This is a genomic window from Celeribacter halophilus, from assembly GCF_900114135.1.
Lineage (GTDB): Bacteria > Pseudomonadota > Alphaproteobacteria > Rhodobacterales > Rhodobacteraceae > Celeribacter > Celeribacter halophilus.
On sequence record NZ_FORY01000008.1, the window covers coordinates 1 to 112,182 of the forward strand.

Annotated in this window: 108 protein-coding genes, 3 tRNA genes and 1 other RNA gene (1 of these 112 only partly in view); 50 read left to right on the top strand and 62 right to left on the bottom strand. The window is 58.2% G+C overall.

Annotation, left to right across the window (positions count from 1 at the left end; translation table 11 throughout):
- Nucleotides 1-61 precede the first annotated feature (61 nt).
- Nucleotides 62-775, bottom strand: coding sequence for an alcohol dehydrogenase catalytic domain-containing protein (locus tag BM152_RS09720; RefSeq protein WP_244524887.1), 714 nt, complete (start codon nt 773-775; stop codon nt 62-64).
- Between the two features lie 226 nt (nt 776-1,001).
- On the opposite strand from BM152_RS09720, the gene BM152_RS09725 reads away from it, so the two are divergent.
- Nucleotides 1,002-1,511, top strand: a complete 510-nt coding sequence (locus tag BM152_RS09725; RefSeq protein WP_231730473.1) for a TetR/AcrR family transcriptional regulator — start codon at nt 1,002-1,004, stop codon at nt 1,509-1,511.
- Between the two features lie 61 nt (nt 1,512-1,572).
- On the opposite strand, the gene BM152_RS09730 is transcribed toward BM152_RS09725, so the two are convergent.
- Nucleotides 1,573-2,484, bottom strand: coding sequence for a LysR family transcriptional regulator (locus BM152_RS09730; RefSeq protein ID WP_066600280.1), 912 nt, complete (start codon nt 2,482-2,484; stop codon nt 1,573-1,575).
- A 137-nt stretch (nt 2,485-2,621) separates the two neighbouring features.
- Between BM152_RS09730 and BM152_RS09735 the strand changes: the two genes are divergently transcribed.
- The 4 genes from BM152_RS09735 (at nt 2,622) to argE (ending at nt 6,894) form a co-directional block, all read left to right on the top strand.
- Nucleotides 2,622-3,593: a Bug family tripartite tricarboxylate transporter substrate binding protein gene (locus BM152_RS09735; RefSeq protein ID WP_066600335.1), complete on the top strand. Its 972-nt coding sequence runs from the start codon at nt 2,622-2,624 to the stop codon at nt 3,591-3,593.
- A 104-nt stretch (nt 3,594-3,697) separates the two neighbouring features.
- Nucleotides 3,698-4,192: a tripartite tricarboxylate transporter TctB family protein gene (locus BM152_RS09740; protein ID WP_066600273.1), complete on the top strand. Its 495-nt coding sequence runs from the start codon at nt 3,698-3,700 to the stop codon at nt 4,190-4,192.
- 12 nt (nt 4,193-4,204) lie between these two features.
- Nucleotides 4,205-5,692, top strand: coding sequence for a tripartite tricarboxylate transporter permease (locus tag BM152_RS09745; RefSeq protein WP_066600267.1), 1,488 nt, complete (start codon nt 4,205-4,207; stop codon nt 5,690-5,692).
- Nucleotides 5,689-6,894, top strand: a complete 1,206-nt coding sequence (gene argE / locus BM152_RS09750) for an acetylornithine deacetylase (protein WP_066600264.1) — start codon at nt 5,689-5,691, stop codon at nt 6,892-6,894. The genes BM152_RS09745 and argE overlap by 4 nt, the downstream gene beginning before the upstream one ends.
- 243 nt (nt 6,895-7,137) lie before the next feature.
- Here the strand turns inward: argE and BM152_RS09755 are convergent.
- Nucleotides 7,138-7,214, bottom strand: a tRNA-Ile gene (locus tag BM152_RS09755).
- 145 nt (nt 7,215-7,359) lie between these two features.
- Between BM152_RS09755 and purM the strand changes: the two genes are divergently transcribed.
- The 4 genes from purM (at nt 7,360) to rnd (ending at nt 10,819) form a co-directional block, all read left to right on the top strand.
- Nucleotides 7,360-8,406: a phosphoribosylformylglycinamidine cyclo-ligase gene (purM, locus tag BM152_RS09760; protein WP_066600262.1), complete on the top strand. Its 1,047-nt coding sequence runs from the start codon at nt 7,360-7,362 to the stop codon at nt 8,404-8,406.
- Entirely contained in the window at nt 8,403-8,996 is a 594-nt protein-coding gene (gene purN, locus BM152_RS09765; protein ID WP_074914164.1) for a phosphoribosylglycinamide formyltransferase, read from the top strand. Before purM ends, purN begins: the two co-directional genes overlap by 4 nt.
- A 138-nt stretch (nt 8,997-9,134) precedes the next feature.
- Nucleotides 9,135-9,506 carry a DsrE family protein gene (locus BM152_RS09770; protein WP_066600256.1) on the top strand — a complete coding sequence of 124 codons (372 nt, stop codon included), beginning with the start codon at nt 9,135-9,137 and terminating at the stop codon, nt 9,504-9,506.
- A gap of 155 nt (nt 9,507-9,661) precedes the next feature.
- Nucleotides 9,662-10,819: a ribonuclease D gene (gene rnd / locus BM152_RS09775; protein WP_066600254.1), complete on the top strand. Its 1,158-nt coding sequence runs from the start codon at nt 9,662-9,664 to the stop codon at nt 10,817-10,819.
- A gap of 27 nt (nt 10,820-10,846) precedes the next feature.
- On the opposite strand, the gene BM152_RS09780 is transcribed toward rnd, so the two are convergent.
- The 3 genes from BM152_RS09780 to mazG all read right to left on the bottom strand — a co-directional run bounded on the left by BM152_RS09780 (nt 10,847) and on the right by mazG (nt 13,453).
- Nucleotides 10,847-11,326, bottom strand: coding sequence for a GNAT family N-acetyltransferase (locus tag BM152_RS09780; protein WP_082715288.1), 480 nt, complete (start codon nt 11,324-11,326; stop codon nt 10,847-10,849).
- Between the two features lie 215 nt (nt 11,327-11,541).
- Complete coding sequence (locus BM152_RS09785) at nt 11,542-12,561, bottom strand: Fe(3+) ABC transporter substrate-binding protein (RefSeq protein WP_066600250.1); 1,020 nt, start codon at nt 12,559-12,561, stop codon at nt 11,542-11,544.
- Between the two features lie 70 nt (nt 12,562-12,631).
- Nucleotides 12,632-13,453, bottom strand: a complete 822-nt coding sequence (mazG, locus tag BM152_RS09790) for a nucleoside triphosphate pyrophosphohydrolase (RefSeq protein ID WP_066600329.1) — start codon at nt 13,451-13,453, stop codon at nt 12,632-12,634.
- 190 nt (nt 13,454-13,643) lie between these two features.
- Between mazG and cysS the strand changes: the two genes are divergently transcribed.
- The 3 genes from cysS to BM152_RS09805 are packed head-to-tail and all read left to right on the top strand — an operon-like array spanning nt 13,644 to nt 17,488.
- Entirely contained in the window at nt 13,644-15,059 is a 1,416-nt protein-coding gene (cysS, locus tag BM152_RS09795; protein ID WP_066600244.1) for a cysteine--tRNA ligase, read from the top strand.
- A complete protein-coding gene (gene cimA, locus BM152_RS09800; protein WP_066600242.1) occupies nt 15,056-16,696 on the top strand; it encodes a citramalate synthase in 1,641 nt (546 codons plus the stop codon). Before cysS ends, cimA begins: the two co-directional genes overlap by 4 nt.
- 12 nt (nt 16,697-16,708) lie before the next feature.
- Nucleotides 16,709-17,488 (top strand): squalene/phytoene synthase family protein, encoded by a 780-nt coding sequence (locus BM152_RS09805; protein WP_066600239.1) that lies wholly within the window; start codon nt 16,709-16,711, stop codon nt 17,486-17,488.
- Here the strand turns inward: BM152_RS09805 and BM152_RS09810 are convergent.
- From BM152_RS09810 to BM152_RS09850, 9 genes are all read right to left on the bottom strand, one after another.
- Nucleotides 17,461-17,721 carry a ribbon-helix-helix domain-containing protein gene (locus BM152_RS09810; RefSeq protein WP_231730472.1) on the bottom strand — a complete coding sequence of 87 codons (261 nt, stop codon included), beginning with the start codon at nt 17,719-17,721 and terminating at the stop codon, nt 17,461-17,463. The genes BM152_RS09805 and BM152_RS09810 overlap by 28 nt on opposite strands.
- Complete coding sequence (locus BM152_RS09815; protein WP_066600233.1) at nt 17,718-17,927, bottom strand: DUF4169 family protein; 210 nt, start codon at nt 17,925-17,927, stop codon at nt 17,718-17,720. The genes BM152_RS09810 and BM152_RS09815 overlap by 4 nt, the downstream gene beginning before the upstream one ends.
- Nucleotides 17,928-18,041: 114 nt before the next feature.
- On the bottom strand, nt 18,042-18,365 hold the full coding sequence (locus tag BM152_RS09820; protein WP_066600221.1) for a hypothetical protein: 324 nt from the start codon (nt 18,363-18,365) through the stop codon (nt 18,042-18,044).
- 152 nt (nt 18,366-18,517) lie between these two features.
- Complete coding sequence (gene fumC, locus BM152_RS09825; RefSeq protein ID WP_066600218.1) at nt 18,518-19,909, bottom strand: class II fumarate hydratase; 1,392 nt, start codon at nt 19,907-19,909, stop codon at nt 18,518-18,520.
- A 119-nt stretch (nt 19,910-20,028) separates the two neighbouring features.
- Complete coding sequence (locus tag BM152_RS09830) at nt 20,029-20,586, bottom strand: class I SAM-dependent methyltransferase (protein ID WP_066600213.1); 558 nt, start codon at nt 20,584-20,586, stop codon at nt 20,029-20,031.
- Between the two features lie 216 nt (nt 20,587-20,802).
- Nucleotides 20,803-21,294, bottom strand: a complete 492-nt coding sequence (locus tag BM152_RS09835) for an SspB family protein (RefSeq protein WP_066600210.1) — start codon at nt 21,292-21,294, stop codon at nt 20,803-20,805.
- Between the two features lie 136 nt (nt 21,295-21,430).
- Nucleotides 21,431-21,806: a transfer-messenger RNA gene (ssrA, locus tag BM152_RS09840) on the bottom strand.
- 78 nt (nt 21,807-21,884) lie between these two features.
- The gene (locus BM152_RS09845) at nt 21,885-22,925 is read right to left on the bottom strand and encodes an extracellular solute-binding protein (RefSeq protein WP_066600324.1); all 1,041 of its coding nucleotides are present in this window, start codon (nt 22,923-22,925) and stop codon (nt 21,885-21,887) included.
- 147 nt (nt 22,926-23,072) lie between these two features.
- The gene (locus BM152_RS09850) at nt 23,073-23,786 is read right to left on the bottom strand and encodes a FadR/GntR family transcriptional regulator (RefSeq protein ID WP_066600209.1); all 714 of its coding nucleotides are present in this window, start codon (nt 23,784-23,786) and stop codon (nt 23,073-23,075) included.
- 93 nt (nt 23,787-23,879) lie between these two features.
- Here BM152_RS09850 and BM152_RS09855 point away from each other — a divergent pair, with 93 nt between their 5' ends.
- Nucleotides 23,880-24,854 carry an oxidoreductase gene (locus tag BM152_RS09855; RefSeq protein WP_414835844.1) on the top strand — a complete coding sequence of 325 codons (975 nt, stop codon included), beginning with the start codon at nt 23,880-23,882 and terminating at the stop codon, nt 24,852-24,854.
- Between the two features lie 66 nt (nt 24,855-24,920).
- Entirely contained in the window at nt 24,921-25,742 is an 822-nt protein-coding gene (locus BM152_RS09860; RefSeq protein WP_066600207.1) for a sulfite exporter TauE/SafE family protein, read from the top strand.
- 94 nt (nt 25,743-25,836) lie between these two features.
- Here the strand turns inward: BM152_RS09860 and BM152_RS09865 are convergent, their stop codons facing one another.
- The 5 genes from BM152_RS09865 to rocF form a co-directional block, all read right to left on the bottom strand.
- Entirely contained in the window at nt 25,837-26,022 is a 186-nt protein-coding gene (locus tag BM152_RS09865; RefSeq protein WP_066600206.1) for a DUF1289 domain-containing protein, read from the bottom strand.
- A complete protein-coding gene (ruvX, locus tag BM152_RS09870) occupies nt 26,022-26,495 on the bottom strand; it encodes a Holliday junction resolvase RuvX (protein ID WP_414835843.1) in 474 nt (157 codons plus the stop codon). Before ruvX ends, BM152_RS09865 begins: the two co-directional genes overlap by 1 nt.
- Nucleotides 26,492-27,724: a c-type cytochrome biogenesis protein CcmI gene (gene ccmI / locus BM152_RS09875; protein WP_066600203.1), complete on the bottom strand. Its 1,233-nt coding sequence runs from the start codon at nt 27,722-27,724 to the stop codon at nt 26,492-26,494. The genes ruvX and ccmI overlap by 4 nt, the downstream gene beginning before the upstream one ends.
- Nucleotides 27,725-28,037: 313 nt before the next feature.
- Nucleotides 28,038-29,093, bottom strand: a complete 1,056-nt coding sequence (locus BM152_RS09880) for an ornithine cyclodeaminase (RefSeq protein ID WP_066600196.1) — start codon at nt 29,091-29,093, stop codon at nt 28,038-28,040.
- The gene (gene rocF, locus BM152_RS09885) at nt 29,093-30,022 is read right to left on the bottom strand and encodes an arginase (protein ID WP_066600193.1); all 930 of its coding nucleotides are present in this window, start codon (nt 30,020-30,022) and stop codon (nt 29,093-29,095) included. The genes BM152_RS09880 and rocF overlap by 1 nt, the downstream gene beginning before the upstream one ends.
- 131 nt (nt 30,023-30,153) lie before the next feature.
- On the opposite strand from rocF, the gene BM152_RS09890 reads away from it, so the two are divergent.
- Complete coding sequence (locus BM152_RS09890) at nt 30,154-30,588, top strand: Lrp/AsnC family transcriptional regulator (protein ID WP_066600190.1); 435 nt, start codon at nt 30,154-30,156, stop codon at nt 30,586-30,588.
- Between the two features lie 113 nt (nt 30,589-30,701).
- Nucleotides 30,702-31,436 carry a helix-turn-helix transcriptional regulator gene (locus tag BM152_RS09895; RefSeq protein ID WP_231730471.1) on the top strand — a complete coding sequence of 245 codons (735 nt, stop codon included), beginning with the start codon at nt 30,702-30,704 and terminating at the stop codon, nt 31,434-31,436.
- Nucleotides 31,437-31,792: 356 nt separating this feature from the next.
- Here BM152_RS09895 and tsf read toward each other — a convergent pair whose 3' ends face one another.
- Together tsf and rpsB are read right to left on the bottom strand one after the other, a co-directional pair.
- On the bottom strand, nt 31,793-32,668 hold the full coding sequence (tsf, locus tag BM152_RS09900) for a translation elongation factor Ts (RefSeq protein ID WP_066600180.1): 876 nt from the start codon (nt 32,666-32,668) through the stop codon (nt 31,793-31,795).
- Nucleotides 32,669-32,776: 108 nt separating this feature from the next.
- Nucleotides 32,777-33,550 carry a 30S ribosomal protein S2 gene (gene rpsB, locus BM152_RS09905; RefSeq protein WP_066600179.1) on the bottom strand — a complete coding sequence of 258 codons (774 nt, stop codon included), beginning with the start codon at nt 33,548-33,550 and terminating at the stop codon, nt 32,777-32,779.
- A gap of 249 nt (nt 33,551-33,799) precedes the next feature.
- Here rpsB and BM152_RS09910 point away from each other — a divergent pair, with 249 nt between their 5' ends.
- The 3 genes from BM152_RS09910 (at nt 33,800) to BM152_RS09920 (ending at nt 36,464) form a co-directional block, all read left to right on the top strand.
- A complete protein-coding gene (locus BM152_RS09910) occupies nt 33,800-34,705 on the top strand; it encodes a PfkB family carbohydrate kinase (RefSeq protein ID WP_066600172.1) in 906 nt (301 codons plus the stop codon).
- Nucleotides 34,702-35,613: a pseudouridine-5'-phosphate glycosidase gene (locus BM152_RS09915; protein WP_111481368.1), complete on the top strand. Its 912-nt coding sequence runs from the start codon at nt 34,702-34,704 to the stop codon at nt 35,611-35,613. Before BM152_RS09910 ends, BM152_RS09915 begins: the two co-directional genes overlap by 4 nt.
- Before the next feature lie 107 nt (nt 35,614-35,720).
- Nucleotides 35,721-36,464, top strand: coding sequence for a DUF502 domain-containing protein (locus BM152_RS09920; RefSeq protein ID WP_066600171.1), 744 nt, complete (start codon nt 35,721-35,723; stop codon nt 36,462-36,464).
- 9 nt (nt 36,465-36,473) lie between these two features.
- Here the strand turns inward: BM152_RS09920 and BM152_RS09925 are convergent, their stop codons facing one another.
- Complete coding sequence (locus BM152_RS09925; protein WP_066600315.1) at nt 36,474-37,532, bottom strand: patatin-like phospholipase family protein; 1,059 nt, start codon at nt 37,530-37,532, stop codon at nt 36,474-36,476.
- Nucleotides 37,532-38,305, bottom strand: coding sequence for a 3-hydroxybutyrate dehydrogenase (locus tag BM152_RS09930; protein ID WP_066600169.1), 774 nt, complete (start codon nt 38,303-38,305; stop codon nt 37,532-37,534). The genes BM152_RS09925 and BM152_RS09930 overlap by 1 nt, the downstream gene beginning before the upstream one ends.
- A 372-nt stretch (nt 38,306-38,677) precedes the next feature.
- On the opposite strand from BM152_RS09930, the gene BM152_RS09935 reads away from it, so the two are divergent.
- Genes BM152_RS09935 through BM152_RS19615 form a run of 3 tightly spaced genes read left to right on the top strand, consistent with a single transcriptional unit; the run spans nt 38,678 to nt 40,749 of the window.
- Nucleotides 38,678-40,501: an extracellular solute-binding protein gene (locus tag BM152_RS09935; RefSeq protein WP_082715287.1), complete on the top strand. Its 1,824-nt coding sequence runs from the start codon at nt 38,678-38,680 to the stop codon at nt 40,499-40,501.
- On the top strand, nt 40,498-40,623 hold the full coding sequence (locus BM152_RS09940) for an entericidin EcnA/B family protein (protein WP_066600167.1): 126 nt from the start codon (nt 40,498-40,500) through the stop codon (nt 40,621-40,623). The genes BM152_RS09935 and BM152_RS09940 overlap by 4 nt, the downstream gene beginning before the upstream one ends.
- Entirely contained in the window at nt 40,624-40,749 is a 126-nt protein-coding gene (locus BM152_RS19615; RefSeq protein ID WP_269446550.1) for a hypothetical protein, read from the top strand. It abuts the gene before it with no gap.
- Nucleotides 40,750-40,809: 60 nt separating this feature from the next.
- Here the strand turns inward: BM152_RS19615 and BM152_RS09945 are convergent, their stop codons facing one another.
- Nucleotides 40,810-41,439: a helix-turn-helix domain-containing protein gene (locus tag BM152_RS09945; RefSeq protein ID WP_066600165.1), complete on the bottom strand. Its 630-nt coding sequence runs from the start codon at nt 41,437-41,439 to the stop codon at nt 40,810-40,812.
- 142 nt (nt 41,440-41,581) lie between these two features.
- The gene (locus BM152_RS09950; RefSeq protein ID WP_139222491.1) at nt 41,582-41,836 is read right to left on the bottom strand and encodes a hypothetical protein; all 255 of its coding nucleotides are present in this window, start codon (nt 41,834-41,836) and stop codon (nt 41,582-41,584) included.
- A gap of 316 nt (nt 41,837-42,152) precedes the next feature.
- Here BM152_RS09950 and BM152_RS09955 point away from each other — a divergent pair, with 316 nt between their 5' ends.
- Together BM152_RS09955 and BM152_RS09960 are read left to right on the top strand one after the other, a co-directional pair.
- Nucleotides 42,153-42,791 (top strand): DsbA family oxidoreductase, encoded by a 639-nt coding sequence (locus BM152_RS09955; protein WP_066600158.1) that lies wholly within the window; start codon nt 42,153-42,155, stop codon nt 42,789-42,791.
- Between the two features lie 168 nt (nt 42,792-42,959).
- A complete protein-coding gene (locus tag BM152_RS09960) occupies nt 42,960-44,192 on the top strand; it encodes a multidrug effflux MFS transporter (RefSeq protein WP_066600310.1) in 1,233 nt (410 codons plus the stop codon).
- A gap of 3 nt (nt 44,193-44,195) precedes the next feature.
- Here the strand turns inward: BM152_RS09960 and mfd are convergent, their stop codons facing one another.
- Nucleotides 44,196-47,672: a transcription-repair coupling factor gene (mfd, locus tag BM152_RS09965; protein ID WP_066600152.1), complete on the bottom strand. Its 3,477-nt coding sequence runs from the start codon at nt 47,670-47,672 to the stop codon at nt 44,196-44,198.
- A gap of 4 nt (nt 47,673-47,676) precedes the next feature.
- A complete protein-coding gene (locus tag BM152_RS09970) occupies nt 47,677-48,204 on the bottom strand; it encodes a component of SufBCD complex (protein ID WP_066600149.1) in 528 nt (175 codons plus the stop codon).
- 172 nt (nt 48,205-48,376) lie between these two features.
- Between BM152_RS09970 and hemB the strand changes: the two genes are divergently transcribed.
- Complete coding sequence (gene hemB, locus BM152_RS09975; protein WP_066600146.1) at nt 48,377-49,381, top strand: porphobilinogen synthase; 1,005 nt, start codon at nt 48,377-48,379, stop codon at nt 49,379-49,381.
- 157 nt (nt 49,382-49,538) lie between these two features.
- Nucleotides 49,539-50,096 (top strand): lipid-binding SYLF domain-containing protein, encoded by a 558-nt coding sequence (locus tag BM152_RS09980; RefSeq protein ID WP_066600145.1) that lies wholly within the window; start codon nt 49,539-49,541, stop codon nt 50,094-50,096.
- A 111-nt stretch (nt 50,097-50,207) separates the two neighbouring features.
- Here the strand turns inward: BM152_RS09980 and BM152_RS09985 are convergent, their stop codons facing one another.
- Nucleotides 50,208-51,320, bottom strand: coding sequence for a Ppx/GppA phosphatase family protein (locus BM152_RS09985; protein WP_066600142.1), 1,113 nt, complete (start codon nt 51,318-51,320; stop codon nt 50,208-50,210).
- Nucleotides 51,321-51,571: 251 nt separating this feature from the next.
- Between BM152_RS09985 and BM152_RS09990 the strand changes: the two genes are divergently transcribed.
- From BM152_RS09990 to BM152_RS10000, 3 genes are all read left to right on the top strand, one after another.
- Nucleotides 51,572-52,141 carry a pseudouridine synthase gene (locus tag BM152_RS09990; RefSeq protein WP_066600139.1) on the top strand — a complete coding sequence of 190 codons (570 nt, stop codon included), beginning with the start codon at nt 51,572-51,574 and terminating at the stop codon, nt 52,139-52,141.
- 100 nt (nt 52,142-52,241) lie between these two features.
- Nucleotides 52,242-52,315: transfer RNA gene (locus BM152_RS09995), tRNA-Gly, on the top strand.
- Between the two features lie 107 nt (nt 52,316-52,422).
- Nucleotides 52,423-52,716 carry an SCP2 sterol-binding domain-containing protein gene (locus tag BM152_RS10000; protein ID WP_066600137.1) on the top strand — a complete coding sequence of 98 codons (294 nt, stop codon included), beginning with the start codon at nt 52,423-52,425 and terminating at the stop codon, nt 52,714-52,716.
- A gap of 34 nt (nt 52,717-52,750) precedes the next feature.
- On the opposite strand, the gene pgi is transcribed toward BM152_RS10000, so the two are convergent.
- From pgi to BM152_RS10035, 8 genes are all read right to left on the bottom strand, one after another.
- On the bottom strand, nt 52,751-54,370 hold the full coding sequence (gene pgi / locus BM152_RS10005) for a glucose-6-phosphate isomerase (protein WP_066600135.1): 1,620 nt from the start codon (nt 54,368-54,370) through the stop codon (nt 52,751-52,753).
- A gap of 111 nt (nt 54,371-54,481) precedes the next feature.
- Nucleotides 54,482-55,153 carry a 6-phosphogluconolactonase gene (gene pgl / locus BM152_RS10010; protein WP_066600133.1) on the bottom strand — a complete coding sequence of 224 codons (672 nt, stop codon included), beginning with the start codon at nt 55,151-55,153 and terminating at the stop codon, nt 54,482-54,484.
- A complete protein-coding gene (gene zwf, locus BM152_RS10015; protein ID WP_066600130.1) occupies nt 55,150-56,604 on the bottom strand; it encodes a glucose-6-phosphate dehydrogenase in 1,455 nt (484 codons plus the stop codon). Before zwf ends, pgl begins: the two co-directional genes overlap by 4 nt.
- A gap of 255 nt (nt 56,605-56,859) precedes the next feature.
- Nucleotides 56,860-57,444, bottom strand: a complete 585-nt coding sequence (locus tag BM152_RS10020) for an HNH endonuclease (protein WP_066600127.1) — start codon at nt 57,442-57,444, stop codon at nt 56,860-56,862.
- 350 nt (nt 57,445-57,794) lie between these two features.
- A complete protein-coding gene (locus tag BM152_RS19620) occupies nt 57,795-57,929 on the bottom strand; it encodes a hypothetical protein (RefSeq protein ID WP_269446549.1) in 135 nt (44 codons plus the stop codon).
- A gap of 131 nt (nt 57,930-58,060) precedes the next feature.
- On the bottom strand, nt 58,061-58,729 hold the full coding sequence (locus tag BM152_RS10025) for an alpha/beta hydrolase (protein WP_066600125.1): 669 nt from the start codon (nt 58,727-58,729) through the stop codon (nt 58,061-58,063).
- A gap of 3 nt (nt 58,730-58,732) precedes the next feature.
- Complete coding sequence (locus BM152_RS10030; protein ID WP_066600123.1) at nt 58,733-59,356, bottom strand: DNA-3-methyladenine glycosylase family protein; 624 nt, start codon at nt 59,354-59,356, stop codon at nt 58,733-58,735.
- On the bottom strand, nt 59,356-60,066 hold the full coding sequence (locus BM152_RS10035; RefSeq protein WP_066600120.1) for a precorrin-6A/cobalt-precorrin-6A reductase: 711 nt from the start codon (nt 60,064-60,066) through the stop codon (nt 59,356-59,358). Before BM152_RS10035 ends, BM152_RS10030 begins: the two co-directional genes overlap by 1 nt.
- Nucleotides 60,067-60,279: 213 nt before the next feature.
- On the opposite strand from BM152_RS10035, the gene cobA reads away from it, so the two are divergent.
- Nucleotides 60,280-61,134, top strand: coding sequence for a uroporphyrinogen-III C-methyltransferase (gene cobA / locus BM152_RS10040; RefSeq protein ID WP_066600117.1), 855 nt, complete (start codon nt 60,280-60,282; stop codon nt 61,132-61,134).
- 182 nt (nt 61,135-61,316) lie between these two features.
- The gene (locus BM152_RS10045; protein WP_066600114.1) at nt 61,317-62,543 is read left to right on the top strand and encodes an MFS transporter; all 1,227 of its coding nucleotides are present in this window, start codon (nt 61,317-61,319) and stop codon (nt 62,541-62,543) included.
- Between the two features lie 25 nt (nt 62,544-62,568).
- Here BM152_RS10045 and BM152_RS10050 read toward each other — a convergent pair whose 3' ends face one another.
- The 6 genes from BM152_RS10050 to BM152_RS10075 form a co-directional block, all read right to left on the bottom strand.
- Entirely contained in the window at nt 62,569-63,441 is an 873-nt protein-coding gene (locus BM152_RS10050; protein ID WP_066600111.1) for an NUDIX domain-containing protein, read from the bottom strand.
- A complete protein-coding gene (locus BM152_RS10055; protein WP_066600108.1) occupies nt 63,432-63,872 on the bottom strand; it encodes a TrgA family protein in 441 nt (146 codons plus the stop codon). The genes BM152_RS10050 and BM152_RS10055 overlap by 10 nt, the downstream gene beginning before the upstream one ends.
- Nucleotides 63,873-63,875: 3 nt before the next feature.
- Nucleotides 63,876-65,117, bottom strand: coding sequence for an SAM-dependent methyltransferase (locus BM152_RS10060; protein ID WP_066600104.1), 1,242 nt, complete (start codon nt 65,115-65,117; stop codon nt 63,876-63,878).
- Between the two features lie 84 nt (nt 65,118-65,201).
- Complete coding sequence (locus BM152_RS10065; protein ID WP_066600102.1) at nt 65,202-66,599, bottom strand: cryptochrome/photolyase family protein; 1,398 nt, start codon at nt 66,597-66,599, stop codon at nt 65,202-65,204.
- A 109-nt stretch (nt 66,600-66,708) separates the two neighbouring features.
- Nucleotides 66,709-68,562 carry an ABCB family ABC transporter ATP-binding protein/permease gene (locus BM152_RS10070; RefSeq protein WP_066600100.1) on the bottom strand — a complete coding sequence of 618 codons (1,854 nt, stop codon included), beginning with the start codon at nt 68,560-68,562 and terminating at the stop codon, nt 66,709-66,711.
- Nucleotides 68,563-68,685: 123 nt separating this feature from the next.
- Nucleotides 68,686-70,161: a LysM peptidoglycan-binding domain-containing protein gene (locus BM152_RS10075; RefSeq protein WP_158527959.1), complete on the bottom strand. Its 1,476-nt coding sequence runs from the start codon at nt 70,159-70,161 to the stop codon at nt 68,686-68,688.
- A 223-nt stretch (nt 70,162-70,384) separates the two neighbouring features.
- Between BM152_RS10075 and BM152_RS10080 the strand changes: the two genes are divergently transcribed.
- Nucleotides 70,385-70,978 (top strand): LOG family protein, encoded by a 594-nt coding sequence (locus BM152_RS10080; protein WP_066600094.1) that lies wholly within the window; start codon nt 70,385-70,387, stop codon nt 70,976-70,978.
- On the opposite strand, the gene rarD is transcribed toward BM152_RS10080, so the two are convergent.
- The 3 genes from rarD to BM152_RS10095 all read right to left on the bottom strand — a co-directional run bounded on the left by rarD (nt 70,906) and on the right by BM152_RS10095 (nt 73,443).
- The gene (gene rarD, locus BM152_RS10085; protein ID WP_066600308.1) at nt 70,906-71,856 is read right to left on the bottom strand and encodes an EamA family transporter RarD; all 951 of its coding nucleotides are present in this window, start codon (nt 71,854-71,856) and stop codon (nt 70,906-70,908) included. The genes BM152_RS10080 and rarD overlap by 73 nt on opposite strands.
- Before the next feature lie 91 nt (nt 71,857-71,947).
- Nucleotides 71,948-72,796, bottom strand: coding sequence for a metallophosphoesterase (locus BM152_RS10090; RefSeq protein WP_158527958.1), 849 nt, complete (start codon nt 72,794-72,796; stop codon nt 71,948-71,950).
- A 44-nt stretch (nt 72,797-72,840) separates the two neighbouring features.
- Entirely contained in the window at nt 72,841-73,443 is a 603-nt protein-coding gene (locus BM152_RS10095) for a superoxide dismutase (RefSeq protein WP_066600089.1), read from the bottom strand.
- 362 nt (nt 73,444-73,805) lie between these two features.
- Here BM152_RS10095 and BM152_RS10100 point away from each other — a divergent pair, with 362 nt between their 5' ends.
- Genes BM152_RS10100 through BM152_RS10110 form a run of 3 tightly spaced genes read left to right on the top strand, consistent with a single transcriptional unit; the run spans nt 73,806 to nt 77,955 of the window.
- Complete coding sequence (locus BM152_RS10100; protein ID WP_066600086.1) at nt 73,806-75,188, top strand: aspartate aminotransferase family protein; 1,383 nt, start codon at nt 73,806-73,808, stop codon at nt 75,186-75,188.
- An 8-nt stretch (nt 75,189-75,196) separates the two neighbouring features.
- Nucleotides 75,197-76,498 carry an NAD(P)/FAD-dependent oxidoreductase gene (locus BM152_RS10105; protein ID WP_066600084.1) on the top strand — a complete coding sequence of 434 codons (1,302 nt, stop codon included), beginning with the start codon at nt 75,197-75,199 and terminating at the stop codon, nt 76,496-76,498.
- 17 nt (nt 76,499-76,515) lie between these two features.
- On the top strand, nt 76,516-77,955 hold the full coding sequence (locus BM152_RS10110) for an aldehyde dehydrogenase family protein (protein ID WP_066600082.1): 1,440 nt from the start codon (nt 76,516-76,518) through the stop codon (nt 77,953-77,955).
- A gap of 2 nt (nt 77,956-77,957) precedes the next feature.
- On the opposite strand, the gene BM152_RS10115 is transcribed toward BM152_RS10110, so the two are convergent.
- From BM152_RS10115 to BM152_RS10150, 8 genes are all read right to left on the bottom strand, one after another.
- On the bottom strand, nt 77,958-78,623 hold the full coding sequence (locus BM152_RS10115; RefSeq protein WP_066600081.1) for a GntR family transcriptional regulator: 666 nt from the start codon (nt 78,621-78,623) through the stop codon (nt 77,958-77,960).
- A 292-nt stretch (nt 78,624-78,915) separates the two neighbouring features.
- Complete coding sequence (gene phoB, locus BM152_RS10120; protein ID WP_066600079.1) at nt 78,916-79,605, bottom strand: phosphate regulon transcriptional regulator PhoB; 690 nt, start codon at nt 79,603-79,605, stop codon at nt 78,916-78,918.
- A complete protein-coding gene (gene phoU, locus BM152_RS10125) occupies nt 79,605-80,333 on the bottom strand; it encodes a phosphate signaling complex protein PhoU (RefSeq protein WP_066600076.1) in 729 nt (242 codons plus the stop codon). The genes phoB and phoU overlap by 1 nt, the downstream gene beginning before the upstream one ends.
- 11 nt (nt 80,334-80,344) lie before the next feature.
- On the bottom strand, nt 80,345-81,142 hold the full coding sequence (pstB, locus tag BM152_RS10130; protein WP_066600072.1) for a phosphate ABC transporter ATP-binding protein PstB: 798 nt from the start codon (nt 81,140-81,142) through the stop codon (nt 80,345-80,347).
- A gap of 19 nt (nt 81,143-81,161) precedes the next feature.
- Entirely contained in the window at nt 81,162-82,499 is a 1,338-nt protein-coding gene (pstA, locus tag BM152_RS10135; protein ID WP_066600068.1) for a phosphate ABC transporter permease PstA, read from the bottom strand.
- Entirely contained in the window at nt 82,499-83,974 is a 1,476-nt protein-coding gene (pstC, locus tag BM152_RS10140; protein ID WP_066600066.1) for a phosphate ABC transporter permease subunit PstC, read from the bottom strand. The genes pstA and pstC overlap by 1 nt, the downstream gene beginning before the upstream one ends.
- A gap of 106 nt (nt 83,975-84,080) precedes the next feature.
- Nucleotides 84,081-85,112 (bottom strand): substrate-binding domain-containing protein, encoded by a 1,032-nt coding sequence (locus BM152_RS10145; protein ID WP_066600059.1) that lies wholly within the window; start codon nt 85,110-85,112, stop codon nt 84,081-84,083.
- Between the two features lie 322 nt (nt 85,113-85,434).
- Nucleotides 85,435-86,502: an ATP-binding protein gene (locus BM152_RS10150; RefSeq protein ID WP_066600051.1), complete on the bottom strand. Its 1,068-nt coding sequence runs from the start codon at nt 86,500-86,502 to the stop codon at nt 85,435-85,437.
- A 327-nt stretch (nt 86,503-86,829) separates the two neighbouring features.
- Between BM152_RS10150 and BM152_RS10155 the strand changes: the two genes are divergently transcribed.
- Nucleotides 86,830-87,255, top strand: a complete 426-nt coding sequence (locus BM152_RS10155) for a hypothetical protein (protein ID WP_066600049.1) — start codon at nt 86,830-86,832, stop codon at nt 87,253-87,255.
- A 44-nt stretch (nt 87,256-87,299) separates the two neighbouring features.
- Here the strand turns inward: BM152_RS10155 and BM152_RS10160 are convergent, their stop codons facing one another.
- Together BM152_RS10160 and gmk are read right to left on the bottom strand one after the other, a co-directional pair.
- Nucleotides 87,300-87,830 carry a gamma carbonic anhydrase family protein gene (locus tag BM152_RS10160; RefSeq protein WP_066600047.1) on the bottom strand — a complete coding sequence of 177 codons (531 nt, stop codon included), beginning with the start codon at nt 87,828-87,830 and terminating at the stop codon, nt 87,300-87,302.
- Entirely contained in the window at nt 87,827-88,474 is a 648-nt protein-coding gene (gene gmk / locus BM152_RS10165) for a guanylate kinase (RefSeq protein WP_066600043.1), read from the bottom strand. The genes BM152_RS10160 and gmk overlap by 4 nt, the downstream gene beginning before the upstream one ends.
- Before the next feature lie 631 nt (nt 88,475-89,105).
- Here gmk and BM152_RS10170 point away from each other — a divergent pair.
- A complete protein-coding gene (locus BM152_RS10170; protein ID WP_066600038.1) occupies nt 89,106-89,840 on the top strand; it encodes a PAS domain-containing protein in 735 nt (244 codons plus the stop codon).
- A gap of 171 nt (nt 89,841-90,011) precedes the next feature.
- On the opposite strand, the gene BM152_RS10175 is transcribed toward BM152_RS10170, so the two are convergent.
- Nucleotides 90,012-91,382 (bottom strand): class II 3-deoxy-7-phosphoheptulonate synthase, encoded by a 1,371-nt coding sequence (locus BM152_RS10175; RefSeq protein ID WP_066600033.1) that lies wholly within the window; start codon nt 91,380-91,382, stop codon nt 90,012-90,014.
- A 519-nt stretch (nt 91,383-91,901) separates the two neighbouring features.
- On the opposite strand from BM152_RS10175, the gene BM152_RS10180 reads away from it, so the two are divergent.
- The 5 genes from BM152_RS10180 (at nt 91,902) to BM152_RS10200 (ending at nt 97,017) form a co-directional block, all read left to right on the top strand.
- Nucleotides 91,902-93,077, top strand: coding sequence for an ABC transporter substrate-binding protein (locus tag BM152_RS10180; protein WP_066600029.1), 1,176 nt, complete (start codon nt 91,902-91,904; stop codon nt 93,075-93,077).
- Between the two features lie 103 nt (nt 93,078-93,180).
- Nucleotides 93,181-93,966, top strand: a complete 786-nt coding sequence (locus tag BM152_RS10185; protein ID WP_066600026.1) for an ABC transporter ATP-binding protein — start codon at nt 93,181-93,183, stop codon at nt 93,964-93,966.
- On the top strand, nt 93,963-94,667 hold the full coding sequence (locus tag BM152_RS10190) for an ABC transporter ATP-binding protein (protein WP_066600023.1): 705 nt from the start codon (nt 93,963-93,965) through the stop codon (nt 94,665-94,667). The genes BM152_RS10185 and BM152_RS10190 overlap by 4 nt, the downstream gene beginning before the upstream one ends.
- A gap of 11 nt (nt 94,668-94,678) precedes the next feature.
- Complete coding sequence (locus tag BM152_RS10195) at nt 94,679-95,689, top strand: branched-chain amino acid ABC transporter permease (protein WP_066600018.1); 1,011 nt, start codon at nt 94,679-94,681, stop codon at nt 95,687-95,689.
- Nucleotides 95,686-97,017: a branched-chain amino acid ABC transporter permease gene (locus BM152_RS10200; protein WP_066600015.1), complete on the top strand. Its 1,332-nt coding sequence runs from the start codon at nt 95,686-95,688 to the stop codon at nt 97,015-97,017. The genes BM152_RS10195 and BM152_RS10200 overlap by 4 nt, the downstream gene beginning before the upstream one ends.
- 109 nt (nt 97,018-97,126) lie before the next feature.
- Here BM152_RS10200 and BM152_RS10205 read toward each other — a convergent pair whose 3' ends face one another.
- The 3 genes from BM152_RS10205 to BM152_RS10215 form a co-directional block, all read right to left on the bottom strand.
- On the bottom strand, nt 97,127-99,019 hold the full coding sequence (locus BM152_RS10205) for a Hint domain-containing protein (protein WP_066600012.1): 1,893 nt from the start codon (nt 99,017-99,019) through the stop codon (nt 97,127-97,129).
- 487 nt (nt 99,020-99,506) lie between these two features.
- Nucleotides 99,507-102,221, bottom strand: coding sequence for a Hint domain-containing protein (locus BM152_RS10210; RefSeq protein ID WP_066600010.1), 2,715 nt, complete (start codon nt 102,219-102,221; stop codon nt 99,507-99,509).
- Between the two features lie 703 nt (nt 102,222-102,924).
- Nucleotides 102,925-103,011 (bottom strand) — tRNA-Leu (locus tag BM152_RS10215).
- A 210-nt stretch (nt 103,012-103,221) separates the two neighbouring features.
- Between BM152_RS10215 and BM152_RS10220 the strand changes: the two genes are divergently transcribed.
- The 3 genes from BM152_RS10220 to BM152_RS10230 are packed head-to-tail and all read left to right on the top strand — an operon-like array spanning nt 103,222 to nt 104,517.
- Complete coding sequence (locus tag BM152_RS10220; RefSeq protein ID WP_066600007.1) at nt 103,222-103,800, top strand: YqaA family protein; 579 nt, start codon at nt 103,222-103,224, stop codon at nt 103,798-103,800.
- Entirely contained in the window at nt 103,797-104,300 is a 504-nt protein-coding gene (locus BM152_RS10225; RefSeq protein ID WP_066600004.1) for a disulfide bond formation protein B, read from the top strand. Before BM152_RS10220 ends, BM152_RS10225 begins: the two co-directional genes overlap by 4 nt.
- A gap of 31 nt (nt 104,301-104,331) precedes the next feature.
- Nucleotides 104,332-104,517: a hypothetical protein gene (locus BM152_RS10230; protein ID WP_066600001.1), complete on the top strand. Its 186-nt coding sequence runs from the start codon at nt 104,332-104,334 to the stop codon at nt 104,515-104,517.
- 67 nt (nt 104,518-104,584) lie between these two features.
- Here the strand turns inward: BM152_RS10230 and BM152_RS10235 are convergent, their stop codons facing one another.
- A complete protein-coding gene (locus tag BM152_RS10235; RefSeq protein ID WP_066599999.1) occupies nt 104,585-104,872 on the bottom strand; it encodes an usg protein in 288 nt (95 codons plus the stop codon).
- Between the two features lie 231 nt (nt 104,873-105,103).
- Between BM152_RS10235 and gyrA the strand changes: the two genes are divergently transcribed.
- The 4 genes from gyrA to gluQRS all read left to right on the top strand — a co-directional run bounded on the left by gyrA (nt 105,104) and on the right by gluQRS (nt 111,425).
- On the top strand, nt 105,104-107,857 hold the full coding sequence (gene gyrA, locus BM152_RS10240; RefSeq protein ID WP_170845865.1) for a DNA gyrase subunit A: 2,754 nt from the start codon (nt 105,104-105,106) through the stop codon (nt 107,855-107,857).
- A gap of 353 nt (nt 107,858-108,210) precedes the next feature.
- Nucleotides 108,211-109,080: a hypothetical protein gene (locus BM152_RS10245; protein ID WP_066599992.1), complete on the top strand. Its 870-nt coding sequence runs from the start codon at nt 108,211-108,213 to the stop codon at nt 109,078-109,080.
- Between the two features lie 132 nt (nt 109,081-109,212).
- On the top strand, nt 109,213-110,559 hold the full coding sequence (gene trmFO / locus BM152_RS10250; protein ID WP_066599990.1) for a methylenetetrahydrofolate--tRNA-(uracil(54)-C(5))-methyltransferase (FADH(2)-oxidizing) TrmFO: 1,347 nt from the start codon (nt 109,213-109,215) through the stop codon (nt 110,557-110,559).
- Nucleotides 110,559-111,425, top strand: coding sequence for a tRNA glutamyl-Q(34) synthetase GluQRS (gluQRS, locus tag BM152_RS10255; RefSeq protein ID WP_066599985.1), 867 nt, complete (start codon nt 110,559-110,561; stop codon nt 111,423-111,425). The genes trmFO and gluQRS overlap by 1 nt, the downstream gene beginning before the upstream one ends.
- A 50-nt stretch (nt 111,426-111,475) precedes the next feature.
- On the opposite strand, the gene hisI is transcribed toward gluQRS, so the two are convergent.
- Entirely contained in the window at nt 111,476-111,856 is a 381-nt protein-coding gene (gene hisI, locus BM152_RS10260; protein WP_066599982.1) for a phosphoribosyl-AMP cyclohydrolase, read from the bottom strand.
- 64 nt (nt 111,857-111,920) lie between these two features.
- On the opposite strand from hisI, the gene BM152_RS10265 reads away from it, so the two are divergent.
- A protein-coding gene (locus BM152_RS10265; protein WP_066599971.1) for an iron-sulfur cluster assembly scaffold protein crosses the window boundary here: on the top strand, nt 111,921-112,182 show its 5' portion. It continues 203 nt past the right edge of the window; only the first 262 of its 465 coding nucleotides appear in the window; the start codon lies at nt 111,921-111,923; the stop codon falls past the right edge of the window.

Consider the following 112,182-nt stretch of genomic DNA (forward strand, 5'->3'; position numbering starts at 1 on the left):
CGTGCGCGGACCTCAGGCGAGTAGCGATTTGCCATTTTACTTTTTGTCATAACCATCATCCTTACTTAAGTTGATGGTCTCCGACAAACTCGGGGCAATTCATCTTTAACGTGTCCAGAAGTTCCGGCCAGCGCGGGCCGCCGACAAGGTCAAGCACCACGTCAAATGCTTCAGCGGGGAGCACATCTTCGCGGCTTAATGTGACATTGGCCCCCAGATCGCGCAGGGCCTCCGCCTTGGACGGGCTCGTGAGGGCTGTGACATGAGCGCCGCGTCGCTTGGCCAGCTGGATCGCCGCAGAGCCCACGCCGCCGGATGCCCCTGTGATCAGCACCCGCTCCGCACCGAGATTTGCGCGTTGCACCATGGCCTCTGCCGTGGAGAAGGCACAGGGGAAGGAGGCTAGTTCCACGTCTGACAGCGGGCTGTTCACGGGAATGGCTTGTTCGGCTTCAATCGTGGCGAATTGTGCAAAAGCACCGTCACGTTCCGACCCGAAGGTTGCGAGCGCATCGGGGTCGTCGCTTCTGACGGGGTGATACATCGGGCGCACCAGAACGCGCTGTCCCACGCGGGAGGGCGCGACCCCATCCCCGACGGCTACGATCTCGCCACAACAATCCGCCCCTTGGATGAGCGGGAAATGCAAGGCGCCAGCCCAGCCGCCATCGGCGTCAGACCCGCCGTCATAGCCCGTGGCCGCTGCCGAATTCGTGTCGCCGCGCACCGCTTTGGAATACCAGCCGGTGCGGGTGTTCACATCCGTGTTGTTCACCGCAGAGGCACCCACGCGGATCAGAACTTCACCGGCGGCGGGGGGGGGGGGGGGACGGGCACATCGTTGCGGTACTCCAGACGATCAAATCCGCCGTGTCCGGTGAGCAGCACGGCAGTCATGGTCTGGGGTAGGGGCTTCATGTGGCTCTCCGGATGTAAAGTGATCGTTCTACTTGCGCAGGTAAAGTAATCCCTCTACCTCGTCAAGCATGAGAGATATCGAGATGAAAATGGCCGCAGGACTGGAACAGGCTTTTGTTCGCCACGGTTTTGCCGATGCGAGCGTGGATACCCTGCGAGAAGCTGCCGGTGTCAGTCTGCGCACGCTTTACAAATACATGCCGTCGCGGGCCGATATGGTGCTGGCGGCGTTGGAGTATCGACACCGGCGGTATATGGCGGAGGTGCTGAACGATCTGCCTGCCGATCCGGCGCAGGCGCGTGACGCCTTGATGACCCGCGCGGGGGACTGGATGCAAAGCGAGGCGGCGCATGGATGTCTGTTCCATTCTGCCGTTGCGGCCGATCCGGCCAATGCCACGTTGCGCGCGCTTCTGGAGCGTCACAAACACGAGGTCGCCACACGCGCGGCCTTGGCCACGGGGTTGGAGGGGCAGGACGTGGCACTTTTGCTCATTATGGAGGGTTTGACGCAGACATGGCCTTTGCGTGGGGCTGAGGCTGTGAGCGCCGCCAAACATCTAGCTGCACTTTTGGCCGAAGATCAGCCGTAAAGCCGCGCTTTTGATCTGTTTTGCTTAAGTTTTGCATATGCGCGGGAAGCGAAAGGGCCCATCAGGAAACAATACCTGCACGTTTCAGGTTTTCGATCTCGTAGGAGACCGCCTCGGCAAAGGCTTGACCAACGGTGCTGAGCGGACGGTCATGCGGGACGAACTGTGCGATGTCCCATGTGATGGCTGGCATGAGGCGATGAATGGATATACGTTCGAAGTCAACGAGTTGATGGGCAACAGGGTCGACGATTGCGATTCCTTCGCCGCGCTCCACGAGGCGCACAATGCCGTGTATGGTGCGCAGTTCCGCAGCAATGGTGCGGTGCACATGGATTGTTTCCATCATGTGATCAATCCGGCGGCGCAGGGGACTCCCCAGAGACAGATCTATGAACATTTCCTTGCGCAGGCGAGGCAGAGGAATGTCTTCCATCGCGCCGAGCGGATGACCTTTGGGGAGAATGCACTGCGCTTCACAGTGGGCCAGAGACAGGGTGTCTCCACCGAAAGCTTCGGCATTGAGCGTGATCCCGAAGGCCAGATCGCATCGCTGCTCGCTGATCAGGCGCAACATTTCCGCCATGCCCACATCCACGATCTGCACGGTGGCGTGGGGGTGGTCCTTGCGAAAACGGGCGAGAGCGTCGAGCAGGAAGGTATCACAGAAAATCGGCTGGGCAGCGATCACCAGATGGCCGACCTGACCGCTGGCGATTGCACTGGCCTCTTGTTCAAGTGTGCGCATGCCCGCGATATGGCGGGCGACAGTCTGGTGAAACCGAAAGGCTTCCGGCGTCGGGGCGAGTCGATTCCGTTTGCGCTGAAACAGTTCGAACCCCGCCTTGTCCTCCAGGGATGAGAGCAGGCGGCTGATCATCGGTTGGCTTGTGCCTAATTGTTCGGCAGCCAGTTTCACGCCGCCTAAACGCATATAGGCGTCAAAGGCCTTTAATTCTTGGGGTTTGAACATGGGCTTTCCTCTGAGTATGCATTTTATGCAACTTAAAGCTATCTATTGTCAAATTTCGCATACTGTGAATGGTTGCTCACATCCAACAGTTCCGGCTGGCGGGTTCGCCGCCGGATCGGACAAAACGTGAGGTACATATGAAAAAACTACTCGGATCGATTGCAGTCGCAGTCTTCGCAGCCACCGGCCCCATGATGGCCCAATCCTATCCCGACCAAGCCGTGACACTCGTTGTTCCCTACGGCCCGGGTGGAGCATCTGATCTGGCCGGTCGTGCTCTGGCTGAAACGGCACAGCCGTTTCTTGAACAGCCGGTTACGGTGATGAACAAACCCGGCGCTGGCGGTATGAACGGTGCGCGCTTTGTGTCCGAAGCCGACCCGGACGGTTATACGCTTCTGCTCGCGCGTGTGGGAATGGCCCTGTCGCCTGCTGTTACGCCGGACAATGCTGTGCCGTGGGATGCCTACACCTTCCTTGGCGCTTTGGAAGCCACTCCGATGATCCTCGCCGTGCGCGCGGATGCGCCCTATGACACTGTTGACGATCTGATCACAGCGATCAAGGACAGCAAAGGCGGGATGACCTATGCGGCCTCCGGTGCGACCGCGATTGACGGTTTCACTACGCAAGCCCTTCTGGCTGACAATGGTCTCGACCCGCTGACTGCGGCCACTCTGGTGCCCTACAAAGGGGGCGGTGCTCTGGCGACTGCGCTTCTGGGCGGTCACGTCGATTTCGTTGCGATGGCTGCGGCATCCCTGATGCCCCATATCGAAAGCGGCGACATGAGAGCGCTGATGGTTTTTGCTCCGTCGCGTGTGGAAAGCCTGCCTGACGTGGCAACAGCCCAAGAGCTCGGCTACGAAAAAGCCGGTCAGATCACCGGCTGGAGTGCCCTCTATGCGCCGAAAGATCTGCCCGAAGAGGTTGTGACCAAATGGCACGAGGTTCTCGGCCAAGTTGCGACCGATGAGAAATGGCTTGATTTGGCGGCTCGTCGCGGGTCGATCTCGACCATCGGCACTGTGGACATGACCGAATATGCGAAGAGCCAGTATGAGCTGTTCAACGGCCTGGCCAAAGACTTCGGTTATCTGCCCGAATAAACTCTGATTCAGGTGGGCGGGATCGCCCACCTGTTGTTTGTCCGGCCTGATCCAGAGGCCGCCTTCATCTCAGCCGAGATATCTACACTCTCAGGAGCATTGCTATGACCAAGCCTGTTTTACGGGGGGTGCTCATTGTCGCGTTTTTCGCGCTCTGTGCCTTCGTCCTTGTGCCCGCATTTGTGCCCCGTCCCGCGTTTATCCCCGGTTTCGCACCTCCGCCGGATATGTGGCCCCGAACGGTGTCTATTGTCGGTGTCGTCCTTGGCGCTCTGGCCATTTTCCTCGCTTTGCGCGGGGGACAGCCAGTAGAGGAAAAGGTGGAAACGGACGGCAGTTCCGTCCCGCAGATGTTGCTGCGTTTTGCCGGTATTATCGCCATCTTCGTGCTGTTTTTCGCCGTGGTCCCCTATGTCGGGTTCCTGATTGCAACGATGTTCCTGACCCTTGCAATGGTTCTCATGACCGGCGAGCGACACTACCGCATCTGGATTGCCCTGCTTTCCTTTGGCGGTCCTGTCCTGCTCGTGTTGTTCTTCCATTCCGCGCTCGGCACACAGTTCCCCAAGGGTGAACTGGCCAAGCTGTTCGGCTTTTGATCGGAGACCGTGATGCTCGCTGAAATTCTCTCTGCACTGGTGGCTGTGGCCACGTTCCAAAACCTTCTCATCATGGCCGCCGGCATTTGGGGTGGCGTGATTGTCGGGGCCATTCCTGGCATGACCGGCACGATGGCGGTGACGCTGGCGCTGCCCTTTACCTTTTATATGGACCCTGTGCCGTCGATCCTTTTGCTGGTCGCCTTGTATAAAGGCTCGACCTATGGCGGGTCGGTCTCGGCCATTCTGATCAAGACGCCGGGCACGGCTTCTGCCGCATGCACCGCGCTGGACGGTTATCCTCTGGCGAAACAGGGCAAGGCAGGCAAGGCGCTCAACATGGCGCTGTATTCCTCCGTCATCGGGGATTTCCTGTCCAACTTGTCGCTGATCTTTTTCGCGGCTCCGCTTGCGGCACTGGCGCTCCACATCGGTCCGCCGGAATTCTTCATGCTGATGCTCTTTGCGCTCACCACTGTGGCGGGCGTGTCGGGTAGTTCCTTGCTGCTGGGCATGGTGGCTGCGGCTTTGGGGCTTCTGCTCGCCACGGTTGGCGAGGACATGTATGGCTCGTTCCGCTTTGCCTTCATGCCGGACATGCAGGCCGGTCTGTCGATCGCGCCGGTGTTGATCGGGCTGTTTGCCCTGCCGGAGCTGATCAAGCTCATCGTCATGCGTGCGGCCAAGACCGAAGAGGCCGCCGCTCTGGGTGCGCAGCATGTGACCCGTGCCGAGTTCATGGGCTCCTTGCGCAGCATCCTGAAAGGCTCCGTGATCGGCTCCATTCTGGGTGCCATTCCGGGGATCGGGCCATCTTCTGCGGCGTTCTTCTCCTATGGCGAGGCGCAGCGCAGTTCCAAGAACGGGGCGAATTTCGGCAAGGGTGAGCTGGAAGGCATCGCCGCCTCCGAATCCGCCAACAACGGGGCCTGTGGCGCAACCATGATCCCGCTTCTGGCGCTTGGCGTGCCGGGGGATGTGATCACCGGTGTGATGCTGGGCGCTTTCATGATCCAGGGCCTGACCCCCGGACCGTTGTTGTTCCAGACCAACATGCACGAAATCTACATGTTGCTCATCGGTATGCTGGTGTCTTCGGTGCTGCTGTTCTTTGCAGGCAAGATCACAATGCGCATGTTCTCCAAAGTGGCGCATATCCCGCAGACGCTTCTGACGCCTCTAGTGCTGTTGCTGTGCATCTTCGGCATCTATTCCATCGCGTCGAGCACCTTTGATGTCGCCGTTCTTCTGGTGATGGGTGTGGTGGGCTTTGGCATGTTCCTGTTGAACATTCCTGCAGCGCCGTTCCTCATCGCCTTCATCCTTGGTCCGATGATCGAGGAAAACCTGCGCCGTGCCTTGGCGATTTCACGCGGCGATCCGGCAGTTTTGCTGTCCTCCCCCATCACGTGGGTCTTCGCAGCGCTGATCGTTTTTGTGGTCAGTCTGACGATCCGGCGTGAAATTACAAAACATAAAGAAAGACGAGTAGAACAATGACACTCCTGAGTGAGATCACGTTCGCATCTGACGATCTGACCGGCCAAGCCGCAGAGCATCTGGCCAATCTGATCGCATTTGATACAGTTTCGCGCAATTCCAACCGGCCGATTATCGACTTTATGGCCGCATATTTTGAAGGGCTCGGGGCGCGGATCACGATTTTGCCGGACGAGACGGGAGACAAGGCCAATCTGGTCGCGGCTTTCGGGCCGGAAGATATGGCGGGGGTCGTCTGGTCGGGCCACACCGATGTGGTGCCCGCCGACGAGCCGGAGTGGGAAAGCGATCCCTTCACCGCAGAGATCCGCGATACGCGGCTTTACGGGCGCGGCGCCTGCGACATGAAGGGCTTTGCCGCCTGTGTCATGGCAGTGGCCCCCGATCTGGCGCGTGCAAAGCTGACGCGGCCTGTCTATCTTTGCTTCTCCTATGATGAAGAAGTCGGCTGTCTCGGCGCGCCTGCCGTGGCGCGGTATCTGGCAAGCCTGCCTGTGCCGCCTGAATTTGCCATCATTGGCGAGCCTTCGATGATGAAACTCGTCACCGGACAGAAGGGCAAAATCGCCATGCGTGCGCGTGTGACGGGCACCTCGGGCCACTCCTCCTTTGCGCCGCGCCATGTCAATGCGATTGAATACGCATCCAAGGCCATCACCCTGATCTCCGAGCGTGGCAAACGCTACGAGACCGAAGGGCCTTTCGATCCGGAATTTACCGTGCCTCATGCCACAATGCTGGCCACGATGATCAAAGGTGGTGTCGCAACCAATGTGACGCCGGACAGTTGCAGCTTTACCTTCGAGCTGCGCTCCATCAGCGGCATGGACCCCGAGGCCGATATGTCCGCCTTGCTCAATGAGATCGAGCAAAAGGTTGTCGCCCCGATGCGGGCCAAAACCGCAGGCACAGGCATAGAATTCGAACGTATCTTTGCCTATCCCGCTATGGGCGAGGCGCGCAATACCGTCGGGTTCAATCGCTATGCACGGCTCTTGCCGGACTGGGGCGGCAAGGTGTCTTACGGCTCCGAAGGCGGCGTGTTCGAGCAGATCGGCGGCATCCCCTCTGTGATTGTGGGGCCCGGCTCTATCGAACAGGCCCATAAGCCGAACGAATTCGTCGAACTGGATCAACTGACACAATGCGTCGGTTTCCTCGGTCGCATCATCAAGCACCTGAACACAGGTTCAGATTCCTGAAACCGGCGGAAAATACGCCCATCGCAACCCGTCGGACAACCGGCAGGGTTGCGATAAAAATGCCAATTTCTTTTTTACATTGGATAGATTTCCAGCCTTGGCGCCGGTCCGAAGTTTATGGACAGTATGAGATAGTGCCTGCAAAATTGACGTGTGCCGACACATAAAAATCAGCCGCAACCTTTAACGCATTGTATTGCCGAGATTTTCGATTCGTATCGGGACTTATGGCAGGGGGGGAGATGGTAGGCCCGGCAGGACTTGAACCCGCAACCAAAGCGTTATGAGCGCTCTGCTCTAACCAATTGAGCTACAGGCCCCTACAGGTGCATTGATTATTGCGCTGTTGCGGCGGGGTCAAGCAGAAGTCGGTCTTTCGACATCTGCGTGTCACGCGGGCCTTTTCAAGTCGGTCCAAAGCGCGTAAACGGGCCGAAACTTTGGTTTGCGCGGGGAGCCTTGGCGATGACGCTGAAAAAAAATGGTCTGACTTACGCCGATGCTGGCGTGGATATTGATGCGGGCAATGAGCTTGTCGAACGGATCAAGCCGGCGGCGAAAAAGACCGTCCGTCCGGGCGTGATGGCCGGGCTTGGCGGTTTCGGCGCTTTGTTCGATCTCAAGGCGGCAGGTTACGAAGACCCGATTCTTGTGGCCGCAACTGACGGTGTCGGCACCAAGCTGCGCATCGCGATTGACACGGACAATGTGGCCACCGTCGGCATCGACCTTGTTGCCATGTGCGTCAACGATCTTGTCTGCCAAGGGGCAGAGCCATTGTTCTTCCTCGACTATTTCGCAACAGGCAAGCTCAAGCTCGACAATGCTGCCGCTGTGGTGGAGGGCATTGCCGAAGGCTGTGCGCAATCAGGCTGTGCGTTGATCGGTGGCGAGACTGCCGAGATGCCGGGTATGTATGAAGACGGGGACTTCGACCTTGCGGGCTTTGCCGTGGGGGCGATGGAACGCGGTGCGGACCTGCCTGCGGGCGTGCAGGAGGGCGATGTACTTTTGGGACTCGCGTCCAACGGGGTGCATTCCAACGGCTATTCTCTGGTGCGCAAAACCGTGGAACTGTCGAGCTACAAATGGTCCGACATCGCGCCATTCTCCGATGCGACCTTGGGTGAGGAGCTTTTGAAGCCCACACGTCTCTATGTGAAGCCCGTGTTGAAAGCGATCCGTGCGGGTGGTGTTCATGCGCTGGCGCATATCACCGGCGGCGGATTGACCGAAAACCTGCCGCGCGTTCTGCCGGCGGGTATGGGAGCGGATATTGATCTCACGGCTTGGACCCTGCCACCTGTGTTCAAATGGCTGGTAGAGACAGCGGGCCTGTCGCAGCACGAGTTGCTCAAGACCTATAACGCCGGCATCGGCATGGTTGTGGTCTGCGCGGCCTCCGAGGTTGAGGCGCTGACGGCTTTGCTCTCGGATGAGGGCGAAACGGTCTACCGTCTGGGGCAAGTGACCACAGGGGGCGGTGTGACCTATGAGGGCGAATTGAAGTGAGCCCGAAGAAGGTTGCGATCCTGATCTCTGGCGGCGGCTCCAATATGGTGTCGTTGGCCAAATCCATGACGGGCGACCATCCCGGCCGACCCTGCCTTGTGCTTTCCAACGTGCCCGGCGCGGGCGGGTTGCAGAAGGCAGAAGATATGGGGATTGCAACTGAGGTTGTGGATCACCGCGACTTCAAAGGTGACCGTGAAGCCTTTGAGACCAAACTGATTTCCGTGATTGACGCCTATGAACCCGATGCTATCGCAATGGCCGGTTTTATGCGTATTCTCACACCGACATTCATTGGCCATTACGCGGGGAAGATGCTCAACATCCACCCGTCCTTGCTGCCGAAATACAAGGGGCTGCACACCCATCAGCATGCGATTGATGCGGGCGATGCGGAGGCGGGCTGTTCAGTGCACGAGGTGACGGCGGAACTCGATGGCGGCCCGATTCTGGGACAGGCGCGGGTGCCGATCCTGCCGGAAGACACGGCGGATGATCTGGCCGCGCGGGTTCTGGTGAAGGAGCATCTGCTCTATCCGGCGGTTCTGGTGCGCTTCTTGCGTGGCGAAACGGAGATGCTTTCGCTCTGAACGCCGGTTGTTCTGGCGCGATGGTCAATCTGTCGCGGGCAGGTGGGGGCTGTGCCTCTTTAAAAGATATATTCAAGACATAGAATATAGATGAGTCCCCCGCGGACCCGCCCGAGACATGTCGCGAAAGGATATCTCATGAAACCCGCAGATTTTGTTGCCACCATTTTTGATGGTCACTCCAACCCCGGCAAGGTGACCGTTGCCTTCACTATGGCGCTCAACGCGCAAAAGATGGGGCATAGCTCGATCGTGCTTCTGATGGTGGAAGGCGTCGAACTTGGTCAGCCCGGCTCTTGCGATGACATCGATATCGGCAAACCTTTTGAACCAGTCGCCGGTTTGGTTAAAGCCTACCGTGAGGCGGGCGGGCGTATCGGGATTTGCGGGGCCTGTATGCTCCACAACGGATTTACCGCCGATCAGATGGATCCTGCCTACGAGATCATCTCTGCGCCGGATGTGGTGGAGCTTATGATGGCGGCGAAAGGCACATTGCCGATCACCTGAGGCGACATTTGTGCATTACAAGATGAGCCGATCCGTGCTTTATGGCACGGGGGAAGGGGGCGCGAGCCCCCTTTGTTCTTTTCTTTCCGCCTGAAACCCCGTATCACGATAAAACCGACGGGATGACCCCGCGCCGCAGGTAAAAGAAAAAACATATGATCACCATCACCACGACCGAGGGCCTACAGGCCTTCTGCGACCGCGCCAAAGCGCATCCTTATGTCACGGTCGACACCGAATTTCTCCGTGAACGGACCTATTACTCAAAGCTCTGCCTCGTGCAACTTGCGGTGACGGGGGATGCAGAAGAGGACGCAGTTCTTGTCGATCCGCTGGCCAAAGGGCTGGATCTGGCGCCGCTATATGACCTGTTTCGTGACGAGAGCGTGGTGAAAGTTTTCCATGCCGCACGGCAGGATCTCGAAATTTTCTACATTCAGGGTGGGGTGATCCCCACGCCGTTGTTCGACACACAGGTCGCGGCGATGGTCTGCGGTTTTGGCGAACAGGTGGGCTACGAGACCCTCGTGCGCAAGATCGCCAAGGAGAGCCTCGACAAAACCTCGCGCTTCACCGACTGGTCGCGCCGTCCGCTAACCTCGGCGCAAGAAGTCTACGCGCTGGCCGATGTGACGCATTTACGTGTCATCTACGAATTCCTGCGGGACGAGATCAAACGCACGGGTCGCGAAAAATGGGTGGCTGAAGAACTTGAGATTCTGATGTCGCCGGAGACCTATGTGGTCGAGCCGGAGGAGGCATGGAAGCGGGTCAAGACTCGCACGAATTCCGGTAAGTTCCTCGCTGCGGTCAAGGAGCTGTCCGCATTTCGGGAACAATACGCCCAGAGCCGCGATATTCCCCGCAACCGCGTCTATAAAGACGATGCGATGCTGGAGCTGGCCTCGACCAAGCCAAAAACACCGCAAGACCTCTCGCGGTCGCGGCTTTTGCTGCGAGAGGCGCGTAAGGGCGAGATTGCCGATGGTATCCTGCAGGCGATTGAAAAGGCAGCACATTACACCGCTGCCGAGATGCCGAAGCTTGACGTGTCGAAAGACAAGCTACAGGTCAACCCGGCGCTGGCGGATATGCTGCGGGTCCTGCTGAAAGCCAAGTCGGATCGCTTCAACGTGGCGGCGAAAATGATCGCCTCCGCGTCCGATCTGGACCAGATCGCGGCGGGCAAACGTGATCTGCCGGTGTTCAAGGGCTGGCGCGCCGAAGTCTTTGGCGACGACGCACTGCGCCTGTGTAACGGCGAAATCGGCCTTGCGGTCAAAGGTCAGCGTGTGGATGTCATCGCGCTCTAACCCGTAGCGGGCAGAGCGCGTTTTGCTTTACAGTGCCAGTTCAAACCGTTTCCCGCGCCGCGTTTGCGCCGTGAAACCGCAGGCGAGATAGGTCGCTTGTGCCGCCGTGTTGTTGACATGGGTGCCGACAGTCAGGCGGTGACAGCCTGCCACCTGCGCCTCATCTTTCGCCGCTTTGATCAGGGCGCGCCCGACACCTTGGCCGCGTTGGTCTTCTTTGATGAACAAATGATGCAGGTCCATGGTCTTTTGCCCATCTTGCAGGCGCACGCCACCGACAAGTCCGGCATAGCCCACAATCTCCCCGTCACGTTCAGCAACCAGAATCCGCAACCACGGCAGGTCCGCCCGCATCAGGTCAATGAGGCTACTCATATCCAGTTCCGGTTCATCCCCGCTGAAACGTGCCAAGGCGTGAATCATCTCCAGAAGCGCATGTTTGTCGCTCCAGCGTGCCCGCCGCACATGGACTGTGGTGTCGGCGGTGATTTCGGTCATGTGGGTCATCTTGTCTCTCTCTCCTGAGCGCCACAGGAGGGAGTAGATATGAAAAAACCGCCTCGTGTGGCGGCTTTCAATATTCCATAACTGACAGGCCGCGCTTATGTGAGCTCGGTCCAATAAAAGACAGTCGTGGAAAGGGTCTGTTTCATCATCATGGGCGAAATCTGCGCCATCTTTCCGCGACTGTCAATCGCCTTTTGGGTCTGTTCTCTGTGGTTTCAGCCGTCGTAATCGACTTCTTCGGTCAGACGCAGAGCATCGGGGCGCTCGTCGGCTAATTGTTTCAAGGACACATTGTCAGGGTGCAGCTCGCCCCAGCTTTTGACCAGATCGGAGGCTTCCGTGCCCGGCACCACCGGATATTCTGAGTTGGCTTCCGCATAGATTTCCTGCGCATGGTGAGAGGTCAGAAACTCAATAAACTGAATGGCTTCCTCTTTGTTCCTCGAGGCTTTTGTGAGCGCAACACCGGAGATATTCACATGGGTGCCTCCGCCTTCGACATCAAAACGCGGGAAGTCGAGACGCACGGTATCTGCCCAGACGCGCTGTTCCTCATCGGCCAGCATTTCGCCCATGTAATAGGTGTTGCCCAGAGAAATATCACATTCACCGGCCCAGATCGCCTTGACCTGTGCGCGGTCGTCCCCTTGCGGGCGGCGGGCGAGATTGTCTTTCAGCCCTTGCAACCAGGCTTTGGTCTCCTCGGGGCCGTGATGCACCACATAGGCCGAGGTTAGGCCGATCATATATGTGTGCATGCCGGATCGTGTGCAAATACGGCCCTTCCATTTCGGGTCCGCGAGGTCTTCGTATGTGGTCACGGCACCTTCGGGCACGCGCTCTTTGGAGGCATAGACGATCCGCGCGCGCGTGGTGACGCCCCACCAGTTGCCCTCGGGGTCGTGAAATTCGGCGGGGATGTTCTTGGCCAGAGTGTCGGTCATGAGCGGCTGGGTCACGCCCGCATCCACGGCTTCGGTCAGTCGCGCAATATCCACGGTCAGGATCACATCGGCGGGGGAGCGGTCCCCCTCGGCCTTGAGCCGTTCTGTGAGTCCCTCGACCAGATAGGCCACGTTCACCTTGATTCCGGTTTCTTCCGTGAAGGCCTCCGTCAGCGGAGCGATCAATTCCGGCTGGCGATAGGAATAGACATTCACATCGGCCAGTGCGGAAGAGGCCAGAAGCGTAAATGGAAGGGCAAATTTGAGGGTGGATGAGGCGAGCGCGGACATGCGAAAAATCCTTTGACTGGTTACGCCTGTTAAACCCGAGTGAAATCATCAGGTCAAGGGGCGCAACCGCTCACGTTTTCGCGCGTTTTTCTGCCTCTTTTGCCTGATCCCAAAGCGCATCCATTTCGGCCAGATCACTGTCCTGAGGGGCTTTGCCTCTTGCTGCAAGTGCATCCTCTACCGCATTGAATCGGCGTGTAAACTTTGCGTTGCAGGCGCGCAGGGCCTCTTCGGCATCCACGCCGAGATGGCGGCCCAGATTGACAACCACAAAAAGCAGGTCTCCGAACTCCTCGAATACCTCCGCCTGCGTAAGTGTGTCGCGGGCCTCTTCCAGCTCTGCGGCTTCTTCGCGGATTTTATCAAGAACATGCGAGGCATCCGGCCAGTCGAACCCGACCCGTGCCGCCCGTTTTTGTAGCTTTTGCGCCCGCATCAAGGCTGGAAGCCCCATCGCCACACCATCGAGCACCCGCGTCTCGCCGCGACGTGCGCGTTCCTTGGCCTTTTCCTTTTCCCAATCCACCGTCTGTTGTTCCGGCGACTTCTGGTTGCTCTCGTCACCAAAGACATGCGGATGGCGGGAAATCATTTTGGCGGCAATGGTTTGCGCCACGTCGTGAAAGTCGAATAACCCCTTGTCGGCTGCGATCTGGGCCTGAAACACGGACTGGAACAACAGATCACCCAGTTCGGATTTCAGATCCTCCATATCGCCCCGCGCAATCGCGTCATCGACCTCATAGGCCTCTTCGATCGTATAAGGCGAGATCGTCGCGAAATCCTGTTCAATATCCCAAGGACAGCCACCCTCGGGGTCGCGCAACCGGCGCATGATTTCCAGAAGTTGCTCTATGCCTGCGGGCACGTCATGGATCGGATCTTGTGTCATGTGGTCAAACTGAACCGCACAACAGGGCTTTGCAAGCGCGAAAAGCCGCGCTACAAGAGCGCCATGACCAACCGTGGCACCCTCATTCTCTGCTGCTGCATTATCCGCTGACATCGTCGCGCGGGTCCGGTCTCTTTTCTCCTGAATTGAAAGCTGATACGCCCGCGGGGACACCCGAAGGGACAGGCTTATGACTGTGATCAAACTCACCAATTCGAAGACCCGCAAAAAAGAAGTTTTCGAGCCGATCGATCGGAATAATGTGCGGATGTATGTCTGCGGCCCCACGGTCTATGACCGCGCCCATATCGGCAATGCGCGGCCCGTGATCGTGTTTGATGTGCTCTATCGCTTGCTGCGTCATGAGTACGGGCCTGACCACGCCACCTATGTGCGCAACTTCACCGATGTTGATGACAAGATTAACAAAAAGGCCAAGGATACAGGCCGTTCGATCAAAGAGATCACCGACGAGACCATGCAGTGGTATCTCGACGACATGCGGGCCGTGGGCGCACTTGATCCCGACAAGATGCCACGGGCGACGGAATTCATCGGCGCGATGATCTCGATGATCGAAGGGCTGATTGAGAGCGGTCATGCCTATGCGGCAGAAGGGCATGTGCTGTTCTCTGTCGAGAGCTACAAGGATTACGGCAAGCTTTCAGGCCGCAGCATTGACGACATGATCGCGGGCGCACGGGTCGAAGTCGCCCCTTACAAGCGCAACCCGATGGATTTCGTGCTTTGGAAACCGTCTTCCGACGATCTGCCCGGCTGGGACAGCCCGTGGGGACGGGGCCGCCCCGGCTGGCATATCGAATGTTCGGCCATGTCTTATGAATTGCTCGGTGAAACTTTTGACATTCACGGCGGCGGCAACGACCTGATGTTCCCGCACCACGAAAACGAGATCGCCCAAAGCTGCTGCGCCCATCCGCAGGGGGGCTTTGCGCGCTACTGGCTCCACAACGAGATGTTGCAGGTCGAAGGCAAGAAGATGTCCAAGTCTCTGGGCAATTTCTTCACCGTGCGGGATTTGTTGGATGGCCATGATGGAATGCCGGGCGTGCCGGGGGAAGTGATCCGTTATGTGTTTCTCTCTACGCATTACACCAAGCCTATGGACTGGACAGCAGAGAAAGCAGCAGGGGCGGCGAGCAGGCTCGATACCTATATTAAACTCATGGCAAACACCGTTGATTTGGAGAATGCGAAAACGCTCAAGCCCTTGCCAGAAATCGTTGACGCTTTGGCTGACGATCTAAACACACATGCTGCTTTGCAAGGATTGAACGAACTCGCCAATCACGCACAGTGGGACGAGCTCGCTGCGAACCTTGTTTTCCTTGGCTTTTATACATTCGAGGATTTGACCCAGCGGTTTGAAAGCTTGAATGAGGCAGTTTCTTCCCTTGGAAGTTGGAAGCTCAGATTTGAAAGCGAAAGAGAAAAAGCCAAGGCAACGAAAGACTTTTCTCGCGTTGACCAACTGCGGAACGCTCTTCTTGATGCTGGGGTGGAAGTAAACATTGGCAAAGAGGGAGTTCAGTTGACGCCCCTTCCGAGCTTTGATCCCGATCTGTTGAAAGATTTAGAGCCATGACCACAGCTACCACCAAAGATCGCCTCTACCTCTACGACACCACGCTGCGCGACGGGCAACAGACCCAAGGCGTTCAATTCTCCACCGAGGAAAAGCATGAGATCGCCGCCGCGCTGGACCATCTGGGCGTTGATTATATCGAGGGCGGCTGGCCCGGTGCGAACCCGACCGACAGCGCCTTTTTCGCGGCTGCGCCAAAGACCAAGGCCATCTTTACCGCCTTCGGGATGACCAAGCGGGCAGGGCGCTCGGCGGAGAATGACGAGGTGCTGGCGGGCGTGTTGAATGCCGGAACCCGTTCCGTCTGTCTCGTGGGCAAGACCCATGATTTCCACGTCACCACCGCGCTTGGCATTACGTTGGAGGAAAACCTCGACAATATCGGCAAGTCGGTGGCGCATCTGGTGGCGCAGGGACGCGAGGCATTGTTCGACGCGGAGCATTTCTTTGACGGCTACAAGGCCAATCCCGACTATGCGCTGGCCTGTTGCAAGGCGGCCTTTGAGGCCGGTGCGCGCTGGATCGTGCTGTGCGACACCAACGGCGGGGCGTTGCCCTCCGAGGTCTTCGAGATCACGGGACAAGTCATTCAGGCGGGTATTCCGGGTAATCACATCGGCATCCACACTCATGACGACACGGGCAATGCCGTGGCCAACAGCCTCGCTGCGGTCAATGCGGGCGCACGGCAGGTGCAGGGCACGCTGAATGGTTTGGGGGAGCGCTGCGGCAATGCCAATCTGACCACGCTGATCCCGACATTTCTGTTGAAAGAGCCTTATAAATCGCAGTTTGACACAGGGGTGAACGAGGCCGCACTTGCTGATCTGGTGAAGACCTCGCGGATGCTCGACGACATTCTCAACCGCGTGCCTCTGCGCTCCGCGCCCTATGTCGGGGCGTCGGCCTTTGCGCATAAGGCAGGGCTTCATGCCTCGGCCATCCTCAAGGACCCCAGCACATACGAACACATCCCGCCGGAGGTTGTCGGCAACACGCGGATCGTGCCGATGTCCAATCAGGCGGGCCAGTCCAACCTGCGCAAGCGGCTTTTGGACATGGGTCTGGAGGTTACGGAGAAGGCCGATCTCGGGCGTATTCTCGACCGGATCAAACAGCGCGAGAGTGAGGGCTATTCCTACGACACGGCGCAAGCGTCTTTCGAGTTGGAAGCGCGGCGGGAATTGGGACGGATGCCGGAGTTTTTCACGGTGGAACGCTACCGTGCCACGGTGGAACGCCGCCGCGATGCCAAGGGGCGCGAGGTCCATCTCTCCGAGGTCACAGTGGTGGTGAATGTGGCCGGTGAACGGCATCTCTCCGTCTCCGAGGGCATCATGGCCGATGGCAATGACGGCGGACCGGTTAACGCGCTTTCCAAGGCACTGGTGAAAGATCTCGGACCCTATTCGGAGATGATCTCCGACATGGAGCTGGTTGATTTCAAAGTTCGTATCACCAATGGCGGCACCGAGGCCCGCACCCGTGTGATCATCGATTTCGAAGACAGCCAAGGGCGGCGCTGGTCCACCGTGGGCGTGTCCTCCAACATCATAGACGCCTCCTTCGAGGCGCTTCTGGATGCGGTGCTGTGGAAACTTGTGCGCGACGGGGCCAAGGCGCTCGGCGCCGAATAAGGAGAGCGCAAGATGTCCGTTCAAGCCTGTGCAGAGATCGTCCAAAAGGGCGACAAAGACCGGTTCCGCGCCACGATGGCCGCGCCTGTGGCCGCGCGTGAGGTGCTGTTTCCGATCCATGCCTTTTGTCTGGAGGTCGCAAAAGCGCCGTGGGTGACGCAAGAAGCGATGATCGCGGAGATGCGGCTGCAATTCTGGCGGGATGTTTTGCAAGAAAAGATCGATGGAAAGCCGCCCCGCGCCCATGAGGTCGCGGCCCCTTTGGCGGCTGTTCTGGATACGACCTCTGCGCAAGCATTGGATGACACGGTGACGGCACGGCAATGGGACATCTACCGCGATCCGCATGAGGATGACGCCGCCTTCCGGCGCTATCTGCATAAGAGCTACGCGATCCCGATGCATCTGGCCGCGCGTCTTCTTGGCGCACCGGAAAACAGCGCCAAAGCGCTCAATGCCTTGGGCTATGCGGGAGGCTTGGCACGGTATTTGATCGCGATTCCGGGGCTACAGGCGGCAGGGCGTATTCCCTTGGTGGACGGACGACCCGAGGTGGTCGCACAACTGGCTAAGGAAGCACATGAACAGGGCCGTTGGGGTGCGCAGCAGTTGGGCAAACTGTCCAAAACCGCGCGCGCGCCGATGATCGACGCGGTGATGCATCTGCCTGTGCTCAAACAGGCGGCAAAGACCCCTGAGGCGGTTCTTGACGGTGCATTGGGGCAGGGGCCGGCCCGCAAGGCCTTGCGGCTTGCGCTGGTGTCTCAGTCTCCGAGCTGGGCTTTGTTCTGAGTGTAAGCGAGAACGTAGACACGGATTGCAGAGGCCAGCCCGCTTTCCACACCGCGCATTTCGTCAATCTCGGCGGCTAGCACGTTGATCGGAATATTGCGCTCTTTGGCAATTTCCCGAAAGGCCCGCCAGAAAGGTTCTTCAAGAGAAACCGAGGTGCGATGCCCGTGCAGCGTCAGTGAGCGTTTGATCGGACGCCCGACCGGCATCATGGGCGGTAATGCGGGTGTCATGGCGTGTCGTCCCGCTTGTGCGCCTCAAGCGTGGCCTCTGCCTTGGTCTTTTGCGCCTCTTCCAATGCCTTTTGCGCTTTCGTGCGCCCGAATTTCACTGCATTCTCGTCAGCCTGAACGCGTTTGTCGCTGCGGGCCTTGGCTTTGCGAAACCGGTTGAGGTTGACGATATTCGGGGGCGTGTCGGAAGGCGGGGTGGAAGACATCGGAAAATCTCCTGCGTAAGAGGTCTTATGATACCTCCTGTCTTCCCCGTGATCCAGATTTCTTTTGTCTTTACCGGCCTGTTGTGATGTGGGGGCCGAGGCCCCCACTGGTCTTCAGTTCTGTGCCGGACGTTCGGGACGGTGTTCTTTCATCACCGCTTTGAACGATTCAGCCGTGATCTCAGGGTTGTGCTCTTGCAGGCAGCTGATCAACTCGGGGTTCGGTCCGCGTTCCCCATCAGGGCGTTTGCCGGATTCTTTCGCGGCTTTCATTTCCTCGCGCGAGGGGGCGTTGTCTTTGAAGCACTGTTTGAGCTGTGCCTCGGAGACGCCGATCTCGCTGGCGATCTCATTCATCGGCAGACGCGGCCCGTTTTGAGCAAAGGCTGCACCGGTGGTCAGGGCAATGAGCGGAAGGGCGTAAATCAGATGTTTCATTCTATCCTCACAATATGTCGTCGTTGTGAGAGTGATACGCGGCAAGGCCGGGCTTCTGTCGCGTAAAAGAAAAGGCGACCCGAAAGCCGCCTTCACGTTTTTGTTAGCCTGCGATGCGCCGCGCTACGCGTTGCGACAGCGCGGGGACGGGTTTAGTCCTTCGGGCCGATCATCTGTTCGGGGCGCACAACCTCGTCAAAGGTCTTCTCGTCGACAAAGCCCAGAGCGATGGCTTCTTCCTTCAACGTGGTGCCATTCTTATGCGCGGTTTTCGCAACTTTCGTGGCATTGTCATAGCCGATGGTCGGGGCCAGAGCCGTCACTAGCATCAGGGAGTCGTGCAGGAGTTTCTCGATACGCGGCTCGTTGGCTTCGATACCGGACACCATGTTGTCGGTGAAGGCCGATGCGCTGTCGCCCAAAAGCTGCATGGATTGCAACACATTGTAAGACATCATCGGGTTGTAGACGTTCAGCTCGAAATGACCTTGCGAACCGGCAAAACCCACAGCAGCGTCATTGCCCATGACATGTGCGCAGACCATTGTCAGAGCTTCGGCCTGTGTCGGGTTGACCTTACCCGGCATGATGGAGGACCCCGGCTCATTTTCCGGCAGGATCAATTCACCCAGACCACAGCGCGGACCGGAGCCCAGCAGGCGGATGTCATTGGCGATTTTGAACAGCGAAGCGGCAACGGTTTTCAGCGCGCCGGAGAACATCACCATCGCGTCGTGACCGGCAAGCGCTTCGAACTTGTTCGGGGCGGTGACGAAGGGCAGGCCGGTGATCTCGGCCATATTCTTGGCCACGGCTTCCGCCCAACCTTTTTTCGTGTTGAGGCCGGTGCCGACCGCGGTGCCACCTTGCGCCAGTTCATAGATCGCGGGCAGGCATTGTTCGACGCGTTTGATACCCATGCGGACCTGATGCGCGTAGCCGGAGAATTCCTGACCAAGCGTCAGCGGCGTGGCGTCTTGCGTATGGGTGCGACCGATCTTGATGATGTCCTTGAATTTCTCGGACTTCTCTTCGAGCGCAGCAGCCAGTTTGTTCAGCCCTGGCAGCAACACGTCACGGGCCTGCATAGCGATGGCGACATGCATGGCGGTCGGGAAGGTGTCGTTGGAGGACTGACCCATGTTGCAATGGTCGTTCGGGTGGACCGGATCTTTCGACCCCATCGTGCCGCCCAGAATTTCAATCGCGCGGTTGGAGATCACCTCGTTGGCGTTCATGTTGGACTGGGTGCCCGAACCTGTCTGCCAGACCACGAGCGGGAAGTTGTCGTCGAACTTGCCGTCGATCACTTCGGTGGCGGCTTGCACGATGGCGTCGCCAAGCTCCTTGGCCAGTTTGCCCTGCGTCATGTTTTCCAGAGCACAGGCTTTTTTCACCACACCCAAGGCGCGGATGATCGGCACAGGCTGGCGTTCCCACCCGATCGGGAAGTTCATGATCGAGCGCTGCGTCTGCGCGCCCCAATATTTATCGGAGGGAACTTCAAGCGGGCCAAAGCTGTCGGTTTCTGTACGGGTGGTCATCGGGGCACTCTCCCATGCTATGCCAAAGATTGCCTTGCCTATAAGGCTTTGAGGAAAGGCTTGCAATGTATACGCAGGCATACATGCCTCTGATAGCGCTAAAAGACGGGCCCTTGGCGTCAACTGGCGCGGCGGCGATATTCAAACACTCGCGCAGGCGGTAAATTCGCCCAGACCGTGCCGCGTTTTTCGGCGCTCAACCCCAGCTCACCTTGCATTTCGGGCGACACGGGGGAGCTGTTCGCATAGGTGATCTGTGTGAAAAACGCACCTTCTGCCATGACTTCGAAGGCGCGCCCGACCACGGCGCGTTGCAGTGCGGGTTTGGCCAGAACCGGCACGCCGGAAATCACTGCGCCGATTTGTTCCAACCCGATGTCGCGGATGTCTTCGGCAGGGCGGTTGACCACGCGCACACCGGGAAATTTTTCACACAGTTCGACACAGAAACGCGGGTTCAGTTCCAAAAGCGTCAGCCGCTCCGGATCAACACCGCGGGCGAGGATTTCACGGGTGAAGGCCCCAGTGCCCGCGCCGATCTCGACAATCGGGCCGCAGACATGTTCGACACCTTCGGTCATGAGGCGGGCCACGGCGGTGGAGGAGGGCGCAATGGCGCGCACCTCGTCAGGGTTGCGGATCATTTCGGCTAGGAAAACGGCAAAATCACGCGGCATGTCTGGCTCCTGTGTGGTCCGAAAGCCTGCCGCACCGCCTGCGGCACGTCTGGCTGGCGCGTTCACGCGAACGCTTGATCCGGACAGTTTGATGCCCACGCGTTCAAATCAAGCAGAGATGCCGCTCTGTTACGCAAAATTCATGCGGCTGTTTCCAAACATATAAAAAGGGGCCGCGTGGCCCCTCGTTTTGTCGTTTGCGTGGATGAGATGGACTTACTTGCGGAATTTGTCCAGCGATACGATCTCCGCCTCTTTCGGCCCGTCGTCTTTTCCCGCTTCCTCTTTGGGCTCCAGACTTGTGACCTCGGCATCATGAGGGATGTCGTCCTCCTCCATTTCCTCAACGTCATATTCCTGTGTCTCAAAGCGCAGCCCAAATTCCACGGAAGGGTCCACAAAGGTACGGATCGCGTCATAGGGAATGTAGAGCGGTTCGGGATTGTCGCCGAAATTCAGCGTGATGGCAAATCCGTCGTCGGTGACATCAAGATTGTCGAACCAGTGCTGGATGACGATGGTCATCTCTTCGGGGTAGCGGTCAGAGAGCCAGTCGGCCAGTTCGACATCCGGATGCATCGTGTCGAAAGTGATAAAGAAATGATGTTCCCCCGGCAGACCGTCTTTTGCCACGCTGTCGAGCACCTTGCGGATCAATCCGCGCATAGCGTCATGCATGAGGTTTCCGTAATCGATGGTTTGCGCCATCTGTTCGTCCTTTCCTTATCCCTTGTCCTCACCATAAGGGATTCTGCCGGAGAGGGAAGAGGTGAAGCGCCAAAGAGAACCATCGCAATGTTGCGACAGGAGGACTCGCGTTCCGAACGGGCAGGTTGGGGGAGTAGGTGCAGGTTTCTGTTGCCAGGTACCTGCGAACCCCGCCTGATGCTGCTAGGCGTCAGGGCTTAGATTTCGATATTTCGCACAGCTTACGCTGCGAGAGCCATCGGAGCTTTGTTGTCGTTTGCAACTAGCTTGAATGAACCGATAACGGTGGTATCTCACCGAGACAAAGCAAACCCCTTTAGACGTCCGTCGATCCTATTTCGTCCCCATGATCCAATCTCTTGCCAGCCCCAAACGATGGCTGAAGAGAGGTATTTGGTGGAGACGCCGGGTACCGCCCCCGGGTCCGATCCGCTTATTACGAGCGCGTTTATGTCCATAGTTCCCGAGGGAACAGGGTATATCTAGGTCAGCAGGGCGCGGGTTTCAAGGGGGCAAGCTGTAAAGTCACGAAAAACGCCGCCTATGTAAAGGCAGGCGGCGTTTTCATTTTTTTACATTAATCTAGCGGCTTAGAAGCCGGCCTTGATCTTCTCGAACTCTTCGGACTGCTTTTCACGCAGCTCCACCGACATTGGCAATTGAGCCAGAATGGGAGCATCAATGGGTTCAAGACCGCCGGCCTCAAGCGCCTCCAGCCCCAGAGAGGACAGGCCTTCGCTGTTGGAAATACCGTAGCCAGCGTCCATCAGGACTTCGGCGTTGGAGACATCAAGGAAGCCATTGAGATAGTCATAGGCCTTGTCTTCGGAGCCGGGGCCGTCTTTGAGATTCACATAACCGCAGAGCCAGAGAGAGGAACCTTCTTCCGCTTCCCGCTGGAAGCCCACGGGGAAACCTTCGTCCACCAACGTCGGGTAGGTCTCGTTCCATGCCCAGGAGATCAGCACTTCGCCGGTTGCCATCAACTGCGACAACTCTGCCGGATCGGTCCAGTAGGTGCGCAGGTTCGGATGCACTTCGCGCAGCCAGTTGGAAGCCGCTTCGAACTGTTCATCCGTCGCCGTGGTCCAGTCGGTCGTGCCAGTGGCCAGATAGGCCAGCGCATAGGCATCGTCCACATTGTCCGGCAACGTCATACGGCCCGCATATTTCGGGTCTTTGAAAACCTGAAGAGAGGCCACATCTTCGGCAGGCACTTCTTCAGTATTATAGGCTATAGCCGTGGAGCCGAAATCGGTCGGAATGAAGTATGCGCTGTCTGCGGCCACATCACTGCCCAGAAGGTTGCTGTCGAGCTTCGCGTAATCGGTGATTTTCGACGTATCCCACGGCTCGATAATACCGCTTTCTTCCCATTTCTTCACGGAACCGGCACAGACGTGGCTGACATCGGCCTTGAAGCCGGACACGAGCTTTTGCAACGCTTCGTCTTCCTCGCCGAAAAAGGCGAAAGACGGGGTGTCCCCGTGCTTTTCGATATATTTGGCGTGGAAAGCCGGATCTTCAAACCCCGAGTAATCAAACACCAGAAGGTCTTGATCCTCGGCAAAGGCCGCGCCGGACAGAACCGTGAGCGCAACGCCGCCCAGAAGGGTTTTCACAGTATTCATAAAGGTCATCTCCCTGAAAATGGACCAGTTTCAGATACTGACGCTATCAGGGGATTTGTTCTTTGCAAGCCGGATCATTGCCTGATCACAGTTGTAAATGGTGTAGGGTGTAATTTGATCAAATTATATGCAGGGCGTGTCAGACTGTTAGCTTAATGCCGTGCGCAGGGTCTGGTCCCGCAAATAGTCCATCAGAATCTCAAGACGCGACCCCACACGCGCCTCAAGCGCATCCACCATCGCCTCATGCAAGGAGATGACCGCATCGCGATCCCTTTGGCGATAGGTGAGCATGTTCATCAAGGGCTCGATCCCTTCGACCGCCGCCGCCAGTTGCCACGACAGAACCGGATTGCCTGTGGCATCCACTAACGCGCGGTGAAAGGCCACATCCGAGGCGCAGAAATCCTCGTCGGAGAGTTCCGGATCTTTCTGTCTGTCGATTTCATGCCGCATGGCGTCAAGGTGATGCTCTTGCCGGTTCTTCGCCGCCAGCCGCGCACAGCCGCGCTCAAGTGCGAACCGCGCCTGACAGGCTGTGGCAATATCCACCTCGTTCAATGTAATGAGCAGTTTTGCGGTCGAAGCCATTTGCGCATAGGCATCTTCAAATGTCTGACGATTGACAAAGGCGCCACCTGTGGCGCCGCGTTTCGTGCGGATCAGGCTTTGCGCTGCCAGCCGTTTCAACGCCTCGCGCACTGTGGCTCGGGAGACGCCATGGGCTTCGGAAAGCTCCGACTCAGAGGGCAGGCGATCATCGGCCACAAGGCTGCCATTGAGGATATCCTGACGGATGCGCTCTGCAATATCGGCAGATAAATCTGTGTGTTTTTCAGGACTTGATGAATTGTCAGACATTTTACTTGCCATTCGCGTTAATTGTCTGACATTTATGAGGGCAAGAGAATTGAAACGCAAGTTGGAAAGGAGGCCCGCATGCGCGCCCTCATTATGGAACAGAACTCTGACGGCCTTGCCGAACCCCATATCAAGGAGATTTCCGAAGACGCGTTGCCGGAGGGCGATGTCCTGGTGCGGGTGGAGTATTCCACGCTGAACTACAAAGACGGGCTGTGCCTGTCTCCAAAAGGGGGCGGATTGGTGCGTAACTACCCGCATGTGCCCGGGATCGATTTCGCAGGCACTGTCGAGACCTCGGAATGCCCGGACTTCAAGCCCGGCGACAAGGTGGTTCTGACCGGCTGGCGCGTAGGCGAAGTTCATTGGGGCGGCTATGCTGAAAAGGCACGGGTGAAATCCGACTGGCTCGTGCCGCTGCCCGACGGGGTGACAACACGACAGGCCATGGCCGTTGGCACCGCAGGCTTCACCGCCATGCTGGCCGTTATGGCGTTGGAAGAGCACGGGCTGAAACCGGATCAGGGGCCGGTTCTGGTCACAGGCGCAACTGGCGGCGTCGGCTCCGTGGCCACAGCCATACTCGCACATCTGGGCTATGAGGTCGCTGCTGTGACTGGACGTCCCGAGGGGGCCGACTATCTCAAATCCATGGGGGCGACACAGATTGTCCCGCGCGAGGACATCAATGAAACGATAAAGCGCCCGCTCGAATCCGAAACATGGGCCGGATGTATCGACGCGGTCGGGGGCGAGATGCTGGCCCGTGTTCTGGGGCAGATGAAATATAACGCCTCTGTGGCCGCAATCGGCCTTGCGGGCGGCGCTGCCGTGCCCGCGACGATCATTCCGTTTATCCTGCGGGGCGTGAACCTCTTGGGTATCGATTCCGTGACCCAGCCGAAAGAGAGACGTATCCGCTGCTGGAACCGGATTGCGACCGATCTGCCAATGGACAAGCTCGAAGCGATGATCCAGCCCGCCACGCTTGAAGACCTGCCCGAACTTGGCGCATCGATTCTCAAAGGTGGGGTGAAGGGCAGGGTGCTGGTCGACCTCTCCGCATAAACGCAGCCCCGCGTCCTGAAAAACGCGCTCTTCTCAAGGGCGCGTTTTGCGATTAACCAGCACCTTATGGATATTTCGACACTTCTCCCGTTCATCGCCCTGATCGTCGCCATCGGCGCTTTTGCGGGTATTCTCGCAGGTCTTCTGGGCGTCGGAGGGGGCATCGTTCTGGTGCCGGCCTTCTTCTATACCTTTGCGGCTCTGGGCTATGAAAGTCCGCAACTCATGCAGATCTGTCTGGCCACATCTCTGGCGACGATCATTGTGACCTCGATCCGGTCCGTTCTGTCGCACCACAAGAAAGGTGCTGTTGAATGGTCGATCTTGAAAAGTTTCGGTCCGGGGATCGTTGCAGGAGCCCTAATTGGCGTGTTGGTGGCATCCTCGCTGCGCTCGGCAACGTTGCAGGTGATCTTCGGCATTGTTGCGATTGTCATCGGCCTCTATCTGGCCTTCGGGAACGCCTCATGGCGGCTGGGTGTTGCGATGCCAAAAGGGATCATGCGTGCCATTATCGCGCCATTGATCGGTTTTCTCTCCGTGCTTATGGGCATTGGCGGCGGATCATTCGGTGTGCCGACCATGACACTCTACGGCGTGCCGATTCACCGCGCGGTCGCCACTGCCGCAGGGTTCGGCGCCATCATTGCCATTCCCTCCGTGATCGGTTTTCTCTTTGTCAACCTACCCCCAGAGGTCACGCCGCCGCTCACCATTGGCGCCGTCAATATCCCTGTCTTCCTCGTCGTGATCTCCATGACTCTGCTCACGGCGCCCCTTGGGGCCAAAATTGCCCATGCGATGAACCCGAAACCGCTCAAGCGGGTTTTCGGCGGATTTCTGATCCTTGTCGCGCTCAACATGCTGCGTAAGGCGCTGATGGGGTGATTTTTCTTGAGTATTTGAAGCACAAAGGAGAGATGTTTCCTTTGTGCGAATAAATACTCATATTGCGCAAAACATACGAACAGGCATGGCCGTGTTAAGCCTTGGAACGAGGTTGGCGCTTCTGCAGGTCTGCCATGATCGTGGCACGTTCATTGGCGCTCATCCGCGCCCAATCCATGATTTCCTCGATTGAACGGGCGCAGCCGATGCAGAGCCGTGTTTCAGGATGGATTTGGCAGATATTCGTGCAGGGGCTTTCGATCTTGCCGTTTTGCCCCATCAGAGATTCCTCAAACGATCCAATGCCCCTTGAAGGATCACGCTGGCGGCCACCTGATCGATTTTTGCGGCGCGCTTGGCACGAGACATATCCGCCTCAAGCATGGCACGATCTGCGGCCACAGAGGAGAGGCGCTCGTCCCAGAAGGTGATTGGCAATTCGGTCAACTGTCCGAGATTGCGGGCAAAAGCGCGGGTTTTCTGGCAGCGAGGCCCTTCGGTCCCGTCCATATTGCGGGGCAGACCAAGGACAATGCCGGACACCTCGCGCGAGGTGAGAAGCTTGAGCAGGGCTTCCGCATCAAGCGTGAATTTCTTGCGCCGGATTGTATCTGTGGGCGTGGCCACGGAGCGCAGGCGGTCCGAAATCGCTACGCCGATGGTTTTATCTCCGAAATCAAGCCCTGCTACAGAGGTCATGGGCGGCAGGGCTGCGGCGAATTCCGCCACATCATTGGTGATCAAGGCGCTCATTCGACCAGTCCTGCTTGTGCGGCACCGGCGCGGACCACGGCGAGATCTTCGGGGTTTGCACTGAAAATCACCTGCGCCTCGTTCCAGATGTCGCGCGCCCGATCCGTATCGCCCAACATGGCGAGCGAAGAGATCAAGCGGCTCCATTCTTCCGCCGTGCCGCCGTTGTTGGCGAGCCGCGCTGACAGGCCTTCGACCATGCCGCGGATCATTTCCTGACGGTCTTCGGGGCTCATGTCGGCGGCGGCTGCGATATCTTCTTCGGAGGGGCCGGAGAGGCTGTTTGTAGGGGCAGGGGGTAGGGTATAGCGAATCCCAGCGGCCTGAGCCACGGCTTCGATCTGGGCACGGATCGGTCGAACCCAAGGGTCTTGTGCTGTCGAGGAGGACAGAAGCGGTTGCCAGAGTTTGAATGTCATATCGGGACGTCCGGTCTGAGCGAACATCAGGCCGGAATAATAGATCGCCGTGCCGTTTTGCGGATCGCGCTGGAGCGCCTTGGTCAGCGCATCTTCGGCCTCGGGAGAAACAAAACCGCCGGCGGCGAGGATCATCATATCCGCCAGATCGGCGTAATCATCTGCTGTGGCGGCGGGCCCTTTGATCCGCAGCACATTCTGTTGTGCTTCATAGGCGCGTTTATAATTGCCTATCACGGCCTCGTTGCGCGCCAGAAGTATGTGGCCTTGCAGATCATCGGGGCGGTTTTCGAGAGCCTCGCGCAACTGGGCTACCAAAGACAGCAAACGCTCATCGGGTTCTTGTATGGGCGGCGAAGATGGGCGTTGAGTTTCGATTTCGGCCTGTGAGGGTCGCGAGGCGCGGGACTCGTCGGCGAGCGCGATCCTGCGAGACAGCGGCAAGTCCTCATAGGCCGGCGCGCCCAGATCATTGTAAAGCCACAGCGCACCGCCGATCACAGCGATCCCAAGACCGGCTGCGCCCCAAATCGGCGCTTTGCTGTTGGATGAGGTTTTGCCTGTCTGTGCTTTGTCGGCTTCCAGCAAACGGCGTGAGACTTCGGTCCGCGCACGGTTGGCATCTTCTGCGGAGAGCACACCGCGCGCTTCGTCACGGTCCACTTCCTTGAGCTGGTCACGATAGACCTTCATCTCGATCTCGCGGGTATCATCGGCCTGTTGTCCGGCAACGCGTGGTTTGCGCATGGCGAGAGCCAGCGGAACGGCGCAGAGGACGGCGATGGAAATGGCGATGATCCAGAAGGTCATGTCGGGCTCTTTCAACGTACGGTTCGACGCCCAGCTTTAACGGTGCAAGGAAGGCCAGAAAACCCCAAATGACGAGGGTGTGACCGAATGGCCCGTGGTTTCCTATGCGCGGCTTTCCAAGGGGTGCGCACGGGGGCGGTTCTGGTGGTCATGTCTTGTCATGGTTTAAGTTCTATCTGTACATCTTATAATCAGTATTATGTATAATGTAGTGCTGATATGAAGCGCAAATATGAGATTTTAAGTGGCTAATTTGAAATACAAAATGCATGGTAGCAAGGCCCGCCACGCGTGACAGGCCTTGCTTATGTGCTCACCCTTTGGCGCGTTGGACCATGCCGAATAGATCGCGCGGATCATCGGGATCGGCCAGCATGTCGAGCGGTTCGGCGAAATCCGTGCCGTCGACCTTATCGCGCACAAACCGCAGCGCGGAGAAATCCTCGATGGCGAAACCCACACTGTCAAAGAGCGTGATCTGCGCTGCATCACGTCGGCCTTGGGCCTCGCCACGCATGACCTTCCAAAGCTCGGTCACAGGATGATCGTCAGCGAGTTGTTGGATTTCGCCTTCGATCCGCGTTTGTTCCGGATATTCCACGAAAATATCGGAGCGCAGTAAAATGTCTTTATGCAGTTCCGTCTTACCAGGACAATCGCCGCCAATAGCGTTGATGTGCTGACCGCGTCCGATCATGTTGTCGCTCAGGATCGTGGCATATTGCTTGTCAGCCGTGCATGTGGTGACGATCTGCGCACCTTCCACGGCCTCCTGACCGCTTGTGCAGGTGGTGATGTCAAACCCCTGCCCTTCGAGATTGCGCTTGGCCTTGGCTGTCGCCGCTGGATCAATGTCGTAGAGGCGCAGCGTGTTGATGCCGCACAAGGCACGGAACGCCAGCGCCTGAAATTCGCATTGCGCACCATTGCCGATCATCGCCATGACCTTGGAGCCTTCGGGTGCCAGATAGCGACCAACCAGCGCAGATGTGGCGGCAGTCCGCAGCGCGGTCAGGATCGTCATTTCTGTGAGCAACACCGGATAGCCATTTGAAACAGATGACAAAACACCGAATGCCGTGACGGTCTGGAAACCTTCCTTCATGTTCTTCGGATGACCGTTTACATATTTGAAACCGTATAGCTCGGCATCCGCCGTGGGCATCAGTTCGATCACGCCCTCATGGGAATGCGAGGCCACGCGCGGGGTCTTGTCAAACTCCGGCCAGCGCTTGAAATCCTCTTCGATATAAGCGGCAAGCTCGGTGATAAAGCCTTCCGCGCCCATCGTATTGACGAGCCGCATCATGTTGTGAACGGAGACGAAGGGAACAAAAGCGAGGTGCGAGGGGGTAAGGTCAGTCTTCATTATCCAAAACTCCGGGTCATACGGTCGAGAACGCGGCGGCCAAAGAGGCTTGCTGTAAGGTCACAGAGCAGTTTCGCCGTGCGCCCGCGTTCATCAAGAAAAGGGTTCAGTTCAACAAGATCGAGCGAGCCGACAAGCCCGCTGTCACAGAGCGTTTCCATAATCAGATGCGCCTCGCGAAAGGTCGCGCCGCCCGGCACGGTGGTGCCTACAGCCGGCGCAATGGCTGGGTCGAGGAAATCCACATCGAAACTGACATGAAGACGCCCGTTTGCGGCGCGGACACGGTCAAGAAAGGCCCGCAGCGGCACAAGGACACCCGTCTCGTCAATGGCGCGCATGTCCTGCACATCCATGCCAAGCTGCTTGATCCGCGCCTCTTCGGCGGGATCGACGGAACGGATGCCGATGAAACACATGTTTTCGGGCGCGACCTTGTGCGCCAGATCCGGATAGGCCTCACAGCCCGCCTGCCCCGTGAAATATGCAACGGGCGTGCCATGCAGGTTGCCGCTTTCGGTCGTGTCCAGCGTATGCAGATCGGGATGGGCGTCCAGCCAGAGAACAAAGAGCGGGCGGCCTTCTTCGGCGGCCACACGCGCCACGCCGGGCACTGTGCCCGCAGACATGGAGTGATCCCCGCCCATAAAGATCGGCAGATCACTGTTACGGGTGGCCTCATAGGCGGCAGGCTCCAGCGCATTGATCCATGCAATCGTCTCCGCGAGATTGTGCACTGCCGCATTGGCATCGTTGACGGGCGTCTGGGCGTCAATTTGCACATCCCCGCGGTCTTCGACCTGCCAGCCGAGACTGGCGAGCGTGTCGGAGAGGCCAGCGGTGCGCAGGCTTGCGGGGCCCATAATGCACCCGCGTTGAGACGCACCGGTTTCAATCGGTGCCCCGAGAATCAGGCAGGATTTGTGCATGAGAGAAAGCCTTTGTCATCTGGGTTTGAGTGAGATCTCCTTGAGTATGACAGAGTGCGATGTCGGTTTATTCTTTTAAATTGATCATTTGGCATTTAATTTCATTCAAGATGATAAGGTAATTTAGCAAAATGACAAAAGACACCCTTTCAGATAGCGATCACGCGATCATTGCGGCCTTGCGCCACAACGCGCGGATGTCCATCACGGAACTGGCACAGCATACCGGCCTGTCGCGCAGCACGGCCAAAAACCGGCTTGATGCGCTTGTCGCGGAGGGGCGAATCCGGCGGTTCACCATCGAAACCGATGTGGATGTCGAAGGCGAAGTGCGCGCCATCACTCTGGTCGCTCTTCAGGGCAAAATGTCGCGGCAGGTGATCCGTGCGCTGGCCCGTATTCCCGGCGTGACTACCGTCTATGCCACTAACGGGGCTTGGGATCTTGTGGCCGATATCAGGACCGACAGTCTGGTGCGTTTCGACCGTATTTTGCGGGAAATTCGCGAGGTTCCCGGGGTGGTCAATTCGGAGAGTTGCCTGCTTCTGGCGCATGTTGTGGGCTGACTTTTCCGCGAGAAAACGGTTTCAAAACATTCTTGCGCGTGCCCTTTGATATTCCGAGACACCTTGCGTTCCGTGGGTGATATATTTACCTTCGTTGCATGGGGGATAAGGGCTTGAAAAAAGACATACAAACCATCCTTTCGGCCAATACCGTATCCGAGGTCTGGGAGCCGCTGCTGGCGTATTTGCAGCAGATCGGTTTTCATCATGTTCTCTATGGTTTCACGCGGTTTCACACGCCCAACGGCTTTGGTGACGACAAGGACCATCTCTTCCTGACCAATTTCGATCAGGACTATATGAAGGGCTATTTTCTCGAAGGACGGTATCGTCACGCCCCTATGATCCGGTGGTCGATCGACAATGTCGGTGCTTGCTCATGGGGTTGGATCACGGAGAATATGGATAGTTTTACCAAGCAGGAACGTGATGTTGTCGCCTTTAACAAGAAAATGGGCGTAACCTGCGGATATACCATCGCATTTCCCCATGCTTTGAAACGTGCAAAGGCGGCGATTGGTCTGTCTCTGGAACCTCACAAAGGCACTCAGGAGGAAGCCGACGAAATCTGGGCGCAGCACGGTGAGGAACTGGAGATCATTTGCAGCGTTGCGCATCTGAAACTGGTCAGCCTGCCGCTTCCGAAACGGATGCTCACCAAACGCCAGCGTGAGGTTCTTGAATGGATCGGCGATGGCAAAACCGTGGCGGACACAGCGCAGATTCTCGGGCTGAACAAAGCGACGGTAGAAAAGCACCTCCGGCTTGCCCGCGAGGCGCTGGGGGTCGAGACCACCGCACAGGCGGTTTTGAAAGCCTCCATGCACAATCAGATTTTCACCTTCTGACTTTGGCCGATGTTGGTGGGAATCCCGGTCTTTTGCTCAACATTTGAACAAGTGCGTTTATTTTTATCCAAAAGGTAAGGTTTTACGTAGTTGTATACAATGCCTTGAAAGGCGAGGTTACACCTGTTCTGGCTTTCAAGGCTTGGCCTTAGGGACAGAAGTCCGGGATCGCCATCGATATTCGGCTTACCGATACTTCATTGAGGACCGTGCGTTTATTTATCGACGTGGCGGTCCTTATTTTTTCACCCTGCCCCGCTACATCATCACATCGATCTGAATGCGTAACTGGTGAATGCACAACAAAAAAGGGCCGCCTCGCGGCAGCCCTTCGTAATTTGTATATATGCTAGAGATCAGCCCTGCATTGCTTTCGCAACTTCAGCAGCGAAGTCTTCGGTCTCTTTTTCGATGCCTTCACCCACTTCGAGACGTACGAAACCGGTGATTTCGGCACCTGCTTCTTTTGCGGCTTTCTCAACGGTGAGATCAGGGTTCACAACGAAAGCCTGACCGAGCAGTGTGGACTCGGCGATGAATTTCTTCATCCGGCCTTTGATCATGTTTTCGATGATGTTGTCAGGCTTGCCGGATTCTTTGGCAATGTCGATCTGGATCTGCTTTTCCTTCTCGACCACAGCCGGGTCAAGGGATGCTTCGTCGAGACCTTGCGGGTTGGCCGCTGCGATGTGCATGGCAACCTGTTTGCCAAAGGCTTCGTCGCCGCCTTTGAGACCCACGAGCACGCCGATTTTGCCAAGACCGTCAGCCGCAGCGTTGTGGACATAGGTCACAACCGTGTCGGCTTCGATTTTGGCCATGCGACGCACGGACATGTTTTCGCCAATGGTGGCGATCTTGTCGGTGATCAGCTCGGAAACCGGCTTGCCGTTTACATCAGCGGATTTCAGAGCGTCCACATCAGCCACACCAAGAGCAGCCTCAGCAATGTCTTTCACCATGGTCTGGAATTCGGCGTTTTTCGCAACGAAGTCGGTTTCGGAGTTCACCTCAACGGCAACACCCACGCTACCGTTTACAGCGACGGCCACGAGGCCTTCGGCTGCGGTGCGACCGGATTTCTTGGCGGCTTTCGCCAGACCTTTGGTGCGCAGCCAGTCAACGGCGGCTTCCATATCACCATCGGTTTCGACCAGCGCTTTTTTCGCGTCCATCATGCCCGCGCCTGTGGATTCGCGCAGTTCTTTCACCTGAGCAGCAGTGATTGCCATGTCGGCTCTCCTCGAATGTCTTGGATCAGTTTCGGGGGCCGGATTACCCTGCCCCCGTATCAATTTTGTAACGACCGCCCGAAACTCGTCTGCGAGCGGTCGAAAAAATCAGGCCTCGGCCGGAGCTTCTTCTGCAATCGCTTCTTCAGCGAGAGCTTCTTCGAAGGCACCGATGTCCACGCCGGCTTCGCCCATTTGAGCAGTCATGCCGTCGAGAGCCGCACGGGCCACGAGATCGGTGTAAAGCGCGATGGCGCGGGAAGCGTCATCGTTGCCCGGAATGATGTAATCCACACCGTCCGGCGAGCAGTTGGAGTCAACCACGGCCACAACCGGGATGCCCAGTTTTTTGGCTTCTTTGATAGCAAGCTCTTCTTTTTTCACATCGATGACGAAAAGAAGATCCGGCACACCGCCCATTTCGCGGATACCGCCGAGGGACGCTTGCAGTTTGCCCTGATCGCGTTCCATGTTGAGACGCTCTTTCTTGGTGAGACCTTCTGCACCGGAGGCGAGGCTCTCATCAATCGCGTTCAGACGCTGGATCGACTGGGACACGGTTTTCCAGTTGGTCAGCGTGCCGCCGAGCCAACGGTGGTTCATGTAATACTGTGCACATTTTTCAGCGGATTCAGCAATCGCGCCTGCGGCCTGACGTTTGGTGCCGACGAAGAGAATGCGGCCACCTTTGGCAGCAACGTCACGCACAACTTGCAGAGCCTGGTCCAGCATAGGGACAGTTTGTGTCAGGTCGAAAATGTGGATGCCGTTACGCTCACCGTAGATGAACTCCTGCATACGCGGGTTCCAACGTTGAGTTTGGTGGCCATAGTGAACGCCAGCTTCCAAGAGCTGACGAATGGAGAAATCGGGAAGCGCCATCGTGTTTCCTTTCCGGTTTAACGCCTGAGCGGAGGGTCTCAGGGCAAATGCCCCAACCGGTGGATCTTCGAGGATGTCTCCCCCGAGGACCCGCCTCCGCCTGTGAAGTGATCGCGCATATAGAGAGGTTTGGGGGGCTTGGCAACCCCTGCCCCGGTTTTGAGTATTTTTCGCACAAAGGAGACGGGAGGCACGGTGTTAACCTATCGCTCTCTTGCCATTTGGTCAAATTCCGGCGCAATAGGGCATATGAACAAGACAGATGACATTCTTTGTATCGGCTCCGTGCTTTGGGACGTGATCGGTCGCACGGACCGTTCGATGCGGTTGGGCTCTGATGTGCCGGGCCGGATTGTGCGGGTGCCGGGCGGCGTGGCGATGAATATCGCTATGGCCCTGTCCCGTTTCGGGATGCAACCCGACCTTTTAACAGCAATCGGGCGCGATCCTGCGGGGGCCGAACTGATCGAGGCAGCAAAGGTGCGCGGGATCGGCACGGCGCATGTCTATCTTTCCGAAGACCTGCCGACCGACAGCTATATGGCCGTTGAAGGCGCCAACGGTTTGATCGCGGCCATTGCGGATGCACATTCTCTGGAGCGCGCAGGCGATAAAATTCTGCGCCCTCTGGCCGATGGGCGTCTGGGAACAGTGAATACGCCCTATACAGGGCCTGTGGCTCTGGATGGCAATCTGACGACGCAGCTTTTGCGCGACATTGCCCATTCGCCGCTGTTTGCCAAGGCCGATTTGCGCGTGGCACCAGCTTCGCCGGGCAAGGCCGAGCGGCTCTTGCCGCTTCTGGATCATCCGCGTGCGACTCTATATGTGAATCTGGAAGAAGCGGGTCTTTTGGCCCATGAAACATTCGACAGTTCCGACACCGCCGCGCGTGCACTTCTGGATAAAGGTGCGCATCGGGTGCTGGTCACCAATGGTGGAAAGGGCGCGTCGATTGCACAGAGAATTGCACAGCGAGATGAAATCCTGACCCAAACCCCGCCCGAAGTTCTGGTCGCACGGGTGACCGGCGCGGGCGATACGTTTATGGCAGCCCACATTGCCGCTGAAATGCGCGGTGCCGATGCCGCCTCTGCTCTCACCGCCGCGCTTGAAGCTGCGGCCCTCTATGTTTCCGGAGATACTCCCCTATGACTGACCTACCGATGATGTTCGCCCCCGAAGTTGCCGAAGCTCTGGAGGCGGGCCGTCCGATTGTGGCGCTTGAGTCGACGATCATCACCCACGGCATGCCCTATCCGCAGAATGTCGAAACTGCGCAGACGGTCGAGGCCGACATTCGCGCCGCTGGCGCTGTGCCTGCAACGATTGCCGTGCTGGACGGGGTGCTGCACATCGGGTTGACCGAGACGCAACTGATCGCTCTGGGGCAAGCCACGGGGGTGATGAAAGTCTCGCGCGCCGATCTTCCGGTCTGTATCGCTCGCGGCGCAACTGGTGCGACCACTGTGGCGGCGACAATGATTGCGGCAGAGATTGCAGGGATCAAGGTCTTTGCCACAGGCGGCATCGGCGGTGTGCATCGCGGGGCCGAGCAGACTTTCGACATTTCTGCCGACCTTCTGGAACTGGGGGAAACCGCTGTCACGGTTGTGGCGGCAGGGCCGAAAGCCATTCTCGACATTCCGAAAACTCTGGAAGTGCTGGAAACGCATGGCGTGCCGGTGATCGCCTTTGGTCAGGACGAGATTCCGGCCTTCTGGTCACGCTCCTCCGGCCTTGCCGCGCCTTTGCGGATGGATTCAGCGCAAGAGATTGCTGTGGCAATGGAAATGCGCGCCGCGATGGGGCTCAAAGGTGGGCAGCTTGTCGCCAATCCGATTCCCGAAACCGACGAGATTCCCCGCGACGTGATCATGCCCTATGTCGAAGCCGCGCTCAAAGAGGCTGAAGAGCAATCTATCTCTGCCAAAGAGGTCACACCCTTCCTCTTGCAACGGATTTTCGAGCTGACCGATGGCAAATCCCTGACCGCCAATATCGCCCTTGTTCGCAACAATGCGCGTCTGGCCTCAGAAATTGCCAAGTCCTTGTGCAAATAACTGTCAGGAGACGAGAAAACGGGCTCTGGCTTATTGTGTCTGAACAGATGCGCCCCTAAGTTCCGTTTCAAGCACAGGTTCCCCATCAAAACGGTTCAGAAACACAAATGAACAATCCGTTCGAAGAAGAAACCCATCCGCCGCACCCCCGCAAACCGGGATTGCTCGCGCATTTGCGGGCGGCCTTTCTGACAGGGCTTATCGTGGTCGCGCCGATCGGGCTGACGGCCTATGTGATCTGGACCGTGATCGGCTGGGTCGATGGCTGGGTTCTGACCTTTGTGCCCTCGGCCTATCATCCGGATGCGCTTATCAACCGGTTTCTGGGATATACCGATCCGGGAGAGCAGATTCACATCAATCTGCGCGGCGCGGGCGTCATCATTTTTCTGATCTTCACCGTTGTGGTGGGCTGGATCGCCAAGGGGCTTGTCGGGCGTTCGCTCATCCGGTGGGCCGAAAGCCTTGTGGACCGCACCCCCATCGTGCGCTCCATCTACAACGGGGTGAAACAGATCGCGGAAACGGTGTTTGCGCAGACGGAGACCTCTTTTGACAAGGCCTGCCTCATTGAATACCCGCGACGTGGAATTTGGGCCATCGGCTTTGTTTCGACCAACGCCAAGGGAGAAGTGGCGCGGCGCACGCCGACGGATGAGAAGTTCCTCTCCGTCTTTGTGCCGACGACGCCGAACCCGACCTCGGGTTTTCTTCTGTTCTTCCCTGAAAGCGATGTGATCCTTCTGGATATGTCGGTCGAGGATGCGGCCAAACTGGTGATCTCCGCAGGTCTCGTCTATCCGAATCCGAAAGACCCGACGCAACCGCCGACTGCGATCCCGTCCTCCTAAGCGCTTAGCTTAGGCGAACATTTTTTTAAGATCGACACTCGCGCGCACGCCCAGATCGTCGAAGTGTGATTTCAGAAAGTGATCGCAGGCCGCCCGTCCGGCCTCTTTCAACCGTGACAGGATCAGCGGCGAGGGCGCGATTTTGGTGCGCGCCGAGAGATCCTGCATCAGGTCGTCATCCGCGATCATATGCACCAGAACGCCTTTCATACCGCCTTGCGGTAGACGATCTTCCTCAATCAGATCGCGGACGAATTGCACCGCACGCAACTCGCGCAATAGTGAGGAATTAAAGGAAATCTCGTTGATCCTGTTCTGGATTTCTTCCGGTGTCTTCGGCGTTCCGGGGCGTTCCAGAGGGTTGATATTGACGATCACCACATCGGCGGGGAATTCCGGTTCGAACAAAGGGAAAAGCGCCGGATTTCCTGTATAGCCGCCATCCCAATAGGGGTCCGTCACCCCTGTGTTCGGATCGGTGATCTCCACCGCCTGAAACAGTTCCGGCAGACAGGCAGAGGCAAGGATCACATCCGTGTCCACCTCTTCTCCGGAAAAGACGCGAATTTTCCCCGTGCGCACATTGGTCGTGGAGATGAACAGCGCGGGTCCCGTTTCAGAGCCGAGCACATCGCAGTCCAAATCCTCGACCACATCGCTCAAGGGATTCTTGTAGAAGGCGCCGTAAACATAGGGGCTGCTCACCGTCGCAACAGAATCGAGAAAGGCGAAAGGCACGGTGGCCTGCATCATCTTGGTGAACATCTCGGTGGTCGGTCCGAATTGCGACATCCACGCGTTGAGCCGCATGTCGGACACCGCGCCCATCTGCGCCCAGAGATTGTCGAGCGCTTCTTTCGCCCCCGCACGTCCGCCTTGCACCAGACCGGACTTGAACGCCGCCGCATTCAAAGCGCCCGCAGAGGTGCCGGACACCGCAGCCACCTCCACTTCGTCATGCTCTAACAACCGGTCCAGAACGCCCCAAGTGAAGGCGCCATGCGCGCCTCCGCCCTGAAGGGCAAGGTTGATCTTTTTGATCTGCCCTTTGCTCTGTTTCTTCGCCATCACAAGGCCGTCCATCCGCCGTCGACGGAAATCGTTGTGCCGGTGATCTGGTTGGCTGCACTGGACGCAAGGAAAACACAAGTGCCGCCCAGTTCTTCCACCGTGGCAAATTGCTTGGACGGCTGCCGTTCAAGCAACACCTCGCGGATCACCGTGTCGCGGTCCATACCGTATTTCTCCATCGTGTCGGGGATTTGCGCTTCGACCAGCGGGGTCAGCACATAGCCCGGACAAATGGCGTTGCAGGTGATCGGCTCTTCGGCGGTTTCCAACGCTGTGACTTTGGTCAGCCCGACAACACCATGTTTGGCCGCCACATAGGCCGATTTATAAGGCGAAGCGGTCAGGCCATGCGCGGAGGCAATGTTGATCACCCTGCCCCAACCCGCCTTGCGCATCACCGGCAAGGCGGCCGCTGTGGTGTGAAAGCTGGAGCTGAGGTTGATCGCGATAATGGCGTCCCATTTCGCGGCGGGAAATTCGTCGATCCCGGCAACATGCTGAATCCCTGCATTGTTCACCAGAATATCGCAACTGCCGGATTTTTCGATCAGGGCGCGGCATTCGTCACCTTTGGACATGTCGGCCTTGATATAGCGTGCAGTGACACCGAATTCCTTGCCGATCTCTTCAGCCAGTGCGTGATCCTCGTCACGATCTGTGAAGGAATTGAGCACCACATTCGCCCCCGCTTTCGCCAGTTCTCGCGCAATGCCAAGCCCGATGCCGGAGTTCGATCCCGTGATAACCGCAGTTTTTCCTCTAAGTGTCATCTGTCTCTCCCTTTCTTTGGTGACAACTTTAGGTGCTGCGCTTGCAAAGCAAAGGGGAGAATCGCCCAAACGGCGAGAGAATCGGTAAAATCCGCAGGAGGTGGCTGGGATTTCTGATTTTTTTATGTCTGATCAAAAGGCAGATTCAGCCAAGCCTGCTTGGATAAACATCAAATTAAAGCCAAAAAAAACGCCCGCACAAGGCGGGCGCTGAGTTATTGAGGCAGGTTTCATACAGGCAAGAAACCTATCGAGCAGTGACTTCTTTATACGCGGTTCTGCGCCGCACTCCAAGCTAAAAGTTTGAAAACGGACGCAAGGCGTCGTAACTTGGTGAACAATAAGAATACAGGCAGAGGCGTCTTTTACATAATGTCACAGCAGTACATTCACCTGTTCAAAAAAGGCACAGCGGTGCTGATGCTCTCCACGGCATTTGCGTGTGCCGCGATGGCCGAGCCGACTCATGGTCTTGAGATGTATGGCGCGCCCGAACTTCCCGCTGATTTCACCGCCCTGCCCTATGTGAACCCCGATGCGCCCAAGGGTGGCCGGATTGTCACTGGTGAAGGCGGCACCTTCGACAGCCTCAATCCCTTCATTCAAAAAGGTAATGCCCCGTGGCAGTTGCGCTTCATGATGGCTGAAGGCTTGATGGGCCGCGCGTTTTCGGAGCCATTCACGCTCTATTGCCTGCTTTGTGAAACCGTCGAGACTGACGAAAATCGCACTTGGGTCGAATTTACCCTGCGCGACGAGGCGCGGTTTTCCGATGGCTCACCGGTGACGGTCGAGGATGTCATGTGGTCTTTCGAAACCTTGGGCACCAAGGGCCATGGCCGCTATGCTGCGCTCTGGGCGCAGATCGAACGTATGGAGCAGACCGGCCCCAACAAGGTGAAATTCACCTTCAACGTCGAAAATCGCGAGCTGGCGCTTTTGACAGCCATGCGCCCGATCCTCAAGAAATCCTATTGGGACGACAAGGACTTCACCCAGTCGGGCATTGAGAATATCCCAGTGACATCTGCGCCCTATGTGGTGACGGACGTCAATCCCGGCATGTATGTCGAGTTGAGCCGCAATCCGGACTATTGGGGCAAGGACTTGCCGTTCATGCGCGGTCAGGCGAATTTCGATACGGTCCGCTTCGAATATTTTGCCGACCCCTCGCTGGTGATCGAGGCGTTCAAAGCCGGAGAGCTGAACGCGCACCGTGAGATCAATGTGCAGATCTGGGACGATCACTATGACTTCCCCGCTGTGGAGCGTGGCGATGTCATCAAATCCGTGATCCCGCATCAGCGCCCGACAGGGATGACAGGCTTTGCCATGAACACCCGACTGCCCCAGTTTGCCGACTGGCGTGTGCGTCAGGCGATGATCGAGGCCTTCAATTTCGACTATATCAACGAGGCCCAGACGGAGAGCCAGCAAAGCCGGATCACCTCCTATTTCTCCAACTCGCCGCTCGGAATGCGTCCCGGCCCCGCCGAAGGCCGCGTTCTGGAGATGTTGGAACCGTATAAGGACGATCTCCTGCCCGGTGTGCTTGAGGGCTATAGTTTTCCGAAAACCTCGGGACGCGAAATGGATCGTGGTGCGATGCGTCGGGCGTTGAAACTGATGGAAGAAGCTGGCTGGACCATTCAGGACGGCCAGATGAAAAACGCCGATGGGCAGCCGTTTACCTTCGAGATCGTGTTGAGTGTCGGTGAGGATGAAAACCAGTCGATCATCGACACCTACACCCAAATGCTGCTCCAGCTTGGTATCCAGCCGAAAATCTCCATCGTCGACAAGGCGCAATATACACAACGGATGGAGACTTTTGATTTCGGCATGACCCCTGTGCGTTACGGCCTGTCGCTCAGCCCCGGAAACGAGCAATATGCCTATTTCGGGCAGGTCGCCGCGCAGACGCCCGGCTCGCGCAATATCCCCGGAATCAACGATCCGGTGGTGGATGATCTGATCGCGAGAATGCTGAATGCCACCGACCGCGAAGACAGTCTTGCGGCCACGCGCGCGCTGGATCGTGTGCTGAGCGCAGGCCGCTATGCCATCCCTCTTTATGCGTGGAATGAAAGCTATAACGCCCATGTGAAGGAGCTTCACTACCCCGAGTCCTTGCCTTTATATGGTGATTGGATCATGTGGCGGGAAATGACCTGGTATTGGGAAGAAGAGAAATGAAAAAAGCAGCAGTCCTCCTCCTCACCCTGACACTCACCTCTGCTCTGGCGTCCTGCGGGACCATTGCTGGCGTTGGCGAAGACATCACCGGCGCCTCGCGCACGGTTCAGGGCTGGTTCTGAGTGGTGGTTTTGCGTCTGGTTCTGGTGACTGTGCTGGCCTTGAGCCTCTCTGGCTGTGCGGTTGCACGCGTGGGGGCAAAGGCTACGAAGGCCACCGTCAAAACCACCTCGAAACTGGTGTTCTAAATACGGAGAGCGGAGCAACCTGTCGCGGCTCGGCTGTGGCGCGACGGGCATGCATCCGCGTTATGACAGCGAGGTCACCCAGAGGATCGTCGCGTCATCATCGCTCACCGAAATGACGTTATGCCCCATGGAAGCGTCATAATAGGCGCTGTCACCGCGGCGCATCTCGACAGGCTCATAGAACTCTGTGATCAGCTTGATCACCCCCGTCAGAACATAGAGAAATTCCTCGCCGTCATGGCGCACCCAGCCGTCGAACTCCTCAAAGGCACGGGCTCGGATGGTGGCGCGATAGGGCAGCATGGATTTCTTGGTCAAAGCCCCTGCCAGCATTTCGTGCTCATAGGTCGTGGTCGGATGGGCCGTGCCCTCGCCTGCGCGGGTGACAGCCATACGACCGGATATCTGGGCTTTTTGCGGCGGGGTGAAAAGTTGTGGCACGGAAATTTCCAGCCCCACAGCAAGCTTCTTGAGCGCGTCATAGGTTGGGGACATCTGGCCGTTTTCGATCTTGGACAGCGTCGATCGTGCCAAACCGGCGTGCGTAGCGGCCTGCTCAAGTGTCCAGCCTCGCGCCTTGCGCAAATCCCGTACTCGCAATCCAAGATCCAGAGGACGCGCCTCTTCAGGTGCGGTATCGGCGCCCTCTCGGGCCAAACGGATCAGGCTGGGGGTGTGATCTTCTTCCATAGTGGCTCTTTTAGCGCGCCGGAAGTCGCAAAGAAAAGACAAAAGAAAACCCCCGGATGCTGTTTCTCGCATCTTCGGGGGCTCTTGGGGCAGGAGAGTTGGGGGGGGCTGCTCGTGAGGTATTGCCTGCCCTGATCTGGATTTAGTCCTGAAGTGGAGCGGGCTCCGTAACGGGGAGCGGCGCGGTGAGATATTCCACTTCGGTCAGCCCGCCAATCACCTGACGGCCAATCAGTGTATCCAGCGCACCTCCGGCAATGGCGAGAGCGGCCATCAGTCCGAGCACAAGGGTTGCCATCGGAAGGCGGAGGCGTTGACGGAAACTGGTCTCGTTTAGCCCCATAGGACGGGCGTGGCCCTGAAAGGTCCTGAAGGAATTGGTATCTTGCGCTGCCATGACGTGAACCTCGAACCTGAGAAATGATTATGATGCAGTCAGTTAACCATGTTCTGCATGCCCTGTCATGCATGGCGATCCGTCACATTCCCACCCTGCCGCGCGCGGCTTTTCGTAGGATCAAATCGAGAACGAATCGGAAATATGCGGAGTTTGCAAAGTTGCAAACCCACCCTAAACACAAGATATAGGTCAACGAGAACATCCGTATTGGCGTGAATTGTGAGGCGGGAGAATATTTTCCTTTTCTCGCCACTCCCCTCACGCCGCAAAATCGTGTAGAGGCAAAGGCAACATTCATGAAAAGAGAAGCCGCATGATCACCCTCGACATCTTTCACGATCCGATTTGCCCGTGGTGCTACATCGGCAAGACACGTCTCGACCGCGCTCTCGAAGCCCGCCCTGACCATCCCTTCGCAATCCAGTGGCATCCGTTTCAACTGAACCCGACCATGCCGAAGGAAGGCATGGACCGCCTCGCCTATCTGGAAAGCAAGTTCCACGGCACCGAAGGCGCGTTGAAGGCCTACAAGCCGATCATTGATGTGATGCACAAGGAATTGCCACAAGCGGATCTCGGCAAGATCAAGCGCACCCCCAACACGCTCGACGCCCATCGGCTCATTCATTGGGCCGGGATCGAAGGGCGTCAGACGGCTGCGATCTCCTCCCTCTTCCGCGCCTATTTCAAAGACGGGCGCGACATCGGCTCGCGCGCCGTGCTTGCGGAACTGGCAGCAGAGATCGAAATGGATGCGGACGCCATCGCCCGCCTTCTGGACACCGATGCCGATGTGGACGAGATCAAACGGCGCGATGCACATGCCCGCGAGCGCGGCATCAATGGCGTGCCCTTTTTTATCGTGGGCAATCAACACGCCGTATCCGGTGCACAGCCGACCGATTTATGGCTGAATGTGATTGATGAACTGACGGAACGAAACGCGCTTTAATGTTCTCTTAAGAGCCGCACCACTTGACGCGAACTGTCCCCTGAAATTCGACTGCTCTGTGCATAAATGCAGGACTGTCTCTTCAACTCTCGGAGTTTTCAAAGAGCTACGCCCGCAATAGGGTTCGCAAGCATTTCCCGAATGCCCTCCCAACTGAAAGTGTTCTCTATGCCGCGTCGCTTGCCGCAACTCGAATTTACGATCCTTCTCGCCCTCACCTTTGCCATGGTGGCGTTTTCCATTGATGCCATGCTGCCCGGCCTGCCCCTTATCGCAGCGGATCTGTCGCCAGACGATCCCAACAAGGCGCAGTTCGTGCTGACATCCTTCATGCTGGGTCTCGGGCTTGGCACGCTGGTGTCGGGGCCGATCTCGGACCAGTTCGGGCGCAAGCCGATTATCCTGATGGGTTTAGGGATTTACGCGATTGGCGCATTGATTTCTGCTGCGGCCCAGTCTCTTGAAATGTTGCTCTTAGGCCGTGCGCTTCAGGGGCTTGGGGCGGCTTTCCCGCGCACGGTGGGTGTGGCGCTGATCCGCGATCTGTATGAAGGGCGCAATATGGCGAAAATCACGTCTTTTGTGATGACCATCTTCATGCTGGCCCCCGCTGCCGCACCGACCATCGGCGCGATCCTGATCAAAGGCATGGGCTGGCGCGGCGTGTTCGTGTCCTTCATCGTGCTGGCCTCCGTCGTCACACTCTGGCTGACGCTGCGCCAACAAGAGACACTGCCCAAGGAAAACCGCCGCAAGATCACCTACCCCCTGATGAAACAGGGCGTTGTGGAGGTGCTCGGCACCTATAATATCCGCATCTATATCGCCATGCTCATTCTGGGTTTTGGCCAGATGTTTGCAGTCTTGTCCTCCATTCAACAAATCTATGACGAAATCTTCAACATGGCAGATACCTTCCCACTCTGGTTCGGTTCCGTGGCCGCACTTGCAGCTGTGGGGGCGCTCATAAACGGTAAATTCGTCGAGCGCGTCGGGATGCACTTCATGATCCGGCTGGGATTCGGCCTCTCCCTTGGCGGCTCTGTCATCGCGCTTCTGCTGGTGCTGAGTGGGCTGGACGAGGCTTTGGGTATCAAATTTGCGGTCTTCTACATCTGGACCGTCGCGCTGTTTCTCATCAACTCGTTTACCTTCGGCAATATCAACGCCTTGGCGCTTCAGCCGCTGGGTCATATCGCCGGACTGGCCAATTCGCTGATGGGCGCGTTCTTTACCACCGGTATGCTGTTCATCGCCGCCCCTGTCGGGCAGATGTTCAACGGCACCACAATTCCGGTCATGACCGCCGGTGTGATCTGTTCGGGGCTGGCGCTGATCCTGTTCTACTTCGAGGACAGCGCCACGGCAACGCATAACGCGCCGCCGAAACCCGCTGAATAACTCTTATTTCTTAACCGGTTGCGCGGCGACCTTCGCCAGTTTCGCAAGGTCCTGCGCAATCGAGAAGGCCCCCTTGATCCGGTCGCTGCCCTTTTTCCAGTCGCGGCGGATCACGATCTTGTTGTCCTTGACCTTCGCCTGACCTTTTTGCTGGTGGATGAACTGCACGAGCCCCGTCGGATTGGCATAAGTGTCGTTGTGGAACTGGATTGTTGCACCTTTCGGCCCGCCATCGAGACGCGCAATACCTGCCGCGCGGCATTTCTCCTTGATCCGAACAACGAGCAGCAAAGTATTGACCTCTTTCGGCAATTTCCCGAACCGGTCAATCAGCTCCGCAGCAAACCCTTCCAGCTCCACCTTGCCATGCAGGGTCGAGAGGCGTCGGTAAAGTCCCAGCCGCACGTCGAGATCGGGCACATAGGTTTCGGGGATCAGCACGGGCACGCCCAGATTGATCTGCGGTGCCCATTCCCCGTCATCACCAAGCGTCACCGCCTCTTCGCCGGATTTGATTTTGGCGATCGCTTCTTCGAGCATGGATTGATAAAGTTCGAAGCCGACTTCCTTGACGTGGCCGGATTGCTCCTCACCTACAAGGTTGCCCGCACCGCGAATATCGAGGTCTTGCGAGGCCAGCGTGAACCCTGCCCCCAAAGTGTCGAGAGAGCCCAGAACACGAAGCCGCTTTTCAGCTTGCGGCGTCAGAGGCGCACGCGGCTTTGTGGTGAGATAGGCGTAGGCACGAGTCTTGGCGCGCCCGACCCGACCACGGATCTGGTAAAGCTGGGCCAGCCCGAACATATCGGCGCGATGCACCACCATCGTGTTGGCGGTCGGAATGTCGATGCCGCTTTCGACAATGGTCGTCGCCAGAAGCACATCATATTTCCCGTCATAAAACGCATTCATCCGGTCGTCCAACTCGCCCGCCGCCATCTGGCCATGGGCGACCACATGGGTCAGTTCCGGCACCTGCGCTTTCAGGAAATCCTCGATCTCCGGAATGTCGCTCACACGTGGCACAACGAAAAAGGACTGCCCACCGCGATAATGTTCACGCAGCAATGCCTCGCGCACGGTCACAGTATCGAATTCCGAGACATAGGTGCGGATCGACAGACGGTCGACCGGCGGCGTTCCGATGATCGAGAGATCCCGCACACCGGTGAGCGACATTTGCAGCGTGCGCGGAATGGGCGTGGCCGATAGCGTCAGGACATGGATGTTTGATTTCAATGACTTGAGCCGCTCTTTATGTGTAACACCGAAACGTTGTTCCTCGTCCACAATGAGCAGGCCTAGATTGGCGAATTTCACAGATTTGGCCAGCAAAGCATGGGTGCCGACCACAATATCGACTGTCCCGTCGGCCAGTTCCTCGCGGGTTTTCGTCATATCCTTTGCCGAAACAAAACGCGACATCGGTCTGATATTGATGGGAAAACCGCGAAACCGCTCGGCAAAGCTGCGGAAGTGCTGCCGCGCCAGAAGCGTCGTCGGCGCGATCACAGCCACCTGTGCGCCACACAGTGCCGCGACAAAGGCCGCGCGCATTGCCACTTCGGTCTTGCCAAAGCCCACATCTCCGCAGATCAGGCGATCCATCGGCATGCCGCGTTCCAGATCGTCGAGACAGTCCTCGATGGCTTTGAGCTGGTCTTCGGTCTCCGTGTAAGGGAACCGAGCGCAAAAGGCCTCCCACATATCCGCGGGTGGCTCCATGATCGGGGCCTTGCGGATATGGCGTTCGGCAGCGATCCGGATGAGCTTTTCAGCCACCTCGCGGATGCGTTCCTTCATCCGTGCCTTTTTGGCCTGCCATGCTCCACCGCCCAAACGGTCCAGCAACCCTTCGTCATGGCCGTAGCGGCTCAGAAGTTCGATATTCTCGACAGGCAGGTAAAGCCGGTCCCCGCCCGCATATTCGAGCAAAAGACACTCATGGGCCGCGCCCAGTGCGGTGACGACCTCCAGTCCGCGGAAAATGCCGACCCCGTGTTCGACATGTACGATCAGATCGCCGGGGCTGAGACTGGAATGTTCGGTGAGGAAGTTTTCCGCCTTCTTGCGCCGCCCCGGACGGCGGATGAGACGGTCTCCCAGCACATCCTGCTCGGAAATCACCGTCACCGATTGGCCTTCGCCCACAGGGGCCTCAAACCCTTGCTCCAGCGCCCAGACCGAGAGGTATACCCCGCCTTTGCCTTCTGGCACATCACGCCAGTCGGCAATCTCTGTGCCCGCAACCTCCTGATCTTCCAAAAGGGTTTTGAGGCGGTCTCGCGCACCTTCGGACCATGAGGCCAGCACCACCTGTCCAAGGTCGCGCCGTTTCTGAATATGTGTGGCCAACTCCTCGAAAAGATTGATGCCTTCCATCTGACGCTCGGGCGAGAAGTTACGCCCCACGCGCCCGCCCGCGTCGATCACGCCCGGGCCTGAGGCCTGCGGCAAGGGGTGAAAATGGATCACACGCCGGCCCGCAACGGCGGCTTCCCACGCGGTATCGTCGAGGTAGAGAAGTTTGGGCGGACAGGGTTTATAGACCGAGTCCATGCGCCCCTTGGCATTGAGCGCCTCTCGGCGGGTCTGATACTGGTCCTCGATGCCTTCCCAACGTGAAAGACGCGCCGCAGTCGATTGATCATCCAGAGAAACCGGCGCATCAGGCAGGTAGTCAAAAATCGTATCAAGCCGCTCGTGGAAATACGGCAGCCAGTGTTCCATCCCCGCGTGTTTGCGTCCGGCGGTCACGGCCTCATACAGCGGATCATCCGTGCCCGCAGAGCCGAATTCGATGCGGTAATTCTGGCGGAACCGCGTAATGGCGGGTTCGTCAAGGATCACCTCGGAAACCGGCGTGAAGCTCACCTCCTTGAGACTGTCCACGGTCTTTTGCGTTGCAGGATCAAAGCGGCGGATGCCATCCAGCTCGTCCCCGAAAAAGTCGAGGCGCACGGGCAAGGCCTGCCCCGGCGGGTAAACATCAATGATGCCGCCACGGATCGCATAATCGCCATGCTCGACTACAGTGGGGGCCTGCGTAAAGCCCATACGCACGAAAAAAGCCCGTAGATCGGCCTCATTAACGCGCTGCCCTTTCATCAGGGTGAAGGCGGATTCTGACAGGATTTCCTTGGCCGGCAGGCGCTGGGTTGCGGCGGAAAGCGTGGTCAGGAAGACAAAGCGCTGCGGCACAGTGCCATGCGCCAAGGCCGCCAGCGCCGCCATACGTTGCGCCGAGAGATCGGCATTGGGCGACATCCGGTCATAAGGCAGGCAATCCCAAGCGGGAAATTCGATCACCGGCAGATCGGGGGCAAAGAACCTCAGCCCCTCGCGCAAGGCCGCAAGGCGTTTGTCGTCGCGTGCCACATGGATCACGGGGCCGCCTGTGCGGGCCACTTCGCGGGCGAGCAAATGCGCGTCGAATCCTTCGGGTGCGCCCCCGACGGTCAGATGGAGTACTTCTGCCATGAAATCAGCCCCCCAAAGGCCCGGTCACAAGGTTTTGATACATGCCCCACATGGCTGTGACAAAAATCGCGCACATGCCGATCAGTTGCACATAGAAGCGATGACGCCGCAGGGTCGCCACAAGTGCCTCGCCCCTGATCTCCCTGTCGCGAATCTTATGTGCCATGCGGATATTGATCGCGGCGACAAAGAGCATTGGGAAGGCCATGAAAAACACCGCTTGGGAAAACTCGACGTCGTAGACAAAGCCGGTGATGGCAAGGGTGGAGGTCACCGCACCCGCCAGAGCCGTAAGCAAAAGACCGGAGACTTCTGCGATAGTGAGGACCCGTCGCGTGTTGATGCGCACAAGGTCTTCGAAATCACGCATCCGCTCGCCGCCGTGACGTTTGGCCTTGAGCGCGAGATCAAAGGGCACCCCGAGGACAAAATGCGAGGTTGTAGACCAAAGCACCGCCAAAGCGATCCAGTACCACAAGTTCGAAAAGGACCGCATGTCGATCAGTTCGAAAAGGGTTGCGTATATGTCCAAGGCGCTGCTCTTTTCTGTCGTTTTCTGTGTCGTAGGGCGTAAATCGCACAGGCTCAAGAGGCCGTTCAATGCGTCTTGGGCAGATTAGAGACCCCGCAGAGAGATTCCTACCCTTGAAGCGCCGGAAAATCCATGCCACCTCAGAGGAAATATCGCAACCAGAGGCCCCTCCATGACACGTAGCACCGCCCCCTTCCCGCTCACCCGCCTGCGCCGCACGCGAAAGATGGAAACTCTGCGCGGTCTGGTGCGGGAAAATGCGCTTTTGGTCGAAGACCTGATCTGGCCGGTGTTCGTGCGCGAAGGCGAAAATGAAGCTACGCCCATCCCCTCTATGCCCGGTGTTGAACGTCTCACCATCGACCGACTGGTGAAAGCTGCCGCCGAGGCCTATGCGCTTGGCATTCCGGCGATCTGCCTGTTTCCCTATATCGAGCAGGACCTGAAAACCGAAGACTGTGCCGGTGCATGGGATCCCAACAACCTCGTGAACCGCGCCATCCGTGCCATCAAGACCGAAGTGCCGGATCTGGCGATCATGACCGATGTGGCGCTGGACCCCTACAATATCAACGGGCATGACGGGTTTGTGGTCAATGGCGAGATCGTCAATGACATGACCGTCGAGGCTCTGGTCAAAATGGCCGTGGCACAGGCCGAAGCGGGCGCTGACATCATCGGGCCGTCGGACATGATGGACGGGCGCATCGGCGCGATCCGCCGCGCTCTGGAGACCGAGGGCTATGACAAGGTCTCGATCATGTCCTATGCCGCGAAATATGCCTCCGGCTTTTACGGGCCGTTCCGCGACGCCGTGGGCGCATCCGGCGCGCTCAAAGGCGACAAGAAGACATACCAGATGGATCCGGCCAACACAGACGAGGCGTTGCGCCTTGTCGAACGCGACCTGATGGAGGGCGCGGATATGGTGATGGTAAAACCCGGCATGCCCTATCTCGACGTGTGCCGTCGCGTGCAGGAAACTTTCAAGGTGCCGACCTTTGCCTATCAGGTTTCCGGTGAATACGCGATGCTCGAAGGTGCGTTCCAGAACGGCTGGCTGGATCGTGAAAAGGTGATGATGGAGAGCCTGATGTGCTTCAAGCGCGCGGGTTGCAACGGAATCCTCACCTATTTCGCCCCCGCTGCCGCCCGCATTCTGAGCGGCAAGGGCTGAATTCGCCGAAATCCGCCAGCCTGCGCCTGTCCACTGTTTCACGGTGACAGGCTGGCAAAAATGCGGCTATAGTGCCATCAATCGAACCAAAGAGTTCTCAAATCGAGGTGATACGTGCCCCCGCAAGGGCGCGCAGCAGTCTGAAAAGGGCAAACAGATGACAATTTCCAATCGCCGGACGTTCATGATCGGTCTGGGCAGCGCGGGACTTTTGGCCGCCTGTGACAACTCCATGCGCTCCAACGGTGCGGCCACCATCGACGCACGCGTTGATAGCACGCTGGAGTATCTTTATTCGAATTATCCGGGCACCACGACGCTGCGCGACAAATCGGTGGGGATGCTGGTCATGCCGCTGATCACTAAGGCGGGCTTTGGCGTCGGTGGCTCCTACGGGCGCGGCGCGCTGCGCGTGGGCGGTGTGACCGTGGATTACTACTCCTCGGCACAGGCGACATTCGGGCTCCAGATCGGCGCTCAGCAATACGCCCATGTGTTGTTCTTCATGACCAACGAAGCGCTTGCAAGCTTCCGTAATTCTCCGGGCTGGTCGGCTGGTGCCGATATGGAGTATGCGATTTCCAACCGTGGCGAGAACCTGTCTGCGGAAACCATGACCTCGCTGTCTCCGGTGATTGCGGTGGTCTTTGGTCAGGCTGGGCTGATCGCAGGCGCCACCATCGAAGGTACGAAATACACGCGGATCATTCCGTAAGATTGATCTTTATGTTTGAGATAAAGAAAGCGGGCCAAGGCCCGCTTTTTATTTGAGTATTTCAGCCATCAGAAAGCCGAGCAGAAAGGCAGAGACGCGCGTTTCCCGAGATCAGGGCACGGCTTCTTCGAGCACCCCGTCCGCTGACATCTGCGCATAGAGCAGGCCTTCGCGCAGACCTCGGTCCGCCACGGAAAGCCGGTCGGTGGGCCAGATGCGCAGCAGAGCCTGAAGAATAGCCGAACCGGACATGATGAGTTCCTGACGATCGCGCCCGATGCGCGGATCGCGTTTGCGCCCTTCCGGTCCGAGATCGAGGTAGTCGCGGATCACGCGGTCGATCTGTTCCGAGGTCATCCGCAACCCGTCCACCTTGTTGCGGTCATAACGCCGGAGCCCCAGATGCGAGGCGGCGATTGTGGTGACCGTGCCGGAGGTACCGACAATCTGGAACCCCTCACGGGTGGATTCATTGGCGTAAGGCGTGAAATCGGCAAGTTTTTCTTCGAAATACCACGACATGAGGGCAAAGCGAGCGGAATCATCTTCCACATCGGAGAATTGCTCCATCAGCGTGGCAACGCCCAAGGGCACCGAAATCCAGTCCACCACCTTGGCGTGGGGAAACGGGCTGTCGGCATTCTGGAAGCCCGTGTGCAGCCGCATGATGGCCCGCGGACGTTCTGCGCGAGGCACGTTCGAGAGGTCGATCCAGACAAGTTCGGTCGAGCCTCCGCCAATATCGACCACCAAAAGCTGTTCGGTTCTGGTGGATACCAGCGGCGCGCAGGAGATCACGGCCAGCCGCGCCTCTTCTTCGGGCTTGATGATTTCAAGTTTCAGCCCCGTCTCGCGCTGCACCCGACGTAGAAAATCGCGGGAGTTGCGTGCCCGACGGCAGGCCTCTGTCGCAACGAGGCGCATGTGTTTGACGTCGTGTTTTTCGAGTTTCTTCCGACAAACTCGAAGCGCCTGAATCGTGCGGGAAATCGAGGTGCGACACAGCCGACCGGAGGCCTCTAACCCGTTGCCGAGCTGGACCGATTTTGAAAAACTGTCGATCACATGAAACTGACTGCCCTTCGGTTGGGCAATCAACATGCGACACGAATTTGTGCCGAGATCCAGCGCAGCATAAAGCTCAGCCGGATCGGCAGGTTTGGGTGCGAGAGGCTCGACCGCTTTCGGGAACGCGCCCGCACCGTTGGGACGCTTGGGCGCCATTGTTCACGCCCTCCATATCAAGTTACTGCCACCATAAGCGAATTTTCGCGCGTCCGGCAAGGGCTGTGCAGCGTCTCGGATGTTCACAATGACCGGAGGCAAGCCATGCGCACCCTCACTGTGCCGCGTATTTCAGCAGATTCTTGAGGGTTTTACACTTCTGCGCCTTTCCTCGGCGCTGCCTTTCTTTTATGCGGTGCGCAGATAAACGGGCTTGGACGCCCCTCTATGAGGCCTTGTGGAGATCGGACATGGCGCGACTGATCGCATTTAACAAACCTTTCGATGTTCTGTCGCAATTCACCGACATGGGCACACAAGGCTCCACGCGGAAAACCCTGTCGGCCTTTATCGATGTGCCCAAGGTGTATCCGGCGGGACGTCTAGATCGGGATAGCGAGGGGCTACTCCTGCTGACGGATGACGGGAAGTTGCAGGCAAAAATTTCTAATCCCCGTCACAAGATGGCAAAGACATATCTGGCGCAGGTCGAAGGAGATCTGACAGACGCGGCCATTGCGCAGCTTTGTCACGGCGTTGAACTTAAAGACGGGATGACACGCCCTGCCCGTGCCAAACGGGTCGCCGAGCCGGATTGGCTCTGGCCCCGCACGCCGCCGGTGCGCTACCGTAAGTCCGTTCCCGAAAGCTGGCTGGAACTCACCATCACCGAAGGCCGCAACCGTCAGGTGCGCCGGATGACGGCGGCTGTGGGGTTCCCGACCCTGCGACTTATCCGGCTGTCCATCGGGCCTTGGCAGCTTGATGGATTGGAGAACGGGGCATGGCGGGAGGAAGACCCGAAGAAAGCCAGACCGTAGACCATATCTAAAGAGGACCGGATTAAAGACGGTTTTTCATATCAAGGGGTCGCAAATCCACTTGACCACCCGAAGCCCATTGCTTAGTTAAACCGTCACCGCGGGTATGGTGAAAAGGTATCACGGCAGCTTCCCAAGCTTTAGTTACGGGTTCGATTCCCGTTACCCGCTCCAGACACTTCTGACAGATGAACAAGACATGCGCTGCGCCCCCGTGACGTAGGGTTTTGCTTTGTGTTTTCATGCGCGCGCACTAGGCCTCTATGCAAAGGGAGGACAACATGACCACAGATTTTCTGGCAATCGCCCAAACGGCTCTGGCGGAGCGGCTCGAAGGTGAGGATTTCGAAAAATCCGTATCCTTGCGCATAAAGGACGTGGGCAATCTGATGATCCTTGGCAATGCCGCGAATGTCTCCGACGACCGTGCCGATTGCGCGATCATTGCGGACCAGCCGACCTTCGAGAAAATTCTCAAAGGCGAGTTAAACCCGATGAAAGCCGCGCTATTTGGAAAGCTCAAAATTACGGGTGATGCCAAAACCGCCATGAAATTCGGCGCGCTCTTCGGGTGAACGCGCCGAAGTTGAGTTAAGTTTCAAACCCTTGTCAGGAAGTCTTGAGGTGATTGACAAGCTGCATGGTCGATCCGTCCTTGCCCGTGCCATCATTTTCGCCCGCCAGAACAGGTTGTAGCGCCAGCGCCAGTTCCTTGCCCAGTTCAACGCCCCATTGGTCGAAGGAATTGATGCCAAGGATCACGCCTTCAACAAAGACGCGGTGCTCGTAGAGTGCCACGATCTGTCCCAGAACATAGGGGGTGAGCTTGTCATAGGCGAGCGTGGTCGAAGGGCGGTTTCCGGGGAAGACACGGTGGCGCGCTTGACGCTCAAGCTCCGCCCCTTCGAATCCTTTTTTCTTCATGATTTCTGTGGCTTCTTCCAAGGACCTGCCACGCAGCAAGGCTTCGGACTGTGCGAGACAGTTGGACACGAGCAGTTCATGTTGATGCGCAAGCTCCGCCTCGTGGCCGTAGCGTCCGACCATGAATTCACACGGGATTACGCGCGTGCCTTGATGGATCAACTGGTAAAACGCGTGCTGGCCATTGGTGCCCGGTTCCCCCCAAACGACAGGGCCGCTATGGAAGGGCAAGGTCGTTCCGTCCATCGCCACACGTTTGCCGTTTGATTCCATCTCCAACTGCTGAAGATAGGCCGGAAGCCGCAAAAGCCGCTGTTCATAGGGCAGCACGGCGCGGGTGGCATAGTCGCAGACCTGATTGTGCCAGATGCCCACAAGTGCCAGAAGCACCGGTAAGTTTTCGATCCAGTCGGCAGTTTGGAAATGGGTGTCCATCGCCTGCCCGCCGCGCAGGAATTCGGCGAACCGCTGCGGACCAATGGCGATCATCAAAGACAGGCCAATCGGCCCCCAGACGGAGTAGCGCCCGCCGACCCAGTCCTCGAAACCGAAAACCAGATCGGGGTCGATGCCGAATTCTGCGGTTTTGTCGTGCGCGGTGGAGAGCGCCGCGAAATGTTGCACAATGCCCTCTTCGCCCACGGATTTCACAAGCCAGTCCCGCGCGGTTCTGGCGTTTGTCATGGTCTCGATGGTGGTGAAGGTTTTCGAGGCCACGATGATCAGCGTGGTCTGCGGATTTAGGCCCGCCAGAACATCATGGATATGTGCCCCGTCCACATTGGAGACGAAATGGCAGCGCGGCCCATCGACATAGGGTTTGAGCGCCTCATAGGCCATCACAGGCCCCAAATCCGACCCACCAATCCCGATGTTCACCACATCTTCAAACGGCACACCGGAGGTCGAGGCAATCTCTCCCCGCCGGACGCGATCCGCAAAATCGCCCATCCGCGCCAGCGTATGGCGCACACCGGGGATCACATCCTCACCATCAACCATGACGGGGCCACCGTCGAGATTGCGCAAGGCGGTATGGAGAACGGCGCGCCCCTCCGTGTCGTTGATCTTGTCCCCCTCGAACATCGCGCGACGTTTTTCGGCAAGGCCGGCCTCGTCAAGCAAGCCAAAGAGCGCATCACGGGTGGTCGTATCGATATTGGTCTTTGAATAATCGAACAACAGGCCATCGCTTTGCGCCGAAAATCCGGCGGCGCGGTTCTTGTCCTCGGCGAAAAGGTCCAGAATATGGCGCTCTTTCGCCGCCTCTGCCATGGATTTGAGGGCGGAAAAATCAACGGTCATTTCGTCTCCTTCGAGGGGCTTCTGCCCGATCTCTTTGGTGCAGTTTAGCGCAAATATATTACAAACTTGCTAATGCGTCTTGAGTTTCGTCAGGTTTATCGGCGGGGCCGCTTACATGGCCCAGTGAACCGTCGCCTGTGACAGAAATGCAGACACGGGAGCCTGCATTTCATCAAGTTTCTGCGCACGTTCAAGGGCCTCGCGTTTCTCCGGTCCCGTGATCAGAATATGCGTCGATATCGCGGTTTTGAGCGCCTTGGCCGACAGTGTGATCCGTGGTTCGGGCGCACCGGGGGCACGCATGGCCAGAAGCGTCGGAGCCGCATCAGAGAGGCCCAGCTCCAGTTGATCTGCGCCCGGAAACAGGCTGGCGGTATGCATATCCGTGCCCATGCCGAGCAAAAGCACATTGAGCGGCAACGTGGCCTCAATCGCGGGCATGAGATCGGTCAAGCCCTCTTCGGGCGTCGGCACATCACGGTAAAGCGGCACGAGATGGGCATTTGTGGCCTTACCTGTGAGCAACCGCCGCTTCAAAAGCGCAGTGTTGGAACGTTCTGAGCTTTCCGGCACCCAGCGTTCGTCATTCAACAAAACATCTACGCGCTCCCAGTCCAGTGAAACCGCCGAGAGCGTGTCAAAAACCGGCCCCGGCGTGGTGCCGCCCGGAACACAGAAACTCGCCCGTCCTTCGGTGTCCAAAGCGGTGCGCAACTGTCCGGCAATCTTGTTCGCAAGGTCGAGAAACATCACCTCGCGGTCAGGATATTCGATGAAGTTCATTCCTTGATCTCCCGCCAACGGCGTCCTTCACGGTGCAACATCATGGCTGCTTCTTCAGGGCCTGAGGAATAGGCCTCGTAAGCCTTCGGCATATCGCCGCGTTTTTCCCAGCTTTCAATGAGCGGATCGGTCCATGCCCACGCCGCTTCCACCTCGTCGCCGCGCATGAACAGCGTCTGGTTGCCGCGGATCACGTCCATGATCAAACGCTCGTAAGCATCTGTAATTTCCTCGGCATCATCGCCAAGAGCCTCGGCAAAAGACATATCCAAAGGCACGTCGACCAAACGCATCCCGCCCGGTCCCGGTTCCTTGATTGTCACTTTGAGCGTCATGCCCTCATTCGGCTGCAACCGGATCGACAACACATTGGCGTGGCGTCCGGCCTCTTCGCCAAAGATCGAATGGGGCGCGTCCTTGAACATCACCGCAATCTCGGAAGTGCGGGCCTTGAGCTTTTTGCCGGTGCGCAGGAAAAACGGCGTTCCAGCCCACCGCCAGTTGGAGATCATACAGCGCAGCGCGATAAAACTTTCGGTGGTCGAGCGCGGATCGCCCGCATCCTCTCGGTAGGACGGTTCCGTGGCGGTGGCCTCATACTGGCCGCGCACGATACTGTGGTGATCGACCGGCTCAAGCGCACGGATCACCTTCAGCTTTTCGTCGCGCACCGCATCCGGATCAAAGCGCGACGGCGGCTCCATCGCGATCAGGCATAGAAGCTGCATCAGGTGGTTTTGCACCATGTCGCGCATCGCGCCGGAGCGGTCGTAATATTCCCCACGCCCGCCAACCCCGACGGTTTCGGCCACAGTGATCTGGATGTGATCGACATATTGCGAATTCCACAGCGGCTCGAACAGGATATTGCCAAAGCGCACGGCCATGAGATTCTGCACCGTCTCTTTGCCGAGATAGTGGTCGATGCGGTAAATCTGGGTCTCGTCGAAATGTTTGGCCAGATCGGCGTTGAGCTTTTTGGCGCTGTCGAGATCGCGGCCAAAGGGTTTTTCAACCACGATCCGCGCGCTCTCGTCCGCAATTCCGTAGCTTTGCAGGCGCTCGGCGATATCTCCAAACAGCGATGGCGCGACGGAGAAATAATAGGCTTTGACCACCCCATCGCGCATCATCTCCTTGAGCGCGTCCCAGCCATCCGAGCCACGCGCATCGACTTGCACATAATCAAGGCGCTCCAGAAAAGCTCCGATCTGCCCCTCGTCACAGGTGTTTTTGGTGGAAAACTCTCGGATAGCATCGCGCACGAGTTGGCGGAATTCTTCTGTGTCATGTTCGGAACGGGCCGCGCCGATGATACGGGCGGTTTCCGGCATCTGACCGGCACAGAACCGCCGATAGAGTCCCGGAAGGATCTTGCGTCGGGCCAGATCGCCCGTGCCGCCAAAAATCACCAGATCGAAATCATCGACTGGAATGACGCGTGACACCATAGCTGTGTTCCTTTTCGCGGTGCGGCGCTTTGAGCCGTCTGTGTTTTTGAGCCATCTGTGTTTCTTTTGCACAACGTTATCCTACGTTAGCGCTAACCGGTCTTTTCGTAACGGCTTGCCGAATAGAAGTCTAGCACCCTCACCGTCCCTCTCAAGGCATGAGTTGAACAAAAGCAGTCAGATAGCATCAGACAGGCCGGTTTGGCGAAAAATTTTGTTTGAGTATTTGACCCATCAGAAAGCCGGAACTTGCAGTTACATGTCTAGCTCGGCATCCCAGTAGAGATAATCCATCCAGCTTTCATGCAAATGCCCCGGCGGGAATTTGCGACCGATGTTACGCAACTCTTCGGCGCCAGGCGCGCGGGGCGGTTTGCGCAGGCTCATCCGCGCCTGTTTGAGGGATTTGGACCCTTTCTTGAGATTGCAGGGCACACAGGCGGCGACGATATTTTCCCAAGAGGTCACACCGCCGCGTGCACGCGGGATCACATGGTCAAAAGTCAATTCTCCGCGCGACCCACAGTATTGGCAGCAAAATTCGTCCCGCAAAAATAAATTAAAGCGCGTGAAGGCCACGCGCTTTTGAGGTTTGACATAATCTTTGAGAACGACGACCGAGGGGATCCTGATCTTGCAACTCGGACTATGAACATAGTCGTCATATTCAGCGACAATATCCACCCTGTCGAGAAACACCGCCTTGATGGCTTCCTGCCAGGGCCAGAGCGAGAGCGGATAATAGGACAAGGGCCGGTAATCCGCATTGAGCACCAAGGCCGGATGCGCGCGCATGGCGCTCGGTTGTCTGACAAACTCTGTCCTGAAATCACCAATCATCTCGCGTGCCCACTCCGTCTACTGATCTATCTGTCGGATCAAGGACGGGAGCCACCCCGCCCCAGTATCAAATTCACTATATATCGCGAGGTTTGTCTGGCAAGCCCCTGTATATGCGAAAGCTGTGCCTTGATCTCTACGGGATTTTCATGACGCCCATGTGACGCATCTTTGTGCAGTCGGGTATCGTTTTGTGTGTGCAGCACGAAAACGGATGCATGAGATTGCAGTAAAACTCCGCGCGCGCAACGATTTTAAACGCGGCACGTCAGGACAACTTTTGCAAACTGTTAGTGCGGCGGAACACTGCCCGCAGATCACACCGAAAAGACAGCTGGAAAACCCGTCTCTCAGTGCTTGCGGCGCGGTTTGTCGGCACGGATGCGGATCGAGAGGCGTTGCTCGGTCGGAGCCGAGAAGAGGGCATAGCTCACCATGACACCGAGTGTGGCAAAAATGATTGCAGTGGTCACGATCATATCCATGGGTCAGCCCTCCTAGCTATATGTAAAATAGGTAACACTCGAACCTTGAGGGTCAAGGGCCTTTGCGCCGCCCTGAGAGAAAAAGCGCGCAAAGGCTAACTTTATGCGGATTTCCGCCTTGTTCCGTTACGTCAGCTTTTCTCGTAGCCGAGGTTTTTACGCAGGAAGGCAAGTGCGACCTCCAGCCCGTCAGGCGAAATCCCATGGGCCGTGCAACGCATGATATGGGCGTAGGTCTCGAAACCGGCGTTCTGCAAGGCCTGCCCCGCTTCAGGCAGGGATTGCGGTGGCACCACGTCGTCTTCGTCGCCATGCAGCAACAGCACCGGCATTTTCACGCGCATCTCGTCTTCGAGCATTTCCGGCTCCAGAAGGCGTCCGGAAAAACCGACCACACAGGCAAAGGGCTCTTCGCGGCGCGGGGCAACATGGAGTGACATCATGGTGCCTTGTGAAAAGCCCACAAGGGCGATCTGGTCGGCCTCGAAACCGTAATCCACCATGATCGTGTCGAGATAGTCGTTCAACTCATCCACCGCACGCATCATACCCGCGCGGCTTTCTTCCTCGCTGGAGCCGTCGATCCACGGGATCGGAAACCATTGGTAGCCCATCGGATTGCCGGTACAGCGTTCGGGCGCATCGGGCGCGAAGAACATCGTGTCGGGCATATGCTCGCTCAAGGGATCCGCCAGCCCCAGAAGGTCGTTGCCGTCCGCGCCGTAGCCATGCAGGAAAATCACGGCAGAGCCTGCGCGGCCCGTCAGGCTGTCTTTGGAATGGTTGGTCAGTTCGGCCATGGTTCAGCGCACCCCTTCGCGTTGCTTTTCAACTCGGTAGTAGGCCCAAAGTGCGCGTGCCGCAACCGATCTCCACGGCGACCAGTTCTCTGCCATCTGTCGCAGCGCACGCTCTTTCGGGCGTTCGGGCAGATCAAACAACATACGTGCGGCCTCCTGCAAGGCCAGATCTCCCGAGGCGATGACATCGGCGTGGCCCAGCGAGAACATGGCGTAGATTTCCGCCGTCCAGACCCCGATCCCCGGCACTTCGGTCAGGATGCGGATGACGTCCTCGGTGGGAGCGCTGCGCAGGGCCTTGAAGTCGATGCGCGCCTCGGCCAAGGCTTTGGCATAGCGCACTTTCTGCCGCGACAGACCACAGGCGCGCAACTCGTCCTCGCTGGCCCAGAGCACCTTGCGCGGGCCGGTGAGTTTGGCCGCTTTCATCCTCCGCCAGATTCCATTGGCCGCCGCGACCGAGATTTGCTGGCTGACGATGGCGGCCAGAAGTTCCTCGAACCCGTCCTTGCGGCGGCGCAGGGGCAAAGGGCCGGTCTGGCGCAGCGCATGGGCAAAGCGCGGCTCGATCCGCGCCAGATGCGCGGCGCCTTCGGCCACATCCGCGTCGCTGGCAATGATCCGCATCAGATCACCCCGCCGGCGGCCATCGATTGTGCCTCGGCCCATTCCAGAGCGTCCAGAAGATGTTCGCGCCGCTCTACAGTGCCATCAACGGGGGCGGAGAGCATGGCGACTTGCAGGCCGGTGTGGCGGGCGGTGTCGAGGCATTGGCGCTGCGCCGTAGCCCGCAAAACAACGAGCCAATCGGGCGCGGCAGTCCCCGTGGGGACGATTTGCGCCGAAGAAATGCTGGGCACTGTGGTCACGCGGCGCTCCTGTAACAGGGTTTCGATCTGGGTGGCAACCGGCCCCGCTTCACAGAGAACCCGCGCGCCCACGGGGATCAATTCCATCAAAGATTTCAAACCTTTGACATGATGCCACGCGTCTCCTGGCTGGGAGCGCAACCCTGCCCGTTCATAGCGCAGATAGGGCAGATTCCGGCTCCGGCACAGGGCGACACAGGGCGCGGTGCGGCTGTCGAAAGCGGGGCCTGCGTCGATCACTGCGGTGATGTCCAAACCGATGTCAGCCCCCTCGAACAGCGCCAAAAGCGCCTCTGGATCCGGTATGACACGCGTCTGCATTGCGTCGGACAAGCGTATGGCACTTTGGCCGTTCAATGGATCGTCCGATGGCAGGGCCAGATCTCCAACGAGGAAGCGCAGCCCCGCCTCGCCCATATGTTGCGCCAGATTGCGCGCCTCGCGTGTGCCGCCCAGAAGTAAAATCATCCGCCTCGTCCTGTTGCCTTGCCTGTCCCTTTCTGCGCAACCGCCGGACAAATGTCAGCCCCCTGAATCAAAAAGCCCGACGGAGACTGTGAAATTCACCCGATGACGGGCGGCAGACAACAACCTGCGGGTCAACTTACAGGTAAACTCATAGGCGACAGACTCGCGACAAAGCGACTTCCCCGAACAGGGACACTGCGCCATAAAGACAGCATGACAGAATCGACACTTACCCTCCCCTCCGGCTCATGGCCTGCTCTGGAACCCGGTTGGGTCTGGCTCTGCGGAGCCGGTCCCGGTGATCCGGGACTGATGACGCTTCATGCCATTCATGCGCTCAAAGAGGCCGATGTGGTCGTCTATGACGCCCTGGTGTCCAAGGATATTCTGGCTTGGGCCGGACCCGAGACCGAGCTTGTCTATGCCGGAAAACGTGGTGGCAAACCCTCGGCCAAACAGGCGGATATTTCGCTGCAACTGGTGGAACTGGCCAAGGCCGGAAAACGGGTGTTGCGGCTCAAAGGCGGCGATCCCTTTGTCTTTGGCCGTGGCGGAGAAGAGGCGCAAACCCTGATCCAGCATGGCGTGCCGGTGCGGATCATCCCCGGCATTTCGGCGGGGATCGGCGGGCTGGCCTATGCGGGGATTCCCGTCACCCACCGCGATGTGAATCAGGCCGTGACCTTTGTCACCGGCCACGACAAGACCGGCGGGCCGACGCAGGTGGACTGGGCCGCAATGAGCCGCGCCTGTGGTGTGCTGGTGATCTACATGGGGATGAAACACGCGGCAACGATCCGCAAAGGGCTTTTGTCCGCAGGACGGCCCGAGGACGAGCCGGTTGCGGTGGTCTCGCAAGCAACTACGCCGGAGCAAAAGGTGCTGGAGACCACGCTGGGCGATATGGTCCGTGATATCGAGGCCGCCGACATGGCCCCGCCAGCGATCATCTGTGTCGGGCGTGCAGTGTTGATGCGGCAGGTTCTCGACTGGCAAGCATTGATGCGCGGCGAGGCTCCACGCGACCTTGATCCCCTCAAGCGCGGCAAACCGGCACAAGAGGGCTGAGCGCCCTGCCCGTTTTTCCGGTTTGGCTGGTGTGATCTGCGACCCTGCGGCGGGTTTGTCACAGGCACCATCCGCAGATGAGACGTTTTTGCACAGCCGCCCATGAAGAACGCGGGTTCTCAGGACCTGTGCGGGGCGTTAAACGCTAACGCAACATATTCAAATTCCCGCACGAGAGCCAGATGACCGATATTCCCCTCAAGGACACGCCGGACAGCCGCAAAGCCCGCCGCAATGTGATTATTCTCGTGCTGGCGCAGGCCTTTCTGGGCGCTCAGATGTCGATGATCTTCACCATTGCGGGGCTGGCGGGGCAGTCTCTGGCGGCGAACCTGTGTTTTGCCACCCTGCCGATTTCCGCCATTGTGCTTGGCTCCATGCTGGCCGCCACACCGCTTTCGGCGGCGATGCAGCGGTTCGGGCGGCGTGTAGGGTTCTGGATCGGGACAAGCTCCGGCGCGATCGGAGCCGGTGTCGGGGCCTTCGCGCTGTTGCATCAGAATTTCTGGCTCTTTGTGCTCGGCGGGCTGTTCACCGGTGTCTATCAGTCCTCGCAGGGATTTTTCCGCTTTGCGGCCACGGATACGGCAGATGAGGCCTTCAAACCCAAGGCGATTTCCTATGTTCTGGCGGGCGGGCTGGCCTCCGCCATCATCGGGCCGCAACTGGTGAAAGTCACCTCTCAGGCGATGGTTGTGCCCTTTCTAGGCACATATCTCACGGTGATCGGGATCAACCTTGTGGGTTCGTTTCTGTTCCTGTTTCTCGACATTCCGAAACCGCCTGTCTCGACCCATGCACACCGCCTCGGGCGCTCGCGCATGGAGCTTTTGAAAACCCCGCGTGTCGCCGTGGCGATCATTGTGGGGATGGTGTCCTATGCGCTGATGAACCTTGTCATGACCTCGACGCCTCTGGCGGTTGTGGGCTGCGGATTTGAACAGAACACGGCGGCGGATGTGGTCTCCGCTCACGTTCTGGCCATGTTCATCCCGTCTTTCTTCACCGGTTTCCTGATCTCGAAATTCGGGGTGGAAAAGATCATTGCGACGGGTCTGGTGATCCTCGGTCTGGCGGGTGTTGTCGGAATGATCGGTGTGGAGCTTGAGAATTTCTTTATCGCGCTGGTGCTTTTGGGCATCGGCTGGAACTTCGGCTTTATCGGTGCGACAGCCATGCTGTCCTCGGCGCATGAGCCGTCCGAGCGCGGGCGGGTTCAGGGCATGAACGATCTCATCGTCTTCGGTGGCGTGACTGTGGCGTCACTGGCCTCCGGCGGATTGATGAACTGTTCGGGCGGCTCGGCGCAGGACGGCTGGGCGGCGGTGAACCTTGCGATGGTGCCGTTCCTGACGCTGGCCGGTGGTGCGCTTATCTGGCTGTGGATGCAGGCGCGGGAGGAGGCCTGAGCCTATCATCCCGTTCCCCGTGATCTCAGAGCCCCGCCTCGCGTTTGAGCCGGTCCCTGTGGCGTGACAGCCAAAGCGCGGAGAGGTAGAGCGGGCCGACATCAAGCTGGCCCGCATCACACATCTCCATCAGACGGTCATAGGAGAGCAGATAGGAGGCAATGTCCTCATGCTCTTCCTCCAGCCCGCCGCCGGTCTGGGTGATCCCGTCCGGCAGGTCGCAAATGCCGATATAGGAGGTGACATATTCGGTGATCGCGCCCGAGGAGGGGTAATATTCCGCGACCTTGTGCAGCGCACCGATTTTGACACCGGCCTCTTCCTCGCCTTCACGGCGGGCGGTGGCCTCGGTCCCCTCGCCCGCATCCACGCGGCCCGCGATGGGTTCGAGCATCCACGGGTGGGCATCACCGCGCGCATAGGGGCCAAAGCGGAACTGTTCGATCACCAGCACTCTATCGCGCTGCGGATCATAGGGCAGGACCGTGACCGCATCGGCCATGAGAAAGGCGGCGCGGGTCATCTCTTGTGACGTGTCGCCGTCGAACTGGCGGTGGCGGATGGTGCTGTCATCCACGGCGAAGAAATAGCTGTAAGGAATTTCGCGCCGCAGGCTGGTGACATCCGTGCGGGCCATATCCACGCGGTCGGAGGCACGCGGGCGTGTGGCGCGGGCGGCATTGAGGCTCGCCCATGCGCGGGTGAAGATCATCGGGCGCAGGGGGCGAAGCTCCTCGACGCTGCGTTTGCCATGATAGAGCACGACTTCCTGTGCGGCGGCGGCGACAAATTCCGGTGTCAGAAAAGGCTCGTCGCCCGCAACTACTGCCCGCAGAAAGGCGATCTGGTCGGGGGAATACTGCTGGCCCAGCGGGGAAAACGGATCGCTCAGGACCATTTGCGTGCTGCCTTTTCCGTGATCCAGCCACCGAAGAAGCCGCCAATGATAAGAATGAACAGGACATCGGGTTTGAACACATAGAGGAAATAGTCGCGCATCAGGTCGAACACCCCCAGAACCGCCTCGGTCGGGCCGCGATAGCGCCGGTCGATCGAGCGGTGGATCATGGTTTCAAAGGCGAAATAGAACACCGACCAGAAGGTCAGGATCACCGAAGAGGAAAAGCCATAGCTATAGGCCGCGGCCATCGTGTCGCCTGCCCGTCGGCCCAGAAAGACCCAGCCGGTCAGAAACCCGAAACCGGCGGCAATGAGGGACATGATTCCGAATTGCGTGCCTTCGGGCACATAGTTTTTCGTCAGTTCGGCGGCGAACCACGCCAGAAGGGCAAACCAGAAGGCGGCTACGAGTTTTGCAGCGGTGGGCATATGTTACCTGCTCGGATGGGATATTGTGATCTGTGTTACGTCGCAGTTTCCACCGTGGAACGTCGCAGCGCAAGAGGCGAGATAAAAATTCCACATCCGCCTGAACCGCTCGTCAAAACCGAGGGCGGCAACCTCATCCCATTTCGCGTTAAACGTGTCATACCAGCGCCTGAGTGTGATGGAATAGCTTTCACCGAATTCGATGCTTTTCTCTGTTTCCAGCCCTGCCTTGGCGATCTCTTCGCGCAGCGCCGTGGGGCTGGGTAACATGCCGCCGGGGAAGATGTATTTCTGGATGAAATCCACGGATTTGCGATAGGTCTCGTAGCGCCGGTCCTGCAGCGTGATGATCTGGAGCGTGGCGCGGCCCTGAGGCGCGAGGCACTCGCGGATCTTGCCGAAATAGACGGGCCAGTATTTCTCCCCCACCGCTTCGAACATCTCGATGGAGGCGATTCCGTCATAGACCCCGCGCTCGTCGCGGTAGTCTTGCAGCATGAGCGTGACGCGATCGGACAGGCCCGCCTTCTCGATGCGCTCGGAGGCGAATTTGAACTGTTCCTCGGAAATGGTCAGGCCGGTGACCTTGAGCCCGCGTTCACCTGCGGCATATTCAGCAAACCCGCCCCAGCCACAGCCGATTTCCAGAACATGGTCGCCCGCCGAAACGCCCATCTGGTCCACCATGCTTTTGTATTTCGCCCGCTGCGCCTCCGCCAGCGTTTCCTGCCCTGTCTCGAAAAGCGCCGAGGAATAGGTCATGGTCTCGTCGAGCCAGAGCGCGTAAAAGTCGTTGCCCAGATCGTAGTGATAGGAAATGTTCTTTTTCGCCTGCCGTTTGGTGTTGGAGTGCATCCAGTGGCGCATCCGTTCATAGGCCCGCACAAAGGCCATGCCCGGAAACCCGTCATAGAGATCGTCATTGCCCGCATGCAGCAGGTCCATGAAACTCATGAGATCGGGCGTGGACCAACCCTCGTCGAGATAATCCTCGCAAAAGCCCAGATCGCCCTCGCGGATCAGACGGGCGAAGACATCGTCGCTATGGATGTCGAGCCGCGCCACGGGGCCGGGATGTTGTCCGCTGGCGCGAAACACCCGCCCGTCCGGCAAGGCAAAATCAAGATGGCCACGGGCCATCTCCTGCGCCACGGCGAAGACATTGCTGAAATAGCGCGGCAGATCGCTCTGGCCCTCTGTGCTGGTGAGGACGGTCTCGCGCGGATGGTTGCTGCTGTCGTGCATGGTCACACCCCTGCTTGCAAACTCCTTTTCCACAAACAGTTTAGCGTAAATTCCACAAACAGTTTAGCGCAAAATCCGGAACCGTCACCCCTTCAATCTGCTATAGACCTCCAGAGCGCGGTCCCGTCCGGCTTTGAGCGTTTGCTCGGGGGCGGGATAGGGCTGATCCGCAGAGAGCCCCCATGCGCGTGGCACGGCGTCAAAAAAGGACAGCGCGGTTGAGGGAGGAGCCGCCTGCCCCTCGGCAATCCAGCGGCGTTGATATTCACCGTCGCGGTCGAATTTTACCGCCTGCCCGTCAGGATTGAAAATCCGGAAGTAGGGCGCCGCATCCGGCCCGCAGCCCGCCACCCATTGCCAGCCCTTCGCATTGGAGGCCGGATCCCAGTCGATCAGACAGTCTTCGAACCACTTGCGGCCCACCCGCCAGTCGGTGAGCAGGTGTTTGGTGAGGTAAGAGGCCACGATCATTCGCGCACGGTTGTGCATCACACCGGTGACATAGAGTTCACGCATGGCCGCATCGACAAAGCGCACCCCTGTGCGCCCGCGCCGCCAGTTCTCGGCATCGGCATTGTCCGCCCGCCACGGAAACCGGTCCCAGCCTTCGCGGTGGTTTTGTTCCGGCAAGTCGGGCTCGTGATAGAGCAGATGATAGGCAAATTCGCGCCAGACCAGTTCCTTGAGGAAATGTTCCGCGCCCTGTGCGCCTTCCTCCAGCGCACGCCAACCGGCAAACCAGACGGTGCGTGGCGAGATTTCGCCATAGGTCAGGTTTTCGGAGAGGCCGGAACAGACCGGTTCCGCCGGAAAGTCGCGCCGCGCCTTGTAGCTCTGGACATGGTCCTGCAAGAAATCGTCCAGACGGGTCAAAGCCCGCTCTTCCCCGATGTGGCAATGGGGCAGAACCACCTCCGCCCCGCGCTTCATGTCCGCGCCCAAGTGCCAGTCTTCCAGCTTCGCGCTCTCAAGCCGCGCCTCGGCCCAATCGGCATCGGGCACGGGCAGCGGCTCGGGCACGGGATGGGCGCGCACGGCTTTCCAATAGGGTGAATAGACCTTGTAATAGCCACCGGCTTTGGTCGAGACCGTCCACGGTTCAAATAGAAGATGGGCGTTGGAAGACTGCGCGTTGATACCCGCCTCGGTGAGCGTGGCTTTGACCTCGGTATCGCGGGCGATTGCGGCCTTGTCATAGAGCCGGTTCCAGAACACCCCTGTCGCGCCGGTCTCTTTGACGAGGTGCAGGAGTTCCTCCGCCGCGCTGCCCTGACGCAGCACCACCTGCCCGCCCAGCCCTTCGATGCGCCGGATCAGATGGTCCAGCCCGAGCCCCAGCCGCCATTTCGGCGCTGCCCCCAGCGCGTCCAGTTGCGCGTCGCGGATGAAAACGGGCAGCACCTGCCCCGCCTTAACTGCGACCACCAGAGCCGGATTGTCGCCCAGCCTGAAATCGCGCCTGATCCACCAAATCGAAACCATGTTGCCTCCGTCTTTGCTCAAGATACGCAGGACGCGCTCCGATGGATCACATTCACTACATCAGAATTGAAAACGGGGCGACAAGAGACAACGGGGTGGCCGGAGAGCGTCACGCCACGCCCTTGTCTCCCTGCACTGCGGTCTGATCCGCGTCATGATCTTCGGCTTGTGCGGCCCACATGGATGCATAATGTCCGCCGGATTTCAAAAGCGCCTCATGGGTGCCGCGTTCAAGCACCCGTCCGGCATCCAGCACAACAATCTCGTCACTGTCGGAAATGGTGGACAGGCGGTGCGCGATGGTGATGACCGTGCGCCCCTCGCCCGCCAGCTTCAGCGCGCCGAGAATGCTTTGCTCTGTCTTGGTATCCAGCGCCGATGTAGCCTCGTCCAAAAGCAGGATCGGCGGATCTTTGAGCAGGGTGCGGGCGATGCCGACACGTTGTTTCTCCCCGCCGGAGAGTTTCAAGCCGCGTTCGCCCACCTGTGTGTCGTAACCATCGGGCAGAGATTTGATAAAGTCGTGAATCTGGGCTTTCTCGGCGGCGGCTTCGATCTCCGCCTGTGTTGCCCCGTCGCGGCCATAGGCGATGTTGTAGCGGATCGTGTCGTTGAACAGCACCGTGTCCTGCGGCACCACACCGATGGCAGCGTGCAGGCTTTCCTGCGTCACGTCACGGATGTCCTGCCCGTCGATGCTCAGACTGCCCGCGCCGACATCATAGAAGCGGAACAGCAGCCGCCCGATGGTGGATTTGCCGGAACCGGTATGGCCGACAATGGCCAGCGAGTGACCGGCGGGCACCTCTATCGAGACATCGCGCAGAATCTGGCGGTCGGGGCTATAGCCGAAATCGACATGATCGAGCCGCACCACCCCTTCACGCACCACAAGATCCGGTGCGCCGGGCTTGTCGGTGATCTCCGGCGGCTGGTGCAGCAGGTCGAGCATGTCTTCCATATCCACAAGGCTCTGGCGCACATCGCGGAAGACAAAGCCCAGAATGTTGAGTGGCATCTGGAGTTGGATCATATAGGCGTTGACCATGACGAAATCACCGACGCTCATGGTGCCGCGCTGAACCTCAAGGGCGGCCAGCACCATGACGGTGATGATCCCGAGATTGAGAATCACCGCCTGCCCGAAATTGAGAAATCCCATAGAGGTGGTGGTGCGCACGGCGGCTTTTTCATACCGCGCCATAGAGGCGTCATACCGCGCCGCCTCGCGTTTTTCGGCGTTGAAATATTTGACGGTCTCAAAGTTCAGAAGACTGTCCACCGCCTTCTGGTTGGCCTCCGTGTCCTGTTTGTTCATGTCGCGGGCGATCTTCATGCGCCACGCCGTGACCTTCATGGTGAACAGCACATAGAGCGCGATGGTGGCCATCACCACGAGGACAAAAGACGGCCCGAAGGACACCGCCAGCACGGAGAAAATCAGCGTCAGTTCCACCGCCAGCGCACCGAGGTTGAACACCAGAACACGCAGGAGAAAGGCAATCGCCTTGACCCCGCGTTCGACCACCCGTGACAGCCCGCCGGTCTTGCGCGAGATGTGATAGCGCAGCGACAGGTGGTGGATATGGGTAAACACCTCCAGCGCCAGTTTGCGCAGCGCCGCCTGTGATACGGGCGCAAAGAGAATGTCGCGCAGCTGGTTGAACCCATTGGCCATGATCCGCGACAGGCCATAGGCCACGGTCAGCGACACCGCACCAAGTGCCAGCATCCATGCCTGAGAGGAGCTTTCGCCCTTGTTGAGCGCATCCACGGCGGCCTTGTAGAACATCGGCGTGATGACAGTGACGAGTTTCGAGGCCAGCAGGAACACCAGCACGAAAAGCACGCGGCGCTTGGTGGTCCAGTCGCCTTCGGGCCAGAAATAGGGAACGGTGGCTCGGATCACGGCCCATGAATCCTTGGGGCCTTTTTCGGAAATGATCTGTGGCGGACGTGGCATATGTAGCTCTCTTGTTAACAGGGCCGCACAGTCGCGCAAACCGCCGGTGAAGACAAGCGCAGAGGCCGCACAGGACCATGTGCAGCGGCGCGCTTGGATCTGTTCAGAGGATCACGCCCGCGTTCATTCCGGCAGTTGGAAAATCTGCCCCGGATAGATCAGGTCGGGGTCACGGATTTGCGCACGATTGGCATCGAACAGGCGCACATAGAGTAACCCGTCGCCATAGCGTTCGGAAGCAATGCCCCAAAGCGTATTGCCGGGCTGGACAGTGACCGAGGCGATCCGGCTTTGCGCCGCCGCAGGGGTCTCTGCCTGACCCGCTGTGTCAGACGCGGTATCCTCTGACGTCATGGCGTCCTGCTGTGTTGCGCCCGCATCCCCTTGCGCAATCTGTGCCAGTTTGGCGCGGTCTTCGCGCAGGAAAGGGGTTTCGACCCGCGACAGCACCTCGCCCCCCGCATCGACCTGATCGACGCGCAGTTGATAACGTCCGGCGCTGATGTTCGGGAGATCCTGACGCCACTGCCCGTCTGCGCCCGCCACGGACTTGGTCACAAAGACCCCGTCAAGATAGATCAAAAGCGCAGCCTCTGGGCTGGCGCGACCGGAGACAAAGACGCGGCCCTCGGGATCGTAGCTGATGGCATCAATGCGCAGATCGGTTGGCCCCGTGCCCGCCTGTTGCAGCACTTTGACGCCCTCGTCATCGGCCATAAGCACCGTGGGCGCGGCGGCTGTGTTCGGAGGTTGCGGAGCGCTGGGAGTGCCCGTCTCTACATTCAGCGTCTCGACATTCAGCGTGATGTCGGGCTGTGTGGTGCCCTCCTGCGCTTCACTTGCTGTGGTATCCGCCGGAGCCTCCCCTTGAGGTGTATCAAGCGCATCCAGAACATCCGGCGTCTGTCCGGAGAGCACCTGTTCCGCGATGTTGGCCCCGACACCTGCCCCCATGTTTGTGCCGGCCAGACCGTCCGTCTCCGCGCCATGCTCCGCCATCAAAGGCACATCATTGCCCGCATCACGCCCCGCATCGGGGTGCAGCGGATCATCCGGCAGGCCGGTTGTTGCGGGGGAGATGAGAATGGTCTGCGCACTGGCGCTTTCCTCGCTGCCGAAACGGGACACCAGTTGCATTTCGCGCGGCGCATCCGAGGCGGGTAAGTCGAACAGGGCGACAAATTCGCCACGGGCGGAAACTTCGGCCTGTGTGACTTCCTCCCCGTCGATCAGGATGCTGACACGCGCCCCCGGCTCGGCGCGTCCGGCCACGGTGGCGATCCCTGCGGGCGGGATGCGGACAAGATCAAAGGCCGGAAGCATCTGTGCCGCGCGGGTCTCCGGTGCGCTTTCTTCAGAGGGGCTTTCCACTCGGGCGATTTCTTCTGTAGCGCTGACCTCTGGTGTTATGTCTTCTGTGGCGCTGGGCTGGCTCGCAGCTGGTGTGCTCAGTTGTGTGGCGGGAGCCGCCTCATCCACCTGAGACTGCTGAGGTGACGGGAGCGGTCGGGCGAGATAGAGCGTCGCCCCGATCGTGACGACAATCACAGCCGCGCCGACACCGGCGGCAGGCATCATCCATGTATTTGCTTTCGACATTTCCCGTCCCATCCCCATTCCCCTTCTTCAAACCGGCAGCGGTGAAGGGTTACGACAGCCTAAAACCTTTTGCCTCCGGTCTGAAAGCCGGATTTACGCAAAATCCATGCAACCTGCGTGCAAGACTGCCTTTTCCAATCAACTTGTGTTTCAAGTTCATTGCAAAACCTTTAGCAAGGGGTCTAACACGGGTCAAAGACTTCCTTTTTTGAGAGCGAGCACCATGTCCGATCCGGCCAGTTCCATCCCGTCTTCTGCCACACCCTATTCCGTCTGCGTCTATTGCGGCTCGCGTCCGGGCCATAAGGACAGTTATGAAGCCGCGGCTATCGAGACCGGCACGGCGATTGCGCAGGAAGGCTGGCGGCTGGTCTATGGCGCGGGGGATGTCGGGCTGATGGGCGCTGTGGCGCGTGCGGCGCAAAAGTCTGGTGCGGAGACTTTTGGTGTGATCCCTGTGCATCTTTTGCCCAAGGAGCTCGGCAAGCGCGACCTGACGCATTTCATCATCACCGAGACCATGCACGAGCGCAAAAAGGTGATGTTCATGAATTCCGACGCCATCGTGGTACTGCCCGGTGGCGCGGGATCGCTCGACGAGTTTTTCGAAGTGCTGACGTGGAAGCAGATCGGGCTGCATGACAAGCCTATTTTCCTGCTGTCCACGGAGGGCTACTGGAAACCGCTGGAGGCGCTGATCGACCATGTGATTGACGAAGGTTTCGCGCCCCTGTCCACGTCGAGCTATTTTGAAACAGTCGAGACGGTGGAAGAACTTGTCGAGCGTCTGCGCAGCCTGCGTGCGGCGCGTTCCTGACGCAGGGCTTCGAGCGTATAAAGCACCAGTGCCGCCCAGATCAGCGGCATCGCCACCGCATGCCAGTGGGTAAAGGGTTCGGCAAAGACCAACACGGCCAGCAGGAATTGCAGGGTCGAATTCCAGTATTGCCCCATCCCCACCACGGTATAGGTCAAACGGCGCGCGGCGGCGGCAAAGAAGATCAGCGGACCGCCCGTGAAGGCGCCGGAGAGCAGCAATAGAAAACTGTCTGTCAGATCGCGACCAAAGACACCGGCGGCCTGCTCCTCTGATCCGCCCCAGCCCCATAGCGCCGCCCCCACAAGGTAGATCAGCGCGAGAGGCGCGAGAAAGGCGACTTCTGCGGTCACGGAGATCACCGGCCCCGCATCCAGCGATTTTTTGATCGCGCCATAGGCGGAGAAGGTCAGAGCCAGCACCAGCGCCACCCACGGCGGCGCGCCGAGACCGACGCCCAGCACCACAACCGCCAGAGCAGCCAAGGCCAGCGCGGGGTATTGCAGACCTCTGAGCGGTTCCTTGAAGACCACCAGACCGATCAGTGTCGCCACAAGCGGGAAGATGTAATAGCCGAAGGCCGCTTCCAGCGCCTGTCCGGCCTGCACCGCATAGATGAACACGCCCCAGTTGATGCTGATGAGAAAGGCCGCAGGCATGACTTTTTTCAGCCGCGCCCCACTCAAAAGCGCACGCAATTCTCCGAGACGGCCCTGAAGCAGAATCCAGAGGCCGAACAGAACAAAGGTCCAGAGCGTGCGGTGGGCCAGAACCTCCATCGCGGGCACATGGTCCATCGCCTTGTAATAAAGTGGCAGCAGGCCCCAGGATGTCTGGACAATCAGGAGGGCGACGAGGCCCTTTTGCGTTTCAGTCATGCGGTGACAAAGCGCGATTTCACGCGGCTTTGACAAGATGTGAAAATCGCACAAGGGGGCGGCTTGAAACGTCTAAGAGAGAACGGCGGGATCAGGTTGCGGGCCCGCAGAGCGTGACCACGGTGATCTCGGGCGGCATGTTGAACCGGACGGGCAATTCGGAACAGCCGATGCCACCGGAGACAATCATCACGCGCCCGTCAGCCTCGTAACGGCCATAGGAAAACACCTCGTTCTCCGCCGCCATAATGACGGGAGAACGGTTGCCGATGCGGATTTGTCCGCCGTGGGTATGGCCCGACAGCGTCAGGATGCAGTTTGCGGGCACATGGGGGAACAGATCCGGCTCATGGGCCAGAAGCACACAGGGGGCATCGTCCGTGACATGCCGCATGGCCTGCTCCAGATCGTCGAACCCCTCGCCTTCCGGTCCCTCGTCCAGCGGGCGCTGGTCGGCCAGTCCTACGATCCAGACCGCCTGCCCGCCGTCCAGTTCGATTTTCTCCGCTTCGTTGTCCAGAAGCGGCATGTCATGATCCCGAAGCGCGATCTGGGCTTCGCAAGGTGTGTGGGCCTTGGCGGCTTCCATATCCTGCCACCAGTCATGATTGCCCAACACAGAGAAGGTGCCGTATTTGCCCTTGAACGGTTTCAGCGCGCCGATGATGTCATGTTTGGACATCTTGCCCCAAGTGAAACGATGGGCGGCGTAGAAATCACCAAGAACCACCGCAAGCTCGGGCGAGAGCGCATTGGCTTTGCGCACGATCCGGCGCACACGCGAAAGCGGAATTTGCGGTGCACCGGCGTGAAGATCGGAGATTATGACAATCTTCAGCGGCGGACGGTTGCCCCATTCCGGATGACGCACTTCATAGCGTTTGACGCGCAAACGCCATGCCGGCTCGATCCAGAAGGCATAAAAAAGGGCCAGGAGCAAAGCTCCCAGCCCGATAGAGATGAGATATCCCATCTGCACCGCGATCACATGCGCGATGCAACATTTTCCCAGTTCACCAGCTTGTCGAGGAAGTTCGACAGGTAAACGGGACGTTTGTTGCGGAAGTCGATGTAGTAGGAATGTTCCCAAACGTCACAGCCCAGAAGCGCGGTCTGACCGAAGCACAGCGGGTTCACGCCGTTTTCGGTTTTCGTCACTTTGAGCGCACCGTCGGTGTCTTTCACAAGCCATGCCCAGCCGGAGCCGAACTGGCCAGCGCCTGCGGCGGCGAATTCTTCTTTGAACTTGTCGACGGAGCCGAAAGATTCAACCAGAGCTTTTTCCAGCTCGCCCGGCATTTTCTTGTCTTCGCCCGGAGCCATCATTTCCCAGAACTGGGTGTGGTTCCAGTGTTGCGACGCATTGTTGAAGATGCCGTTTTGCGCAACCGCGCCCGCAACGTAGGTGCCTTTGATGACCTCTTCGACCGACTTGCCTTCCCACTCGGTGCCGGCGATCAGCTTGTTGCCGGTCGTGACATAGGCGTTGTGGTGCAGGTCGTGGTGATACTCAAGAGTCTCTTTGGACATGCCAAGATCGGCAAGCCCATCGTGAGCATAGGGAAGATCGGGAAGTTCAAAAGCCATTGGGGCCTCCATATCAGAATTTGTGCGTTTCTGTCGGCATATACCTGAGGCCATGACCGTCCGGGGTCAAGGGTGAAACACGGAATTCATTACAGAAACGGCGAAGAATGGCTCTTCTTAACGCGCGGATTTCCCTTTGTCGCCACAAACCCTGCGCCTGCCCTGAAAACACCCCGAAATCCCGCTTGGAAACGCCCCGTCAAATCACCGTCCTTGACGCTTAAATAATTTGATCATATTTCTGCAGGAGCAGTATTTTACGGATCCTTGATCTGTCCACCCTCAAAACCGACCGGACCATCAGACAGGCGCCGCCCGTGCGCGTTGCGCAGATGGTAAGCCGATAGAAAAGGACCAGACGCATGAGCGACAACCACCTGCCCACCGCAGAGCTTCAGGCGCTTGACGCCGCCCATCACATGCACCCTTTCACGGATGGTTACGAACTGGCACAAAAAGGTGCGCGTATCATCACCAAGGCCAATGGCGTCTGGCTCACCGACAGCGAGGGAGAGGAAATTCTCGACGCAATGGCGGGCCTCTGGTGCGTCAATATCGGCTACGGGCGCGAGGAACTGGCCGAGGTGGCTGCGCGTCAGATGAAGCAGCTGCCCTATTACAACACCTTCTTCCAGACCTCCCATGTGCCTGCGATCATGCTGGCCAAGAAACTGGCCGAGCTTGCGCCGGGGGATCTGAACCATGTGTTCTTTAATGGCTCCGGCTCGGATTCCAACGACACCAATCTGCGCATGGTGCGTCATTACTGGGCGCTCAAGGGCCAGCCGGAGCGGTTCAATGTGATTGCACGCTGGAACGGCTATCACGGCTCGACCATGGGCAGCGGCTCTCTGGGCGGGATGCGCGGCATTCATGCCCAAGGCGGCTTGCCGATCCCCGGCATCCATCACATCGACCAGCCTGACTGGTGGTCCGAAGGCGGCGAGATGAGTCCCGAAGACTTCGGCCTGCAACGGGCGCAGGAGCTTGAAAAGAAGATCCTCGAACTCGGCCCCGAAACCGTGGCCGCCTTTATCGCGGAACCGGTTCAGGGCGCGGGCGGCGTGATCGTGCCGCCGGAAACCTACTGGCCGGAAATCCAACGCATCGTGGATAAATACGACATTCTCATGATTGTGGACGAGGTGATCACCGGTTTTGGCCGCACGGGCAACTGGTTCGGTTGTGAGACTATGGGCATCACGCCTTACATCATGACCTGTGCCAAGGGCATCACCTCCGGCTATATCCCGCTTGGCGCATCTCTTGTCTCCGACAGGATCGCCGAGGTGATCAACGGCAGCGAGTTTGCCCACGGCTACACCTATGCGGGCCATCCGGTGGCCTGTGCCGTGGCGCTCGAAAACATCCGCCTGCTCGAAGAAGAGGGCATTGTCGAACGCGCAGGCAAGGAGATCGCCCCCTATCTCAAAGCAAAATGGGAAGCCCTCACCGATCACCCGCTTGTGGGCGAGGCCAAGATCGTCGGGCTCATGGGCTCCATTGCCCTGACGCCGGACAAGGCCAGCCGCGCGCCGTTCAAGGCCCCTGCGGGCAGCGTGGGTGTGATCTGTCGCGAGCGGTGCTTTGCCAACAATCTGGTGATGCGCCATGTGGGCGATCGCATGGTGATCTCCCCGCCGCTGACCATCACCAAAGCAGAGGTGGACATGTTGATCGAACGGGCACGCACATCGCTTGACGAGACTTTCGAGCGGATCAAGGCGGAGGGGCTATACGCCTGAGTTCCGGCATGGACATCCTGACCATCAACGACCGGCCCGGTGAACACGCCCCGTCATGGTATGCGGCCACGGCAGAGGCCCCCGGCCCCTATCCGGTCGCAACCGGCGCGGTAAAGGCCGATGTCTGTGTCGTGGGTGGCGGCTATGCGGGTCTGTCCACGGCGCTGCATCTGGCGCGACGCGGGCTGGACGTGGTGCTGCTGGAAGCCTCGCGCATCGGTTCGGGCGCGTCAGGGCGCAATGGCGGTCAGGTCTCTATGGGACAGCGGCTGGAACAGGGCGATCTCGAAGAACAGCTTGGTCCGGATCAGGCGCGTGTGCTTTGGGATATGGGTGCGCAGGCCGTGGATCTGGTCAAGACGCTGCTGCGCGAGAGCGGCGATGACTGCGACTGGCGCGACGGGGTGATCCACGCCAATCACCGCGCACGGTTCTCTGACGAGTCCAAAGCCCATGTCGCGCATATGCACAGGGTCTATGGCTATGACAAAATCCGCTATCTCGACCGTGACGCGGTGCGCTATGAGACCGGCTCGGAAGATTACCACTCCGGCACGCTGGATATGGGATCAGGCCACCTGCACCCGCTGCGCTACGCCTTCGCCATCGCGCGACTGGCCGAGGGTGCAGGGGCACGGCTCCATGAGATGTCGCGGGTCACACGCATCGAGACCACGGGCAAACCGCGCATCCATACCGACAAGGCCGTGATCGAGGCGGATCATCTGGTCATGGCGCTCAATGGCTATCACAACAACATGACCCCCGATGTGGCGCGTCATGTGATGCCGATCAACAATTTCATCGCCGTGACAGAGCCCCTGCCCGCTGACCTCGCCGCCAAGCTGACGCCCAACCGTCACGCCGTGGCGGATTCGCGCTTTGTCATCAATTACTTCCGCATGTCTCCCGACAACCGGATGATTTTCGGCGGCGGGGAAAGCTACGGCTACAAATTCCCCTCCGACTTGCGCGCCAAGGTGCGCGGGCCGATGTCGGGGGTCTATCCCGAATTGAAAGACATCACACTCGATTACGCATGGGGCGGCACGCTGGGCATCACCATGTCGCGGCTGCCGCATTTCACACGGCTCGGCCCTGCGGCCATGTCCGTCTCCGGCTTTTCCGGTCAAGGGGTCGCGCTGGCCACGCTGGCCGGACAGATTGCCGCCGAGACGGTGGAAGGACAGGCGGCACGGTTCGACCTGTTCCGGTCCCTGCCCGCCCCGCGCTTTCCCGGCGGACCACGGCTGCGCACACCGCTTCTGGCGGCGGCGATGACGTGGTATGCTCTCAGAGATAAATTTTAACACAGGATGAGGCGACAATGACGGAGTTGAAAACCGACCGGTTCTATATCAACGGAGATTGGGTTGCGTCTCAGGGCGGGACCATGATGGAGGTCATCAACCCCGCCACGGAGGAAGTCTTTGCCGAGGTGGCAATGGGCACAGCGGCCGATGTGGACGCCGCGGTTCAGGCCGCGAAAGCCGCCTTTCCGTCCTTTTCCAAAACCACGAAAGCCGAGCGGCTCGACCTGCTGGGCGCGATCCGCGAGGTCTATCAGAAGCGCTACGACGAAATGTCGATGCTGATCACCGAGGAAATGGGCGCGCCGATTTCGCTCTCCGACCGCGCACAGGCGGCAGTGGGCATCGGTCATCTCGACGGGGTGGTCAAGGCGCTTGAATCCTTCGACTTCGAACACCGCAACGCGCCGAGTGATCTGATCCTGCATGAGCCTATTGGCGTGTGCGGCTTCATCACGCCGTGGAACTGGCCGATCAACCAGATCGCGCTGAAGGTCATTCCGGCGCTGGCGGCGGGCTGCACGATGGTGTTGAAACCCTCGGAACTCACACCAATGAACGCGCTGCTCTATGCCGAAATCCTGCATGAGGCGGGGGTGCCGAAAGGTGTGTTCAACCTCGTCAACGGCGACGGGACGACCGTGGGCGCTGCGATCTCCGCGCATCCCGATGTGGCGATGGTCTCCTTCACAGGATCGACCCGCGCAGGCGTGGAGATTTCCAAAGCCGCCGCCCCGACCATCAAACGCGTGACGCTGGAACTCGGGGGCAAGTCTCCCAACATCCTGCTCGACGATTGCGATTTCGAGGAGGCGGTAAAACGCGGCGTGCGTCATTGCTTCCAGAACACCGGCCAAAGCTGTAACGCGCCGACACGGATGCTGGTCCCGCAAAGCCATTACGAGACGGCTATGGAGATTGCCAAAGACGTGGCCGAGAGCACCAAGGTCGATCTGCCCACGCAAACGGGCAATCACATCGGCCCACTGGTTTCACAGATGCAATACGACCGCGTGCAAAGTCTCATTCAGGCCGGCATCGAAGAAGGCGCACGGCTGATTGCGGGTGGTCCGGGGCGGCCCGAAGGATTCAACCGTGGCTATTTCGTCCGCCCGACCGTGTTCGGAGATGTGCGCAATGACATGCGCATCGCGCAGGAGGAAGTCTTCGGCCCTGTTCTGGTGATGATCGCCTATGAGGACGAGGCGGATGCGATCCGGATCGCCAATGACACGCCCTACGGGTTGGCAGCCTATATCCAGACAGGCGCAAGCGCGGACAGTCAGACGCGCGGTTTGGCGATGGCGCGGGAAATTCGCGCGGGCATGGTGCATCTGAACGGCTCGGATATTTCCTACGGCTCACCTTTCGGCGGCTACAAACTCTCGGGAAATGGTCGCGAAGGCGGCGTTTACGGCATTGAAGATTTCTGTGAAATCAAAGCCATATCGACCTAATCTCACGTAGCATCTGCGCTTTCGGCCACGATAGCGCGGATGTTTTCCATCCCTTGCAGAATATCACGCCGGATTGCCTCGCCCACGGCCTCTGTATCCCCGTCCCGCAGGGCCTGGATGGCGACCTGATGCATGTCCGGCAGGTTTTGCGAGCCGAACCGCGTGCACATCACTCGCAGCGCAGGACCGGAGCGCAGCCACAGCGAGTCCACCATAGGGCCGATCACCTCCGTGCGTGCGGCCTTGTAGAGCATCATATGAAACCGGTGGTTGTGGATCATATAGCCACGCATATCGCCCATACGCATGGCCTCATCGATCTCGCGGTCCACCAGCGTGAGCGCGGCGATGGCGCCCTCGTCCATCTGAGCCGCCCCGCGCCGTGCCAGTTCCGGCTCCAGAGCCAGACGGGCAAAGATCAACTCGTCCACCTCGGACAGGCTCAACACGGGCACGGTCACCCGACGGTTGCCATGAAACACCAAAGCGCCTTCGGAAGTCAGTCGCCGGATCGCCTCGCGCACGGGGGTCATGCCCGCATCCAGACGGTCCGTCAGCCCCTGAATCGTCACCGGTTCCCCCGGCACCAGATCGCCGGAGAGGATCAATTCCCTGATCCCGCGATAGGTGCGCAGATGTGCGGGTTCCTTGGTGAGAATGGCAGTCATGATGTCCGGACCTCGTGAAATTTGCTCAAATGAAAACCTGTGCATTGACCTCTATACATGAGTTGAGTGCGAAAGGCCCGCCTCGTCAATGCTTTGCAGAGCGTTTCTCGAAAACCCGCGATCACTTGCCAGTGCGCAACGCCTGTATTCGGCCTGTATCGGGTTTATATCGCCCTGTTCTTTCCGACCGTCGAGCAGTTCCGCGCAGAAATACGAAAAAATGCGTCAAACCAGAACGATTTGACGCATTTCTCATCTGTTTTGTCAGGTTGGAAAACCTCTACGCGAGGAATTAACCCAAAGCATAGCCTGCGCCGCGCACCGTGCGCACCGGATCTTCGCCACCGTGCTGGCACAAAGCCTTGCGGAGCCGACCGATATGAACATCGACCGTGCGGGTGTCCACATAGATGTCACGCCCCCAGACCCGATCCAGAAGCTGTTCACGCGACCAGACGCGGCCCGGCTTCTCCATGAAGGTGGACAGGAGACGGAATTCTGTCGGGCCGAGCTTCAGAGACTCTTCGCCACGGGTCACGCGGTGGGTCTCGGAATCCAGTCGGATGTCCTGAAACTCCAGCACCAAACCTGTGGAGGCCGGACGCACGCGACGCAACTGTGTGCGCACACGCGCCATCAACTCAATCACCGAGTAGGGCTTGACCACATAATCGTCGGCACCGGTCTCCAGTCCGCGCACCCGATCCACCTCTTCGGAACGCGCCGAGAGCATGATGATCGGAATATCACGCGTGTCGGGGCGGGTTTTCAGGCGGCGACAGATTTCGATGCCCGAGACCCCCGGAAGCATCCAGTCCAGCACGATGATGTCGGGGCTGTCCTCGTCCACATAAAGCAGCGCGTCATCACCGTTCTCGGCTTTCGAGACGGCAAACCCTTCGGCTTCGAGGTTATAGGCGAGAACTTCCCGTTGTGCGGGCTCGTCCTCGACCACAAGAACGCGAGGTTGATCGGCAGACATCAGGCGTCCTCCACACCCAGATCGGGTTGCGAGGAGGTCACATCCCCTTTCGGGCGTGCATCATCGGGCATTTCGCCGGTGGTGAGGTAGATCACCTGTTCGGCAATCGAGGTGGCGTGATCGCCCATGCGCTCGATGTTCTTGGCGATGAAATGCAGGTGCATACAGGCGGTGATGTTGCGCGGATCTTCCATCATATAGGTCAGGAATTCGCGGAACAAAGCGTTATACATCTGGTCCACATCAAGGTCGCGGTGGCGGACTTCGCTGGCCAGACCTTCGTCGCGCTGGATATAGGCATCAAGTGCGAGACGCAGCATTTCCTCGACCTCGCGCGCCATGCGGCGGATGGAGGGCGCGGCCCCTTCGATGGGCGACATGTTGACCAGAACACCGGTGCGCTTGGCAAGGTTCTTGGCATAGTCACCACAGCGCTCAAGATTGGTGGAGATTTTCATCACCGTCAGAACCGTGCGCAAATCACCCGCTGTCGGAGAGCGCAACGCCAGAAGACGCGCGGCCTCCTCGTTCACGTCTTCTTCAAGCTTGTCGATAGCGACGTCGGCTTTGCGCACCTTTTCGGCCAATTCCACATCGCGCTCTTCAAGCGCTTGTGCGGCATCCTTGATGGCGACTTCGACTAAACCGCCCATTTTCATGATCATCGCCTGAATGGATTCGAGATCGCGGTCGAACGCCGAGGCAATATGTTTGCTGTCGTTATGCATGGGTCTCTCCCTTAGCCGATCCGGCCAGTGATATAGCTTTCGGTGCGTTCATCTTGCGGATTGGTGAAAATCTGTTCCGTGTCACCGTATTCCACAAGGTTGCCCAAGTGGAAGAACGCGGTTTTCTGGCTGACGCGGGCGGCCTGTTGCATGGAGTGGGTCACGATGACGACGGAGAAGTTCTCGCGCAGCTCGTCGATGAGTTCCTCGACCTGCAAGGTGGCAATCGGGTCCAGCGCGGAACAGGGTTCGTCCATCAGGAGCACTTCCGGCTCGGTCGCGACAGCGCGCGCGATACACAGACGCTGTTGCTGCCCACCCGACAGACCGGTGCCCGGCGCATCAAGACGGTCTTTGACCTCGTCCCAGATCGCCCCGCGACGCAGGGCTTTTTCAACGATCTCGTCGAGATCGGCCTTGTTCTTCGCCAGACCGTGAATGCGCGGGCCATAGGCGATGTTGTCATAGATCGACTTCGGGAACGGGTTCGGACGCTGGAACACCATGCCCACCTTGGCGCGAAGCTGCACCGGATCGACGCGCTTGTCGTAGATGTCTTCGCCATCAAGCAGGATATTGCCCTCCACGCGGCAGATGTCGATCGTATCGTTCATCCGGTTCAGACAACGCAGGAAGGTCGACTTGCCACAGCCCGACGGACCGATAAAGGCGGTCACGGTCTTGTCGCGGATCTCCACATCGACATCCTTGATCGCATGGGTATCGCCGTAGAAAACTTGCACGCCTTTGGCAGAGATTTTTGTGTCGTTCATATCCACGTCTTTTCTCACAATTCGCATATCGTTCATAGCTCTGTCCTCAACTCGTTTACCAACGGCGCTCGAAGCGGCGGCGCAGGATGACAGCGATGATGTTCATCGTCATCAGGAACATAAGAAGGATGATGATCCCGCCCCAGGCACGTTCATAATACGCAGGGTCGGCACGTTTCGCCCATTCGTAAATCTGGGCCGGCATCGCGGAGTTCGGGTCCAGAAAGCCGCCGAGAAAGCCGTCAGGCATGTCAGAGGCGATGTAGCCCACCATCCCGATCAGCAGAAGCGGCGCGGTTTCGCCCAGAGCCTGCGCCAGACCGATGATGGTCCCCGTCAGGATGCCCGGCATGGCCAGCGGCAGCACATGGTGGAAGACCGACTGCATCTTGGAGGCGCCCACACCCAAAGCCGCGTCGCGGATCGAGGGCGGCACGGCCTTGAGGCTTGCCCGCGTCGAGATGATGATCGTCGGCAGCGTCATAAGCGTCAGCACGAGCCCCCCTACCAGCGGCGCGGATTGCGGCAGATGCGCGAACTGGATGAACACGGCCAGACCGAGGATACCGAAGACGATGGAGGGCACGGCGGCGAGGTTGGAGATGTTCACCTCGATGAGATCGGTCCAGCGGTTTTGCGGCGCGAATTCCTCAAGATAGATCGACGCGGCCACCCCGATGGGCAGAGCGCAGAGCAACACCACCAGCATCATGAAGAACGACCCGACCATTGCCACGCCCATACCCGCCTGTTCGGGACGGCTCTCGGAGGCATCGGCACCGGTGATGAAATCCCAGTTAAAGCTCTTTTTCACGATCCCCGCGTCACGCAACCCGTCAACGAGATCGAAATGCTCGGCGTCGATGTTCTTGTCACGCTCCACGCTCTCGCGGGTCACACGGCCTTTGAGGTAGCCGTCCACACGCGAGGTCGCCAGCACGCGAAACTCGATGGTCTGGCCGATAAGATCGGGATTGGCGATCACCTCGTCGCGCAGCTGTGCCGCCGCAGAGGCCGAAATCAGCGCCTTCATGTCACCGCGTTTGGTGAAGGGGGTCTCGATCCCCTGCGCCTGCACCATGTCGAACACGGCCTGCTGGATCAGAGGGTTGTAGCCGAAGGTCGACACTTTCTTGATGTCTTCGATGTCGCGGTTGCCCGCTTTGTCGAGTTTGGTCTCGTCCAGATGGACCGGCACGGTGAGGAAGGTCTGCTGAAACGCGCCCGTCCCGTTGGAGAAGATCGCGGTCAGCAGGATCACCAGAAACACCAGCCCCGTGGCAATCGCGGCAATCCCGAAAAAGCGGAAACGTTTTTCTGCGGCGTTGCGTTTTGCGGTGCGGGCGTCCTGAACGAGCAGGGAGTTGGCGGGATTGTTCATAGCATCAGACATCAGTCATATTGCTCCCGATATTTGCGCACGATGTAGAGCGCGAAGACGTTAAGGGCGAGGGTCAGGACAAAGAGCGTCATGCCAAGGGCAAAGGCCACAAGGGCTTCGGGCGAGGCAAAGTCGCTGTCGCCGGTGAGCTGGCTGACGATCTTGGCGGTGACCGTGGTCATGGCTTCAAACGGGTTGAGCGACAGGCTGGCGGCGGCCCCTGCCCCCATCACCACGATCATGGTCTCGCCGATAGCACGCGAGGCGGCCAGAAGCACAGCCCCCACGATCCCCGGCAAGGCCGCTGGCAGAACCACCTGTTTGATGGTCTCCGATTGCGTGGCCCCCAGACCGTAAGAGCCGTCACGCATGGCCTGAGGCACGGCGTTGATAATGTCGTCGGACAGCGAGGACACGAAGGGAATAAGCATGATCCCCATAGCAATCCCTGCGGTCATCACGGCGCGCTGGCCTTGCATCCAGCCAAGCCCGCCATCATCCCCGAAGACACTCAGAAGCATCGGCCCGAGGGTCAGCAAGGCGAAAAGCCCGTAAACAATGGTCGGAATACCAGCCAGAACCTCAAGCATCGGTTTTGCAAAGGCACGCACTTTCGGTCCGGCATATTCGGAGAGGTAGATCGCGGCGAAGAGCCCGATGGGCACGGCCACCAGAAGCGCCACGATGGAGATGTAGAACGTCCCCCACAACAGCGGCAGAACACCAAGCGCCGAAGACCCGCCACGGCCAGAGAAACTCGGCGACCATTCCAGAAGCGTGAAGAAGTCCAGCGCCGGATAGAGTTTGAAGAATTCGACCGTGTTGAAGATCAGCGACAGAACGATGCCCAAAGTGGTCAGAACCGCAACAGAGGCCCCTGCCATCAACATCGCCAGAATGCTGCGCTCGACAATATTGCGGGCGCGGAAATCCTTGTGGCTCTCCTTGAGCCCCCAGAGCAGTCCGGCCAGAGCGACAAGGATCACCAGAGCGCTGCGGACCAGTTTGCCGGAGCCGTTCATGACGCGATATTTCTGCGCGGCGGCCAGAACCGGTTGGGTGATGTTCGAGGTCACGACCTGCCCTGCATCTTTCAGACGCTGGGTGATGTCGGTGAAATCCGTGCGCGCGTTGCGTGCAGCGGATTCGTCCATGAGGCCTTCGTTCACAAGATGGTCGATCCCGTCCGCTGTGCGGCGCACTTCGGCCATCACGAGGCCAAGATTGGATCCTTCGGCAATTTCACTTTCCGGGATCATGGAGGAGACCGTCTTATTGATGATGAGGGGCTGAACGATGAGCGCAAGCACCAGCACGAGAAAGGCGGGAACCGCCGCTTTCAGCGCCACGTTCCAGCCATAGTAGCCCGGAAGAGAATGAAGGTGACGTGCGTCGCCCCCCGCGCTTTGCATCGCGCGCCCGCGTCCGATCACATAGCCCGAGGCCGCGATCGCGAGTACGATTAAGACCAACCAGAGAAAAGGCATTGCCACCCCGTATGAAGTTTAAGTTGAAAAAGGTCTCAAAGAGGACGGGGCGGCGGGCATGCCGCCCCGACTATGGGCAAGGCACCTAAGAGAGGTGCCGGAAAACTTACTGCATCACGTCTTCAGCAGCGACAGCAGCCTGTGTGGCGGCCAGTTCTGGGTCGGACACAAGGCCGTATTCCGCAAGCGGGCCATCGGGGCCAGCGATCTCGTCGGAGACAAAGAATTCAGCGAATTCTTTCAGACCCGGGATCACGCCGATGTGGGCTTTTTTCACATAGAAGTAGAGCGGACGGGAGACAGGGTATTCGCCGGAAGCGATGGTTTCTGTCGTCGGCTCGACACCGGACATGGTGGCCACTTTGAGCTTGTCGGTGTTGTTCTCGTAGAAGGCCAGACCGAAGACGCCGATGCCGTTGGAGTTGGCGTCGATGGAGGCGAGCGTCTCGGTGTAGTCGCCGTCGATGTCCACAGCGCGACCATCGGAGGCCACAGCGAGACATGCGTCTTCTGCGTCATCTTCGGACATGCCGCCAGCGATCATGGCTTCCATTGCGCCAGTGGCTTCACAGCCTGCGGCGATCACTTTTTCTTCGAACACTTCACGGGTGCCGTGCTTGGTGCCCGGAATGAAGGCAAGAATGTCTTCGGCCGGAAGATCGGCGTTGAAGTCGGACCACTGTTTGTAGGGGTTGTCGACCAGCGCACCGTCGACGACAACTTTCGGTGCCAGAGCGTTGAAAATGTCGGAAGGCGTGAAGGTGGTGTAAGCCGGACCGTCGAGCTGCGAAGCAAACACGATGCCATCATAGCCGATGCGCACTTCGATGATGTCGGTCACACCGTTTTCGGCACAGGCCGCAATTTCCTTGTCGCGGATTTTGCGCGATGCGTTGGCAATGTCGGTTTGCTCTTCGCCAACACCTTGGCAGAAACGTTTGAGACCTGCGGAAGACCCGCCGGATTCCACGACCGGTGTCGGGAAGTCAAAGTTCTCGCCAAAGGCTTCGGCCACGATGGAGGCATAGGGAAGAACTGTGGAGGACCCGGCGACTTGCACCTGATCACGGGCAGAGGCTGCGGAGGCCGAAACGGCTGCGATCGCGATCGCGGAAGCGGTCAGTTTCACAAAGGACATGGTTTGCTCCTGAATTTGCATAATGTCCGAGAGCGGTATTGCTCTCTTGCAGGCGGTTTAGGCGGTGGCTGCAATGCTTTTGTGAAACTTATGTAACAGTTACATGACAGATGACGTGTTTTTCCTAGACATCTTGTCAATTTGCGCAGGAAACGCCCCCGAACGGGGCTATTACGCGGAGTTTTGTGACAGGCGGGAAAGATATGTGACAGTCTGTGACGGTCCGACACCGACGACGTCAACGGCAAGAATCGTGCCAACAAGCACAGCACTGGCCTCAGGGCGCACGGGTCCAAGTCAAACTGGCCTAAACGCGTGCCCCTTATTCGTAGGGCAGGATGACAGAGAAACAACTGCCCTGCCCCACATGGCTCTCGACGCGCAGGCGTCCGCGGTGGCGATTCAGAATGTGTTTCACAATGGCCAGCCCCAGCCCCGTCCCGCCCATCTCCCGCGAACGGTGCGAATCCACGCGGTAGAACCGCTCGGTCAGGCGCGGGATGTGCTGGGTGGCGATGCCCTCGCCCTGATCCGAGATGTCCACGCGGATTGCGGAACTGCGCATGGTCGGCTCCACCGTGTGCGAGGTCAGGCACACATGCACCTCCTTGTCGCGCCCGCCGTATTTGATGGCGTTCTCGATCAGGTTGGTAAAGACCTGCGTCAACTGGTCATGGTCGCCGGGCACCTCTTCGGTCCCGTCTGCCCCTTCTAGGATCAGATCAACCCCCTGCGCTTCGGCCACGGGATGCAGACTGCTGACGACAGAGCGCAGAACGGCGGGAATATCGACCTGATCTGTCGGTCGCACGCGCCGCTCCGCCTCGACACGCGACAGGGACAGAAGATCTCCCACAATGCGATTCATCCGCTGCGCTTCGCGGGACATGATTTCCAGAAAGCGTTTGCGGGCGACATCATCTTCAGAGGCCGGTCCCAAAAGCGTTTCGATAAAGCCGAGCACCGCCGTCAAAGGCGTGCGCAACTCATGGCTGACATTGGCGACAAAATCGCGGCGCATCTGTCCGGCTTCGTTCAGCTCGGTCTTGTCTTCGAATGCCACCGTCACACAGGCGAAATCCGCAACCGTCACAGGCCGCACCACAACGTCATACACCAGTTCGCGCTGGCTTTCCGTGATGCGATAGACCGTTTCCGCAGGCTCGGAGAGGCGAAGGACGTTCTCAATTGCATCCAGCAGCATCGGCTGGCGCAGCACAGTGATGTAGTGGCGCCCGACCATCGCCTCACTAAAAAGCGTGCGCGCTGGGGCATTGGCCGCCATGATCCGCTCGTCGCGCCCGACCACGACCAGCGGCAAAGGCATGGCATCGGCCACCGCCTCCATCATTTCGTCGCCATAAGTGACCTGTTTCAAACTGTTCAACATGGGATGTCCCGATTTTTGCCGTCTCCGAAGCATTTCAAAAAGCTCTCTACGGGCTTTCGAGAAACACTTTCCACCCTATTGATGTCATGGGTGCTCCACAATCAACTTGAGCAATCCATCAGACGGCCAAGTGCATCCAGTCAGGCCTTAACGCCCCCATGTAACCGTCTCATGACAGCGCTCATATTCTGGACAACTCACCAGAGAAACCGCACAGCGGGCTTTGCATTTTGCGATACATTTTCATTTTTGGAAAAAATACCGTTGCATTTTCATTACTTTGCCTCTTTTGTCACAAATCATTGAGGCACAAAATCGGAACCCGTCATGGGCAGCATGCGGCAGAACATATTCGGTGATCTCATCGCACATCTCGACGAGGCAGACACAGCGCCCCGGAGAATGATCCTGATGGTGGGTGATCCGCAACGGATGCAAATGCTGAAAAAGTATTATCCGCAGCGCACCGGTTTTTTCCTGATCGAATTTTCCGATCTGACGCAGGATATTCTCAACAGCATTGCTCCAGACTGTGTCGTGGCTCCGGCGCTCTGCGCACAGTTCGACTGTCTCGAACTGGCAGACCTCCTGCATCGCGCAGGGTTCAGGGGCAGTTTCCGCGCTATCCCCAAAGGGCTGCCACGTCCGGACCTGATCCGCGAGGAAATCGCCAGCCTCTACCCGTCTCTCGACTTCGATATGCTGGACCTCACGCCTGTCCAACCTGTCCAGATCCGCGCGGCGCTACATTAGAGCGCGGCACGAGGCTTTTGGCGTGGCTGCGGGAACACCCCGCCTCAGTCGAGCGGTTTCAACCCGTCGCGAAACCGTTGCGCGTTTTGCTGATAATGCAAAGCAGAGGCCTTGAGACCCGCAATTTGCGCTTCGCTCAAAACCCGCACCACCTTGCCCGGACTGCCCATGACCAGAGAATTGTCAGGGATTTCCTTGCCTTCCGTGATGAGCGCACAGGCTCCGATCAGACAATTCCGGCCGATTTTCGCCCCGTTCAATACGGTCGCGCCCATGCCGATCAGGCTGTTCTCGCCAATCACACAGCCATGCAACATCGCCTTGTGCCCGATGGTGCAGCCCGCGCCGATGGTCAACGGAAAGCCCATATCGGTATGCAGCACGGAGTTTTCCTGAATATTCGTGCCTTCCCCCACATGGATCGCCTCATTATCCCCTCTGAGCGTAGCCCCGAACCAGATATTCGCGCCTTCCTCCAAAATCACCTTGCCGATGACATTGGCATCCGGCGCTACCCAGTAATCACCGTTTTCCGGCAAGACCGGCGCGTGATCGTTCAATGCGTAGAGCGTCATCCTTCCACCTCCTCGAATTCGGCCTGAAGCCCGCGCACAAACTCCATCAATCCCGGCTGCTGCGCACGGCGCAAGCGTTCGGCCTCGATGATGGTCTTGAGACGTGTAAAGCTGGTCTCCAGATTGTCATTCACCAGAACATAATCATAGCCGTCCCAATGGCTGATTTCGTCCCAGCTTTTCTCCATCCGTTTCGCAATTGTCTCCGCACTGTCCTGACCGCGGGTCTCCAGACGGCGACGCAGCTCCTTGATCGACGGAGGCAGCACGAAGACCGACAGAACATGATCGCGCAGCACGGAATTGGCGATCTGTTGCGCCCCTTGCCAATCCACATCGAAAAGCACATCGCGCCCTGACTCGATCGCTTTGCGCACAGGGGCCGCAGGCGAACCGTAGAAATTGCCGAACACATGGGCATGTTCGAGCATTTCGCCCTCGGATACCATCTGTTTGAAACGGGTCTCGTCGACGAAGTGGTAATGCACCCCGTCCTCCTCACCCTCTCGCGGCGCGCGGGTGGTGGCAGAGACCGAAAAGCTCAAGGTCTCGTCCCAGCCCATCAACTGACGCGCCAAAGTCGATTTCCCCGCCCCCGAAGGCGAAGACAAAATGATAAGAAGACCACGCCGGTCGGCTGCCATGTCTGTGCTCCCTTGACCTGTCCGGACCCCTGCCCGAACCTTGCTCCGTCTATAACGGCTGGTCACCGTGAAGGCCAGTATTGCGCGTCATTGTGAAGGGCATCCCATGCTGGAACGAAACCGCCCGTGGACGACATGTGGGCGTATATGCAGGCCGATATCGAGACTCACTTTACGCCTGTGCTGTCACAATTTGGTCCCGATTTTTCCAAGATTGACCCACGCAGGTCCGGTTTCACGGCTTGCCTAAAATTTTAAGAAAATAAAGGCTATTAAGTGATTCCGTAGAGCCATGTTTTTTCGATTTCCTTATAAGATATTGGAGTTTTTATCTCTTTTCAGAGAATGAGATCCTGCCTGATTGCAATTCCCTAAGTTTCTCAAGGCAATTTTTCGCAACTCAATGCCCGGTGTTAACCAATGATTAGGATTTTGCTCCAAATCTGGCAAACTCATGGCATATTCCGGTCAAGCCAGCGGGTCTCTGGGTAAAGGGTCATTCGGGCGTGAGACATGGTGCAAGACGCCATTCCATGCAGATACACCCGTTAACCCTGCGTCAACAGACGGAACCCGAAAAACAGCTAGAGACCCGCAAAGGGCATGGATCGTGCAGTAAACAGGTGTTGTGATGAAAATCGAATATGTCAACGGAGACAATGTTATCTCCCTTATGCCTCGACGCTTGGATACGTATTTTCCGGCGGTCAAAACGGTTGAGGCCTATTGGGAAGGCTTGCGCAACGGGCGACCGGTGCCAGCGCGCTCCGAAATCGATCCGCGCGGCATGCAACCGGCGCTGGAATTTGCCTTTATCCTTGAACGCGTTGCTCCCGGCGTGGCGCGGTTCCGTCTGGCGGGCATGCATCTGACCGACCTGATGGGCATGGAGGTGCGCGGCATGCCGCTGACCGCGATGTTCGTGCCGGAAAGCCGCGCGAAACTCTCGGAAGCGCTCGAAGCGGTGTTTGAGACCCCACAGGTCATTGTTGTCACCTTGAAGGCCGAGCGCGGAATCGGGCGGGGCGAGATGGAGGCGCAGCTTTTGCTCTGTCCGTTAAAATCCGACCTCGGGGATGTGAATCGCGTCCTTGGCTGTTTGCAGTCCAAAGGCGACATCGGCCGCCAGCCGCGCCGGTTTGAAGTGATCAACATCCAGTCGCGCCCGCTGCTCGGCAATCCGATGGACCAGACCTTCCAGACAACACCCAAAGGCAGTCCCGTGCCCGCCGGATTTGCCGAGGCGAAAAAGACCTATGAGGACAGTCGCACCGCTCTGACCCCACAGGAAGGGGCGACTAAACAGCCCTCCAGACCTCCGCGTTCCAAGAAACCCTTTCTGCGACTAATAAAGTCGGATGATTAACCTGTTTCGCGACAGGCGTCACAGGGTTTGGGAAACCGCGCAATCAGGAACATTCAAGGTCCAGTGACATATGCTGCGCTTTTTCTGTATCAATATCGGAAACAAGTTTCATCCAGAGACGAGAAAGCCGGACATAAAGCCCGGCTTTCAACGTCTTGATAATGAAAGACCTTAGGCGGTTGCAGCCACCGCTTCAGGTGTCTGACCCTTTTGCAGCTCTTCGGCCACAAGGAACGCCAGTTCCAGAGATTGCGAGGCGTTGAGACGCGGGTCGCAAGCGGTGTGATAGCGGTCGGCGAGGTTCTCGTCGGACACAGCCTGCAAGCCACCCGTGCATTCGGTCACATCCTTACCCGTCATCTCGACATGCACGCCACCCGGAATGGTGCCCTGATCGCGGTGAATGGCGAAGAACTCCTGCACTTCGGAGAGGATCGCGTTGAACGGACGGGTTTTGTAGCCCGTCGAGGACTTGATCACATTGCCATGCATCGGATCACAGGACCAAACAACATTGGCGCCCTCGGATTTGACGGTCTCGACGAGACGCGGCAGGTGGTCGGCGACTTTCCCTGCCCCGAAACGTGCAATCAGCGTCAGACGCCCTGCTTCGTTTTCCGGGTTCAGTTTCGCCATCAGCACCTTGAGATCTTCGGCAGTGGTGGTCGGGCCGCATTTCAGGCCGATCGGGTTCTCGACCCCACGGCAGAATTCGACATGTGCACCATCCGGCTGACGTGTGCGGTCGCCGATCCAGATCATGTGACCGGAGCCAGCAATCGTCGCGCCCGTGGTGCTGTCCACACGGGTCAGCGCCTCTTCATATTCCAGCAAAAGCGCCTCATGCGAGGTGTAGAAATCCACGGTGTGCAGATCGTGGTTGTTCTCGGAGGTCATCCCCGCTGCTTTCATGAAATCAAGCGCATCCTGAATGCGGTTCGCCATGTCGCGGTATTTCTCGGCCTCATCGGATTCCGTAAAGCCCAGCGTCCAAGCGTGCACCCGATGAATATCGGCAAAGCCACCCTTCGAGAAGGCGCGCAGCAGGTTCAGCGAGGCCGCCGCCTGAGTGTAGGCCTGCAACATCCGGTTGGGATCGGGAATCCGCGCCTCGGGCGTGAAGTCGAAACCGTTGATGATGTCGCCACGGTAGGACGGAAGCTCCACGCCCCCCGCCGTTTCGGTCGGTGCCGAACGCGGCTTGGCGAACTGGCCAGCCATACGGCCCACTTTGACCACCGGCACTTTCGCCCCGAAGGTCAGCACCATCGCCATTTGCAGCATGACTTTGAATGTGTCGCGAATCTGGTCCGCGCCGAACTCGGCAAAGCTTTCCGCGCAATCGCCGCCCTGCAACAAAAACGCCTCGCCACGGGACGCTTTCGCCAGATCTCGTTTCAATTTACGCGCCTCGCCGGCAAAGACGAGCGGCGGATATTTGGCAAGCTGCGCCTCTACAGCGTTCAGCGCGGCCACGTCCGTATAGTCGGGCATTTGCACACGCGGTTTGTTGCGCCATGCGGTTTTCACCCAATCCGTCATCGTCTTTACTCCAAAATCTTGGTCATCTCTCCTCCCCCATATGCGTGTTAGCGCACACAGAAGTCCGTAGACTTATAAGCAGGAGACGGGCGTGAGAAAACCCAAAAGAGACAGAAAATTTCGCAGAAAACGCAATCAACTGCCTAATTCATGCGCGTTATGTCAAAAAACACTGCGGCACGCTTGCGCCAAAGCCGCTTTGACTGACATGCGGTGCACAGGCCCTCTTACAGCGTGGCTTCTATTTTATCCCATATAAACCCTCCAGACAAACCCTCGGACGCACCATCAATCTGTGTTTCGTCCTATCATGAGTCGTCTTTTCAAAACATAAACGGCCAGACCTGTTCCGCGCCGCCACGCGCCAGATGACAACCACAGGAAAACGGCCCTTCGCGCAGTTCAAAGCTTAGGCAAATGCAAAAAATTCGGTCAGCATTTCACGCGACTGTCTTCCCAATCGCAAAAACCCTGTCTAGTCTGCGCCACAGGACAAGATCCAAACAGGGAGTATACCATATGAAAAAGCTGCTTCTGGCGTCTACCGCCGCAACTATGATGGCGGGCGCAGGCTTTGCCGAAGACGTCAAGGTCGGGATTATCCTCGGCTTCACCGGACCGATTGAATCGCTGACGCCTGACATGGCGGCCAGTGCCGAACTGGCTCTGAAAGAAGTGAGCGACAGTGGCGCGTTCCTGGATGGCTCGACCATCACCCCCGTTCGCGCTGACAGCACCTGTGTCGATGCCGCAGCCGCCTCTGCCGCCGCAGAACGCCTGATCACCTCCGACGGTGTTGTAGCGATCATGGGCGCGGATTGCTCCGGTGTGACCGGCGCGGTTCTCTCCAACGTGGCTGTGCCCAACGGTGTTGTGATGATTTCTCCGTCCGCAACCTCGCCGGGTCTAACCACGGTTGAAGACAACGGCCTGTTCTTCCGCACCTCGCCTTCCGATGCGCGCCAAGGGGAAATCCTTGCTGAAGTGCTTGAGGAAAAAGGCATCTCTTCGGTGGCTGTGAGCTACACCAACTCCGATTACGGCAAGGGTCTTGCCGACGCATTCGAGGCGGCCTTTGACGGTGAGATCACCATCAACACCTCCCACGAAGACGGCAAGGCCGACTATTCCGCCGAGATCGGCGCACTGGCCTCTGCTGGCGGCGACGTGCTTGTGGTGCTTGGCTATGTGGACCAAGGCGGCAAGGGCATTATTCAGGCCGCAGCCGACACCGGTGCGTTTGACACCTTCCTGATGGGTGACGGCATGTATGGCGACAGCCTTGTGGCCGATCTTGGTGATATTGTCGAAGGTTCCATGGGCATTGTGCCTTGGGCCGAAGGTGAAGGCACGGATGCGTTCAACGCATTGGGCGAAGCCGCTGGCATCAACGTCTCCTCCGCCTATACCCGCGAAAGCTATGACGCGGGCGCTCTGATCGCTCTGGCGATGGCCAAAGGTGGCGAAGCCACCAAAGAAGCGGTCGCGGCCAATGTGCTCGACGTGGCCAATGCGCCGGGTGAGAAAATCCTGCCCGGTGAACTGGATAAGGCGCTCAAAATCCTCGCAGAAGGTGGCGATATCGACTATGTCGGCGCAACCAATGTCGAGTTGATCGGACCGGGCGAAGCCGCAGGCACATATCGCTATTACACCATCACCGATGGCGACTTTGAAACGGTCGATATCCGCTAAGTCGCGATAAAATCATCATTGGCCCGGGGCGCATCTCATGCGTTCCGGGCTCACTGTTCCGGCCAACTCACAAAGGCCGGACCATATACGGGGACACTGACATATGATCGAAGTGCGTGATTTGCACATGCATTTCGGCGGTTTTCGTGCGGTTGATGGGGCCTCGCTCACACTGGAGCAAGGATCGATCACAGGGCTCATCGGGCCCAATGGCGCGGGGAAAACGTCGCTTTTCAACTGTATTGCAGGGGTGTTAACCCCGACCTCCGGACAGGTGTTCTTCGATGGCGAAGACATCACGGGGCTCAAACCGCACGAACTGTTCCACAAGGGCATTTTGCGCACCTTCCAGATCGCGCATGAATTCGGCTCCATGACCTGCCGCGAGAACCTGATGATGGTGCCTGCGGGCCAGTCGGGCGAGACGCTTTGGAACACATGGTTCGGGCGCAAACGCATCGCCGAAGAAGAACGCGCGCTGCGTGCAAAAGCCGACGAAGTTCTTGAATTTTTGACGATTTCCCATATTGCCGATCTCAAGGCGGGCGAGATTTCCGGTGGCCAGAAGAAACTTCTGGAACTGGGCCGCACCATGATGGTCGATGCCAAGATGGTGTTTCTTGACGAGGTCGGCGCAGGTGTGAACCGTACGCTACTCTATACGATCGGGGATGCGATCAAACGGCTCAACGTCGAGCGCGGCTACACGTTTTGCATGATCGAACATGACATGGAATTCATCAAACAGCTTTGCGATCCTGTGATCGTCATGGCGCAGGGCAAGGTCATGGCCACCGGCAGCGCCAGCGAGATCATGCAGAACGAAGCGGTGATCGAGGCCTATCTCGGCACCGGGGTGAAGAACAAGAAAACGGAGGAGGCACAATGAGTTTCCTCCATGCCAGTGAAATGCGCGGCGGCTATGGCGGTGCGGATATTCTGCACGGCTGCACGCTCACCGTGCAAAAGGGCGAGATTGCAGTGATCGTTGGTCCCAATGGCGCGGGCAAGTCCACCGCGATGAAAGCCGTTTTCGGGATGCTCAAGCTGCGCGAGGGCGCTGTCTATCTCGATGGTGAGGACATCACCGGCCTCTCGCCTCAGGAACGGGTCTACAAGGGCATGGGCTTTGTGCCCCAGACCCACAATATTTTCCCGACCATGACCGTGCGCGAAAATCTTGAGATGGGGGCCTTCATCCGCAAGGACGAGATCGAACCGACGATTGAACAGGTCTATGAACTGTTTCCGGCGGTCTATGAAAAGCGCAACCAGAACGCGGGCGAACTGTCCGGCGGTCAGCGCCAACAGGTCGCAGTGGGGCGTGCGCTTATGACCCAGCCGAAACTTCTGATGCTTGATGAACCGACAGCGGGGGTCTCTCCCATCGTGATGGACGAGTTGTTCGACCGCATCATCGAGGTTGCCAAGACCGGCATTTCGATCCTGATGGTCGAACAGAACGCCCGTCAGGCGCTGGAGATCGCGGACAAGGGCTATGTGTTGGTGCAGGGTGCGAATGCCTATACCGACACGGGCGCCAACCTTCTGGCGGATCCCGAGGTCCGTCGCACATTTCTTGGCGGATAAGGAGAGGGCATATGGATATTCTCAACGCCCTTGTGGCATTCACCAATTTCGTGGTGGTTCCGGCCACCGCCTATGGCTCCCAGCTGGCCTTGGGGGCTCTGGGCGTCACGCTGATCTATGGCGTCCTGCGGTTTTCCAACTTTGCCCATGGCGAGACCATGTCATTCGGCGCGATGGTCGTCGTGCTGGTCACGGGGCTGTTCCAAAGCTGGGGCCTGTCGCTCGGCGCACTGCCCACGGCGCTTCTGGCCCTGCCCTTTGGTATTCTCGCCACGGCGCTTCTGTTGCTGCTCACCGATCGCGTGGTCTACAAATTCTATCGCAAGGTCAAAGCCGTGCCGGTTATGTTCGTGATCGTCTCCACCGGCGTCATGTTCGTAATGAACGGCTTGGTTCGGATGGTTGTCGGGACAGATGACCGACGCTTTTCCGACGGAGCGCGGTTCGTCATCAATGCCCGTGAATTCAAGGCGTGGTCCGGTCTCAACGAAGGGCTTGCGCTCAAGACCACGCAGGTGATCACCGTGGTTGTGGCCATGATCACCGTGGCGGCCTTGTTCTGGTTCCTGAACAAGACCCGCACCGGAAAATCCATGCGTGCCTTTTCGGACAACGAAGACCTCGCGCTGTTGTCGGGCATCAATCCGGAGCGTGTGGTGATGATCACATGGCTTCTGGTGGCCGCACTCGCCACCATCGCGGGAACGCTTTACGGGTTGGACAAGTCCTACAAACCTTTCATCTTCCAGCAACTCCTGCTGCCCGTCTTTGCCGCCGCCATTGTCGGAGGGATCGGCAACCCCTTGGGGGCTGTGGCTGGCGGGTTTGTCATCGCGTTTTCCGAAGTGACGCTGACCTATGCGTTCAAGAAGGTCGTGACCTATCTTGGACCGGACAGCTGGGCGCCTGACGGGTTGGTGCAGCTTCTCTCGACCGATTACAAATTCGCAGTCTCCTTCGCGATCCTGATCATCGTTTTGCTGTTCAAACCCACGGGGCTTTTCAAGGGGCAATCGATATGACCCAAGCACAGACACAAACATCGACCACCACCCTGCCCCGTGCGCCACTCTACTTCGCGGCCATGGCGGTTCTGATCGCTGCGGTCGGGTTTCTCCAGTCGTGGAACTCGGCGCTCTCCATTCTCAACATGGGGCTGATCTCGGCCATCATGGCGCTGGGGGTGAACCTTCAATGGGGCTATGCGGGCCTGTTTAATGTGGGCGTCATGGGGTTCACCGCCCTTGGCGGTCTCGCCGTGGTCCTGACTTCCATGCCGCCTGTGCCCGCGGCATGGTCTGCGGGCGGCGGGCGGATGATCCTAGCGCTGCTGGTTGGTGTCGGCACGATTGCTCTGGCGGTTCTGACATATCCGCGCCTGCCGAAAACGCGTCTGCGCGGTGTGATCCTGACCGTCATTCTGGTTGGCGGTTTCTTCGCCTTCCGCGCGCTTTTCGATCCGGCTGTGGAAGCCATCGAAGCCGTTGATCCCGCCGTGTCCGGCTATCTGGGCGGCATGGGGCTACCGGTGATCTTTGCATGGCCTGTGGGCGCCTTGCTCGCCGCAGGGGCTGCATGGCTTGTGGCGAAAACCGCTTTGGGCCTGCGGTCGGATTACCTCGCCATTGCCACTTTGGGCATTGCGGAAATCATCCTCGCGGTTTTGAAAAACGAAGACTGGCTTTCACGCGGCGTCAAAAACGTCAACGGCCTGCCGCGTCCTGTACCCTATGAAATCAACCTGCAACAAAACGAGTGGTTCCTCGGCCTTATGGCCAAACTCGGCATGGATCCGGTCACAGGGTCGTCGATTTTCGTCAAACTGCTCTATGCGGGAATTTTTCTGGCGGTGATCTTTGTCATCGTCGTGGCGATGGAATTGGCGCTCAAAAGCCCGTGGGGCCGGATGATGCGTGCGATCCGTGACAATGAGGTGGCCTCCGAAGCCATGGGCAAGGATGTCACCGGACGGCATTTGCAGATTTTCGTTCTGGGAGCGGCGATCATCGGTTTTGCCGGTGCGATGATGACCACGCTGGACGGACAGTTGACCCCAACCACCTACCAGCCCCTGCGTTACACCTTCCTGATCTGGGTGATGGTGATCGTCGGCGGTTCTGGCAACAACTGGGGCGCGGTTCTGGGCGGTATGCTGATCTGGTTCTTGTGGGTCGAGGTCGAACCCATCGGCGCATGGATCGTCAATGTTCTGACCTCTGGTCTGGAGGACGGCTCTGCGCTCAAGGCCGGTCTGATCGAACGCGTGGCCTATATGCGCTACCTGACGATGGGCGTGATCCTTCTCGTGGTGCTGCGGTTTTCGCCCCGCGGGCTTTTGCCCGAAAAATAGGGGGTTGGGCATCGACCCCAATCCGGCAAACATCAGACATGGAAAAAGGCGGCTCATAAGGCCGCCTTTTTTCGTCATTCCGTAATAGAGCTGCGCCCGTTTGCGCGACTTAACTCGCCATCAGCAAACGTGTCTCGTGCTTTTTGAGCGTCTTGCGCGCAGAAATATAGTCGTTCATCCCTTTGGCTGTTGCAAGCTCGGGAAAAAGCGTGAGGATTTCATCGCGCTGCCCGTTCTCCAGACCGGACATGGAGGCCGCCCCCGGTTGGAAGGTCTCTGTCCATGCCTCGTTGGAGAGCACAACCTCGTGGTTCTCGCACATGAAATGGATGTAGGAGGTCGCAAGCGGTTTTGCCCGCACGATCCCCGGCAGGCCGACCAAATGTTTGGCGGCGGCCAGCACTTCGCGCTCTTCAAAATAGAGCGCCGCGCGGTCAGAGGTGAGCAACACGCGGTGCTGCGGTGAGACGATCAGATCGCGATCCGGCAGACCGTTGCCCAAAGCGCCTTTCGCAATCATCACAGGGATCAGGTCTTTCTGACGCTGAAGATCCGCCGCTGAAAGATCCTTGCGCCCGACCCATGCGATTTCCTGCGCACCGTTGTCGCGAGTGAAGACGCGATCCCCGACGCAAAGCTGTTCCGCCGCGACCGTGCCATCAGGCGTGGCAATTCCGGTGCCCGGCGTGAAACAGACGATCTGTTCGACCTCCTCGAATTTGATCCGGCGGGTAACATTCCCGTTTGCGTCAAGAAGCTCGATCACACCGCTTTCGGTAGACGGATCGCCATTGGTATACACGACGCGGTAGTCGTCATAATCATAGGTGCCGCGCGACAGTTCGATGACATCCTGATCGGTGCCATCCGCATCTTCGCCACCGGAAATATTGGTGTTGCCCGAGGCCGTCACCACGAACCGGTCACTGCCCTCATCCCCCGACAGACTGTCATTGTCACCATCGGCATAGATCGTATCGTCACCCGCACCGCCGGAGATCGTATCATCGCCGGAGCCGCCAGAGATGACATCATCGCCGAGGCCGCCTTCGATCTCGTCCTGACCTTGACCGCCGTAGATGGTGTCATTGCCTTCGCCGCCATAGATGTCGTCGTCACCATTATCCCCGTAAAGCGTGTCATCGCCTGCTTCACCGTAGATCGTGTCCGCGCCCGCCCCGCCGTGGATCTCGTCATCGCCGGGGTCCAACTCGGTTTCGTCCACATCGTCAATCACATCACCAGAGAGCGTATAGCCGGAGTTCACCTCCCGCGCGGTCAGCGTGAAGGTGATCGAGCTTTGGTTTTCAAACGCGGCGGAGAACCATGCGTCCTGATCGGATGCACTATTTGCTTCGGTGCCCGTGGCCACCACGGTGCCGCCATCGGTCTGCACATCCAGAGACGTGTCCGACGAGGTGCCATAACTGGTGAAGGATGCGGAATCGATGCTGACCTGTTCGCTGCCGCGTTCACTATCAATATCGTTGAACGTGGCCGTCGAGTTGATCGAGATCGGCTCCCCCGTAGCCGCATTGTAAAACTCCATGCGGATGGTGGCGGTTTCGCCCTCCATTTTACCCTTGTTGTTCCCGTTCAAGAGTATTTCCTGCCCGGAATCTCCAGACAAATCGACCTGCAATCCACTGTCGGATTTGGAAACCAGAACCAGCTTTGCATTGACCACAGTGCCGTCATCCAAAGTGGCAACATTGGAATAGGTGGCTTCCGAGTTGGACCAAGGGTTGGACTCAAGATTGCTGCGCGATAGCGTCAAGGCCGAGGCATCAAGGCCAAGAGTGCCCGTCGAGCTTCCATCATCGCCATAGATCACATCATTGCCGCCACCGGCATAGATGGTGTCGTCATCCGACCCGCCTTTGATGGTATCGGCCCCATTGCTCCCATCAATCTGATCGTCACCTGCCTTGCCGTCAATCGAATCCGCACCAGAGGTTCCGCTCAGATTGTCGTCGTCATTTGTGCCGTTAATATTCGCCATCTTGTCGTCCCTACAGACCTTCGCCGTGGCGAAGGCGTCTAACAGTGCACCAGAAGGACAAAGGCTAAACATCGGCCTTTGCATCAACGGATCAAACTGCGTGAAAAACTATACACTCAATGTAGCCGCATTTACCGTCACATCAAAGGGGGAAGAATTCGCAAAGAAACTCACGCATATTATTAACATACTGTTTTCAAATGATTTTTAAAAACAAGCAAGAAGATCACAATCGCGACTGCTGTGCATATATGGCAAAATAGTGGCATAAAACCTACAGGTTTTCGCATTTGCGGAAGGGTTTTCAGTCCTCATTTGAAACAGTTTTTATATTTCGAGCGCATTGGGCTGGATTTAGAAACAGTAATTCATGACGCGGTGAAGGACAAATTCCGCATCAACCGCCGCAAATCTCAATGAAAAAGTTCGGGCCACCGTGGCAGCCCGAACCTTGATCCATACCTGACACCAGGCACTAGAGCAGCGGTCAGGAGACCAGCAGTTCGGCCTCGTGTTTGCGCAACACGCGGCGGGCGGCAGAGAAACGACCGCGGGTCGAGACTTCTTCCAGTTCAGGGAAGAGCGCGAAGAGTTCCTCGCGGGCCTCGTCTCCGATTCCGGAGAGCGTGTAATCGCCCGGCTGGAAACTTTCCGACCAAGTGCCATCGGACAGCACCACTTCGTGCCTGTCAAACATCACGTGGATATAGGTCACATCGGAGGCCTCGACCACATCGACACCGTCCATACGGGTCAGGTGTTTGGCAGCCACGAGAACTTCGTGCTCTTCAAAGAGAAGTGCGGCCTTTTCGTTGGAGACCAGCATCCGGTGGTTCGGAGAAACCACCATATCCCGCTCCGGCAGACCAGCCCCAAGAGCGCCTTGACGGATCAGCACCGGCATCAACTCCCGACGCGCGGCAAGATCGGCACCGGAAAGAGTCTTTTTGCCGATCCAGCGGATTTCCTGAATGCCATTGTCACGGGTGATGACCCGATCTCCGACGTTCAGAGTTTCCACCGGCACCTCACCTTTCGGCGTGGCGATCAGAGTGCCCGGCGTGAAGCAAGGGATGATCTCTTCGATATTGGTGTAGTTGATGTTGGCGGACGTGCCGTCAGCCGCATTCTCGAGTATAATCTGGCCATTATAGCCAGCGGCGGCTCCGGTATCCCCATCGGGGTTCTGCACATGGCTGGTAATAACCCAACCGTCGCTCAGAAGCTCGGACAGGTCGAGCGTATCCCAGTCAACGCCGCCATTGCCACCGTTCACCGTCGTGTTGTAGATGCCGGAGGTCACATCGGTGAAGGTCACATAGATCGTGTCCTGATCATCGCCGCCGGACAACACATCGTTGTCGCCGCCGCCGTAGATGATGTCATCATCCTCACCGCCATCAACGTGATCCGTGCCGGCACCGGCGTAGATCGTATCGTCATCAATGCCGCCATAAATGGTGTCATTGCCGTCACCACCATAGATGATGTCGTCATCGTCCTGACCATAGATGGTGTCGTTGCCAGCACCGCCGTAGATGACATCCTTACCATTCTCCGGCTCAAGATCACCCTCGTCGTCCGGAATGTTCAGACTATCGGGATAGGCCGGATCAAGACCGCCATAGATGGTGTCATTCCCGTCTCCGCCCTCGATTGTATCGGAGCCTTCGCCGCCAATGATCGTATCATCGCCAGAACCGCCCAGGATCGTGTCGTCGTCGAGACCACCGTCAAGATAGTCATCGTCTGCGCCACCGTCGATATAATCATTATCGTCGCCACCATAAATGGTGTCGTCGCCAGCCCCGCCGTAAAGCGTGTCCTTGTCATTGTCGGGATCACTATCCACACCGGTCGAACCATAGCCGCGATCGGGCAGGCCGGTTTGGCCGCCAATGATCACATCATCGCCGTCACCGCCGTTGATCGTGTCATTGCCATCACCACCGTCGAGGTAGTCATCGCCACCTGCGCCGGAGATGGTGTCATCGCCCCCCATGCCAAAGAATTCATTGGTGTAGGTGTCGGACGCGCTTGTGCCTTCGTGATCGAAACCTGTGAGCGTATCGTCATATTCGGAGCCGATCACCCCGTCGATACCGCCCGTTATGGTGTCGTTCTCTGCGTCACCGCCGGACAGGGTCGATATGGACAGGTCAACATTCACCGCAGCATCCGACGCGGAATAGTCGATGTTGTCCTGACCTGCGCCGCCCTCAAATGTGTCTGCACCCTCGCCGCCGATGAACGTATCATCACCTTCACCACCGGAAAGCGTGTTGCTGCCGCCGCTGCCTTGCAACGTGTCGTCGCCCGCACCGCCGTAGATCGTATCGTCGCCACCGGCCCCGTCGATCGTATCGTCACCATCATTGCCGTAGATCACATCATCCCCGTTGGTGATCTGGTCACCATCGGCATCTGTGTATCCGAGCATCATGTCTTCGCCGTCGTCGGTTCCGTCGACTACGCCATCGCTGGCGTCGAGTTCAGGATCGTCAAACACAGCGACATAGGCGATTTCACCATCGAAAAACCGGTCATATGACCCGTCATTGTATTCACGCGCGCCGAAAGTGAAGCTTTCGTCATCATTGTCGCCGATGTCCATATTGAGACCGGCGCTGTCAAAGGTTTCTTCAAACGTATCGCCCGTGCTCAGGTTCTCGACGATAAAGCTGCCCTCACCGTCCTCATCCCAGGAATAGGACACACGCACTTCGTCGCCTTCGGAGAAGAAATCTTCATCCGTGGACAGTTGCACGGAATCCGAGTCGGAGATGTGGTTGACCACGACGCTACCATCCTTGGTCACTTCGATATTGAAGTAGCCTTCGGAATTCCGGTCACAATATTCACCGCGATTTACAATAGTGTCGGGAGACGAACCGACGTGACAGTCTTGCGTAAACTGAACCTGAATGGTGCCCTCGGAGAGGTCAAAAGGCGCATCCGTCGTGGCGTTGGTCGACACGTCGAAATAATCACCTTTACCATCCAGTTGCAGCGCCCCGTCATCGACATGGGCATTGCCGTGGAAATGGCCGTTCTGCGCAATCCCGTCAGAGAGCCCTGTGTCCTCATTGCTCGCACCGCTGGAGAACTCCCAAAGACCGATCAGATTCTCGGCCAGAGAGTCATTGAAATCCGGATCATCCGTCGTTGTTGTCCCGCCGTGGCACTTCCACCAATGTGTCATCGTCTCTCTCCATCACACTGCCGCTCGGGCAGACAAAACTAAAAAATCAATCCTCAAGACTTCGCGAGAAATCCGCGAAAGACACGTCTCTTGGACCAACAGCACGCGCAAAGCGTTGTCAGGGAAAGGCAGATACAGCTTGAGAGCCGATTGGCGCGGCAGTCGCACCAAAACGCAGCAGCAGGTCGATTAACGACCACTTCACCACAATCGAACACGCAAACTTAGTCCCCCCGGACCTCATCACGCGGCCGCCCCCGTGGCCTTTTGCCCCCCAGTTGGGCCCTTTATGGATAAGTCAAAAATGCGGCCTTGCAACAGGAAAAAAGGCGGAAATGTGTTCAAAAATGACAAGCGAGACCTATACGGGCACAAAAATGACAAATTTATTTTTCGATAAAAATTATCGAAACGGACGTTGAGGGGGAAGGTATTAATTATAAAATTCAATGCGTTAAGATAAAATTAATCAACATAAAAAGCATCTTCCCCAAAGCGACAAGTTTCCGTGGGGGCAAGGAGATGCTGCATGCGCAAAATAAAGGCGGGTTTTCACATCAGGAACCAATCCTGCGCAAACCGTAGAATCTTAGCCATTTTGCGAACAATCGAGACGTGACAACACGGGAACCACGCGAATCAACGCGCCCTAAAGCACGCTCTCACGACCGGATCAGCGGCCTCTTTGTCATTTCAATTGGAATGGTACCCGTGGCCGGACTCGAACCGGCAAGCCTGTTACAGCGGGGGATTTTGAATCCCCTGTGTCTACCAATTCCACCACACGGGCAGAGCGCCTAAGTCTGGCGCAGTAAAAGGCGTTTACCCAAGCCTGCGGGCGGCGTCCAGAGGGTTCTGCGTAGTTTTCCTAAAAAAATGCTTATGATTTCGCCTCGCCCAAAAGCCACTTGGAGGAAAACCGGGACCAAGCCTGTGCCTATGCTTGACCCCGACCGAGGAATAAGGCCTAAAGAGGCCGAGAAAGACCACAGGGGCAGGTATGATCAGACGACTTTACAACTGGACCATGTCCCTCGCCAACAGCCCGCATGCCCTTTGGGCGCTGGCTCTTGTGGCCTTTATCGAAAGCTCGGTCTTTCCGATCCCGCCGGACATCCTGATGATCCCCTTGATCGTGGCGCGTCCGCGTGACGCGTTCAAGATTGCGGGCATTGCAACTGTGGCCTCGGTCGCGGGCGGGATGCTGGGCTACTGGATCGGTTACGGAGCTTTTGAAACCATCGGGCGACCAGTGCTGGAATTCTACGGCAAGGACGCCTATTTCGACGAGTTCGCTGTAAAATATAATGAATGGGGCGCTTGGGCCGTGCTGATTGCGGGTGTGACCCCCTTCCCCTACAAGGTCATCACCATCCTGTCGGGCACCACGGGCCTGTCGCTTCCGGTCTTTATAGTGGCCTCGATCACGGCGCGCGCGCTGCGCTTTTTCGTCGTCGCGACATTGTTGTGGAAATTCGGCGATCCGATCCGCGACTTTATCGAGCGCCGTCTCGGCCTTGTCTTTACTCTGTTTGTCGTCATCCTGCTGGGCGGCTTTTATGCCGTGAAATACCTATGAGAAAACCTATCTCCGAATTCGCATCCCTTCAACCCGCATTGGCCGCCGCAGTCGGGTCTCTGGCCATTCTTCTGGGCGCTTTCATCTTTCAGGCGGCTGGATTTGCACCCTGCCCAATGTGCCTATGGCAGCGCTGGCCACATGCGATTGCGATTGTGATCGGGCTTTTGTTCTTTCTGATGCGGCTGCGCCCTCTGGCGCTTCTGGGCCTGTTCACCATGCTGGTTTCTGCCGCGCTTGGACTATATCACGCCGGTGTCGAACAGAAATGGTGGCCGGGGCCCAGTTCCTGCACGGGAACCGGAGACGCCTTGTCCGGCCTGTCGGGCGCGGATCTTTTGCCCGGTGGCGCGGGAGATGCGGGACTGGTGCTTTGCGACGAGATCGTTTGGGACACATGGGGTCTCGGGATCACCATGGCGGGCTGGAATTTCCTGTTCTCGCTGGTTTTCGCTGCCCTCTGGTTCATTGCATGGAAAAAGCTCGCAAAACGGGCTTGAGATCGGGGAAAAAACATCCCATCTTTTCCTTATGACAGGTCGAAAGAACAAAACCGTTGTTCCCTTCCCCGCTGCGCGCCGCAAACGCAAGCGCCTTGGCGGCGTGATGGCTGATGCCCGCGCAGAGGCGCTGCGTCAGCGTTTTGCCAAAGTGTCGAATGACGCCCAGACGGGAAACGCCATGACCCCGCTCAAAAAGCTGCTGAAGCGGTTCTGAGCCGCTGCCCGTTCATCCTTGCACCACCCTCATCGTGCGCGACGGTCGGCAAAGCGCTCGACGTGCCTCAATGCACGGTAAACTCTCCCACACAATTGCGCCATTCTCCCGGTGCGATCATCTTGCGATGTGAAAACCGCACATGGTGCAGCGGGCCTTCGATATTCTCCTGCCAGAACTCGATAAATTTGAAGAGCTTCGGGTAGTCCGGCGCAAGATCGAATAGCTGCCACGAGAAACTGTTCAAAACGTTCTTGTAATCCGGCATCCGGTAGATGAACTCCGCAAAAGTCAGCCCGTAGCCGGACAGCATCATTTCCGTTTCGCTCATCTCCTGAGACGTGATGTGAGTCATATCTGTTACCTCCTGTTGGTCCTGTGATTTGGTCCTATTGTGCCTCCCATAAGAAAACTCTGCCTCAAAATGGTTAACTGTCAATAAAAACAATATGTTGTCACTCATGCGGCCCGGCTGCCAGAACGAATGAACATCCCCCCATTGCACCCCATATCCGGTATGGGGTAGAGTGTGTCACAACGAGATACGGGGCCAATCCCCGTCACACAAAGACAACAGGCGGACAACGTGAGCGATACACCCGAAACCCCTGAAAACGAACAAGAAACCCCGCGCGAGCCGATGGCATGGGACGGTCCGAAAATCTCCATCACCAGCGAGATGAAGACCTCTTATCTCGACTACGCCATGTCCGTGATCGTGTCCCGCGCGATCCCCGACCTGCGCGACGGGTTGAAGCCTGTGCACCGGCGCATTCTTTTTGCGATGAACGAGGCGGGCAACACCCACGACAAGCCCTACCGCAAATCGGCCCGTGCTGTGGGCGACACGATGGGGAAATATCACCCGCACGGTGACAGCGCGATTTATGACGCGCTCGTGCGGATGGCGCAGCCCTTCTCCATGTCTCTGCCGCTTCTGGATGGTCAGGGAAACTTCGGCTCTATGGATGGCGATGCGGCTGCGGCCATGCGCTATACCGAAGTGCGGATGGACAAACCCGCCGCCTATCTTCTGGCTGATATTGACAAAGACACCGTCAACTTCGAGCTGAACTACGACGGCAAGGACCGCGAACCGACCGTCCTGCCCGCACGGTTCCCGAATATGCTGGTCAATGGCGCAGGCGGGATCGCGGTCGGCATGGCCACGAACATTCCGCCGCATAACCTTGGCGAAGTCGTTGATGCCACGCTCGCGCTGATCGAAAACCCCGATGTCTCGACCGAACGGTTGATGGAGATCGTCCCCGCCCCCGACTTCCCGACAGGCGGCATGATCCTCGGGCGCTCCGGTGCGCGCAAAGCCTATCTCGAAGGCCGTGGTTCCGTGGTGATCCGCGCAAAGACCCGCGTGGAAGAAATCCGCAAGGACCGCTACGCCATCATCATCGACGAGATTCCCTATCAGGTGAACAAGGCCTCGATGATCGAGAAGATCGCCGAGATGGTGCGCGAAAAGCGCATTGAGGGCATCTCGCATGTGCAAGATGAATCCGACCGCAATGGTGTGCGCGTCGTGGTCGAGTTGAAACGCGACGCGACGGCCGAAGTGGTGCTCAACCAGCTTTTCCGCTTCACGCCGATGCAGACCTCTTTCGGCTGTAACATGCTGGCCCTGAACGGAGGGCGTCCCGAACAAATGACGCTGCGCCAGTTCCTTGAGCATTTCATCACCTTCCGCGAGGAAGTGGTGGCGCGCCGCACGGCGTTTGAACTGCGCAAGGCACGGGACCGCTCCCATATCCTGTGTGGTCTGGCCGTGGCCGTTTCCAATGTGGATGAGGTGGTCGCCACGATCCGCTCCTCCGCCGATGCGGCCGAGGCCCGCGAGAAACTCATGACGCGGCGCTGGCCGGCGCATGAGATTGCCGATTATATCCGGCTAATCGACGATCCGTTGCACAAGATGAATGATGACGGCACCTACAACCTCTCCGAGGTTCAGGCCCGCGCCATTCTGGATCTGCGTCTGCAACGCCTGACCCAGATCGGGGTAAAGGAAGTCACCGACGAGCTGGTCGAACTGGCCGCGAAGATCAAGGATTTCCTCGCCATTCTGGCCTCGCGCGAGCGGATCATGGAGATCATCTCGAACGAACTTATCGAGGTCAAAAACCTGTTCGCCGTGCCCCGCCGCACCCAAATCACCGACTGGTCCGGCGACATGGACGACGAAGACCTGATCGAGAAAGAGGACATGGTTGTGACCGTGACCTCCTCCGGCTGGGCCAAACGCACGCCGCTGGCCGATTACCGCGCCCAAAAACGCGGTGGCAAGGGGCTGTCGGGCATGTCGACCAAGGACGAGGACGTAATCACGACCCTGTTCGTGGCGAACACCCACACGCAGCTTCTGGTCTTTACCGACGACGGCATGGCCTACAAGCTCAAGACATGGCGTCTGCCCTTGGGGGGCCGAACCGCGAAGGGCAAACCCTTGCTGCAAATCCTGCCGATCCCGCAGGGCGTCTCCATTGCAGCCATCCTGCCGGTGGACCGCGACGAGAAGGAATGGGACGATCTGCAAATCGTCTTTGCCACCTCGAAAGGCTCTGTGCGTCGCAACCGCCTGTCGGATTTCACCAATGTGAAGTCCAACGGCAAGATCGCGATGAAATTCGAGGGCGAGGATGAAGGCACCCGCCTGATCAACGCGCGAATTTGCGACGAAAGCGACGATGTGATGCTTGTGACCTCCGCAGGCCGCGCGATCCGTTTCCCTGTGACCGATGTGCGTGTGTTCAACTCGCGCGCCTCACAAGGTGTGCGCGGGATCAAGCTGGTGAATGAGGGCGACGAGGTCGTCTCCATGTCCGTCATCAAACACTTCGAGGCCGAGAGCTACGAGCGTCAGGCCTATCTCAAAATGCGCCGCCAACTGGCCGGAGCCGATGAGGTTGAAGGCACGGAGGATGACGAAGAGGTGTCGGAAGGCTCCATCAGCATGGAGCGGTTCGAAGAGATGAAAGCCGCCGAAGAGCTTTTGGTAACGATCACCAAAGGCGGCATCGGCAAGCTTTCCTCTTCGCACGACTATCCGGTGCGCGGTCGCGGGGGCCAAGGTGTGACCGCAATGGAGAAAACCATGCGCGGCGGTCCGATCGTGGCCTGCTTCCCCGTTGGCATGGAAGACCAGATCATGCTCGCCACCTCCAAAGGCCAGTCGATCCGCTGTCCTGTTGATGGCATCTCCTTCCGCTCACGCGGCGCGGGTGGTGTGAAAGTCTTCAACACCGGCAAAGGCGAAGAAGTCGTCTCCGTCGCATGGATCGCGGAGTCCGAAGAGGACGAAAACGACAAGGGCGACGTGGAAAGCTGAGCCTATTTTTTCATCTCATGAGAAACTTATAAAAATGCAGAAACGGGGCCCCAATTCGGGGCCCCGTTTTTGTTGACGACAATAGTGATCACAAAGCCTTTTAAAGACTCAGATAAAATTAGGGGAATGCCAAAACATCAATTTTCCCCCTTTTTATTCAAAGGCTTTCACAAAGAATTGAAGGCGATAGATGCAAGAACCCTCTCTCTAGGCAAATTTTCGCCTGTGCGCATGTGCGAAGGAGTAGCAAAAATAGCACAGTTTTCTACACAAGCCAAAAAACAGATTTCGTCCTCTTAAACTTCCAAAATCACAGGAGTAAATGCATCGCAGAAATCAAAAGGGGTAAAAAAATGAGCAAAACAGAAAAACTCTCTCTCGCGCTTGCAATGATCACCGCAGCCGGTGCAGCAGCCGCTGATGGCGTAACATATAGCAAAGCCGAAGCGTCTTATTTCAACATCGAAGAAACTGATATCACCAGCCTCAATGGCGACATCGACTATGTCGCAGGTCAACTATCCTTCACCGGCTCCGCCGACTTGGTGTCACTTGAAGGCGGAGATGCTTCCGTCGTGCGCGGCACCGCAGGCTATGCAATTGTCCCCGGCATGACCGTCTATGGCCTTCTGAGCGTAATCAACGCAGAAGGCGGTGATGACGACACATCTTACGGCCTTGGCGCAGAATACCAAACCGGAGATTACGGCATCGCGCTACAATACGAAACCTTTGACGACGCCGATGTAGACAGCCTGAGCCTTGCTGGCTTCTATGGCTTCGGCGCATCCACCGTCTACGGCTTCGCCAATAATTTGGACGATGACACATCCGATTTCACATCCTATGCGCTCGGCTACAAATATGATGTCGCAGCATTTGAAGTGAACGTTGCAACTGCTTGGTTTGAAGGTGGTTTTGACACTGGTCTCACTGCGATCGGCGGTGAATATAACGCAACCCAGGATTTCACTGTTCTGGCATCTGTGGTAAGCGCCAACGAAGACTACCTTGATGATGGCGTGCTCACAATCGGTGGCCGCTATGCCCTCAACGACAGCACCTCGCTCGAAGCAAATTATGGCACCGCCTTTGGTGACATCGATGGTGACGGTTTCTCCCTTGCCCTCACATTCGAAACCGGTGCACGTCGTCTGCGCGTAATGGATCAGGTTGAAGATTTCGCATCCGACACCACACCGCTTTTTGATATTCTCAACTAAGCTGTTCCCTCGGAATAGGTTGAGTATCAGACAAAGGCCCCACAAGTTTCGACTTGTGGGGTTTTTACTTGTTTCACGATACAGGAAGATTTTCCCTTTCTTCCTCTTCCCAGCCAAGCTACATCCCGCCCTATGACAGAGAAAACACTTCACATCGTCGGTGGCGGCATGGCTGGCTCCGAAGCCGCTTGGCAGGCCGCCAATCTTGGCATCAAAGTCGTGCTGCATGAAATGCGGCCCGAGGTCGGAACCTTTGCCCATCAGACGGGCAATTTCGGAGAAATGGTCTGCTCAAATTCCTTCCGTTCGGATGATGACGAGCAAAATGCCGTGGGGCTGCTGCATTGGGAGATGCGCGCCGCGAACGGGCTGGTGATGTCCGCCGCAGACAGGTACAAGCTGCCCGCGGGCGGGGCTTTGGCCGTGGACCGCGACGCTTTTGCCGACCACATCACAGCCACGCTCAAAGCCCATCCCAACGTCTCCGTGGACTATGGCGAGATCACCGACCTGCCCTCCGAAGGCATGTGGATTTTTGCAACCGGCCCGCTGACCTCCCCTGCGCTCGGCGAAGCGATTGCCAAAGAGACCGGCACGGACCGGCTGGCCTTTTTCGACGCCATCGCCCCCATCGTCTATGCGGACAGCATCAACATGAATATCGCATGGATGCAGTCGCGCTATGACAAGGGCGAGACCGAGGAAGAGCAGAAAGCCTACCTCAACTGCCCGATGACCAAGGACCATTATGAAGCCTTCATCGACGCGCTTCTGGCTGCAGATAAGACCGAGTTCCACGAGGGCGAAACGGCAGGCTATTTTGACGGATGCCTGCCCATCGAGGTCATGGCCGAACGCGGGCGCGAAACCCTGCGCCACGGTCCGATGAAACCCATCGGGCTGACCAATGCGCACAAGCCCGAAGAAAAAGCCTATGCCGTGGTGCAACTGCGCCGCGATAATGCGCTTGGCACGCTCTACAATATCGTGGGCTTCCAGACCAAAATGAAATACAGCGCACAGACCGAAGTGTTCAAAATGATCCCAGGGCTGGAGAACGCCAGTTTCGCGCGTCTCGGCGGCATCCACCGCAACACGTTCCTCAACTCGCCGACCCTTCTGGACGATCAGATGCGCCTGAAATCGCGCCCCAATATCCGTTTCGCCGGACAGGTCACGGGCGTCGAGGGCTACGTGGAAAGCGCCGCGATGGGACTTTTGGCAGGCCGTCTCGCCGCTGCCGAACTATCGGGTGTCGAGATGGGACCGCCACCGCGCACCACCGCAATGGGTGCGCTCATCCATCACATCACCGGCGGAGCCGAAGCCAAAACCTTCCAGCCGATGAATGTGAACTTCGGCCTCTTCCCGCCTCTGGACGGGATTCGCGGCGGGCGCAAAGGGCGCAAAGAGCGCTACAAGGGCTACACAGATCGCGCCAAAGAAGACTACAATCAATGGCTTATAGGCCAATCCTGATGCGATACGTGACCCGGTTTGCACCCAGCCCCACTGGGCCTTTGCATCTGGGTCACGCCTTTTCTGCGCTCACGGCCTTCCGTCGCGCTCAAGAGCGAAACGGCAAATTTCTCCTGCGTATTGAAGACGGCGACACAAGCCGCTGCCGCCCCGAATGGGAGGCGCTGATCTATGCCGACCTGCGCTGGCTCGGGATCACTTGGCCGGAACCTGTTCTGCATATCACCGCACGTGAAGATATTTACGCAAGTGCCTTGCAAAGACTGGACGAAATGGGATTGATCTACCCGTGTTCCTGCACCCGCCGCGACATCCAGAATGCCATGTCCGCACCGCAGGAAGGTGCGCCTTTGCATCAGGATTTCGGTCCCGACGGGATAATCTATCCCGGCACCTGTCGCACCCGTTCGATAGAAAGTTTCAAACCGGGCGAAGCCATACGCCTCGATATGGCCAAGGCGGTGGACTTTCTGGGTGATGTCAACCGTTTGTCATGGCAGGAAACCGGCCCTTACGAGACAGGCACCCATCACCTTGACGCTGCACATCTGATCCACGGTGTTGGCGACATCGTGCTTGCCCGCAAAGAAATCGGCACTGCCGCCTATCACCTCTCCGTCGTGCTCGACGACGCCGCCCAAGGCGTCACCGAAGCCGTGCGCGGTGCGGATCTGATGGAAGCCACGCAAATCCACCGGCTCTTGCAGGCCCTTCTCGACCTGCCCGAAATCGCCTATCACCACCACCGCCTGAACCGCGACGAAAACGGCAAACGCCTCGCCAAACGCGCGGATGCCAAGGCCATCGCCAAATTCCGCGAAGAAGGTCTGTCCCCTGACGAGGTGAAAGCCCTGATCGGCTTATGAGTATTTAATCCATCGGAAAACCGGCACGTGCTTTTTGATGGCAGAAATACTCACTCCATCGGTTTCATCAACTCGACACTCTTGCCATCACGCACCGCACGGTAAAAACACGAGCGCCTATTGGTGTGACAGGCCGCGCCGGTTTGATCGACCAGAACCAAAAGGCAATCGCTGTCACAGTCAAAGCGGAAATCCACAAGTTTCTGCACATGACCGGAGGTTTCGCCCTTGATCCAGAACGCCTGACGTGACCGCGACCAATAGGTCACTTTCCCCGTCTCCAAGGTCTTGCGCACGGCGTCTTCGTTCATCCAGGCCATCATGAGGACTTCACCGCTTGCATGGTCCTGCGCGATGGCTGGGATCAGCCCCTTGTCGTCATACTTCAGTTGTGCGGCATCAAATTTGCCGAAATACTCTTCGGAGCACATGACCTGTCCTTTCCAAGCGGGGGCGTTTGCCCTATTTATGGGCTTCGATCCTGAAAGGCAAACCATGTCCGCACAGTCACGCCCACAGTCTCCCGCAGAGTTGACCCAGCTTTATTCCGGCACGCTTCTGGCGCTGGCGGCTGACATTCCGCATGTCGGGCGGCTCGATGCGCCGATGGTGTCTGTAAAAGAACGCGCGCCGCTTTGCGGCTCCACTGTCACGGTGGATATGGATGTCGAAGACGGGCGCATCACGCGCTTTGCGCAGGATGTCAAAGCCTGTGCCTTGGGACAGGCCTCGGCCTCTGTTCTCGGGCGTCACGTTC

What these genes read in the sequence shown, in the direction of transcription:
- BM152_RS10050 (WP_066600111.1), bottom strand. Translation starts at nt 63,441, where the DNA reads ATGGTCCTGAGCGATCCGTTTTCCCCGCTGGGCCAGCAGTATTCCCCC.
- BM152_RS10225 (WP_066600004.1), top strand. Translation starts at nt 103,797, where the DNA reads ATGAGAAAACCTATCTCCGAATTCGCATCCCTTCAACCCGCATTGGCC.
- BM152_RS09890 (WP_066600190.1), top strand. Translation starts at nt 30,154, where the DNA reads ATGACAAAAGACACCCTTTCAGATAGCGATCACGCGATCATTGCGGCC.
- BM152_RS10175 (WP_066600033.1), bottom strand. Translation starts at nt 91,382, where the DNA reads ATGACGGATTGGGTGAAAACCGCATGGCGCAACAAACCGCGTGTGCAA.
- BM152_RS09945 (WP_066600165.1), bottom strand. Translation starts at nt 41,439, where the DNA reads ATGGAAGAAGATCACACCCCCAGCCTGATCCGTTTGGCCCGAGAGGGC.
- BM152_RS10245 (WP_066599992.1), top strand. Translation starts at nt 108,211, where the DNA reads ATGAGCAAAACAGAAAAACTCTCTCTCGCGCTTGCAATGATCACCGCA.
- BM152_RS09860 (WP_066600207.1), top strand. Translation starts at nt 24,921, where the DNA reads ATGGATATTTCGACACTTCTCCCGTTCATCGCCCTGATCGTCGCCATC.
- fumC (WP_066600218.1), bottom strand. Translation starts at nt 19,909, where the DNA reads ATGACCACCCGTACAGAAACCGACAGCTTTGGCCCGCTTGAAGTTCCC.
- gluQRS (WP_066599985.1), top strand. Translation starts at nt 110,559, where the DNA reads ATGCGATACGTGACCCGGTTTGCACCCAGCCCCACTGGGCCTTTGCAT.
- BM152_RS10180 (WP_066600029.1), top strand. Translation starts at nt 91,902, where the DNA reads ATGAAAAAGCTGCTTCTGGCGTCTACCGCCGCAACTATGATGGCGGGC.
- BM152_RS10205 (WP_066600012.1), bottom strand. Translation starts at nt 99,019, where the DNA reads ATGGCGAATATTAACGGCACAAATGACGACGACAATCTGAGCGGAACC.
- BM152_RS09925 (WP_066600315.1), bottom strand. Translation starts at nt 37,532, where the DNA reads ATGGCGAAGAAACAGAGCAAAGGGCAGATCAAAAAGATCAACCTTGCC.
- BM152_RS09780 (WP_082715288.1), bottom strand. Translation starts at nt 11,326, where the DNA reads ATGACCCACATGACCGAAATCACCGCCGACACCACAGTCCATGTGCGG.
- BM152_RS10070 (WP_066600100.1), bottom strand. Translation starts at nt 68,562, where the DNA reads ATGCCACGTCCGCCACAGATCATTTCCGAAAAAGGCCCCAAGGATTCA.
- mazG (WP_066600329.1), bottom strand. Translation starts at nt 13,453, where the DNA reads ATGACACAAGATCCGATCCATGACGTGCCCGCAGGCATAGAGCAACTT.
- BM152_RS09865 (WP_066600206.1), bottom strand. Translation starts at nt 26,022, where the DNA reads ATGGGGCAAAACGGCAAGATCGAAAGCCCCTGCACGAATATCTGCCAA.
- BM152_RS10150 (WP_066600051.1), bottom strand. Translation starts at nt 86,502, where the DNA reads ATGTTGAACAGTTTGAAACAGGTCACTTATGGCGACGAAATGATGGAG.
- BM152_RS09735 (WP_066600335.1), top strand. Translation starts at nt 2,622, where the DNA reads ATGAAAAAACTACTCGGATCGATTGCAGTCGCAGTCTTCGCAGCCACC.
- BM152_RS09730 (WP_066600280.1), bottom strand. Translation starts at nt 2,484, where the DNA reads ATGTTCAAACCCCAAGAATTAAAGGCCTTTGACGCCTATATGCGTTTA.
- gmk (WP_066600043.1), bottom strand. Translation starts at nt 88,474, where the DNA reads ATGGCAGCCGACCGGCGTGGTCTTCTTATCATTTTGTCTTCGCCTTCG.
- argE (WP_066600264.1), top strand. Translation starts at nt 5,689, where the DNA reads ATGACACTCCTGAGTGAGATCACGTTCGCATCTGACGATCTGACCGGC.
- BM152_RS09815 (WP_066600233.1), bottom strand. Translation starts at nt 17,927, where the DNA reads ATGTCTTCCACCCCGCCTTCCGACACGCCCCCGAATATCGTCAACCTC.
- purM (WP_066600262.1), top strand. Translation starts at nt 7,360, where the DNA reads ATGACGCTGAAAAAAAATGGTCTGACTTACGCCGATGCTGGCGTGGAT.
- BM152_RS10045 (WP_066600114.1), top strand. Translation starts at nt 61,317, where the DNA reads ATGACCGATATTCCCCTCAAGGACACGCCGGACAGCCGCAAAGCCCGC.
- hisI (WP_066599982.1), bottom strand. Translation starts at nt 111,856, where the DNA reads ATGTGCTCCGAAGAGTATTTCGGCAAATTTGATGCCGCACAACTGAAG.
- BM152_RS09930 (WP_066600169.1), bottom strand. Translation starts at nt 38,305, where the DNA reads ATGACACTTAGAGGAAAAACTGCGGTTATCACGGGATCGAACTCCGGC.
- BM152_RS10025 (WP_066600125.1), bottom strand. Translation starts at nt 58,729, where the DNA reads ATGGCCGAACTGACCAACCATTCCAAAGACAGCCTGACGGGCCGCGCA.
- BM152_RS10055 (WP_066600108.1), bottom strand. Translation starts at nt 63,872, where the DNA reads ATGCCCACCGCTGCAAAACTCGTAGCCGCCTTCTGGTTTGCCCTTCTG.
- BM152_RS09955 (WP_066600158.1), top strand. Translation starts at nt 42,153, where the DNA reads ATGATCACCCTCGACATCTTTCACGATCCGATTTGCCCGTGGTGCTAC.
- BM152_RS10195 (WP_066600018.1), top strand. Translation starts at nt 94,679, where the DNA reads ATGGATATTCTCAACGCCCTTGTGGCATTCACCAATTTCGTGGTGGTT.
- BM152_RS09810 (WP_231730472.1), bottom strand. Translation starts at nt 17,721, where the DNA reads ATGACACCCGCATTACCGCCCATGATGCCGGTCGGGCGTCCGATCAAA.
- BM152_RS10020 (WP_066600127.1), bottom strand. Translation starts at nt 57,444, where the DNA reads ATGATTGGTGATTTCAGGACAGAGTTTGTCAGACAACCGAGCGCCATG.
- BM152_RS10160 (WP_066600047.1), bottom strand. Translation starts at nt 87,830, where the DNA reads ATGACGCTCTACGCATTGAACGATCACGCGCCGGTCTTGCCGGAAAAC.
- BM152_RS09785 (WP_066600250.1), bottom strand. Translation starts at nt 12,561, where the DNA reads ATGTCCGCGCTCGCCTCATCCACCCTCAAATTTGCCCTTCCATTTACG.
- BM152_RS10060 (WP_066600104.1), bottom strand. Translation starts at nt 65,117, where the DNA reads ATGCACGACAGCAGCAACCATCCGCGCGAGACCGTCCTCACCAGCACA.
- BM152_RS09845 (WP_066600324.1), bottom strand. Translation starts at nt 22,925, where the DNA reads ATGAATACTGTGAAAACCCTTCTGGGCGGCGTTGCGCTCACGGTTCTG.
- BM152_RS10170 (WP_066600038.1), top strand. Translation starts at nt 89,106, where the DNA reads ATGAAAATCGAATATGTCAACGGAGACAATGTTATCTCCCTTATGCCT.
- BM152_RS10030 (WP_066600123.1), bottom strand. Translation starts at nt 59,356, where the DNA reads ATGCGGATCATTGCCAGCGACGCGGATGTGGCCGAAGGCGCCGCGCAT.
- BM152_RS10115 (WP_066600081.1), bottom strand. Translation starts at nt 78,623, where the DNA reads ATGACTGCCATTCTCACCAAGGAACCCGCACATCTGCGCACCTATCGC.
- pstB (WP_066600072.1), bottom strand. Translation starts at nt 81,142, where the DNA reads ATGAACGATATGCGAATTGTGAGAAAAGACGTGGATATGAACGACACA.
- BM152_RS09990 (WP_066600139.1), top strand. Translation starts at nt 51,572, where the DNA reads ATGGCGCGACTGATCGCATTTAACAAACCTTTCGATGTTCTGTCGCAA.
- BM152_RS09850 (WP_066600209.1), bottom strand. Translation starts at nt 23,786, where the DNA reads ATGTCTGACAATTCATCAAGTCCTGAAAAACACACAGATTTATCTGCC.
- rarD (WP_066600308.1), bottom strand. Translation starts at nt 71,856, where the DNA reads ATGACTGAAACGCAAAAGGGCCTCGTCGCCCTCCTGATTGTCCAGACA.
- BM152_RS10235 (WP_066599999.1), bottom strand. Translation starts at nt 104,872, where the DNA reads ATGACTCACATCACGTCTCAGGAGATGAGCGAAACGGAAATGATGCTG.
- BM152_RS09985 (WP_066600142.1), bottom strand. Translation starts at nt 51,320, where the DNA reads ATGGCGCCCAAGCGTCCCAACGGTGCGGGCGCGTTCCCGAAAGCGGTC.
- BM152_RS09835 (WP_066600210.1), bottom strand. Translation starts at nt 21,294, where the DNA reads ATGGCGCAAACCATCGATTACGGAAACCTCATGCATGACGCTATGCGC.
- BM152_RS09770 (WP_066600256.1), top strand. Translation starts at nt 9,135, where the DNA reads ATGAAACCCGCAGATTTTGTTGCCACCATTTTTGATGGTCACTCCAAC.
- ccmI (WP_066600203.1), bottom strand. Translation starts at nt 27,724, where the DNA reads ATGACCTTCTGGATCATCGCCATTTCCATCGCCGTCCTCTGCGCCGTT.
- BM152_RS09910 (WP_066600172.1), top strand. Translation starts at nt 33,800, where the DNA reads ATGAACAAGACAGATGACATTCTTTGTATCGGCTCCGTGCTTTGGGAC.
- BM152_RS09855 (WP_414835844.1), top strand. Translation starts at nt 23,880, where the DNA reads ATGGAACAGAACTCTGACGGCCTTGCCGAACCCCATATCAAGGAGATT.
- trmFO (WP_066599990.1), top strand. Translation starts at nt 109,213, where the DNA reads ATGACAGAGAAAACACTTCACATCGTCGGTGGCGGCATGGCTGGCTCC.
- pstC (WP_066600066.1), bottom strand. Translation starts at nt 83,974, where the DNA reads ATGCCTTTTCTCTGGTTGGTCTTAATCGTACTCGCGATCGCGGCCTCG.
- BM152_RS10080 (WP_066600094.1), top strand. Translation starts at nt 70,385, where the DNA reads ATGTCCGATCCGGCCAGTTCCATCCCGTCTTCTGCCACACCCTATTCC.
- BM152_RS10035 (WP_066600120.1), bottom strand. Translation starts at nt 60,066, where the DNA reads ATGATTTTACTTCTGGGCGGCACACGCGAGGCGCGCAATCTGGCGCAA.
- hemB (WP_066600146.1), top strand. Translation starts at nt 48,377, where the DNA reads ATGACACGTAGCACCGCCCCCTTCCCGCTCACCCGCCTGCGCCGCACG.
- BM152_RS10220 (WP_066600007.1), top strand. Translation starts at nt 103,222, where the DNA reads ATGATCAGACGACTTTACAACTGGACCATGTCCCTCGCCAACAGCCCG.
- ruvX (WP_414835843.1), bottom strand. Translation starts at nt 26,495, where the DNA reads ATGAGCGCCTTGATCACCAATGATGTGGCGGAATTCGCCGCAGCCCTG.
- cysS (WP_066600244.1), top strand. Translation starts at nt 13,644, where the DNA reads ATGACTGTGATCAAACTCACCAATTCGAAGACCCGCAAAAAAGAAGTT.
- BM152_RS09740 (WP_066600273.1), top strand. Translation starts at nt 3,698, where the DNA reads ATGACCAAGCCTGTTTTACGGGGGGTGCTCATTGTCGCGTTTTTCGCG.
- pgl (WP_066600133.1), bottom strand. Translation starts at nt 55,153, where the DNA reads ATGAACTTCATCGAATATCCTGACCGCGAGGTGATGTTTCTCGACCTT.
- cimA (WP_066600242.1), top strand. Translation starts at nt 15,056, where the DNA reads ATGACCACAGCTACCACCAAAGATCGCCTCTACCTCTACGACACCACG.
- BM152_RS09960 (WP_066600310.1), top strand. Translation starts at nt 42,960, where the DNA reads ATGCCGCGTCGCTTGCCGCAACTCGAATTTACGATCCTTCTCGCCCTC.
- rnd (WP_066600254.1), top strand. Translation starts at nt 9,662, where the DNA reads ATGATCACCATCACCACGACCGAGGGCCTACAGGCCTTCTGCGACCGC.
- BM152_RS09950 (WP_139222491.1), bottom strand. Translation starts at nt 41,836, where the DNA reads ATGGCAGCGCAAGATACCAATTCCTTCAGGACCTTTCAGGGCCACGCC.
- BM152_RS09915 (WP_111481368.1), top strand. Translation starts at nt 34,702, where the DNA reads ATGACTGACCTACCGATGATGTTCGCCCCCGAAGTTGCCGAAGCTCTG.
- phoB (WP_066600079.1), bottom strand. Translation starts at nt 79,605, where the DNA reads ATGTCTGCCGATCAACCTCGCGTTCTTGTGGTCGAGGACGAGCCCGCA.
- BM152_RS10230 (WP_066600001.1), top strand. Translation starts at nt 104,332, where the DNA reads ATGACAGGTCGAAAGAACAAAACCGTTGTTCCCTTCCCCGCTGCGCGC.
- BM152_RS10000 (WP_066600137.1), top strand. Translation starts at nt 52,423, where the DNA reads ATGACCACAGATTTTCTGGCAATCGCCCAAACGGCTCTGGCGGAGCGG.
- BM152_RS09830 (WP_066600213.1), bottom strand. Translation starts at nt 20,586, where the DNA reads ATGCCGCGTGATTTTGCCGTTTTCCTAGCCGAAATGATCCGCAACCCT.
- BM152_RS09745 (WP_066600267.1), top strand. Translation starts at nt 4,205, where the DNA reads ATGCTCGCTGAAATTCTCTCTGCACTGGTGGCTGTGGCCACGTTCCAA.
- BM152_RS10210 (WP_066600010.1), bottom strand. Translation starts at nt 102,221, where the DNA reads ATGACACATTGGTGGAAGTGCCACGGCGGGACAACAACGACGGATGAT.
- BM152_RS10190 (WP_066600023.1), top strand. Translation starts at nt 93,963, where the DNA reads ATGAGTTTCCTCCATGCCAGTGAAATGCGCGGCGGCTATGGCGGTGCG.
- BM152_RS09935 (WP_082715287.1), top strand. Translation starts at nt 38,678, where the DNA reads ATGTCACAGCAGTACATTCACCTGTTCAAAAAAGGCACAGCGGTGCTG.
- pstA (WP_066600068.1), bottom strand. Translation starts at nt 82,499, where the DNA reads ATGTCTGATGCTATGAACAATCCCGCCAACTCCCTGCTCGTTCAGGAC.
- BM152_RS09880 (WP_066600196.1), bottom strand. Translation starts at nt 29,093, where the DNA reads ATGAAGACTGACCTTACCCCCTCGCACCTCGCTTTTGTTCCCTTCGTC.
- BM152_RS10065 (WP_066600102.1), bottom strand. Translation starts at nt 66,599, where the DNA reads ATGGTTTCGATTTGGTGGATCAGGCGCGATTTCAGGCTGGGCGACAAT.
- pgi (WP_066600135.1), bottom strand. Translation starts at nt 54,370, where the DNA reads ATGACCGTTGATTTTTCCGCCCTCAAATCCATGGCAGAGGCGGCGAAA.
- BM152_RS19620 (WP_269446549.1), bottom strand. Translation starts at nt 57,929, where the DNA reads ATGGATATGATCGTGACCACTGCAATCATTTTTGCCACACTCGGTGTC.
- BM152_RS10075 (WP_158527959.1), bottom strand. Translation starts at nt 70,161, where the DNA reads ATGTCGAAAGCAAATACATGGATGATGCCTGCCGCCGGTGTCGGCGCG.
- BM152_RS10100 (WP_066600086.1), top strand. Translation starts at nt 73,806, where the DNA reads ATGAGCGACAACCACCTGCCCACCGCAGAGCTTCAGGCGCTTGACGCC.
- cobA (WP_066600117.1), top strand. Translation starts at nt 60,280, where the DNA reads ATGACAGAATCGACACTTACCCTCCCCTCCGGCTCATGGCCTGCTCTG.
- BM152_RS09725 (WP_231730473.1), top strand. Translation starts at nt 1,002, where the DNA reads ATGAAAATGGCCGCAGGACTGGAACAGGCTTTTGTTCGCCACGGTTTT.
- mfd (WP_066600152.1), bottom strand. Translation starts at nt 47,672, where the DNA reads ATGGCAGAAGTACTCCATCTGACCGTCGGGGGCGCACCCGAAGGATTC.
- BM152_RS10145 (WP_066600059.1), bottom strand. Translation starts at nt 85,112, where the DNA reads ATGTCCTTTGTGAAACTGACCGCTTCCGCGATCGCGATCGCAGCCGTT.
- BM152_RS09940 (WP_066600167.1), top strand. Translation starts at nt 40,498, where the DNA reads ATGAAAAAAGCAGCAGTCCTCCTCCTCACCCTGACACTCACCTCTGCT.
- BM152_RS10200 (WP_066600015.1), top strand. Translation starts at nt 95,686, where the DNA reads ATGACCCAAGCACAGACACAAACATCGACCACCACCCTGCCCCGTGCG.
- BM152_RS10110 (WP_066600082.1), top strand. Translation starts at nt 76,516, where the DNA reads ATGACGGAGTTGAAAACCGACCGGTTCTATATCAACGGAGATTGGGTT.
- tsf (WP_066600180.1), bottom strand. Translation starts at nt 32,668, where the DNA reads ATGGCAATCACTGCTGCTCAGGTGAAAGAACTGCGCGAATCCACAGGC.
- BM152_RS10155 (WP_066600049.1), top strand. Translation starts at nt 86,830, where the DNA reads ATGGGCAGCATGCGGCAGAACATATTCGGTGATCTCATCGCACATCTC.
- BM152_RS09820 (WP_066600221.1), bottom strand. Translation starts at nt 18,365, where the DNA reads ATGAAACATCTGATTTACGCCCTTCCGCTCATTGCCCTGACCACCGGT.
- rocF (WP_066600193.1), bottom strand. Translation starts at nt 30,022, where the DNA reads ATGCACAAATCCTGCCTGATTCTCGGGGCACCGATTGAAACCGGTGCG.
- phoU (WP_066600076.1), bottom strand. Translation starts at nt 80,333, where the DNA reads ATGCATAACGACAGCAAACATATTGCCTCGGCGTTCGACCGCGATCTC.
- BM152_RS09805 (WP_066600239.1), top strand. Translation starts at nt 16,709, where the DNA reads ATGTCCGTTCAAGCCTGTGCAGAGATCGTCCAAAAGGGCGACAAAGAC.
- rpsB (WP_066600179.1), bottom strand. Translation starts at nt 33,550, where the DNA reads ATGGCGCTTCCCGATTTCTCCATTCGTCAGCTCTTGGAAGCTGGCGTT.
- BM152_RS09980 (WP_066600145.1), top strand. Translation starts at nt 49,539, where the DNA reads ATGACAATTTCCAATCGCCGGACGTTCATGATCGGTCTGGGCAGCGCG.
- BM152_RS10185 (WP_066600026.1), top strand. Translation starts at nt 93,181, where the DNA reads ATGATCGAAGTGCGTGATTTGCACATGCATTTCGGCGGTTTTCGTGCG.
- BM152_RS10095 (WP_066600089.1), bottom strand. Translation starts at nt 73,443, where the DNA reads ATGGCTTTTGAACTTCCCGATCTTCCCTATGCTCACGATGGGCTTGCC.
- zwf (WP_066600130.1), bottom strand. Translation starts at nt 56,604, where the DNA reads ATGGTGTCACGCGTCATTCCAGTCGATGATTTCGATCTGGTGATTTTT.
- BM152_RS10105 (WP_066600084.1), top strand. Translation starts at nt 75,197, where the DNA reads ATGGACATCCTGACCATCAACGACCGGCCCGGTGAACACGCCCCGTCA.
- BM152_RS09920 (WP_066600171.1), top strand. Translation starts at nt 35,721, where the DNA reads ATGAACAATCCGTTCGAAGAAGAAACCCATCCGCCGCACCCCCGCAAA.